The organism is Herbiconiux sp., assembly GCF_023264855.1.
GTDB lineage: Bacteria > Actinomycetota > Actinomycetes > Actinomycetales > Microbacteriaceae > Herbiconiux.
In genome coordinates, this window is the sequence record NZ_JAHFUW010000003.1 from 1 (window position 1) to 111674 (window position 111674).

112 protein-coding genes and 2 tRNA genes (1 of these 114 running past the window's edge) are annotated in these 111674 nt (G+C 69.5%); 67 read left to right on the forward strand and 47 right to left on the reverse strand.

Translation table 11 applies throughout. The features are described from left to right. The 6 genes from Q0D75_RS01770 to Q0D75_RS01790 all read right to left on the reverse strand — a co-directional run. On the reverse strand, positions 1-892 hold an 892-nt coding region (locus Q0D75_RS01770; RefSeq protein ID WP_291048674.1), incomplete at its 3' end, for a hypothetical protein. A 2034-nt stretch (positions 893-2926) separates the two neighbouring features. Beyond that, a complete protein-coding gene (locus Q0D75_RS01775) occupies positions 2927-3883 on the reverse strand; it encodes an ATP-dependent Clp protease proteolytic subunit (RefSeq protein WP_291048676.1) in 957 nt (318 codons plus the stop codon). Continuing rightward, on the reverse strand, positions 3883-4083 hold the full coding sequence (locus tag Q0D75_RS20985) for a DUF6527 family protein (protein ID WP_366513399.1): 201 nt from the start codon (positions 4081-4083) through the stop codon (positions 3883-3885). Before Q0D75_RS20985 ends, Q0D75_RS01775 begins: the two co-directional genes overlap by 1 nt. Positions 4084-4208: 125 nt before the next feature. Beyond that, positions 4209-5585, reverse strand: coding sequence for a ThiF family adenylyltransferase (locus tag Q0D75_RS01780; RefSeq protein ID WP_291048678.1), 1377 nt, complete (start codon positions 5583-5585; stop codon positions 4209-4211). Continuing rightward, complete coding sequence (locus Q0D75_RS01785) at positions 5582-5962, reverse strand: E2/UBC family protein (RefSeq protein WP_291048681.1); 381 nt, start codon at positions 5960-5962, stop codon at positions 5582-5584. The genes Q0D75_RS01780 and Q0D75_RS01785 overlap by 4 nt, the downstream gene beginning before the upstream one ends. Beyond that, positions 5959-6420, reverse strand: coding sequence for a multiubiquitin domain-containing protein (locus tag Q0D75_RS01790; protein WP_291048684.1), 462 nt, complete (start codon positions 6418-6420; stop codon positions 5959-5961). The genes Q0D75_RS01785 and Q0D75_RS01790 overlap by 4 nt, the downstream gene beginning before the upstream one ends. 100 nt (positions 6421-6520) lie before the next feature. Here Q0D75_RS01790 and Q0D75_RS01795 point away from each other — a divergent pair, with 100 nt between their 5' ends. The 5 genes from Q0D75_RS01795 (at position 6521) to Q0D75_RS01815 (ending at position 10810) form a co-directional block, all read left to right on the forward strand. Continuing rightward, positions 6521-6724 carry a ribbon-helix-helix protein, CopG family gene (locus tag Q0D75_RS01795; RefSeq protein ID WP_291048686.1) on the forward strand — a complete coding sequence of 68 codons (204 nt, stop codon included), beginning with the start codon at positions 6521-6523 and terminating at the stop codon, positions 6722-6724. A 519-nt stretch (positions 6725-7243) separates the two neighbouring features. Beyond that, on the forward strand, positions 7244-8626 hold the full coding sequence (locus Q0D75_RS01800; RefSeq protein WP_291048689.1) for an MFS transporter: 1383 nt from the start codon (positions 7244-7246) through the stop codon (positions 8624-8626). Positions 8627-9086: 460 nt separating this feature from the next. Next, complete coding sequence (locus tag Q0D75_RS01805) at positions 9087-9302, forward strand: hypothetical protein (RefSeq protein WP_291048691.1); 216 nt, start codon at positions 9087-9089, stop codon at positions 9300-9302. A 103-nt stretch (positions 9303-9405) separates the two neighbouring features. Further along, positions 9406-9945, forward strand: coding sequence for a sigma-70 family RNA polymerase sigma factor (locus tag Q0D75_RS01810; RefSeq protein ID WP_291048693.1), 540 nt, complete (start codon positions 9406-9408; stop codon positions 9943-9945). Continuing rightward, positions 9935-10810: a hypothetical protein gene (locus Q0D75_RS01815; RefSeq protein ID WP_291048695.1), complete on the forward strand. Its 876-nt coding sequence runs from the start codon at positions 9935-9937 to the stop codon at positions 10808-10810. Before Q0D75_RS01810 ends, Q0D75_RS01815 begins: the two co-directional genes overlap by 11 nt. Positions 10811-10959: 149 nt before the next feature. Here Q0D75_RS01815 and Q0D75_RS01820 read toward each other — a convergent pair whose 3' ends face one another. From Q0D75_RS01820 to Q0D75_RS01845, 6 genes are all read right to left on the reverse strand, one after another. Further along, positions 10960-11187 carry a hypothetical protein gene (locus Q0D75_RS01820; RefSeq protein ID WP_291048697.1) on the reverse strand — a complete coding sequence of 76 codons (228 nt, stop codon included), beginning with the start codon at positions 11185-11187 and terminating at the stop codon, positions 10960-10962. 557 nt (positions 11188-11744) lie between these two features. Continuing rightward, on the reverse strand, positions 11745-12230 hold the full coding sequence (locus tag Q0D75_RS01825; protein WP_291048699.1) for a hypothetical protein: 486 nt from the start codon (positions 12228-12230) through the stop codon (positions 11745-11747). Between the two features lie 188 nt (positions 12231-12418). After that, positions 12419-13678: an MFS transporter gene (locus Q0D75_RS01830; protein ID WP_291048701.1), complete on the reverse strand. Its 1260-nt coding sequence runs from the start codon at positions 13676-13678 to the stop codon at positions 12419-12421. Beyond that, positions 13675-14091, reverse strand: a complete 417-nt coding sequence (locus tag Q0D75_RS01835) for a nuclear transport factor 2 family protein (RefSeq protein WP_291048703.1) — start codon at positions 14089-14091, stop codon at positions 13675-13677. Before Q0D75_RS01835 ends, Q0D75_RS01830 begins: the two co-directional genes overlap by 4 nt. Positions 14092-14176: 85 nt before the next feature. Continuing rightward, positions 14177-15289, reverse strand: coding sequence for an epoxide hydrolase family protein (locus Q0D75_RS01840; RefSeq protein ID WP_291048705.1), 1113 nt, complete (start codon positions 15287-15289; stop codon positions 14177-14179). Positions 15290-15350: 61 nt separating this feature from the next. Continuing rightward, positions 15351-15734: a cupin domain-containing protein gene (locus tag Q0D75_RS01845; protein ID WP_291048707.1), complete on the reverse strand. Its 384-nt coding sequence runs from the start codon at positions 15732-15734 to the stop codon at positions 15351-15353. Between the two features lie 174 nt (positions 15735-15908). On the opposite strand from Q0D75_RS01845, the gene Q0D75_RS01850 reads away from it, so the two are divergent. Further along, on the forward strand, positions 15909-16829 hold the full coding sequence (locus tag Q0D75_RS01850; protein ID WP_291048709.1) for a hypothetical protein: 921 nt from the start codon (positions 15909-15911) through the stop codon (positions 16827-16829). On the opposite strand, the gene Q0D75_RS01855 is transcribed toward Q0D75_RS01850, so the two are convergent. Further along, complete coding sequence (locus tag Q0D75_RS01855) at positions 16826-18058, reverse strand: multidrug effflux MFS transporter (protein ID WP_291048711.1); 1233 nt, start codon at positions 18056-18058, stop codon at positions 16826-16828. The genes Q0D75_RS01850 and Q0D75_RS01855 overlap by 4 nt on opposite strands. 190 nt (positions 18059-18248) lie before the next feature. Between Q0D75_RS01855 and Q0D75_RS01860 the strand changes: the two genes are divergently transcribed. After that, the gene (locus tag Q0D75_RS01860) at positions 18249-19235 is read left to right on the forward strand and encodes an aldo/keto reductase (RefSeq protein ID WP_291048713.1); all 987 of its coding nucleotides are present in this window, start codon (positions 18249-18251) and stop codon (positions 19233-19235) included. A gap of 25 nt (positions 19236-19260) precedes the next feature. Here the strand turns inward: Q0D75_RS01860 and Q0D75_RS01865 are convergent, their stop codons facing one another. Then, positions 19261-20316, reverse strand: a complete 1056-nt coding sequence (locus Q0D75_RS01865) for a hypothetical protein (protein WP_291048714.1) — start codon at positions 20314-20316, stop codon at positions 19261-19263. Continuing rightward, positions 20310-21065, reverse strand: coding sequence for an SDR family NAD(P)-dependent oxidoreductase (locus Q0D75_RS01870; protein WP_291048716.1), 756 nt, complete (start codon positions 21063-21065; stop codon positions 20310-20312). The genes Q0D75_RS01865 and Q0D75_RS01870 overlap by 7 nt, the downstream gene beginning before the upstream one ends. A 188-nt stretch (positions 21066-21253) precedes the next feature. On the opposite strand from Q0D75_RS01870, the gene Q0D75_RS01875 reads away from it, so the two are divergent. Together Q0D75_RS01875 and Q0D75_RS01880 are read left to right on the forward strand one after the other, a co-directional pair. Then, positions 21254-22027: a MerR family transcriptional regulator gene (locus Q0D75_RS01875; RefSeq protein ID WP_291048718.1), complete on the forward strand. Its 774-nt coding sequence runs from the start codon at positions 21254-21256 to the stop codon at positions 22025-22027. Further along, entirely contained in the window at positions 22024-22734 is a 711-nt protein-coding gene (locus Q0D75_RS01880) for a DUF1345 domain-containing protein (protein WP_291048721.1), read from the forward strand. The genes Q0D75_RS01875 and Q0D75_RS01880 overlap by 4 nt, the downstream gene beginning before the upstream one ends. On the opposite strand, the gene Q0D75_RS01885 is transcribed toward Q0D75_RS01880, so the two are convergent. Beyond that, on the reverse strand, positions 22731-23459 hold the full coding sequence (locus tag Q0D75_RS01885) for a MerR family DNA-binding transcriptional regulator (RefSeq protein WP_291048724.1): 729 nt from the start codon (positions 23457-23459) through the stop codon (positions 22731-22733). The two genes, Q0D75_RS01880 and Q0D75_RS01885, sit on opposite strands and share 4 nt — an antisense overlap. A 263-nt stretch (positions 23460-23722) precedes the next feature. Between Q0D75_RS01885 and Q0D75_RS01890 the strand changes: the two genes are divergently transcribed. From Q0D75_RS01890 to Q0D75_RS01905, 4 genes are all read left to right on the forward strand, one after another. Continuing rightward, positions 23723-24325, forward strand: coding sequence for a small multidrug efflux protein (locus Q0D75_RS01890; RefSeq protein ID WP_291048726.1), 603 nt, complete (start codon positions 23723-23725; stop codon positions 24323-24325). 109 nt (positions 24326-24434) lie between these two features. Continuing rightward, the gene (locus Q0D75_RS01895; protein WP_291048728.1) at positions 24435-24770 is read left to right on the forward strand and encodes a VOC family protein; all 336 of its coding nucleotides are present in this window, start codon (positions 24435-24437) and stop codon (positions 24768-24770) included. Further along, on the forward strand, positions 24767-25048 hold the full coding sequence (locus Q0D75_RS01900) for a metalloregulator ArsR/SmtB family transcription factor (RefSeq protein ID WP_291048730.1): 282 nt from the start codon (positions 24767-24769) through the stop codon (positions 25046-25048). Before Q0D75_RS01895 ends, Q0D75_RS01900 begins: the two co-directional genes overlap by 4 nt. Beyond that, on the forward strand, positions 25038-25643 hold the full coding sequence (locus Q0D75_RS01905) for a hypothetical protein (protein ID WP_291048732.1): 606 nt from the start codon (positions 25038-25040) through the stop codon (positions 25641-25643). Before Q0D75_RS01900 ends, Q0D75_RS01905 begins: the two co-directional genes overlap by 11 nt. 56 nt (positions 25644-25699) lie before the next feature. Here Q0D75_RS01905 and Q0D75_RS01910 read toward each other — a convergent pair whose 3' ends face one another. From Q0D75_RS01910 to Q0D75_RS01925, 4 genes are all read right to left on the reverse strand, one after another. Further along, a complete protein-coding gene (locus Q0D75_RS01910) occupies positions 25700-26053 on the reverse strand; it encodes a nuclear transport factor 2 family protein (RefSeq protein ID WP_291048734.1) in 354 nt (117 codons plus the stop codon). A gap of 64 nt (positions 26054-26117) precedes the next feature. Next, complete coding sequence (locus tag Q0D75_RS01915) at positions 26118-26531, reverse strand: hypothetical protein (protein WP_291048736.1); 414 nt, start codon at positions 26529-26531, stop codon at positions 26118-26120. Between the two features lie 74 nt (positions 26532-26605). After that, complete coding sequence (locus tag Q0D75_RS01920) at positions 26606-27085, reverse strand: PPOX class F420-dependent oxidoreductase (protein WP_291048738.1); 480 nt, start codon at positions 27083-27085, stop codon at positions 26606-26608. Between the two features lie 52 nt (positions 27086-27137). Further along, a complete protein-coding gene (locus Q0D75_RS01925) occupies positions 27138-27548 on the reverse strand; it encodes a hypothetical protein (RefSeq protein ID WP_291048740.1) in 411 nt (136 codons plus the stop codon). Positions 27549-27663: 115 nt separating this feature from the next. Between Q0D75_RS01925 and Q0D75_RS01930 the strand changes: the two genes are divergently transcribed. Both Q0D75_RS01930 and Q0D75_RS01935 read left to right on the forward strand, forming a co-directional pair. Next, on the forward strand, positions 27664-28905 hold the full coding sequence (locus Q0D75_RS01930; RefSeq protein WP_291048742.1) for a hypothetical protein: 1242 nt from the start codon (positions 27664-27666) through the stop codon (positions 28903-28905). Between the two features lie 201 nt (positions 28906-29106). Beyond that, complete coding sequence (locus tag Q0D75_RS01935; protein WP_291048744.1) at positions 29107-29454, forward strand: GNAT family N-acetyltransferase; 348 nt, start codon at positions 29107-29109, stop codon at positions 29452-29454. A gap of 30 nt (positions 29455-29484) precedes the next feature. Here Q0D75_RS01935 and Q0D75_RS01940 read toward each other — a convergent pair whose 3' ends face one another. Next, positions 29485-30381: a LysR family transcriptional regulator gene (locus Q0D75_RS01940; protein ID WP_291048746.1), complete on the reverse strand. Its 897-nt coding sequence runs from the start codon at positions 30379-30381 to the stop codon at positions 29485-29487. A gap of 189 nt (positions 30382-30570) precedes the next feature. Between Q0D75_RS01940 and Q0D75_RS01945 the strand changes: the two genes are divergently transcribed. The 10 genes from Q0D75_RS01945 to Q0D75_RS01990 all read left to right on the forward strand — a co-directional run bounded on the left by Q0D75_RS01945 (position 30571) and on the right by Q0D75_RS01990 (position 41250). Then, on the forward strand, positions 30571-33060 hold the full coding sequence (locus tag Q0D75_RS01945) for a CoA transferase (RefSeq protein WP_291048748.1): 2490 nt from the start codon (positions 30571-30573) through the stop codon (positions 33058-33060). A gap of 95 nt (positions 33061-33155) precedes the next feature. Then, positions 33156-34001: a crotonase/enoyl-CoA hydratase family protein gene (locus tag Q0D75_RS01950; RefSeq protein WP_291048750.1), complete on the forward strand. Its 846-nt coding sequence runs from the start codon at positions 33156-33158 to the stop codon at positions 33999-34001. 2 nt (positions 34002-34003) lie between these two features. After that, positions 34004-35179: a thiolase family protein gene (locus Q0D75_RS01955; RefSeq protein ID WP_291048752.1), complete on the forward strand. Its 1176-nt coding sequence runs from the start codon at positions 34004-34006 to the stop codon at positions 35177-35179. 8 nt (positions 35180-35187) lie between these two features. Then, positions 35188-35589 (forward strand): hypothetical protein, encoded by a 402-nt coding sequence (locus tag Q0D75_RS01960; RefSeq protein ID WP_291048753.1) that lies wholly within the window; start codon positions 35188-35190, stop codon positions 35587-35589. 97 nt (positions 35590-35686) lie between these two features. After that, positions 35687-37084, forward strand: a complete 1398-nt coding sequence (locus Q0D75_RS01965; protein WP_291048755.1) for an MFS transporter — start codon at positions 35687-35689, stop codon at positions 37082-37084. A 67-nt stretch (positions 37085-37151) separates the two neighbouring features. After that, the gene (locus Q0D75_RS01970; RefSeq protein WP_291048757.1) at positions 37152-38567 is read left to right on the forward strand and encodes a Gfo/Idh/MocA family oxidoreductase; all 1416 of its coding nucleotides are present in this window, start codon (positions 37152-37154) and stop codon (positions 38565-38567) included. 14 nt (positions 38568-38581) lie between these two features. Beyond that, complete coding sequence (locus tag Q0D75_RS01975) at positions 38582-39034, forward strand: prevent-host-death protein (RefSeq protein WP_291048760.1); 453 nt, start codon at positions 38582-38584, stop codon at positions 39032-39034. A 2-nt stretch (positions 39035-39036) separates the two neighbouring features. Beyond that, complete coding sequence (locus tag Q0D75_RS01980; protein WP_291048762.1) at positions 39037-39378, forward strand: hypothetical protein; 342 nt, start codon at positions 39037-39039, stop codon at positions 39376-39378. Between the two features lie 203 nt (positions 39379-39581). Then, positions 39582-39980 carry a PPOX class F420-dependent oxidoreductase gene (locus tag Q0D75_RS01985; RefSeq protein ID WP_291048764.1) on the forward strand — a complete coding sequence of 133 codons (399 nt, stop codon included), beginning with the start codon at positions 39582-39584 and terminating at the stop codon, positions 39978-39980. 7 nt (positions 39981-39987) lie between these two features. Next, positions 39988-41250, forward strand: coding sequence for a D-arabinono-1,4-lactone oxidase (locus tag Q0D75_RS01990; RefSeq protein ID WP_291048767.1), 1263 nt, complete (start codon positions 39988-39990; stop codon positions 41248-41250). A gap of 41 nt (positions 41251-41291) precedes the next feature. Here Q0D75_RS01990 and Q0D75_RS01995 read toward each other — a convergent pair whose 3' ends face one another. The 3 genes from Q0D75_RS01995 to Q0D75_RS02005 form a co-directional block, all read right to left on the reverse strand. Continuing rightward, positions 41292-41708 carry a hypothetical protein gene (locus tag Q0D75_RS01995; RefSeq protein WP_291048769.1) on the reverse strand — a complete coding sequence of 139 codons (417 nt, stop codon included), beginning with the start codon at positions 41706-41708 and terminating at the stop codon, positions 41292-41294. 69 nt (positions 41709-41777) lie between these two features. Further along, positions 41778-43406 carry a Na+/H+ antiporter NhaC family protein gene (locus Q0D75_RS02000; protein WP_291048773.1) on the reverse strand — a complete coding sequence of 543 codons (1629 nt, stop codon included), beginning with the start codon at positions 43404-43406 and terminating at the stop codon, positions 41778-41780. A gap of 186 nt (positions 43407-43592) precedes the next feature. Beyond that, positions 43593-44552, reverse strand: a complete 960-nt coding sequence (locus Q0D75_RS02005) for an alpha/beta hydrolase (RefSeq protein ID WP_291048775.1) — start codon at positions 44550-44552, stop codon at positions 43593-43595. 32 nt (positions 44553-44584) lie between these two features. Between Q0D75_RS02005 and Q0D75_RS02010 the strand changes: the two genes are divergently transcribed. Continuing rightward, entirely contained in the window at positions 44585-45046 is a 462-nt protein-coding gene (locus tag Q0D75_RS02010) for an Lrp/AsnC family transcriptional regulator (protein ID WP_291048777.1), read from the forward strand. Positions 45047-45087: 41 nt separating this feature from the next. Here the strand turns inward: Q0D75_RS02010 and Q0D75_RS02015 are convergent, their stop codons facing one another. From Q0D75_RS02015 to Q0D75_RS02040, 6 genes are all read right to left on the reverse strand, one after another. Beyond that, positions 45088-46449, reverse strand: a complete 1362-nt coding sequence (locus Q0D75_RS02015) for an aspartate aminotransferase family protein (RefSeq protein ID WP_291048779.1) — start codon at positions 46447-46449, stop codon at positions 45088-45090. Between the two features lie 173 nt (positions 46450-46622). Beyond that, positions 46623-47498 carry a fumarylacetoacetate hydrolase family protein gene (locus tag Q0D75_RS02020; RefSeq protein ID WP_291048781.1) on the reverse strand — a complete coding sequence of 292 codons (876 nt, stop codon included), beginning with the start codon at positions 47496-47498 and terminating at the stop codon, positions 46623-46625. Positions 47499-47564: 66 nt separating this feature from the next. Next, a complete protein-coding gene (locus Q0D75_RS02025; protein WP_291048783.1) occupies positions 47565-48401 on the reverse strand; it encodes an SDR family NAD(P)-dependent oxidoreductase in 837 nt (278 codons plus the stop codon). Beyond that, complete coding sequence (locus Q0D75_RS02030; protein ID WP_291048785.1) at positions 48401-49240, reverse strand: amidohydrolase family protein; 840 nt, start codon at positions 49238-49240, stop codon at positions 48401-48403. The genes Q0D75_RS02025 and Q0D75_RS02030 overlap by 1 nt, the downstream gene beginning before the upstream one ends. Beyond that, a complete protein-coding gene (locus Q0D75_RS02035) occupies positions 49237-50424 on the reverse strand; it encodes a mandelate racemase/muconate lactonizing enzyme family protein (protein ID WP_291048788.1) in 1188 nt (395 codons plus the stop codon). Before Q0D75_RS02035 ends, Q0D75_RS02030 begins: the two co-directional genes overlap by 4 nt. Then, positions 50424-51794, reverse strand: a complete 1371-nt coding sequence (locus Q0D75_RS02040) for an aspartate aminotransferase family protein (RefSeq protein ID WP_291048790.1) — start codon at positions 51792-51794, stop codon at positions 50424-50426. Before Q0D75_RS02040 ends, Q0D75_RS02035 begins: the two co-directional genes overlap by 1 nt. 256 nt (positions 51795-52050) lie before the next feature. On the opposite strand from Q0D75_RS02040, the gene Q0D75_RS02045 reads away from it, so the two are divergent. The 10 genes from Q0D75_RS02045 (at position 52051) to Q0D75_RS02090 (ending at position 64025) form a co-directional block, all read left to right on the forward strand. Continuing rightward, positions 52051-52911: an IclR family transcriptional regulator gene (locus Q0D75_RS02045; RefSeq protein ID WP_291048793.1), complete on the forward strand. Its 861-nt coding sequence runs from the start codon at positions 52051-52053 to the stop codon at positions 52909-52911. A gap of 189 nt (positions 52912-53100) precedes the next feature. Then, a complete protein-coding gene (locus Q0D75_RS02050) occupies positions 53101-55311 on the forward strand; it encodes a peptidase C14 (RefSeq protein WP_291048796.1) in 2211 nt (736 codons plus the stop codon). A 67-nt stretch (positions 55312-55378) separates the two neighbouring features. Further along, entirely contained in the window at positions 55379-56650 is a 1272-nt protein-coding gene (locus Q0D75_RS02055) for a Gfo/Idh/MocA family oxidoreductase (RefSeq protein WP_291048799.1), read from the forward strand. Positions 56651-56745: 95 nt separating this feature from the next. Continuing rightward, entirely contained in the window at positions 56746-57984 is a 1239-nt protein-coding gene (locus tag Q0D75_RS02060) for an extracellular solute-binding protein (protein WP_291048801.1), read from the forward strand. A gap of 103 nt (positions 57985-58087) precedes the next feature. After that, complete coding sequence (locus tag Q0D75_RS02065) at positions 58088-59080, forward strand: sugar ABC transporter permease (protein ID WP_291048804.1); 993 nt, start codon at positions 58088-58090, stop codon at positions 59078-59080. Beyond that, entirely contained in the window at positions 59077-59934 is an 858-nt protein-coding gene (locus tag Q0D75_RS02070) for a carbohydrate ABC transporter permease (protein ID WP_291048806.1), read from the forward strand. Before Q0D75_RS02065 ends, Q0D75_RS02070 begins: the two co-directional genes overlap by 4 nt. 47 nt (positions 59935-59981) lie before the next feature. Beyond that, positions 59982-61004: an epimerase gene (locus tag Q0D75_RS02075; protein ID WP_291048808.1), complete on the forward strand. Its 1023-nt coding sequence runs from the start codon at positions 59982-59984 to the stop codon at positions 61002-61004. Next, a complete protein-coding gene (locus Q0D75_RS02080; RefSeq protein ID WP_291048811.1) occupies positions 61004-62050 on the forward strand; it encodes a dihydrodipicolinate synthase family protein in 1047 nt (348 codons plus the stop codon). Before Q0D75_RS02075 ends, Q0D75_RS02080 begins: the two co-directional genes overlap by 1 nt. After that, a complete protein-coding gene (locus Q0D75_RS02085) occupies positions 62038-63093 on the forward strand; it encodes a hydroxyacid dehydrogenase (RefSeq protein WP_291048812.1) in 1056 nt (351 codons plus the stop codon). Before Q0D75_RS02080 ends, Q0D75_RS02085 begins: the two co-directional genes overlap by 13 nt. A gap of 56 nt (positions 63094-63149) precedes the next feature. Continuing rightward, positions 63150-64025: a hypothetical protein gene (locus Q0D75_RS02090; protein WP_291048814.1), complete on the forward strand. Its 876-nt coding sequence runs from the start codon at positions 63150-63152 to the stop codon at positions 64023-64025. Positions 64026-64069: 44 nt separating this feature from the next. On the opposite strand, the gene Q0D75_RS02095 is transcribed toward Q0D75_RS02090, so the two are convergent. Continuing rightward, on the reverse strand, positions 64070-64996 hold the full coding sequence (locus tag Q0D75_RS02095; protein ID WP_291048816.1) for a LysR family transcriptional regulator: 927 nt from the start codon (positions 64994-64996) through the stop codon (positions 64070-64072). A 149-nt stretch (positions 64997-65145) separates the two neighbouring features. On the opposite strand from Q0D75_RS02095, the gene Q0D75_RS02100 reads away from it, so the two are divergent. From Q0D75_RS02100 to Q0D75_RS02125, 6 genes are all read left to right on the forward strand, one after another. After that, on the forward strand, positions 65146-66162 hold the full coding sequence (locus Q0D75_RS02100; protein ID WP_291048819.1) for a VOC family protein: 1017 nt from the start codon (positions 65146-65148) through the stop codon (positions 66160-66162). Next, positions 66162-67139: a fumarylacetoacetate hydrolase family protein gene (locus Q0D75_RS02105; RefSeq protein WP_291048821.1), complete on the forward strand. Its 978-nt coding sequence runs from the start codon at positions 66162-66164 to the stop codon at positions 67137-67139. Before Q0D75_RS02100 ends, Q0D75_RS02105 begins: the two co-directional genes overlap by 1 nt. Then, positions 67136-68131 (forward strand): cyclase family protein, encoded by a 996-nt coding sequence (locus Q0D75_RS02110; RefSeq protein WP_291048824.1) that lies wholly within the window; start codon positions 67136-67138, stop codon positions 68129-68131. Before Q0D75_RS02105 ends, Q0D75_RS02110 begins: the two co-directional genes overlap by 4 nt. Positions 68132-68205: 74 nt before the next feature. Beyond that, entirely contained in the window at positions 68206-69339 is a 1134-nt protein-coding gene (locus Q0D75_RS02115) for an FAD-dependent monooxygenase (RefSeq protein WP_291048826.1), read from the forward strand. Further along, the gene (locus Q0D75_RS02120) at positions 69336-70340 is read left to right on the forward strand and encodes an amidohydrolase family protein (RefSeq protein WP_291048828.1); all 1005 of its coding nucleotides are present in this window, start codon (positions 69336-69338) and stop codon (positions 70338-70340) included. Before Q0D75_RS02115 ends, Q0D75_RS02120 begins: the two co-directional genes overlap by 4 nt. Then, positions 70337-71326 (forward strand): fumarylacetoacetate hydrolase family protein, encoded by a 990-nt coding sequence (locus tag Q0D75_RS02125; RefSeq protein WP_291048830.1) that lies wholly within the window; start codon positions 70337-70339, stop codon positions 71324-71326. Before Q0D75_RS02120 ends, Q0D75_RS02125 begins: the two co-directional genes overlap by 4 nt. A gap of 76 nt (positions 71327-71402) precedes the next feature. Here the strand turns inward: Q0D75_RS02125 and Q0D75_RS02130 are convergent, their stop codons facing one another. The 4 genes from Q0D75_RS02130 to Q0D75_RS02145 form a co-directional block, all read right to left on the reverse strand. Then, positions 71403-72662 (reverse strand): MFS transporter, encoded by a 1260-nt coding sequence (locus Q0D75_RS02130; protein WP_291048832.1) that lies wholly within the window; start codon positions 72660-72662, stop codon positions 71403-71405. Between the two features lie 90 nt (positions 72663-72752). Further along, on the reverse strand, positions 72753-73736 hold the full coding sequence (locus Q0D75_RS02135; RefSeq protein ID WP_291048834.1) for an alpha/beta hydrolase: 984 nt from the start codon (positions 73734-73736) through the stop codon (positions 72753-72755). Next, positions 73733-75511, reverse strand: a complete 1779-nt coding sequence (locus Q0D75_RS02140) for a glycoside hydrolase family 3 N-terminal domain-containing protein (protein WP_291048836.1) — start codon at positions 75509-75511, stop codon at positions 73733-73735. Before Q0D75_RS02140 ends, Q0D75_RS02135 begins: the two co-directional genes overlap by 4 nt. Beyond that, positions 75508-76128 (reverse strand): TetR/AcrR family transcriptional regulator, encoded by a 621-nt coding sequence (locus Q0D75_RS02145; RefSeq protein WP_291048839.1) that lies wholly within the window; start codon positions 76126-76128, stop codon positions 75508-75510. The genes Q0D75_RS02140 and Q0D75_RS02145 overlap by 4 nt, the downstream gene beginning before the upstream one ends. A gap of 145 nt (positions 76129-76273) precedes the next feature. Here Q0D75_RS02145 and Q0D75_RS02150 point away from each other — a divergent pair, with 145 nt between their 5' ends. Beyond that, positions 76274-77563, forward strand: coding sequence for an MFS transporter (locus Q0D75_RS02150; RefSeq protein ID WP_291048842.1), 1290 nt, complete (start codon positions 76274-76276; stop codon positions 77561-77563). Here the strand turns inward: Q0D75_RS02150 and Q0D75_RS02155 are convergent. Both Q0D75_RS02155 and Q0D75_RS02160 read right to left on the reverse strand, forming a co-directional pair. Continuing rightward, positions 77467-78732, reverse strand: a complete 1266-nt coding sequence (locus tag Q0D75_RS02155; RefSeq protein ID WP_291048845.1) for a 4-hydroxybenzoate 3-monooxygenase — start codon at positions 78730-78732, stop codon at positions 77467-77469. The two genes, Q0D75_RS02150 and Q0D75_RS02155, sit on opposite strands and share 97 nt — an antisense overlap. 85 nt (positions 78733-78817) lie before the next feature. Further along, positions 78818-79570, reverse strand: a complete 753-nt coding sequence (locus Q0D75_RS02160) for an IclR family transcriptional regulator (RefSeq protein ID WP_291048847.1) — start codon at positions 79568-79570, stop codon at positions 78818-78820. A gap of 115 nt (positions 79571-79685) precedes the next feature. Between Q0D75_RS02160 and pcaH the strand changes: the two genes are divergently transcribed. The 6 genes from pcaH to Q0D75_RS02190 all read left to right on the forward strand — a co-directional run bounded on the left by pcaH (position 79686) and on the right by Q0D75_RS02190 (position 85217). Then, the gene (gene pcaH / locus Q0D75_RS02165) at positions 79686-80495 is read left to right on the forward strand and encodes a protocatechuate 3,4-dioxygenase subunit beta (protein WP_291048849.1); all 810 of its coding nucleotides are present in this window, start codon (positions 79686-79688) and stop codon (positions 80493-80495) included. Positions 80496-80497: 2 nt separating this feature from the next. After that, positions 80498-81058 (forward strand): protocatechuate 3,4-dioxygenase subunit alpha, encoded by a 561-nt coding sequence (gene pcaG / locus Q0D75_RS02170; protein ID WP_291048852.1) that lies wholly within the window; start codon positions 80498-80500, stop codon positions 81056-81058. Further along, a complete protein-coding gene (locus tag Q0D75_RS02175; protein ID WP_291048855.1) occupies positions 81048-82433 on the forward strand; it encodes a lyase family protein in 1386 nt (461 codons plus the stop codon). Before pcaG ends, Q0D75_RS02175 begins: the two co-directional genes overlap by 11 nt. Next, on the forward strand, positions 82430-83233 hold the full coding sequence (locus tag Q0D75_RS02180) for an alpha/beta fold hydrolase (protein WP_291048858.1): 804 nt from the start codon (positions 82430-82432) through the stop codon (positions 83231-83233). The genes Q0D75_RS02175 and Q0D75_RS02180 overlap by 4 nt, the downstream gene beginning before the upstream one ends. After that, positions 83230-83631 carry a 4-carboxymuconolactone decarboxylase gene (gene pcaC, locus Q0D75_RS02185; protein ID WP_291048860.1) on the forward strand — a complete coding sequence of 134 codons (402 nt, stop codon included), beginning with the start codon at positions 83230-83232 and terminating at the stop codon, positions 83629-83631. Before Q0D75_RS02180 ends, pcaC begins: the two co-directional genes overlap by 4 nt. A gap of 188 nt (positions 83632-83819) precedes the next feature. Next, entirely contained in the window at positions 83820-85217 is a 1398-nt protein-coding gene (locus tag Q0D75_RS02190) for an HNH endonuclease signature motif containing protein (RefSeq protein WP_291048862.1), read from the forward strand. 507 nt (positions 85218-85724) lie between these two features. On the opposite strand, the gene Q0D75_RS02195 is transcribed toward Q0D75_RS02190, so the two are convergent. Next, positions 85725-86348: a TetR/AcrR family transcriptional regulator gene (locus tag Q0D75_RS02195; protein ID WP_291048864.1), complete on the reverse strand. Its 624-nt coding sequence runs from the start codon at positions 86346-86348 to the stop codon at positions 85725-85727. 87 nt (positions 86349-86435) lie between these two features. Here Q0D75_RS02195 and Q0D75_RS02200 point away from each other — a divergent pair, with 87 nt between their 5' ends. Genes Q0D75_RS02200 through Q0D75_RS02210 form a run of 3 tightly spaced genes read left to right on the forward strand, consistent with a single transcriptional unit; the run spans position 86436 to position 90263 of the window. Further along, positions 86436-88085 (forward strand): CocE/NonD family hydrolase, encoded by a 1650-nt coding sequence (locus Q0D75_RS02200; protein WP_291048866.1) that lies wholly within the window; start codon positions 86436-86438, stop codon positions 88083-88085. Beyond that, entirely contained in the window at positions 88082-88582 is a 501-nt protein-coding gene (locus Q0D75_RS02205; protein WP_291048867.1) for a DUF3237 domain-containing protein, read from the forward strand. Before Q0D75_RS02200 ends, Q0D75_RS02205 begins: the two co-directional genes overlap by 4 nt. Before the next feature lie 10 nt (positions 88583-88592). Beyond that, positions 88593-90263 (forward strand): amidohydrolase, encoded by a 1671-nt coding sequence (locus Q0D75_RS02210; RefSeq protein WP_291048868.1) that lies wholly within the window; start codon positions 88593-88595, stop codon positions 90261-90263. Here the strand turns inward: Q0D75_RS02210 and Q0D75_RS02215 are convergent. Beyond that, complete coding sequence (locus Q0D75_RS02215; protein ID WP_291048871.1) at positions 90221-90841, reverse strand: TetR family transcriptional regulator C-terminal domain-containing protein; 621 nt, start codon at positions 90839-90841, stop codon at positions 90221-90223. The two genes, Q0D75_RS02210 and Q0D75_RS02215, sit on opposite strands and share 43 nt — an antisense overlap. A 131-nt stretch (positions 90842-90972) precedes the next feature. Here Q0D75_RS02215 and Q0D75_RS02220 point away from each other — a divergent pair, with 131 nt between their 5' ends. From Q0D75_RS02220 to Q0D75_RS02245, 6 genes are read left to right on the forward strand one after another with little or no spacing between them, the layout of a single operon-like run. Continuing rightward, on the forward strand, positions 90973-92640 hold the full coding sequence (locus Q0D75_RS02220; protein WP_291048873.1) for an ABC transporter substrate-binding protein: 1668 nt from the start codon (positions 90973-90975) through the stop codon (positions 92638-92640). Positions 92641-92671: 31 nt separating this feature from the next. Next, positions 92672-93628 carry an ABC transporter permease gene (locus tag Q0D75_RS02225; RefSeq protein WP_291048875.1) on the forward strand — a complete coding sequence of 319 codons (957 nt, stop codon included), beginning with the start codon at positions 92672-92674 and terminating at the stop codon, positions 93626-93628. Next, positions 93625-94488 carry an ABC transporter permease gene (locus Q0D75_RS02230; protein WP_291048877.1) on the forward strand — a complete coding sequence of 288 codons (864 nt, stop codon included), beginning with the start codon at positions 93625-93627 and terminating at the stop codon, positions 94486-94488. Before Q0D75_RS02225 ends, Q0D75_RS02230 begins: the two co-directional genes overlap by 4 nt. Beyond that, the gene (locus Q0D75_RS02235; RefSeq protein WP_291048879.1) at positions 94485-96230 is read left to right on the forward strand and encodes an ABC transporter ATP-binding protein; all 1746 of its coding nucleotides are present in this window, start codon (positions 94485-94487) and stop codon (positions 96228-96230) included. The genes Q0D75_RS02230 and Q0D75_RS02235 overlap by 4 nt, the downstream gene beginning before the upstream one ends. Then, positions 96227-97657 carry an amidase gene (locus Q0D75_RS02240; RefSeq protein WP_291048881.1) on the forward strand — a complete coding sequence of 477 codons (1431 nt, stop codon included), beginning with the start codon at positions 96227-96229 and terminating at the stop codon, positions 97655-97657. Before Q0D75_RS02235 ends, Q0D75_RS02240 begins: the two co-directional genes overlap by 4 nt. Next, positions 97654-98160 (forward strand): DUF3237 domain-containing protein, encoded by a 507-nt coding sequence (locus Q0D75_RS02245; RefSeq protein ID WP_291048882.1) that lies wholly within the window; start codon positions 97654-97656, stop codon positions 98158-98160. The genes Q0D75_RS02240 and Q0D75_RS02245 overlap by 4 nt, the downstream gene beginning before the upstream one ends. A 27-nt stretch (positions 98161-98187) precedes the next feature. Here the strand turns inward: Q0D75_RS02245 and Q0D75_RS02250 are convergent, their stop codons facing one another. Next, a complete protein-coding gene (locus Q0D75_RS02250; protein WP_291048884.1) occupies positions 98188-99132 on the reverse strand; it encodes an alpha/beta hydrolase fold domain-containing protein in 945 nt (314 codons plus the stop codon). 82 nt (positions 99133-99214) lie between these two features. On the opposite strand from Q0D75_RS02250, the gene Q0D75_RS02255 reads away from it, so the two are divergent. Further along, on the forward strand, positions 99215-99808 hold the full coding sequence (locus Q0D75_RS02255) for a TetR/AcrR family transcriptional regulator (protein WP_291048886.1): 594 nt from the start codon (positions 99215-99217) through the stop codon (positions 99806-99808). Position 99809: 1 nt separating this feature from the next. On the opposite strand, the gene Q0D75_RS02260 is transcribed toward Q0D75_RS02255, so the two are convergent. Continuing rightward, positions 99810-100646 (reverse strand): SDR family oxidoreductase, encoded by an 837-nt coding sequence (locus Q0D75_RS02260; protein ID WP_291048888.1) that lies wholly within the window; start codon positions 100644-100646, stop codon positions 99810-99812. Positions 100647-100741: 95 nt separating this feature from the next. Between Q0D75_RS02260 and Q0D75_RS02265 the strand changes: the two genes are divergently transcribed. Beyond that, complete coding sequence (locus Q0D75_RS02265) at positions 100742-101317, forward strand: TetR/AcrR family transcriptional regulator (RefSeq protein WP_291048891.1); 576 nt, start codon at positions 100742-100744, stop codon at positions 101315-101317. Here Q0D75_RS02265 and Q0D75_RS02270 read toward each other — a convergent pair. From Q0D75_RS02270 to Q0D75_RS02280, 3 genes are all read right to left on the reverse strand, one after another. After that, a complete protein-coding gene (locus Q0D75_RS02270; RefSeq protein ID WP_291048893.1) occupies positions 101314-102138 on the reverse strand; it encodes an SDR family NAD(P)-dependent oxidoreductase in 825 nt (274 codons plus the stop codon). The two genes, Q0D75_RS02265 and Q0D75_RS02270, sit on opposite strands and share 4 nt — an antisense overlap. After that, the gene (locus tag Q0D75_RS02275) at positions 102135-103652 is read right to left on the reverse strand and encodes an NAD(P)/FAD-dependent oxidoreductase (protein WP_291048895.1); all 1518 of its coding nucleotides are present in this window, start codon (positions 103650-103652) and stop codon (positions 102135-102137) included. The genes Q0D75_RS02270 and Q0D75_RS02275 overlap by 4 nt, the downstream gene beginning before the upstream one ends. 76 nt (positions 103653-103728) lie before the next feature. Further along, positions 103729-104436 carry a cyclodeaminase/cyclohydrolase family protein gene (locus Q0D75_RS02280; RefSeq protein ID WP_291048898.1) on the reverse strand — a complete coding sequence of 236 codons (708 nt, stop codon included), beginning with the start codon at positions 104434-104436 and terminating at the stop codon, positions 103729-103731. Between the two features lie 117 nt (positions 104437-104553). On the opposite strand from Q0D75_RS02280, the gene Q0D75_RS02285 reads away from it, so the two are divergent. The 5 genes from Q0D75_RS02285 to Q0D75_RS02305 all read left to right on the forward strand — a co-directional run bounded on the left by Q0D75_RS02285 (position 104554) and on the right by Q0D75_RS02305 (position 108215). Continuing rightward, positions 104554-104958 (forward strand): TOBE domain-containing protein, encoded by a 405-nt coding sequence (locus Q0D75_RS02285; RefSeq protein WP_291048900.1) that lies wholly within the window; start codon positions 104554-104556, stop codon positions 104956-104958. 2 nt (positions 104959-104960) lie between these two features. Then, positions 104961-105776, forward strand: coding sequence for a molybdate ABC transporter substrate-binding protein (modA, locus tag Q0D75_RS02290; protein ID WP_291048902.1), 816 nt, complete (start codon positions 104961-104963; stop codon positions 105774-105776). 8 nt (positions 105777-105784) lie between these two features. Beyond that, complete coding sequence (locus Q0D75_RS02295; protein WP_291048905.1) at positions 105785-106609, forward strand: ABC transporter permease; 825 nt, start codon at positions 105785-105787, stop codon at positions 106607-106609. A gap of 83 nt (positions 106610-106692) precedes the next feature. Then, a complete protein-coding gene (locus tag Q0D75_RS02300; protein ID WP_291048988.1) occupies positions 106693-107904 on the forward strand; it encodes an ATP-binding cassette domain-containing protein in 1212 nt (403 codons plus the stop codon). Between the two features lie 240 nt (positions 107905-108144). Next, positions 108145-108215, forward strand: a tRNA-Cys gene (locus Q0D75_RS02305). Positions 108216-108244: 29 nt separating this feature from the next. Here the strand turns inward: Q0D75_RS02305 and Q0D75_RS02310 are convergent. Continuing rightward, positions 108245-108838, reverse strand: a complete 594-nt coding sequence (locus Q0D75_RS02310) for a DJ-1/PfpI family protein (RefSeq protein WP_291048907.1) — start codon at positions 108836-108838, stop codon at positions 108245-108247. Between the two features lie 103 nt (positions 108839-108941). Here Q0D75_RS02310 and Q0D75_RS02315 point away from each other — a divergent pair. After that, positions 108942-109013: transfer RNA gene (locus Q0D75_RS02315), tRNA-Gln, on the forward strand. An 84-nt stretch (positions 109014-109097) separates the two neighbouring features. Beyond that, positions 109098-110171, forward strand: coding sequence for an alcohol dehydrogenase catalytic domain-containing protein (locus Q0D75_RS02320; protein ID WP_291048910.1), 1074 nt, complete (start codon positions 109098-109100; stop codon positions 110169-110171). Between the two features lie 34 nt (positions 110172-110205). On the opposite strand, the gene Q0D75_RS02325 is transcribed toward Q0D75_RS02320, so the two are convergent. Together Q0D75_RS02325 and Q0D75_RS02330 are read right to left on the reverse strand one after the other, a co-directional pair. Further along, a complete protein-coding gene (locus Q0D75_RS02325) occupies positions 110206-111111 on the reverse strand; it encodes a PfkB family carbohydrate kinase (RefSeq protein ID WP_291048913.1) in 906 nt (301 codons plus the stop codon). Next, on the reverse strand, positions 111108-111674 hold the final stretch of the coding sequence (locus Q0D75_RS02330) for a glycoside hydrolase family 32 protein (RefSeq protein WP_291048916.1). Its footprint extends 945 nt past the window's final position; only the last 567 of its 1512 coding nucleotides appear in the window; the start codon falls outside the window, past its right edge; its stop codon occupies positions 111108-111110. The genes Q0D75_RS02325 and Q0D75_RS02330 overlap by 4 nt, the downstream gene beginning before the upstream one ends.

Consider the following 111674-nt stretch of genomic DNA (forward strand, 5'->3'; position numbering starts at 1 on the left):
TGGCCGGTCTGCCGTTGCGCTCGTTGCGGCCGTCAAGGGGCCGGTCGTTGAGCCGCAACATGCGTAAACGAAGATTGGCTGCGACAGGGAAGAAGGCATCACCAGCAAGTTCGATGGTTCCGCTACCTGACCGACACATGTCGCAATCGTCTGCCCCGTGAGACTGGATTGGCTTGATTCGCGCATCTCGCACGGACTCGACGACCACTGGATCTCGGTTTGTCAGATCGCAGAGAATCTTGCCGCACTGGTCGTCAGGCATTGCCTCCGACAAATAGAAGATTGTCGTGAGCTCATTCGATGATGCAATCTGTTGGTCTATAAGCAGCTGTGCCAAGGAACTGGAAGTCGAACTTGAGATCACAATTCGATCAGCAGCGGTGATGCGCGCCAGCCCAATTTCATACTGTTCGTAGCCACCAAACGAATCGATATCTAGACAAAGGGGAGTGGGCGACAAACGTGAGGCAAGGTCCTTTGTAGCCGCGAGCCCGGGGAGGATACCGCTGGTGTCCGCAAATAGTCGCGTCCCATCCTCAAGAGCGAGAATCCTCAGAAGTGCAGCACCAACAAAATAAGCGTGCTGCGTCCGCGCCACCGCTTGGGAAGCTCTAATGAACTGGGCCGCGTGGCTTCGCCCAGGCTTTACATAATGAAATCCCGCACCGGCGCTTGCGAGGGAGTCGGTGTCTCGGAATATTTGACGCAGGCCATCAGAAGCTACCCTTCTGATTACTGCGTCGTCCACCTGCAATGGCTCATCCACGCCGACGTGAGGCGGCACGAGTGACTCTTCATTCCATTTGCCATTTATGTCTACTGAGAACGCACGAAAAAGCGTCTCAGATTCGAAGCTGCGAAGTCTCATATCGTCAAGTGCCCAGAGGGCCATGTTCAGATCATGAAGATCGGCGGGGTATACGAGCCAGATCTCGGCGACTTCTGGTCTAGGGGCAGTGAACTCGGCCAGCTTGCTGACATGATGCCGCGCGGGTTCGAAACGTACGCCGGCCCATCTAATAGCTACAGTCGACCTATAGCCGTCTTCACGATGGATGTCTGTCGTGTAAAGAAAGCTGTCTGAATCGACGTAAGTCCTCGTGTTCAAAGGGCGTCACCGACTTGCCGGTACCCCAGTGGGACAAGGAAAGTGACGTCAGTCCCGACACGTGGACCGACTACGAATTCCTCTTCGCTGCTGGGCAACCAATCGAAGAATTGACTTTGTCGCACTTGCCCACGTTCATCAAGAGGCGCGAATGGGTTCTCGACGAAGTCGCGTCGGATCTCTAGATTTCCGGTGCGAATCACCATGTATCCGCGTACGTTCGTCAAGATCTGTTGGACGCGAGGCAGTCCGATGTTTTCCAAGGCTTCTGTGGCTCACTCTGATGCTCTTCTCAAGTGCCTTCATCAAAAACTGAACCTCGTTCTTGTCATCGACCGCGTCGTTCCCGAGTGCTCGCGCGGCGGAGCGCGCTAGTCCTATCCCGCTATCTATGACAGATACAACTCCTAGACGCACCGAGTCAGAGCTCGCATCGTGCAGGAGGTTGCCCAGGTAGCCAGACAGGTGTCTCTCGTCCTGTTCGAGGTCGGGTAGTTTGAGCGTCGAGAAGTTAACGGCGTCAACGCGTACGATGCGACACCCGCGACCACTTAGCCCGCCGCGTTGGGTGAGGGTGTGCCACTCGGTGTTCTGTACGAGTTCGAACAGCACTTCACCGAGCTGATCGGAAACGTCTCGACCAGACACGGAGCTGTCGTGAGCGTGGAGCATCGAGTCTGGATTCGGTGACAACCTGCGTCGAATCACCGGTTGGAACGCTTTATCGCTGGGTGATAGGGGGTGGCTGGAGGGCCACGCGATCCGCGTGATATGCGTAGGATCTTCGGGCGGAACGCCTACCTCGCCCTGTGCCCGCCACGGTTTCCGCAATCCGTCTGGCTGCTCACCGTCGGGCCATATGTCGTGATAAAGGGTGCGAGCTTCCTCTTCTATTGCTTGTCGGCCAGCCGTCATCGCGTGGAGATCTGGGCTAGATGCCAATCGTGGAAGGTGTGTCGGCAGTATCACTGCTCCGTGCGACCCAGGGGCTAGGTCGCTGAACGAATTTCGCTGTGCCAATGCGCTCGTTGCACACTCTTGTGCGTTCTCGCTGACGTCGATTCCATCTGATGTCCTAACCGCTTCAGCCAAAATCACCGCAGTTACGAAATACTCCGAATCTTGAATGGCATCGAGTAACCCGCCTAATTCGGCGTGCGACCATGGAATCTCCAGCACGGTGTGGGAGGTCATCTGGCCCCACGTCATAATTGCTTGAAGAACCGAGCCAAATATCAATGGGTGCAATTCTGTGACGACCTTCGGCATCCGCAGAATAGCTATCTCGTCCGGCGCCAGCGCCTCAATGGACTTATGAAACCGGGTCAGTTGAGTGCGAGTTGGCTTTTCTGACAGCTCAAGTAACAACGACGCCTCCTTTGGCTGAGGTGCCGGCTACTCCGCCTCCGTATCCTGCCCCCTACGGATATCTATAGCACAAGCGAGTCTGTCGACTGGCGGGCGGGTATGCCGGAAAGACGGCGCGTGTGCGCATCGTCAGCAGCTGCCCGATGCGAGCGCTTTCCTAGCGCCAATCGAGTGAGCTTTGGGTGGACTCACCCAGCGAACTATGCGTGGTTGGTTGGTCACCGGCTGACCGTCCATTCAACGCGATAGGCGATCGAATCGCCGTGAAGCGCAGCAACTCGATCATGACTAGTCGCAGTGGGGTGGCCGCCTCGTCGAGGATCGGGTGCCTCCGTGTTCTCTCGATCCGAGACGCGGCCACCTGCGACACGTCGCAGAGATCGCGGGCGAACCCAATGATGTCGGCTGCGAGGAGGTCGGGCTACTCGCACGGTGCTAGAACGCTGACTCCTATGTCAGCAGCGAGGCGTAGCTACCCTCGAATAGCTTGACATCGTCGCTATTCGAGGAGGTGATCTGAAGGCAATAGAGACGCCAGTATCGGAGCCAAAGCTCGTCGTTAGGGGCGATGTAGGTCACGTTGAGACCGACCTTGTGTGAAGCTTCGTGAGAAATCATCTGCCCATGGGAATGCCACTTCTTTGTGTTGCTCAGGTCTCTGGCGATGGCCGTTGCTTTACGGGACTCTTTGACCATTGCGGTCTGCAGGAGCGCGATGGCGATAGAACGCGAACGCGTCGTCATGCGCTCCAGTTTTCGCACGACAGCGGGTTCCATCTTCGAGAGCATGAGCTGGGAGACGGGGTCGCTGGGGTCTTTCTTCAACAACTCGGAGTGAAGGTGGAACGCGTCGAGGTAGCTCTGAGCAGACAAAGACTGCGGGTGGCCGTTGGAGTCGGGTAGCTCCACCTGGGGGTCGATGACACCTAGCTCGGAGGAGTCAGACATAACGATGACATTGGCTCCGAGAGCGATCAGCGTTGCGGCGCTCTTGGCGAAGTCCGGCACGATCACCCGGACTGGGGCGTCGCCCGCGCGCTTACGAATAAGGGTGATGAGTTTTTCGGCTGCGTCGATGTCTCCACCAGGTGAATGGAGCAACAGGTCGATAGGTGACCCGGGGGTGATGTTATGGAGCAGGTCCACCATTGCGATGACATCTTCCCGGACAATCTGGCGGCGGGGCGAGACATAGCAGATAAGGCTGGTGTTAGTTATGTCCTCAATCTCCCTAATCAGGCTCTGCCGTGCGTAGCGGGAGGCGTTGACTGCCGTGTAGAGGGGTGTTCTTGAAGGGATGCGGGGTGCGGGGGTCGGATCCGGGTTGGGGACCGGAGTAGGTACGTAATTTCCAGGTGTGGAAACGCCGAAGGTGGGTGACGTCGGCTCGGGTTCTGTTGTGGTCATTAGTCTTGCGGTCCCCTTCGTTCGACCCACTGGATGTGTCCGTCTTTGATTATGTAGTGGCAACGTCCAGCGCGACTGCGTTCGTCCACGCTGGGAAACAGAGTTAATGGCATGCGCGTCGTGATTCGCCACCTCGGTGAGTGGTCGACGTCGAGGTTCAGCATGACGAGATGACCTTGCCGGCACGGGCAGCTGAACATCAGCCACTTCTCCCGCTCCGAGGTGCTCACGATTGTCGCGTGCCGCTGGGGAAGGGCTTCGGCGACGTCACTGACCGAGGTGGCGTGTCGGTCTGCTTTCCAGCATCGCCAGTGTCGGAGTCGATTCAGGAGGCCCAATTCAGCCCCAGGAAGGTATCGCGGTCGGGCCCGGGCTGGCGATCTGCGGGGTTGCAGTAGTGGCCTGGCCGAGGGTTCTCGATATTGGCGCGAATTGCGCGATCGTGAATGAACAGCAGCACTTCAGAGGGAGGAGGGCTCTCGCCGTAGCCAACGAGGCGCTCGAGGAACTCGCCAACGGCGGACGCCGCGACGAGGGTAGTGAAGGCCACGACAGCTGGCTCTACGCCTGGCAGAGCAGGGGCATAACCTTCTTTCTCGAGCTTTTCTTGCTGTTCGGTGGAGCGCACCTCGGCTTCAGCGAGAGCGACGTCGATGCGGTCCCTGCACATGAGACATGCGGCACTGGGGTAGATCGTGGTGACCCGTCCGTAGATGCCCGAGATGATGTCGTAATTGTCGGAGTGGATTTGGATTCCGCAGTCGATGACCGGTGTGAGGTAGAAGTAAGGGAGTCGAGAGAGGCGGAGCCGTCCGGCATTGTCATCAGTACATCCAAAGACGACATCGGCACGCAAGAGTTCGCGGGCGACATTCTCTGACGTGATAGCCCCCCGGATGCGGCGGGTTGAGACCCCCTGGGCGATGCGCTTGAGGTGATCACCTACCACGTCGACTTTGGGGTGCCCGACGTCGACCGGGGTGGACCCATACACGCGTGTGGTGTTGGAATCAGACAGTTCATCGGGATCGATTAGAATGAATGATCTAACTCCGAGCCTGGCCAATTGCTCGGCCACGGCCGAACCGGTGCCACCAGTGCCGACGATCGCAATAGTAAGGTCGCTGATCGTCGTCTGAATGCCATCACCGAATGCGCGGATATTGCGATCGAACAGAGCGTTGCTAGTAGCTCCCGGGGTGTTGTAGCTGTTGAGGAAGCTCCACCTGTCGCCGGCCGTGGAAACTCTGATGATCGGGCCTTCGCAGGCGCCGCTAATTGCTCCTGTGAAGGCCAGCGTTCCATCCGCGTGGCTGATAACGAGGTAGCCATACACGTCTGTCTCTGTCCGTTCTGCGAAGAGCGGCTCGAGCTGTTTATTGACGTGTTCGTCGTGACGGCTCGGGCGGGGGACAGCATGGTTCCCTGGGTGGCTGTGGACCCAGATCGCGACAAGCCCAAGGGTGCGGGCCTGCTTGAGTGCATGGACGTAGCCGTCGGATGTGATCTGGAGGGAACGATCTGTGCGCACCTCGTAGGCTTCGTCGGGAACGTCGACGACTGACGTACCGATGAGCAGAGAGTTGTTCTCATCGACAGGAACCAGGTGGGCGAGAAGGACGGCCCCGGTCTCGACCGGGCTGCTCGCCATGGCGAGCAGCCCGTCGTGGAGTTCCGGGGTCAGGCGGAGTGTGATGTTCATGCTGCTGCGGTGTCCAGTTCATTTCGGAGGAGGCGCACGTAGCTCTCGAGTCCATCGACCCCGGAACGCCATGCTGCGGGGTCGAGGTGGCGGGACCACCGCTGCCAGCTGCGGCCGTCGATCGTCTCGACGACTTCGGTTGCTGGGATCGCACCGCCGTTGACCGGTGTGAGATGCGGAATGATCCACCACATGTCCGGCGGGGTGTCGGGGTAGCTGGGCGAGAGGCGGAACAGAATGCTCGCCGTGCGAGCGTTGAGCCCATGGGGGATGGGAAAGTTGAGTAGCTCGACGTTCAGCATCCCGCCTTCCTCGAACACGCGGTAGTTGATGCCCGCGTGTTCGAGGAAGAGGCGGTCCGGGGTGGCGAGTATCACTCGTGGCTCCCGGGGTTGATCCGGCCGGGAGCGGTGAAGAAGCGAGTGCCGTTCTTCAGGCGAATCACGTCCTCGTCCTGCACCTTGACGTCGCGCTTGTCGGGCACGTCGAGCCAGAGGTCGCGATCTGCTGGGACGTCGGGACTGGGCACACTCCGGAGTTCGGCGCCGGTCATCTTTCGCTCGTAGACCTCGTAGTCAACGCGATCGATTCGGATCGTGACGGCCTCGATCTCGCTGAAGAATCGGAGTCCGTCGACGATGTCGACGGTTGCGGTGTCATCCAGCTTCTCGTCCTGTGCGTCATCGATGTCGAGCCAGAGGTGTTCTCCCTCGGGCACAGGCGGATTGCGCAGCGCCTTCAGTTTCGCAACGGGCGTGGGCCCTGAGGCGGTCTTGTAGGGCTGGGCATCGATATAAATCGAGACCTTATGGCCTCGCTCTTCGGGGTTGTTCATCGTGTCCTCCTCGGACGGTCGGCGGATGGTGTATTGATACCATGATACCACACCACCAAGATGCCTAGCAATCAGTGACAAATGGTGGCATACTTGATCTATGACGGGACAGAAAGCTATGACAATTCGCCTATCGGCCGAGCAAGCCGATCAGCTCGAGACTGTTGCCAGTGTCGAGAACCAGCCAGTCTCAGATGTGATCCGAGCGGCCATCGCGAGCCATATCGACGCCGTTAGCAAAGATGAGAAGTTTCAAGCGGGGCTGAAGGAGCGCATCGAGCGCGCGCAGGGCCTGCTGCGCTAACGCTCGCCACCAAAGGCCTGCTGCTAACTGCTAACTGAGGGCAGGCCTTTTTTATGCTCGATCTTCATAGATAGCGATCGACAGAGCGCTCGACCTCGGTGTTCAGGAAGACGGAACTGGACGTTCTCCGACGTAAGGCGCAATTCCCACGGCGAAGCGACCTCCGCCGCGCTCTCGCCGGTATCGCAATGCCGCGAAGTCCGTCGCGAGTGGACTCGATGCGGCCTTGATCTCGATGCCGCCGATGTCGCGGCGGTGGTCTTCGAGAGTGATGTCGCCCTTGGACCGTCAGCGTCGCTGTCGTGGAGCAATCGGGCCGCCTTCGCATGACCACGCTCGCTGCGCGAGCTCATCCGAGACGATTCGCTCAGTGAGGCCGCCGGTTAGTGCGGAGGAGGCCAAGAGCGACTTCGCGGTCGCATCGATCGTGGTGGCTAACTCTCCGTGCGACCGATCGCCTACGGTCGGTCGTCGAGCGGAGAAGGGCAGCCCGGGGAACACATTCGGTAGGGTCGTCGAGTGATCCCTATCCAGTCGGCCGCAGCCGGGTCGCATCCGGATCGTCGCGCTCAGGTGGGGGTCATCTTGGCGGGGTCGGTGCCCAATCTCGTGCAGTGGTTCAACCTTTACCTCTACGCCACCTTCGCTCCGTACTTCCGTACCGAGTTCTTCGATCCCGACTCGCCTGATTCCCTGATCTACGTCTACGGGCTCTTCGCTCTGACGTTCGTGGTTCGCCCGCTCGGCTCCTGGCTCTTCGGGCGACTCGCCGACACGCGAGGCAGGCAACGGGCACTCGTTGCGGCGGTCGCGATGATGTCGGCCGGATCCGTCGCTCTCGCGCTTGCCCCGACCGAGCGCGCGGTCGGGGCGTGGGCGGCCGTGATCCTCGTAGTCGTGAGCCTGCTCCAGGGCATCGCCACCGGGGGTGAGTACGCGGCCGCCACGGTGTTGTTGTCGGAGTCGGGCACGCGGGGACACCGCGGATTCTTCGCCTCGTTCCAGGCCACCACGATCGTCGGGGGTCTCGTGCTCGCTCAGGCCTGCCTCTTGGTGCTGCTGTTGGTCAGCGATCGTGCGGGCATTTCGGAGTGGGGGTGGCGGGTTGCGTTCGTGGTCGGTGGGGTGGCCGGGCTTGTGTCGCTGTTGTGGGCGCGTGGATTCAAGCGCGGCGCATCCGGGGCCGGCACCGCCTCATCTGCCGCCGCGTCATCCGTCGCCGTCTCCTCCTCGCCGAAGCCGGCGAACTTAGACCAGGCTTCGACGATGAAGGCGTTGTTTCGCGACCATTGGCGACCGCTCGTGTGGGTGATCCTGCTGACCGCCGGCGGAAGTGCCGCGTTCTACACCGCGACGGTGACCGTTCCCTTCCTCATTCGCGAGACGTTCTTCACAGCAGACGGCACGTCGGGCGAGCTCACCGCGACCGCACTCGTGCTCGCCGCACTCGTCGCGCTGATGCTGATGCAGCCGCTCGGCGGAGCACTGAGCGACCGGATCGGCCGGAAGCCTCTGCTCATCACCTTCGGGGCGCTGGGCTTCGTGGGCGCCGGTGTGCTGGTGACTGTGGCCGCTCAGGTGACGTCGCCCCCGGCGGTGCTGGGCATCCTCGTCCTCGCGTTCGCGGTTCTGACGTGCTACCTGTCGGTGAACGGCATCGCCAAGGCGGAGGTGTTCCCCGCCCACATCCGGGCGCTCGGCGTGGGCTTCGGCTACGCCGTCGCGAACTCGCTGTTCGGGGGCACGGCTCCGCTGATCTATCACGCCACGGCTGGTGGGGGTGGCGTGGGGTTCATCGCGTATCTGACCGTGCTGCTCGGGGTGACGCTGGGCGCCGCCCTCGCGATGCGGGGAGGGGTAGCCAGCGCGCTCGACGCGCGAGGCGGCTCTGCGAAGGGCTGAGGTCGGTTCGCTGTGGGGCATCGTCGTGTAGCGGACGACGTTGTTGGTTCGTTCGACCCGCGTCGCGGAAAGTCCGTCACCGGTAGTCGGCTGCCAGCTCGACCATGTAGTCATCACTGAGTCGTCTGTCCGTAGCGGCCCTCGGGGCCGAATCAGGCGGCGACCTCATCGCCGCGAGGGCGCAGGCTGATTCAATCTGAATAATCATCAGTTTACTGCTAGGTTCGGCCGTTAAGGGTTGTGAAGCGGAGGAACCGTGTTGATGAGACGAAGCGCGGCGGTCATTGCGCTAGCGGTGGTCGGCCTCATGTCAGGTTGCGCTTCGCAGGCCGATTCGTCTGGTGGAACCATCGGTTCGTCTACCTCCGAAGTTACTGCTGCCGCCCCAGCGCCCTCCCTGAACGCGGACGATTCCACTCGGGTGGCGAGCTGGCAGCTGTCGACCTCGAGTCCTGATGCGATGACGCTCACGATCGGCGTGGCGGTGGGTGGCGGCTGCGAGCGGCTTGATCGGGTGGACGTCGCCGAATCGGAGTCGAGCGTCACCATCACTCCGATCCTTCTGACCGGCCTCGCTGAGGCGTGCGCGGATTCTGTGACGACCGAGGATCGAGCTGTGTCGCTTCACAATCCGCTGGGGGAGCGCACGCTCGTGCACGGTGACTCGGCGGAATAGTCCATCGAGGCAGCGATCAAGAATTCGCGGTCCAAGGTTGTTGTGACCTTTTCGCGTTCTATGACATCTCTAGGGTATGGGGGTGCCTGTGGATGACAGCGGAATGAACGACGCCGTGCTGCTCGAGCGGCTGGCTCGCGGCGAGCCCGAAGCGCTGGGGGTGGTCTTCGACCGGCACGCGTCGGCTGTGACCCGCTACGCCTGGGCGCTGGCATCCGATCGCCGGGATGTGGAGGAGCTCGTGCAGGACACGTTCCTCACCGCCTGGCGGCGCGGCGCCTCCATTCCACAGGAGTCGCTCCTGCCGTGGCTGCTGGTAACCTGCCGCAATCACGCTCTGAATCTGCAGCGGCTTCGGGCCAAGCACCGGGCAGACGAACTACGGGACGACGTTCTCGCGTCATCCGTGATCGACACCGGAGGCGAGGGTGGCATGGGCGCTCGCGAGCAGCTGCGGTGGGTGATGGCCGAAATCGAGAAGCTCCCTGCCGTGGATCGTCGGGTGTGCGAGCTGTGCCTGATCGAAGGTCGCTCCTACGCCGAGGCTGCCGAACAGCTGGGTCTGACGGTCGGCGCGGTGAAGCAACGAGTGCTCAGATCCAGGAACCGACTCAGGAAGGTGGTGACCGACGATGAGAACTGATCCTCCGGCCGGCGACGAGCTGGCCCGCCTGCTTGCGACGATGCGTGCAACTGTGATGAGCGCCGCGATGCAGGACGCGCCCGAGGCGGCTGCAGCCCGGCCGCGATCGGTGACCGTACGGCGTCGTGTGCTGGGTGTCGGCATCGCTCTGGTGGGCCTTCTCGTGATAGGAGGAGGTGGAGCTGCCCTGGCGACCGGCCTCATCCCGAATCCCTTCGAGGCGCCACCCGCGCCTCCCGCCACCAGCGTGCCGCCCACTCCCACGGCTTCTGCAACGCCGACTGCCACGGCTTCTCCGGAGCCTCCTGCGCCCGTCACGCCACCGGAGCCCGTGGTCGACCCGCTCGATCTCGGGACCTGGATCCTGGACTACGGTCAGGCCGGCAGCCTCCTGGTGGGCGACCCCATCGCGCCGTTCGCCGAGGCTGCAGCGCTGCAACCGAATCCGTCGCCGACCGACTGCCCCTCCGGCTTCTACCTGCTGAAGAGCTCCGACGAGAATTCGACGGACGTCAGTGGCGCGCTCGTTCAAGCGGACGCGCGCGCCATCCCGGTCGACGACCCGGTGCTGACCTACGCGGAGTTCAGCACGCGGGGAGTCGCCAGCGCGCCGCTCCCTGGCTCGCCGTCGACCTCGGCGGGCATCCGTCTCGGATCGTCGGAGGATGAGCTGATCGCCGCCTACCCCGACCTTCGGCAGACGACCTCCCGGTACGACGACACGATGGGGTACACCACCTATGTCTCCGGGCCGGTCGGTGACCGGTACCTCGTGTTCCAGGTGGCGCAGTCGCCTGATGGCTCCCGCGCGGTGCGCCTTCTGCAGACCTCGCCGTGGGACGTCGTCGTCGATATCTGCGACTGATCGGGACAAGGACCGGCCACTCGCTTGCAGGTCGAAGGATCGAGCTGTGTCACTTCGGAATCCGCTTGGGGAGCGCTCGCTCGTGCATCGACGCGGGGCGAGCGTGGGCGAGTCAAGATCTCTGCGGCCGCGGTCGCTCTCACGAGGATCTAGGTCAGGCGGCGGGCTGCTGCGAGGAGCCCGATGCTCAGAACGAAGGCGCCGAGCGCGACGATCAGCAGGAGGAACGCGACCTCGTAGCCGCTGAGATAGATCAGCAGACCCAGCGCGAACGTCGTGATTGCTAGCGAGATGCAGGTGATGCCTGCAACACGGAGGGCGGCCACACCGGGATAGGCGCGTCGCTGCGGGCGCGGTACTCGCGCAGACGGAGTCATCGGTGGCGCCTCGCGAACCCGGTGCCCCGCACGGCCGGCAGGATGAGGGAACTGTTTGCGCACGATGCGGTGATCTCGTCTGGGCTCACAGCTCGAGTATGAGCGCCTTCGTCCACAGGGACATCGGTTCAGCGCCACATTCTCCGACTGTTCATGTCGACGGATGCGCCACCGCGGCGCTCGGGGTGACGGAGCCGCCGACCGACCCGGTGCCGGAGCTGCTTAGCTGCATCTCAGGCGCAGTAACTCAGCGACCTTAGGTCGGCCGTATCATTGTGGTGTTCGTCGCGCTGAGCGGTGGAAAGTGAACTCGAGACCCGTCCGGAATGGTCGTGGCGCTCGAGTTTTGCGTTTGAGCGCCCGTCACACGTCCCCCACGCGGGCACCGATCTCGCAGCATCCGCGCTGCCAATCGCCTCCGCATACCCAGGTCCAGGCGATGGCGTCGGGGATCGCCAAGAGCGCTGACGAGCTTTCGTCCCGCTCGCGGCGGCGGAGTCGGTGAATCGAATCGACGACCGTCGATGCAGAGACAGTTTCGTTCGAGGGAGGTCTGATCAGTACGGGACGACGAGGGCGCTGGAGGCCGACTGGAACCCCGAGGCGATGGCGGTGATGGTCACGGTCGGCGATCCCGTCGAATCGGGGGGAAACCTCTTGAACTCGAACGTCAAGCTGGTCGCAGAAGCTCCGCTGTAGACACCTGCCCGGTGGGTGTAGACGAACGATGTACCGGAGTCGACCTTTATCCAGGCATCCGTCGAGTTGTTCGCGATGCGGTACTCCGTGCCTTTCGGAACGACCAGCCGCAGATCTTCGGCGGGGATGTCGATTCGGCTGGTGTTCTGGATAGTGACCACCCAGAAGGTGACAGCATCTCCAGGTGTCGGACCCACCGCCTCGATGGTGAACGTGGGCAAATTCGAGCCGGACGCAGCGGCGGAAGGGGCCATTGCCGCGAGGGCGATCGTCGGTACGGACCACGCGCCCACCATCGTTATGGTGCGGCGGGAGATCTCCCGCGGCTGGTCTGCGTCGGTCACGGGCAGGTCCTCACGTTCTCGTTCGAGCATCGGCTGTGCGTCGGTTTCCCGGGCCCGGATGGCGACAGCGAGCCGGACGGGTCGACGGCGTTCCGGGTCACGTGTTCACGGTAGGGCAGGACAGCGCGACAACCGCCGTGCGCGGGCACCCTCTTCAGGACATGACCGTAAGCGGGCGGGGTCGCACCTCACGCCCGACGTGGAAGCCGTGCCCCTGCGGCGCGCGGGGGGACGGAGCCGTCGGCCGAAGCGGTGCCGGTGCCGGCGCTGCTTCGCCGCATGGCGCGCGCGGCCAGTGCCGTGCAGAGGGCACACGCGGCGGCGGTGGCCCCCAGGAGGATCCACATCGGCGCGAACGCGGTCAGGGCCGCGAGGGTCGCCGGGAGGAGGAATCCCAGATACGTCAGCGAGTAATACGCCGCCGTGATGCCCGCGAGATCGTCGGGCGTCGCCAGGGATTGGGCGGTGGCGAGACCGGAGACCATCGCGAGCCCGTAACCGGCACCGAAGACGGGCGCGGCGACGAGCACGATCCACACCTGCTGCGAGAGGGCGGCGGGGATCAGTAGAAGGGCGCCGACGGCAATGAGGGATCCCCCCACCAGCCCCATGCGCCCGCGCAGGTACTTCGCGAGGTGGCCCGAGAAGAACTGCGTCACCCAGCCCGTGCCGAGAGTGATCACCGTCACCACGGTGGCGAAGCCGACGGTGAAACCGGGAAGGCGGTCACTCACCAGGCTCGGACCGACGGTGAACGACAGAGCCGGTGCGGCGAACACCCAGGGTGCGAGCGGGACGATGACCCGGAAGAACGTCGATCGGGCCGATCGCGGCACCCGGAGATTGCCGAGCAACCTCTTCGCGCTGGGGTCGAATCGTCGGGTCTCGGATGCCCACAGCAGCACGATCAGGGCGACCACGCACGCGCCGATCTGCACGAGGTAGGGCAGCACAGCCGGCCACGGAGCCCACTGAGCAAGAGCCCCGCCGATCCCGGCACCGCCCCCGAAGCCGATCGTGAGCATGCCCGCCGCGCGCCGGGCCCCGGCCGCAGACCGCCCCTCCGCGATCGAGAGCTCCTTGATCCAGGATGTGCCCACCACCATTCCGGCCGCCACGCTGAGACCGCAGACGAACCGTCCGACGCAGAGCCCGGTGAAACTCGAGCTGGAGGTCGCCAGAACGATGCTGCCGAGGATGCCCAGCACGAGGCCTGCGATCAGCACCGGTCGTCGCCCGTACCGGTCCGACCATCCGCCCGACAGCGCGAATCCGGGAACGATCCCGAACACGTAGGCGCCGAGCAGGATGTTGACCTGCACCTGCGAGAAGCCCTCCACCAGCCGGTAGTACTGCATCAGCGGCAGGAACTGGTTGCCACCCCAGCCCAAGACGATGAGTGAGGGGGCGACGAACAGCCAGGATCGGGTGCGGGCGACCCCGTTCACTCAGTCGATTCGGGTTGGTAGACCTTCCGGAACGCGTCCTTGCGGGCGATCTTGCCGCCGCGGAACTCGTAGATGTCGCAGCCCCGCGTCTCGAGGACCTTGCCATCCGGGCCGGGTCCGGTGAACGACCAGGTGCCGGCACCGCGGGTCCCCGCGATGATGGGCCCCTCGTCCTCGTGCCGCTCCTGCCCGACGTCGTGGGCGAGCATGATCGCGAAGCCCTCCCGCACCTGCTCCTTGCCCGACCAGGTGCGGCCGGGCTCGGGACCGACGGATGCGCTGTACACGCAGTCGTCGGTGACGTGACTCATCAGCGCCTCGAGGTCGTGGCGGGCCCAGGCGTCGCTGAACGCCGCCAGCACCTCGGGGGTCATCTCGCTCGTGCTGTCTTCGTTCGCGAAGGAATCGGTCATAGGTGAACTATGGCATCGGCTCGGCACGATGTCTCGAAAGATTTTGCGGTGCGTGATCTGACCTGCCGGGCCTCCTCTGCAACACCTAGTGGAGGTCGCGGCTGAAAGCTGTGATGTCGGCTGCGAGGAGGTCGGGCTCCTCGTGGGGTGCGAAGTGGCCGCCGCGGGGCATGGTCGTGTAGCGGACGACGTTGTAGGTTCGCTCGGCCCAGCGTCGCGGTGGGTGCGTCAGGTCGTGGGGGAAAACGGCGAGTGCAGTCGGCACGGTGACCTGGGTCACCGGGGTGGTGTGTCCGGCGGCGTATTCCCAGTACGGTCGGAGCGCCGTGGACGCTGATCCCGAGACCCAATACAGGGACGCGAGCTCGACGAGGTAGTCGTCGCTGAACCGTGTCGAGACGTCCCCGTGGCAGTCGCTCCAGGCTCGGTGCTTCTCGAGGATCCAGGAGAGCAAGCCGACCGGTGAGTCCGACAGCGCCGGCGCGAGGGTGAGCGGTCGGGTCTGCTGCTGGTGTTCGTAGGCGCCCTCGAACGCGAACCAGGTGGCGACCTCGTCGAGATACGCCTGCTCCTCTGCGGTGAGGCTTGCCGGGTCGTAGTGCGGGGGAGACGCGACGGCGAGCAGGTGGATGCCGGCCACGGCCTCAGGGTGGCTCTGGGCGAGCCGCGAGGTGATGCCCGCTCCCAGGTCGCCGCCGTGAGCGATGTAGCGCGTGAAGCCCAGCTCTTCTGTCATCAACCGGTGCCACAGCTCGTGCGTCTGATCGCCGATGGTCGGTCGTTGCGGAGAGAAGGGGAACCCGGGGAGCGCGGGCACGATCACGGTCGCCGCGTCGTCGGGATCGCCCCCGTACTCGGAGGGGCGTGACAACCTGCGGGCCAGGTCCACCAGCTCGAGGGCTGAGCTGGGCCATCCGTTGGTCAGCACCAGGGGCATCCGCCCATCGCGCTCGGCGTCGAACCGCAGGAACGACAGCTCGGTGCCATCCAGGTCGACGGATGCCCACGGCAATGAGTTGATGCGACGCTCCTGGGCGCGCCAGTCGAAGCCGGTGGCCCAGTGGTCGGCGAGCCGCCGGAGTTCCGCCTGGTCGGTGCCCGCCTCCCATGCATCGACGGGCCAGGTGGGTGCCCACCGGGTCGAGCGGATACGGGTGAGGAGGTCGGCCAGATCGGCATCCGAAACGTGTAAGTCCATGGAGTCCATCTTTCCCGCCTACGCGCCCGTGCAGCCTCCCGCACAAGCCGATGGCAGCCGCTCAGCGGAAGTCGCCGAGCTGCCTCTCGAGCGGGACGGTGGCCTCGACCACGACATCGCCCGTGTGCGCGGTAGTGACGGTTTCGATGAGCACGATCTCGACCTCCTCATCGGCGACCGGGTTGTGCTGCACGCCACGGGGTACGACGTAGAACTGCCCCGGCGTGAGCACGACCTCCTCGGCGTCGCGGAACTGGATACGGAGGCGGCCGGAGACCACGAGGAACATCTCGTCTTCGGCGTCGTGGGCGTGCCACACCAGCTCACCGAGCAGCTTCGCCACCTTCACGTACTGGTCGTTCACGCGTCCGACGACCCGCGGGGTCCAGTGGTCCTGAACCTGTCGGAGTTCAGCGGCGACGTCGATTCCCTGAAGAGCAGTCATGGCTCCATCCTCGGCCCTGGGGTGCGCGCTCCGCGAATCGAAGTCAGTCTGCTCCATCGGCGAGCGGAGAGCGAAGGAGTCTCGTGGAGTGCGCTGGGAAAGGATGATGCCCTCTTGCGGACATGGCCGGAAGAGGGTCTGTTCGCGCGGAGCGGCGTGCCAGAGAGTAGAGGGATGCCCGAAGAATCTCGCGAGCCGATGGCGTCGCTCGCTGCTCTGTTCTCGAAGTTCACGTCCACGCCCACGGCGACGGATGCACGCCCCAGCGGCATCTCGCGACGCACCGTGATCGGGGCTGCCTGGGCGGCGCCGGTGATCGTGGCCGCCGTGGCTGCTCCGCTCGCGGCGGCCAGCGGCGGCGGGCAGCCCGACGCGTCGTTCTTCTGGTCGGAGGCGGACGGGGTTCAAGGCCAGTCGTCGCTGCTCACCCTCATGCTCCCGGTCGGGTCACCGGGCATCGGCAGCACGGCGACCATCGTCGTGACGATGCTGAACGACGGGCCGATCCCGGAGACGATCGGTGCCGGGCGATGGACCTACATCCCCGACTTCGGCGCGGCCACCGGCGTGCTCACCTCGCCGGCCGGGGGAGTGAACGGCGGCAGCACCTACTTCACCGTCGATCAGTGGGGTGAGCGGTCAGGCCCCTACACGGCCGTGGCGACGTACTCGAACGACACGGAGCCCGGATCGCTCACGGCGACCATCAGAGTCGGCTTCGGCCCTGAGCCGACGCTCGAGTGGATCCCCGACCCCGCCGAGTTCGGCACCACGACGACCCTCCGGCTCACGGTGCCGCAGAACTCCTACGCCATCGGCCGGCGAGGGATCATCGCCGACCTCAGCCAGTTCCCGCCGCCGTTCCAGACCCCGCCGTTCCCGGCGGGCACGACGGTCGTGAAGGCGGCGGGCTGGTCCGACGTCACCGATCCGCAGAGCGGCATGACGGGCTTCGAGATCGACTCGGTCGCGGAGGGTGTCTATGACTTCGAATACACGCTCGGGCCCGGCACCACCGCCGTCTCACCGGGCGTGATCCTGAGTGTCGGGGCCGCGATTCCGGTCCAGGCCGACCTCAGCATCGTTCCCGCCTAGCTCGATCCGCGCTCGGGCCGATGGGAGACGGCGAACCCGGCGAACAGCATGGTGAGGCAGAGGCCGAAGGCGATCGTGAGCGACATCGGCAGGCTGACGCTTCCGGCTCCGACGGTGGCGGTGCTGATGCCGGCGAGGGCGAACTGGCTGAAGCCGATGACCGCCGACGCGGTTCCCGCCGCGCGAGGCACGGCCGTGATCGCCGCAGCCACGGCGTTGCCCTGGGCGAGCCCGAACCCGCCGAGGAAGACCGGCAGGCACAGCGCCATCAGCCCTGGGGGCATCCCTGTAAGAACCACGAGGGCGAAGGATGCCACGGCCGCCGCCATGACGATGAGTCCGAGGGTGAGGATGCGACGCGGTGCCCAGCTCAGGGCTAGACGGGACGAGAGGAAGGTGGCGGCGACCAGTGCGAGGGAGTTCGCGCCGAAGGCGAGCCCGAACTGGGCCGGGTCGAGACCGATGACGTCTTGGTAAAGGAAGGGGGCGGTGGACACGTAGGCCATCAGGCCCGCGAACGCGAAGGCGCAGATAAGGGCGTTGCCCACGAACAGGCGCGAGCGGAGATCGCGGAGCGCCGACCCGTCTTCGGCGGCGCGCCGGCGGAAGTGCTCGCGGCGCTCCGCGGGGTGGGTCTCCGGGATGGCGACCACTGCTATGACGAGCATCCCGACGGTCAGGGCGAAGACGATCACGAGAGCACCGCGCCAGCCGAGCGGGCCGGCGATGAAGCCGCCGACCACGGGGCCGACGATCGGGGCGATCCCGCCGATCGTCATGACCAGGCTGAACGCGCGGGCGGCGGTGGCTCCGGTGGCGATGTCGGCGATGACCGCTCGGCCGATGACCATGCCGGCCGCGCCGGTCGCACCTTGCACGAAGCGGGCGGCGATCAGCACGGGGAGGGTGGGGGAGAAGACGGCGACGGCGCCGGCGACGCAGCAGATGGCGGCACCGACGATGAGGGGGCGGCGGCGGCCGAATCGGTCCGAAGCGGGGCCGAGGATCAGCTGGCCGACGCCGATCCCGAGCAGAGAGGCGGTGAGGGTGAGTTGCGCACCCGTCTCATCCACCCCGAAGTCGGCGGCGAGCTGGGGGAACGACGGCAGGTAGAGGTCGGTGGTGACGGGGGCGACGGTGGAGAGGAACGCGATCGCCAGGAAGAGGGGCAGGGGGATGCGTCCCGGTGTCGCGCCGTCGCGCGCCCCGGGTCGGGATGCGCGGCTCACGAAACGGTGTGTGCCGACGCCGTCGGGAACGCCTTGATGTCGTCGCGGTTGTCCATACGGAAACGCTACGCCCGGATTGGCCACCGTTGAGAGTGTCTGCCAGTACCGGGATGGCCCTGCCCTCCCAATCCTGCTTCGCGCGGGTGTGTACTGGCTCCTGTGCGGGCATCTGGCCGCAGGGAGGGACATCATGCACACGCGAACACTCGGACAGGGTCTCGAGGTCTCGGCCATCGGCCTCGGCTGCATGGGGATGTCGCAGGGGTACGGACCGAACCCCGGCAGCCGTGACGAGATGACCGGCGTCATCCGCGCCGCCGTCGACCAGGGGATCACTTTCTTCGACACAGCCGAGGTCTACGGCCCCTACGTGAACGAAGAGCTGGTCGGCGAGGCGCTCGAACCGGTACGCGACCAGGTCGTCATCGCGACCAAGTTCGGCTGGGACATCCGAGACGGAAAATCGGTCGGCCTCGACAGCCGGCCGGAACAGATTAGACGGGTCGCCGAGGAATCCCTGCGGCGGCTCCGCACCGACACGATCGACCTCTTGTACCAGCACCGCGTCGACCCGGACGTGCCGATCGAAGACGTCGCCGGGGCGGTGGGCGAGCTCGTGCAGGAGGGGAAGGTGCGGCATTTCGGTTTGTCCGAGGCGGCCGCGGCCACCATCCGGAAGGCGCACGCGGTGTTCCCCGTCACCGCCGTGCAGAGCGAGTACTCGCTGTGGACCCGCGACCCCGAAGCCGAGGTGCTTCCGGCGCTCGCCGAACTGGGCATCGGGTTCGTTCCCTTCAGCCCGCTCGGCAAGGGCTTCTTCACCGGCACCGTCGACGCGGCGGCACCTTTCGCAGCCGGCGACATCCGCGGCACCATCCCGCGGTTCGACGCCGAGAACCGGGCCGCGAACCAGGCGCTGGTCGATCACGTGGAGCAGCTCGCCGATGCCCGGGCCGTGACGCCGGGGCAGATCGCTCTGGCCTGGCTGCTCGCGCAGCATCCGTGGGTCGTACCCATCCCGGGCACCCGCCGCATCGAGCGGCTCGACGAGAACGCCGGCGCCACCCGGGCGGCGCTCTCGGCCGACGACGTGGCCGACCTCGACGCCCTCGCGTCGCGCCTGGGAGTGAAGGGCGATCGGTACAACGACCAGCACATGGGCTACGTCGGCAAGTGACCGCGAAGTCGACGGCGTTCTCGGCTCAGCTCCTGTCGGCGTGGAGGGCGGCTCCGTTGCGGATGAAGAGGACGATCCAGATGAACACGAGGGTTCCGGCGAAGAGTTCGACCGCCGTCAGCGAGTAGTAGCCGGTGGCGCGAAGCACCGTGAGAAAGAGGATCGCCATGAGGACCAGCCGGCTGACCCACACGAACGCTCGCGAGATCTCGGGAATCCACCAGGGCAGGCAGAGCAGGATCGTGCCGAACACGACCACGGTCCCGATGGCGAAAGCCGTGTGGATCGCGTGGAACTGATCGACCGGCAGCGCGCCGACGAGACCGAGCAGGATGCCCACGACGATGAGGCCTGTTCGAACCCGGCGGAGCCCCCGCGGGAACGACGTGCGGATGGCCGCGGTCGCGTAGCGCGCGAGCGTGGTGAGGGTGATCCCCGCGATGATCAGTGTGGCGCTGAAGGTCGGAGATGAGACGCTGCCGGTGTTCCCTAGCGCGCTCAGGTCGTCTTGCCACCACGCCTTGTCGCTGGCGGTGAGCATGCTAACGATCATCCCCTCGACGAGGAGCACCACGAGAACCACGGCGAGCCGCTGCACGTCGAAGCGGGTCGCGGAGCGGAAGACGACGTACGCCGTGACGGCGGCCGTCGCGCCACCGAGCATCAGTGAGGGAATCGCGAAGACCTCGGCGCCGACGAAGGACTGGTCGAGGACGGCCGCGATCAGCGTCCAGGTGAGCAGCGCGATCATCGCGTGAGCGATCGAGAGGCCGGCGACGTCGATGACGTCGAGCACCCGGATGCCCAGGGTTCGGGGGCGGATGCGGTCGGGTGCGCGGGCGCGCACGATAGAGCGCCCGGCGACGAACGCGAGGATCGCGACCGGCGTGGATGCGATGGCCGCGAACTGGCCGATCGACCGAGGGCCGGCGATCGGACTCGACTGCGAACCGAAGACGAGGAGGGCGACGAACGCCGCGAGAACGAACGAGATCGCTCCGATAGCCAGGCCGATCGTCTCGAGGCTGCGGCGATCGCTGCCGGCGATGACCCGGGAGGCCCGATCGAGCACGATCACCATGACAGGCTCACGCGCTCCCGGGCCTCGAACGTGCCGGAGGGCCAGGTAGGGCCGAGGCGGGCCACGCGTACGACCTCGCGGGCGGCATCCTGAATCGACTCCGCCGCCTCGAAGTCGCCCAGGTCGGCGTTCCCGAACCCCGGTGAGACATGGTTGACCTTGATGCGGGTTCCTGTGAGCTCCTTCATCATGGCGAAGGTGACCGCGTCGAGAGCGGTCTTCGACGCCGCCGAGACCGGCTCGAAGGTCGAGCGATAGGCGAAGGCCGGGTCGGAGATCGTCGTCATCGAGTCGAGGGCGCAGGTGACGTTCACGATGCGGGCGTCATCCGAGGCGCGCATCAACGGCAGCATGGCCCGGTAGACCGCCAGGGGGCCCAAGACGTTCACCTCCCACACGGCTCGGATCTCGTCCAGCGACGCCGTGCCCGACGTGAACGCCGGCCGCAGTCCCGCGATGTCGCCGTGCCGGGCCTCGGCGGAGGGGAGCGTGGCGTTGTTGATGAGGATGTCGAGCCGGCCAGTCTCGCCGGCGATCAGCTCTGCGGCCGCAGCGATCGACTCGGGCTCGGCCACGTCGAGTTCGACCGCAACAGCATCGAAGCCGATCTCGGCGGCCGCAGCCGCACCGCGCGCGAAAAGGCGCGACCCGATGAAAACGGCGGCGCCACCGGACGCCAGCTGTCTCGCGACCTGCTTTCCTACTCCATGGGTGGCCTCGGTGACCAGGGCGACTCTTTGCGTGGGCACGATGGCCCTCCTCGTGATCGTGTGTCGTGGGGATCGGTGATCCTCACCCGACACCGTGTCCTCGGGGCACAGTCAAGAGGTTTCCGCAGATGGGCTCCGCCCGGGCCGCGCCCGGCTTGACCCTGCCCCGAGGGCATGGCCTTAGCTCAGGGCATCGGCATCTCGCCGACGAATCGAGAGGAGCACCCGTGGCGTGGAGTACCAGCCAGCTGGCGGAACTCGCCGGCACCACTGTCAAAGCGGTACGGCACTATCACAAGGTGGGGCTGCTCGAGGAGCCCGAGCGACGGTCGAACGGCTACAAGCAGTACCAGGTGTCGCATCTCCTGCGCCTCTTGCAGATCTCTCGCCTCGCCGAACTGGGAGTGCCCCTGGCCGAGATCGCCTCGTTGGGCCGGGCCGACAAGGATCCCGACGAGGCCCTCCGCGTGCTGGATGCGGAATTGGAGGCCACGGTCTCCCGCCTCCAGCGGATCCGCGGCGAACTCGCCCTGATCCTCCGGCATCGGTCTCCGGCCGAGCTGCCGGCCGGATTCGGCGAGGTGGCGGACGAGCTGTCGGAGGCCGACCGCTCATTGGTGATGATCTACGCCCGCGTCTTCGACGATCACGCCATGAACGAGCTGCTCCAAGCGGTCAAGAACGAGCCCCGCACCGAGCTGGATCGTGAATTCGAGGCACTCGCACCCGACGCGGAACGGGGCATCCGTCGCCGGCTGGGTGAGCTTCTCGCTCCCTCGGTGGCGCGGCAGCTCGAGCAGACCGAGTGGTTGCGCGACCCCGGATCCGTAGCCCTCCGGAACTCCGCCGAGGCCGGCGAGATCATGGTCGCCGCGGTGCGAGACCTCTACAACCCGGCCCAGCTCGAAGTGATGTACCGCGCCCACCTCATCGGCACGGGAGACGTCGAGACCCTGACGAGACTCGAAGCGACCCTCGACGAATCGGGGAGTGACGGATGATCCGGCGAAAACCGACGACGGCGTTCTTCCGGCTCTGGTTCAGCAGCCTGATTGCCACGCTCGTGACGCTGATGGTCCAGGCCGTGCTCGTCTTCGTCGCGGATGTCGACCCGGAGGACGTTCCCCGCCTGGTCGTCGCGGCCTACGTGGTCGCGTGGCCGGTGTACACCGCCCTCTACGTGGGCTGGAGCATCCGCGTCTACAACCGTCTCGACCGTGACCCCGCCTCACTCAGGTCGATGGCTGTCGCCGACGAAGACGGCGAGAAGCGCACGCTGGCGAGGAACATCGCCGGGGCAGGGTCGACGAGTGTGACGATCTCGGCGGCCGCCGTGGCGGTGATCGTCACCGTCACGATCGCCCAGCAGCCGGATTTCCGGGGCGATCCCGTCTACATCGGGCTCGCGCTGCTCACGGTCGCGAGCTCCTGGGTGCTCATGGTCTTCTCGTTCGCTCAGAGATATCTGCGGCTCGGATCCATCACCGAGGGCGCCCACTTCCGCTTCCATTTCTCCGAGCGTCCGAGGTTCACCGATTACCTGACGCTCGCCGTTCTGCTGTCGGTGATGGCGGCCACGACATCGGCCGAGATCACCTCCCGAGCCGGATGGCTCTCGGTGCGCACCAATGTGATCATCGCCTTCGTGTTCAATTCCGTGATCATCGCGATGATGGTGGCATTGATCTTCGGCGCCCTGCTGGCTTAGCCGGATCGGTCGGCCGCAAGGATCGTGTTCACTCGCGCGAGCACGTCGAGTTGAGCGGCGTTGTAGAGGTTCTCGAGGGCCTGGCCGACCGTCTCGGCGATGAACGAGGGACTGCGCAGAGCCTTGTGCGCCGGGTCGCTCATCCACGGGAACCGGGTCATGTGCCGCCTGAGCTGCTGCGCGTACGCCTCGGCGAGTGCTTTCCGGGTCGTCTCGTCGGCGTCGGCAGGGAGCTCGTCGAACTCCGCGTGGGCGGAATCCTGCCGGAGGTCGACCAGGTTCTGTCGCAGATCACGCAGGTCGGAGAGCCCGAACAGCCGCGAGTAGACGAGCAGCAGGGATCGGTCGGCCTCGGACATCTCGGGTACGGCGGGTCCGACTCCGGCGGGCATCTCGGTCGACGACTCGTGATCGAGGATGAGCGCCAGCTCGGCTCTGACCCGAGTCAGGCGCGCGGCGCTGGCTTCGAGTTCCCCGTCGAGCGAGCGGAGCGTCTCCTCGACCTCGGAGCCCGCCAGATCCATCGCGGCGATCTGGGCCAGGGGCACGTTCAGATCGGTCAGTCGCGTGATCCGCAGAAGGCTGACCAGGTGGCGGACCTCGTAGAGCTTGTAGCCGTTGGACAGACGTTCGGGCTCGGCGAGCAGACCGATCTCGTGGTAGTGCCTGACCGCCTTGACAGTCGTTCCGGCTAGCTCGGCGACCTGCTTCGTGCTCCACGCCATGGTCTGACTTCCCGGCCGTGCCGGCAGAAGACCGGCCCGGCCTGTTCACGACTATGCCCTAGGGGCAGGGTCGACTCAAGCCTCTCGCCGTTCTGGCCGGATCCGCCGGAGTCGATCGCTCGCGCTTGACCCTGCCCCGAGGGCATGGCGTCTAGTGATCTGCATGGTCGCCGAGCTACTCGCTCGCACCTTCGGTCGGGCATCCGTTCGCCGAAACGACGTCGTCGTTCGCGAGACGTCCGAGCCAAGGAGCACAGATCACCATGAACCCCTTCAGCGGATTGCAAGATCTCGTCAATCAGGTGCCCGAGCTGGTGCAGCCCCTCCTGGTGCTTCTCGTCGGAGCCATCCCCTTCGTCGACGAGGCCGCGGCCGGTCTCGGAATCGTCGCCGGCATGCATCCGCTGGTCGCGTTCACCGCGAACGTCGTGGGGAGCGGGCTCACGGTGGTGTTCGCGGTGCTGCTGGGCTCCCGGGTGCGCGGAGCCGTCGTGGCCCGTCGCGCGCGCCGCGCCGCGCCGGATTCGGCACCCGCGACGAGGGACAAGGCGTACGGCGGCACCACGGCGACTCTGACGCGCCAGGCCACCGGTGTGCAGCAGCGCACGGAGGTGGGGTCGCCGCCCACCGTGGAGAAGCGGTCGAAGGGCAAGGAACGACTGGGCCGATGGCTGACCCGGTTCGGCGTGCCCGGCGCCAGCCTGCTGGCCCCTCTGGCCCTCCCGTTTTCTCTGACCGCGCTGTTCCTGATCGGAACAGGTGTCAGCAGAACCTGGGTTCTCCTCTGGCAGCTGATCGCCATCATGCTCTGGACCGGTGTCGTGACAGCATCCGCCACCGCAGCCGTCGCCGTGATCAGCGGCTGATCCGGCTGATCCGGTTCTGGGCGAGGATGACAGTCAAAACCTTGACGCTTCGGATTTATCCGAAATATCATGAGCTCGACAGAAGGCGTTCTGAACGAGGAGGCGCAGAGTGGGCGTAGCACCAGGAGCTATCGGGCACTTCGACATCGCGGGCGGCGACATCGGTCGTCTTTCCGCCTTCTACCGCGGGGTGTTCGGCTGGGCGGTCGAAGCGCGCGGGCCGGGCTACTCGCAGGTCGAGACGCCGTCTCTCCGCGGCGCCCTCGTCGAGGCGCCCGAGGCATCCTTGACCCTGGGGATCGTGGTCGACGACCTCGACGGCGCGCTGGTCGACGCGGCATCCGCCGGTGGCACCGTGGTGATGCCCGTGACCGACAACGGATGGGTGCGTAAGGCGCAGGTGGCCGATCCGGCCGGCAACGTGCTGACGCTCATCCAGAAGTGAACGAGGATGACCTCGGTGAGGCCCTTCGTGCGCTCGGGCATCCCGACCGGAGGGCTTTCATCCGGGAATGCCGAGACGGTGAACGATCGGCCGGTGACCTGGCGGAGGTCTCGCGCCTGTCGCTGCCGTCGGTGTCGGAGCATCTGAAGGTGCTGCGCAAGTCGGGTCTGCTCATCCTCGATCGGCGCGGGCGGCACTGGATGTATCGGACGGATCCGGCCCGGCTGATCGCGGTCTCGCGTGCGGTCTCGGAACTCGGAGGAAGCGATGGGGCGTGAGGCCCGGGTGCGGGCGCAGGTCGGTGACGACACGGGCGATGTGAAGGCCGTGCTGGAGGCGCGCGAGTTGATCCTCCGCGGTGAGATCCGGCGCCGCTTCGCTGTCGTGGCGATCGAGAAGCTCCGCGTCGACGGCGAGACGTTGCAGTTCTGCCACGGGAACGAAATGGTCGTGCTCCATCTCGGCGAACGGGCTGCGCTCTCCTGGGCGAAAGCCATCAGCACGCCTCCGCCCACCTTGCGCGCGAAGCTCGGGCTCGACCGCGGTGTACGGGCGCTGGTGATCGGCGCCTGCGATGACCCCGCGCTGGCGGAGGCGCTCGACGGCGTTCAGACGACCCGCATCGAAGAGGCTGCGATGGTGGTCGCCCGGGTCTCCAGTCCGGATGACCTCGAGGCGGCCTGGTCCCTGTGCGGCTCGCTTCCCCTGTGGGTGGTGTATCCGAAGGGACGTGGCGTGGTCTTCGGCGAGGCGGCCGTGCGGGAAATGCTTCGCCAGGCGGGCGGACGCGATACCAAGAGCTGCGCGGTCTCGGAGCGATTGACGGCCACCCGCTTTCAGCGTCCCGTCGGGGCCGGCGACCGGATGACGTAGGTAGACGCCCGCTCGGGCCGGTGACCGTGAGCGGCTCGCGCTCGCCCGATTCGGCCCTACCCGTGCAGAAGAGTGAGGAGCTCTGTGATGCGGCCGTCGCGCACGGTGATGATGTCGACGCCGCGGGCGACGGGTGCGCCTGACGGACCGAAGGTCCAGGCCTGCACGCCCGTGTCGGCGCTCACGTAGGCGAGCCCGTCGTCGGCGAACACGAAATCGGCGGGCGCGCCGTCGAGGAGGCCGGCCGCCTTCGCCTCGAGCGCATCCCAGCCCTCGACGGTCTCCTCCGGGTCGGTGAAGACCACGTCGGCGGCGAACGACGCCTCGATGGCCGCGCGCCGCGATTCCGGATCGCGGTTGCCGAAGACGTCGTGCAGGTTGGCGGCGAGCAGCTCGGAAACGGTGGGCATCGGTTCTCCTCGGGACGGCCTGACGACGGGGGTCTTGCGATCGATCCCAGTCTGGCAGGAGTCGTCAGCTGAAGGGGAGCGGCTGCTCCTGCGAGACGAGGGTGCCGTAGCCGGCGACGAAGGCGGTGACGCGCACGGCGGCGTAGTCCGCGGCCACTCCGGAGGGGATAGTGCCCGCGAAGTGGCCCGTCGAGTCGGTCGACGGGCGGAACACCGTGACCCACGCGGAGGTGTCCGGGTCTTTGCCCTCGATCGCGAACTGCTGCTGCAGCGGGCTGCCGTCGGCGGCCGCGAGGTTGACGTTGACGTAGCCGGCGCCGCCGCCGATGGAGCTGAAGAACACGGAGAGGCTCGGCTTCGCCTCCGACGCGGCGGCGGCCGGCGCGGCGACGGCGGCCAGCACGACGGGCGCGGCCCAGGCGCTGTGCAGCACGGCCCGGCGGGTGGGGCCGGAGGAGTTCTGGTCGGATCGGGTCATGATTTCACGCTACCGGCGCGTCGGCCTGCGGACAGGCCTGGGGGACGCCCGGTTGAGGACGCGTCCTGAAGAGGTCAGCGGGCGTCGAGGCGCTCGGCGACGTCGGCCGGGAAGCCGCCTGTGGAGATGGGGCTCCAGCGGGTGGGGGTGATGCGCAGCAGGGACTTGTTCTGCAAGGCCATCGCCTCGCGGTACTCCTGCCAGTCGGGATGCTCGCCCGAGATGCAGCGGAAGTAGTCGACCAGTCCGTCGGCGGCCTCGGGCATGTGGAGCACCTCGGCGTCGCCGTCGACCTGGATCCAGGCGTCGTTCCAGTCGTCCGACAGAACGAGCACCGAGGCGGCGGAGCGGCGCTCGGCGTTGCGCGTCTTGGCTCGGCCCGGGTAGGTGGAGATGACGATTCGACCCTGCTCGTCGACCCCTCCGGTGACGGGCGACATCTGCGGGCGGCCGTCGGCGCGCGTGGTGGCGACGAGCATCCGGTGCCGAGGGCGCACGAACTCGAGCATGCCGTCGCGGTCGACAGAGGTGGTGGTGGAGATGGTTCTGGCCATGGCTCAACGCTAGGCGAAAGGGGCGCAATGCGACGAAAACGGGGGGGGGGGGCTAGTTCTTCAGCGGGGGAATCACCAGCGAATCGTGGGGAAGATCCAGCTCGACGGGCTTGGTCTGGTCGACGCCCTCGGGTGTTGCAACCTGCGCGATGAAGGGCAGATCGACAGCGGTACACGCCCGGTCTGTGGGCGTCACTGTCACCACGAGTGTGGTGGGTGAGGTGACCGAAATTGGATCCAGGCGCGGACCGCACCCATCAGAAGACCAGGTCAGGACCAGCTGGCTGCCATCGGCGCTCCATGCGGCGCCATGCTCCACGTCGCCCGAGGGTTCGCTGTAGCTCCAGCCTGCGTCGGCTGTCTGGCGGGCTGATGGAGATGGTGCGCCTGAGGCCCCGCAAGCGCTGAGTCCGGCCGCGATCAACGCCACGAAGGCGATTCCTGCTACGCGTCGTTCGATCATGTTCTCCCGCTCCGTTCTCGGTGGCATTCACCTGCGCTCAGAATCCACGACATTGACGACATATTCTCATTAAAAGAATAGGGTGATCCAGACGGTTATTTCATGAGGAGGACTCGTGTCGAGAGTTGCACGCCGATCACTACTGGTGATGATTTCAGGGTCGGTGACCGCGTGCCTCGCGCTGACGGTCGGGTTCTCGTCGTCGGCAAGCGCCGTCCAGCAGGCAGGTGCCATCCCCGACGTTCCAGGACAAGGGGCTTCATTCGACAACGCTGGCCTGCGAACCGCCGGTGGCTCCGGGATCGACGAGGGCATTGCCGCGGCGTTCGACCAAAGGAGGGCTCAGGAGCGCGGTGTATCCGTCGAACAGGTTCGGGCGGATGATGAGGCGGGTGCGGAGCTCGGGATGCTTGCCGCACAGCTGGAAGGCGAGTTCCCTGATCTGTATATCCAGAGCGAATGGCGCTATACCGAGTATCCGAACGCGCAAGTCGTGTTGGCGAGCGAACCTCCGGAAGCCGTCCGCCACCTGATCGATACGGCTCCGTTTCCCGTCGACATCGTCGTCGCGAGCGACGGGCCTGACCGGTGGGAGGCTATGGAGATCGTCGAAGAGATGCAGTCGGCGTTGACCGCCGATTCAGGCCTCACCTCAGTCGGAAGCTACGACCCGCTCACGGGAACGTACAACCTGACCGTCGAGGGGCCTCGACCGGATGCGGGCGTGCTGCAGCAGGTGACTGGACTGGCGGGAGGCCAAGCGATCAACCTCGAGTTCGGTGACGATGCATCTCGAGCTGAACCCGCGTACGTCGGAGGGGAAGGCGGCTTCTACGGCTGCACCGCCGGCTTCGTCGTTCGCAATGGACCGACGTTCGGCATCTCGACAGCAAATCACTGCCCGGTGCCTGAGACCACCTTCACCTACAAGGGAGTGGCGTTCGGCTGGGGAGGAAGTCTCGACCGAAATTACGGTGACGCACAGTGGGGCTGGTCCGCGGGCGGCACGCCGCTCCCGATGTTCCGCCAGACGGCATTGTCGGTGCTCACCGCGCGGGGAATCGTTGGTCCTTACATCGGGCTCGGTCACTGCACCTACGGAATGACGACTCGAACGAGTTGCGCAACTGTGGTGGGTCTCAATACCGTCGTGAATTACGGACCCGCCGACGGCACCTACCGTAATCTCGTGCGTGACGGCGGAGACCACGTCGATCACGGAGACAGCGGCGGCCCCAACTTCGGAACCGGTGGCCAAGTGCTCGGCTACACCTCCGGATTCAACTCCGACTACTCGTTCTGGACCGCCTCGTCGGCGCTTCACAACTTCGCGTATGTCACCGCCTTCGTCGATTGACTCCGCTGGGCGAAAGACGTCATCTACCGGTGTCGTTTTGCGCAATGCGCGCGGGCGTGGTCTGCTACCGGGGTGACTGTCGATTCCGGCCAGACGTGGATGTTCACACGGGCGCGCCGGCGAGACGCCCCCGTGATGCGTCAACTCGCGCGACTCGCCTACGGCACGTACGTCGATCGGATCGGGCGGGAGCCTGCTCCGATGACCAGCGACTACGAGCAGATCGCCTCATCCGGCATGGCGATCCTCGTCTGGCGCGAGTCACGGGTCGACGGGATGCTCGTCTTCAGCCTCGATGCCGAGGAATTGCTGGTGGAGAACATCGCCGTCAGCCCTCAGGCGCAGGGCTCGGGTCTCGGATCCGCTCTCCTCGCCCAAGCGGAACGCATCGCGGTCAAACGGGGCAAGCACTGGGTGCGCCTCTACACGAACGAAGCGATGGTCGAGAATCTGGCCTTCTACCCCCGCCGCGGCTACGTCGAGACGCACCGCGGCACGGTCGACGGCTATGCGCGCGTCTATTTCGCCAAGCAGCTCGCCCTGGAGTGACCGACGCTCGCACCATGGATGCGGCACGCGCTACACGACCTCCACGGGGCGGCCGGGCGGGTGGATGCGGTCGACGAGGGTGCGCATCCGTTCGCCCCGGATCGCGTCGTCGCGGCGCCAGGCCAGGCCGACCTCGAAGTCGATGTCGTCGAGGTCGAGCGGGGTGGCGCGCAGGGCCGTGCGCTGCAGCATCTGGCTGATCGGGGTGTCGTCGGCCTTGTTGCCGAGCATGATCGCCCCCGTGCTGCGCAGCCGAGATTCCAGCGTGAGCACATCGGCGAAGGAGATCTCCTCCACCTCCACCACTCCGGCGTCGTGCAGCAGCGCGCTGAGGGCGCGCATCGGCTTGGGCTGCAGGATGGTGGGCAGCATCACCGCCTTGCGCCCGCGCAGGCTCGCGAGGCTCACACTGGTGTCGGGTAGATCGCTGTCGGGCGGGCTGAAGGCGTAGAAGCGGTACCGAGCGAGCGCACGCACCTCGATGCCCGGCAGGTCGACCGGCAGGTGCACCACGGTCAGATCGAGATCGCCGTGGGCGAGCTGGCGGAGCAGGATCGACGACATCTCCGTCTCGACACGGTGCACCGGCTCCCCGAGAGCCTCGAGACCCTCGGCCACCCGCTGGGCGTACCGCGCCGGCGCCCACGGCGTCGCACCCACCCGGATGGGCCGCGGATCGTCGTCAGCCGTCACGAGGTCGTCGAACTGGGCGAGGATGGCCACCACCTTGGGCAGGAGCGCCTGCGCAGCATCCGTGGGGAGCAGGTCGTGGTAGCGACGGCTGAACAACTCGGCACCGAGGTGCAGCTCCAGCTGACGGATGCTGCGACTCACGGGCGACGGGGTCAGGTGCAGCGACTCGGCGGCCTTGCCGATGTTCCGCTCGCGGGAGACGGCGACGAAACAGCGCAACTGTGCGATGTCCATACGCCACAGTAACGCGCGAACGGCAACCTGCTCCGGGTTGCACCATGCGCGGATTAGCACGTACACCGCTCATCCGGAGGCCGGTGGAGTGTGCCCGATCGGCGATGTACGCGCCGGAATCGCGATGACAGGGTGGGGTCACCGAACCACCGAGCGGCCCACCGGGGCCGACACGAAGGAGTGTGTGGCATGGTCGACGACGACCCCACGATGCCCGTTCTCGACGGAGTGCGCGTTCTCGACGCGATCTCCGGGCGAACCCAGACCATCGGCCGATTCCTCGCCGAGCTCGGCGCCGACGTGGTGCGCGTCGAGTCGCCGGAAGCGGCCGACGAGCGGATGCATCGCTCCGCCCAGAGCCCCGACATCGGCTTCGCCGTGCGCAACACGGGCAAGCGCGGGATCGTGCTGGACAGGTCATCCGTCGCCGGGCGCGAACGATTCGACGCCTTGCTCGCCGGCACCGACATCCTGCTCGACGACAGTCCCGCCCCGCACGGCTCGGCCCCGCATCCGGCCGGACAGCGCGGCGACGATCTCGACGAGACCCGCCTGGCCACCATCAACCCCCGCCTCGTGATCCTGCGGGTGACCGACTTCGGTCTGGTGGGCCCCCGCCGGCAGTGGAAGGCCACGCCCGACGTGCTGTTCGCCCTGAGCGGGGTGCTGTCGCGATCGGGACTCCCGGATGCGACCGAGCCGCTGCTCCCGCCCGAGCATCTCGCCTACGAGTCGGCGAGCATGCAGGCGGTGTGGACCGTTCTGCTGGCCCACTCGCACGCCCGCCGCACCGGCAAGGGCGACCACATCGACTTCTCGGTGCTGGACGCGCTGATGCACCTGCTCGATCCCGGGTACGGGATCGGCGGCAGCGCGCGGGCCGGCGCCCCGATGAAGGATCTGCCGCGGGGCCGGCCCGACGCCCGGCACCTGTACCCCACCTTCCGCGCCCTCGACGGGTACGTGCGCATCTGCGTGCTGAGCCGCCGCCAGTGGCACGCGATGCTGGAGTGGCTGGGCAACCCGCCGGAACTCGACGGCGATCGGTACGACGACATCACCACCCGGCAGCAGGCGGATGCCGTCGTCAAGCCCTATTACGAGCGGCTGTTCGCCGGCATCACCCGCGCGGAGGCCGTGGCGGCCGGGCGCCGGTTCGGCGTTCCCGCGGCCGGACTCCTCACCGCCACCGAGGTGCTCGACGAGCCCGCGTTCGCGGCCGCCGGCAGTTTCACCGAGCTCGACCTCGGGCAGGGCTTGCGAACGACCGTCCCCACGGGACTGGTGGAGATCGACGGCGCCAAAGCCGGGGTGCGCCGCACCGTTCCGGTCGCGGGGGAGCACGACGAGGAGGTCGACGCCGAGTGGCTCGCCCGCCGGCCTGAGTCAAGGGCCGAGATCGGGGCCGGCGCCGAGGCCGGGGCGGGCGCAGGCACCTTCCGCATCCGTCCCTTCGAAGGGCTTCGCGTGCTCGACCTCGGGGTGATCGTGGTGGGGGCCGAAGCCGGCCGGCTGTTCGCCGACTACGGAGCCGACGTGATCAAGGTGGAGAGCGTCGAGTTCCCCGACGGCAGCCGGCAGACCTACGGCGGCCAGCAGGTGACCGAGGGCTTCTGCTGGGGGCATCGCAACAAGCGCAGTCTCGGCCTCAACCTCAAGGATCCCGAGGGCCGCGCCCTGTTCGAGCACCTCGTCGCCGAGGCCGACGTCGTGCTCTCCAACTTCAAGCCGGGCACGCTCGAGAAGCTCGGCATCGGCTATCCGGAGCTGCGGGCGATCAACCCGCGCATCATCGTGTCGGAGTCGAGCGCTTTCGGCTCGCACGGCCCTTGGAGTGACCGGATGGGCTACGGCCCCCTGGTGCGCGCGAGCTCGGGCCTCAGCCTCACCTGGCAGTACCCGGGCGTCGACTTCGGCTTCAGCGACACGATCACCATCTACCCCGACCACGTCGCCGCCCGGGTCAGTGCCTCGGCCGTCGCCGCACTGCTGCTGCGCCGGGAACGGACGGGGCGCGGCGGTCACGTCTCGAGCGCCCAGATCGACGTGATCTTCTCCAGCATGGCCGAGCAGCTAGCCACCGAGCGACTGCACGAAGGAACGATCCGGGCCCAGGGCAATCGCCGGGGCCAGGATGCGCCGACCGGGCCGTTCCAGGCGGCGGGCGACGACGAATGGCTGGTCGTCGATGTGCGCAGCACGGCCGAGTTCCGGGCGCTCGCCGCGGCGATCGGCCGGCCGGACTGGGCCGCCGACGACGATCTGAGCACGCGGGAGGGCCGGCTCGCGCGCGCATCCGAGCTCGAGAGCGGATTGGCCGAGTGGACCGCCGCCCACACGCCGACGGATGCCGAGCGCACCCTGCAGGCGGCCGGGGTTCCGGCGGGACGGATGGTGCGGGTCGTCGACCTCGAGCACGACGAGCACTGCGCGGGCCGCGGACTGCTCGGGCTGCTCGCCCAGCCCCAGTTCGACGAGCCGCTCACCACCTTCCTGGCCGAGGCCCGGTTCGCGAGCGGGCTGAGCCCGCTGCTCGCCCCGGCGCCGCTGCAGGGGGAGCACACCGCCGTGATCGCGGCCGAGCGGCTCGGGCTCGACACGGTGCGCGCCGAGGAGCTCATCGCCCGGGGCGTGCTGCAGCCGTATCGCGTGCCCACCCGCAGCCCGGCGGGTGTCTGAGCCGGCACGCGCTGCCCCGCGGGCCGGGTCCGCCGGCCCGTCACCCGCCTAGAAGACGTAGACACAAGAGAACCGTACGAAGTGAGGAACCTCCCATGACAGACACCGCAGTGGCATCCGCCACTCCCTTTACCGACGCCGTCGAGATCGGTGGCGCCGGCGCCGTGCTCGCGCAGCGCAGCGAGCACGTGCTGCTGATCACGATCAACCGGCCCGAGGCGCGCAACGCCGTGAACCTGGATGTGATGGTCGGCATCGGCGAGGCGCTCGAGTACGCCGAGAACGATCCGGGCATCTGGGTGGTGATCATCACGGGCGCCGGCGACAAGTCGTTCTGCGCCGGCGCCGACCTGAAGGCGGCGGCGCGCGGTGAACTGACGCCGAGCGATCCGCGGGTGAAGGCCTGGGGGTTCGCCGGCTTCGTGCAGCATCACATCTCCAAGCCGGTCATCGCCGCGGTCAACGGCTTCGCGCTCGGCGGCGGCACCGAGATCGTGCTGCAGAGCGACCTCGCCGTTTCGATCGACACCGCGGCCTTCGGGCTCCCCGAGGTCAAGCGCGGCATCTACGCCGGCGCCGGCGGCGCCTTCCGGCTCGGGCAGCAGATCCCCAAGAAGATCGCGATGGAGGTAATGCTCACCGGCAAGCCGATCACGGCGCAGAAGGCCCTCGAGCTCGGCCTCGTCAACCGTGTCGTGACCGCCGACCAGCTGATCCCGGCCGCCCTCGAGCTGGCCGAGGCCATCTGCGAGAACGCGCCCCTCGCGGTGCAGGTGACGAAGCGGATCGCCGTCGGCATCACCGACGGTCACGTCGCCGCCGACGACGCCGACTGGCGGCGCAGCACGGCCGAGGGCCCGGGGTTGATGGCGAGCGACGACACCCGCGAGGGCCTCGCGGCCTTCGCCGAGAAGCGCGCACCGCGCTGGACGGGGCGCTGATCATGGCCACCACGAGCACGCGCACCCCCGCCATCGCGGGCCTCGGCATCACCGAGGTCGGCAAGGTCTACGGCCGCACAGCCCCCCAGTTCGCCGCCGAAGCGGTGCGGCTGGCCGCTCAGGATGCCGGACTCGCCCTGGGCGACATCGACGGCCTGATCGTCTCCGGCGGTCTGAGCGACGCGGTGGGCCTCGGCATGCAGACCGAGCTCGGGCTCACCCGGCTCGGCCTCTTCACCTCGATGCAGGGCTACGGATCCACAGCCGGCCAGATGGTGCAGTACGCCTCGATGGCCGTGCAGTCGGGCATGGTCGACACCGTCGCGGTGGTGTGGGCCGACGACCCGCTGAAGGAGAACAAGGGCGGGGGAGCGGCCTACGGCGAGCACGCCGCGAAGACGCCCTCCGGCTGGATGCCGATCACGAACTCCGGCGGCGCCCTCACGGCGAACAACATGTACGCGCTCGCTGCGCGACGGCACATGGACGCCTACGGCACGACGAGCGAGCAGCTCGGCGCGATCGCCGTCGCCCAGCGGGACTGGGCCGCGATGAACCCGCGCGCCCAGCTGCGCACGCCGATCACGCTCGACGACCACCAGGCCTCGCGGATGATCTCCGACCCGTTCCACCTCTTCGACTGCTGCCTGGTCTCCAACGGCGGCATCGCGGTGATCGTGACGACGGCGGAGCGGGCCCGCTCGCTCGCCCAGCCCGTGGTCGACGTGCTCGGCTGGGCCCAGGCGCATCCGGGGCTCACCGGCATGCGCAACGACGACTTCGGCCTCATAAGCGGTGCCGCGACCGCCGGCCCCGCCGCCTTGCGGATGGCCGAGCTCGCCCTCGACGACATCGACGTGGTCGAGCTCTACGACTGCTACACCTACACGGCGCTGATCAGCCTGGAGGACTACGGATTCTGCGCGAAAGGCGAGGGCGGGGCCTTCGTCTCGCAACCGGGAGTGCTCGGCCCGAACGGATCGCTCAAGGTCAACACCGGCGGCGGCCAGCTCTCGTCGTACTACCTCTGGGGCATGACGCCGCTCTCGGAGGCGATCATCCAAGCACGCGGCCAGGCCGGCGAACGGCAGGTCGACCGGCACGCCCGGGTGCTCGTCTCGGGCAACGGCGGCGTTCTCGACTACCACTCCACGCTCATCCTCGGCAACGACGACTAGGACCTCTGATGCCTCTCTTCCCTCTCGTCCGCGACGCCGCCACCGCCGAGTTCCTCGACGGCTGCGAACGCGGTGACCTGCTCGTGGTGCGCGATCGCACGACGGGCGCCTATCTCGACCCGAAGACCGACGTGTCCGCCGATCCGGAGCGCTTCGAACGCGTCGCCGCCTCGGGCGACGCCACCGTGATCTCCTGGTCGATCGGCCACGGGCGCGGCGCCGACGGCGCGCCCACCCGGTGGACCTTCGGCATCGTGCAGCTCGCCGAGGGCCCCTGGTTCTGGAGCGAGCTCCAGCTGCCGGAGGGGCGCGCGCCGGAGGGCCTCTCCGGCGCGTCGGCCCACGTCGCCTTCGTGCGCACCGGGCCGGCACCCGAGCACGCCACCATCCCGGTGTTCGTCGTCGACTGATCGACTGATCGACTGATCGACGGGGCCGGATGGGGGCGGCACCCCTTCATCCGGCCCTGCACTCCCTTTTCGGTGCCGCGAGTGAAAGCAGACAATGATGTCTCACGACACGGCGGTCGATCCGCCCTCCTCCGTTCACCCCGCCCCACGGCAGACCATCTCCCAGGCCGTCGACGCCATGCCGAAAGTCGGCCTCACCTTCGGTGCCGGGTTCGCGCTGTTCCTGGCCTATTTCTTCACCAACTACGAGATCTCGGTGTTCGCGTTGACGATCCCGGGCATCCGGGACAGTCTCGGCCTCGAAGCGGGCGACTTCGGACTGCCCGTGACGTTCAATCTGATCGGGTACGCGATCGGTGCCTACGCCTTCGGGTACCTCGCCGACAAGCGCGGGCGGCAGCTCGGGCTCGTGCTCACCTTCATCACGCTGGGTGTGGGCGGGCTGGCCACCGCGTTCGTGTGGGATGCGGCGTCGCTGTCGTTCTTCCGCTTCGTCGCGGGCTGCGGCATGGGCGCCGTGCTGGCGCTCTGCACGGCCTACATCGGCGAGATGGCGCCGCAGAACCGGCGCGGGCAGTACCTCGCACGGCTGTATCTGCTGGGCGGGTTCCTGCTGCTGGCCACCGGACTGCTCTCGCTGCTCGTGCTGCAGGCGCTGCCGGATGCGGGCTGGCGTCTGCTGCTCGGCTTCGGCGGTCTGGTGCTGATCGTGGTGCCGTTCATCAACTCGCGCGCGCTGATGGAGTCGCCGCGGTGGCTGGCCGAACGCGGGCGCATCGCCGAGGCGTCGGGCATCGTGCGGCGGCTGCAGCGCAACGCGGGCATGCCGGCCGAGGCCCGCAACGACGACTTCGCCGAAGAAGACCGGCCCGCCGCCGAGGTGCAGGCCGAGAGCCCGCTGCGCTCGCTCCTGCGGCCGCCCCTGCTCGGGCGCCTGCTGATCGTGCTCGGCTTCTGGTTCGTGTTCTACATCGGGATGTACGCGTTCTCGAGCTACCTGCCGCTCATCCTGGAAGGTCTCGGCGTGTCGACCTCGAACGCGCTGGTGATCACGGTGCTCACCCGGGCGACGCCCATCCTGGCGGCGGTCGTGGTGGTGCTGCTGATCGAACGGCTGGAGCGTCGCACGATCGTGATCGGCGGTGTGCTCATCTTCGCCGCCGCGGTGGGGCTGATCATCTCGGGGCTCGGCGAGGGCGCGGCCACCGCGGGTGCGCTGCTGGCCACCTTCGGTATCGCGGTCATGGCCACGCCCGCATACACCTACACGGCCGAGGTGTTCCCCACGAAGTCGCGGGGCACGGCGGCCTCCATCTGCGATGGCATCGGCCACCTCGGTGGAGCGGTGGCGCCGTTCGTGGTGCTGCCCATCCTGGTGACCTACGGATCGGTGCCCGCGGGTGTCGCGATCATCGTCGCCGTGGTGCTCTCGGCGTGCATCATCGCCTTCGGCGTGCGTACCCGCAACCGGTCGCTGGAGGAGATCGCCGGCTGAGGCTCTTCGGAGACTCCTTCGTTGTGGACGGCGGGAGGGGGTGGGGCGGGCGGATTAGGGTGTCAGGATGACGGACTCCGCTCGCCTCCTGCCCACCCTCGCCTTCGGTCAGCCCGGGCCGGTGCGGGACTTCCTCGTCGGCGAGATCCTCGCGGGGAGGAAGACCGGATCCAGCAACCTCCGGGTGCTGTACGAGCTCTGGCAGCAGAGCATCCCCTCGGCCGGCGAGCGGTATGCCCTGCTCGATTCGCAGGACGAGCGCGTCGCCGTCATCCGGTTCGATCGGGTGTCGACGATCACGTTCCCCGAAGCGACGCCCGAGGTCGCCGCCCAGGAGTCGGCGACGCTCGAGCAGTGGCAAGCGGTGCACCGCGACTTCTGGGCGGGATTCGACGACGACATCCGAGCCCACCTCGGGGATCCGAGCTGGGCGTTCGGCGACAGCGAGTCGATCGTCACCACCGCGTTCACGCTCGAACAGCGTCTGGCGACCGGACTCGGCGTGATCGGTGCGGGCTTCCACGCCTCCCGCAACATCCTTCCCGCCGTCGGGCTCGCGGGCGTGCCCATCACGGCGCTGGCCACGCGCGACACGGTGCGCTCGCAGGCCGCGCTGCGGCGCTTCGGCTCGGAGGGCGCCGCCTATGCGGATGCCGATGCCCTGCTGGCCGACCCGGCCGTGCGCGATGTGACGGTGATCGCCCAGCCGGAGGATCAGGCGACCCTGACCCTGCGCGCGATCGCCGCCGGCAAGAATGTGTTCGCCGACAAGCCGCTCGGCCTGAACCCGGAGCAGGCGCAGCAGATAGCCGATGCGGCCGCGGCGGCCGACGTGATCGTGATGGTCGGCTTCATGAAACGCCACGCCCCGGCGTACGTGCGGCTCCGCGAGCTGCTCGCGGAGGGCGCCCTCGGCACCCCGCGATCGTTCGAGCTGTCGTTCGGATGCGACAGCACACCGTTCTGCGCCACCGAGGAGGAGTTCGTCAAGCTCGCCGCCATCCACGTGGTCGACCTCGTGCGTTTTCTGTTCGGCGAGGTCGAGTCGGCCGTCACGCACTCCAATTCCGCCGGTGCGCACGTCGCGCTCTCGACCACGCTGCGGTTCGCCTCGGGTGTTGTCGGCACGCTCAACCTCACCGGGCTTCCGTCTTACTCCAGCGAGTTCGAGATGCTGCGGGTCTCAGGCGACGCCGGTCACGCCGTGGTGACGGATGTCGCACGGCTCCAGCTGCATGTGGTCGCCGAGGGCGACGTGCCGACCTGGCAGGGGCTGAGCGAGACCAGCACGGTCTTCACGCCCGCCGAGAGCGCGATGTCGGGTGTCGAACGCGACCTCTTCCTCCGTGGTTTCGTGGGCGAGATCCGGGCGTTCCGTCAGGCCGCCGCCGCTCACGAGCAGCCCTCCAGCAGTGCGGCCGACAACGTGCGCACGATGGAGCTCTGCGAGCGGATCCTCGGTGGACTTCCGAACACATTCTGAAGTAAAATGGCGGCATGGTCACCTCCTCTGCGCTGCGCGCCTTTCCGTCGTCGGATCTGAGTCGGCATGCACCGCGGGTGTTCGCGGCGGCGGAGGAGGGGCCCATCGATGTGACGCGGCGCGACGGTGAAGACCTCGTCATGATGTCCAAGCGGGAGGCGGACGCCCGCGAGCAGCTCCTGCAGTTCGCCGCGCAGTTGATCGCCGTCGCGACCGATGATCGCGGTTCGCTCTCCGACCGGATGGCGAATGCCTTTCCGTGGATGCTGGCGTTGGGTGAAGCCGATCGCGCACAGTGCTCCCACGAGCTCGTCGATGCGGCACGCGCGTCGTTCGCCACGGGACAGGCCGGCCTGGTCGCCGCCGAGCTCACCTCCTGGCGCGAGACCGCCACGGCGCTCGCCGCCGGACTCGGCACCGGTCCTGTCGACTGGATCGAGGGCGGCGTCGTCGTCTCGCGGCCGTAGCGGTGGCCAGGGAGTCGAAGGCCGAACGGCCCGTAAAGAAGAACGAGTTCGAGATCAGATTCGCCTCGGGGCAGGCCCAGAAGGGATGGACCGATCTGCGCGCCACGAACCGTAACGCGCTGGCCGATGCCTGGGACTTCTTGACGCGCACGCCGCTTCATGTCACGCCCGCGAACTATCGCCTGAAGGGGCAGCTCGGTCTCGTGACCCGAGGGCAGGCGACGCACGAGCGCTGGCAACACAAACCCACGCTGCACGGCGATGCACGGATCTGGTTCTACGTCGTCGACCAGATCGTGTACCTCGAGCAGGTGCACACGCACCATCCGAACGCGACGAAGTAGCGGCACTCAATTCCCGACGGAGCAGAGCAGGCGTCGTGGCGAGTCAGGTGGGTGGCCGAGCTTTGTGACGACCGCGACCGAATCCCTACATCCTCGCCAAGAAGCCTGGTGTGTCGGTGAAGGCTTGAGGGATGGGGTCGGCCGGGCGCGGGGCGGCCTAGTCTGGAAGTCGCGGCTGTGGCCGCGGCTGAACGGAGACGACCATGAGCGACCTCATTCCCGCGGAGTACGCGCCGCTGCTCGAGCAGCCGAACTACGGGCATCTGGGCACCATCCGGCCCGACGACACGGTGCAGGTGAACCCGATGTGGTTCTTGTGGGAGGGCGAGGGGGACACCGTCCGCTTCACCCACACCACCAAGCGGGCGAAGTACCGCAACCTGCAGCACAACCCGTCGATGAGCCTGTCGGTGATCGATCCGGAGAATCCGTTCCGGTACATCGAGGTGCGGGGAACGCTCGTGGCCGTGGAACCCGATCCGACCGGCGCGTTCTACGTGGTGCTCGGGAAGCGGTACGGGAACGCCGAACAGACTCCTCCGCCGGACTCGGCCGACCGGGTCGTGCTGGTGATGCAGATCGAGAAGGTCACGAAGCAGTAGTCGCGCAATGACAACCGACGAACAGAAACGCAACTGGGCGGGAAACGTCGCCTACCGCGCCGAGCGCTTCGCCCGCCCGAGCACCCTCGACGCCCTGCCCGACCTGATCAGCGGGAGCGAGAAGGTGCGCGTGGTCGGCTCTCGGCACTCGTTCAACGACCTCGCCGACACCGAGGGTGTGCAGGTGTCGCTGGCGGATGTGCCGGTCGATCTCGACGCCGACATCGAGGTGGATGCGGCGGCCGGCACCGCGCGCCTGCCGGCCTGGCTGCGCTACGGCGACATCGCGCGGCCCCTGACCGAGCGCGGATTCGCCCTGCCGAGCCTGGCCTCGCTGCCGCACATCTCGGTGGCAGGAGCCGTCGCCACCGGAACCCACGGCTCGGGCGACCGCCTCGGATCGCTGGCCACCCAGGTCGTGGGGATCGAGCTGATCGACGGCCGCGGTGAGCCCCGGGTCATCCGGCGCGGCGAGCCCGACTTCGACGGCGCCGTGGTGTCGCTGGGAGCCCTCGGGATCGTCACCCACCTCACGCTGGCCGTCGAGCCCGCGTACGAGGTCGCCCAGACGATCTACCGAGGCGCGCGCTGGGACCGCGTGCTCGAGAACTTCGACCGCGTGACCTCCGCCGGCGACAGCGTCAGCCTGTTCACCACCTGGCGCAGCACCGAGCTGATCGACCAGTGGTGGGTGAAGTCACGGGTCGGAGGTGAACAGCGCGAGCTGCCCGAGATCGGCGCGGTTCCGTCATCCGTTCAGCTGCATCCGATTCCCGGTATCGACGGTGACCCGTGCACGGTTCAGCTCGGCGTTCCCGGGCCCTGGTACGACCGGCTGCCTCACTTCCGGCTGGAGTTCACGCCCTCGGCGGGTGACGAGATCCAGACCGAATACCTCGTCGCCCGCGAGGATGCGCCTCAGATGATCGCCTCCCTGCAGAACCTCGCCGGACGCATCGCACCGGTGCTGCAGATCGCCGAAGTGCGCACCGTGGCCGCCGACGAGCTCTGGCTGAGTGCGGCTTCGGGGCGTGACGTGGTGGCGTTCCACTTCACCTGGCATCCGGATGCTGCGGCCGCGCTCGCCGTCATCCGCGAGATCGAGGCGGTGCTGCCCGACTCGGCGCGCGCACACTGGGGCAAGGTCTACGACCGCTCGGACTGGCTGTCGCGCTACCCGCGGGCCGACGACTTCCGCCGCCTGCGCGCCTCCTTCGACCCCGACGGCCGCTTCGTCAACGACTACCTGCGCCGGCTCGGCCTGGACTGACCCGCCCGCGGCGGCGCACCCCTCAGTAGGCGGCGCAACCCTCAGTACGAGGGGCGCTGCGCCTGGTTGTAGCGCGCCTGGCCGATGAGGCTCTGGAGGTAGGCCGCGCGCTGCAGCACATCCGCTCGCTGCTGGGCGCTCCAGACCGGGACCTGCTCGGTGTACGCCTGATTCCCGGCCTGGATGTGCACCGCGACGAAGCCCGAGACGCGGGTCTCGCGCGCGAACAGGAACAGCAGGCTGAGCAGGAAGAACCAGATGAAGACGACGACCATCACGATCGCCCAGGCGGGTGTGTGCGTGGTGGTGGACGTCTGGTCGTGCGTGGTGACGTTCACCTCGGCGAGCGGCCAGGTGCCGGCGGGCGTGACGATCCAATCCTGGGTGGCGTTGACGTTTCCGAAGCCGACGAGGAAATGGGGCTGGGCGGGAGTGGCGGGAACCGGCTGAAGCGTCATGGGTGGACCATATCGCACACGGCGGCGGGCCCGACGGGGGAGACCGCCGGGCCCGCCGTGATGCCGGGATCAGCGGGGGTCGGGCACAGCCACATCTGAATCCGCATCTGCATCCGCGAGCGTGGGCTGCGTCCGCACCTCGGCTCCGTTCTCGCCCTCGAAGCGGCGGCCCCAGCCGGTGACGACCGCGATCAGCATGATGAGGGTGAGCGCGAAGGGGTAGAACGCTGCGGTGAAGATCGAGACGGCCGAGACCTCGGGCACGCCCTCTCCGTAGCCGGACGTGAGCTGGCTCGAGATGAGCAGGAAGACGCTGCCGATCGGGATGACCGCGCCGATGCCCAGCGTGAAGCAGTCCATCACGTTGGCGCGGCGGAAGGGGTGCAGCCGGGCCGCCGCCCCGAGGCGATCGGCGACCGGGCCGAACAGCAGCATCGCCGGGCTGTTGATGCCGGCGAAGACCGTGGTGGTGACCGCAGCACCCAGGCCGATCGCCAGCTCCGACCCCAGCGGTGTGCGGGCGCGCGCTGAGCGGCCGACCAGAGCGACGATGCGATCGAAGACGCCGGCGCCCTGCAGCACGCCGGTGATGCCGAAGACGACGATTCCGAGACCGACCAGGGGGAGCATCCCGGCGATGCCCGTGATCAGGAAGCCGCCGGGGGCGCCTTCGGGCGTGACCGACATGATGTCGGACGGGGTCATCAGGCCGAACAGCAGACCCGTCGCGATGCCGGAGATCAGACCGATCGTGGTCGCCAGGAAGATGTCGCGCTTCCAGAACGCGACCACCAGCAGCACCGCGATGGGAACCACCATCACCAGGCCGAGCGGGTTGCCCTGGTCGCCGACCGCGGCATCCGAGACCCCCGTACCGCTCCGCAGGAGACCGAGCACCAGGAACAGCACGGCGCTGATACCCGCCGCGGTCAGCGCGTACCGGGCCCGCGACCGCACCACTCCGGCGACCTCGGCCACACCCGCACGTCGGCGATAGCGCTGCGTGGAGGCCGACACGATCGTGGAGTCGGAGATGGGCGCCAGGTTGTCGCCGAAGAGGCCGCCGGACAGGATCGCTCCGGCCAGCAGGATCGGGTCGGCGCCGAGCAGCACACCCGCCGGGTAGAAGATGGGGAACGCCGTGAACATCGTGCCGAGCGACGAACCCGTGGCCATCGAGATGAGGCACACCAGCACGAAGGTCGCCGCCACGAACACGCCCCCGCCGATGCCGAGCTGGCCGGCCAGCCAGACGAAGCCGCCCGAGACATCCGTCTGGGTGATCATCGCCGCGATCAAACTCACTGCGAGCAGGATGAACAGCAGGGTGCCGGCGTTGCGAGAGGTGACACCGGCGATCACCCACTCCCAGTAGCGCCCGTACGACTTGGCGAACAGGCCGGCGAGGAGCAGGCCGGCGACTCCGGATGCCGTCAGGGCGGTCATGTCGAAGACGCCGAAGACCACGAAGTAGAGGATGACGCCGGCCAGGAAGACCAGCGGCGGGATGAGGGCGCCGACGAAGCCGATGCGGAAGGTGATGCCCTCGGCGGGTACGGGGTCGGTGTGGACGGGGGCGTGGGTGTTCGGGGCGTTCGGGGTGGATGAGGCGGGCGGCTGCGGGGCCGTGGCCGCTGGGACCTGAGCCGGTACGGGCTCGACGCGGTGCGTCGTGGGTTCGGAACTCTTGATGGTCATGGCTGATCGTCTCCAGGAGTGAGGTAGGGGAGTGGTGCGGAGCGGTGCACTTTCAGTGGGTGGAGCGATGGATCAGTGGAGCCGTGAGACAGGGGGGAGCGGTGGGGCGGGTGGAGCGGTGGAACGGGGTGGAGCCGCAGAACAGGTAGGGCGTGCGAGCGCGGGGCGGCGCGTTGGCGGGGGCCCTCAGACCCCGAGCCCCCGGCGCAGGCCGTCGATCATGCCCTGCACGATGCGAACGCTGCTCGCGGCCTGCGGCGCGAACTCCGCCGATCCGTGGAAGGTGCCCGGATGCGCGTGCAGCTCGACGCTGACACCCGCCTCGAGCAGCCGCATCGCGTAGAGGATGCCCTCGTCGCGCGCGAGGTCGAGTTCCATCGCCGCGATGTAGGCGGGCGGGAGGCCGCTGAGGTCGGTGGCGCGCGCCGGTGCGGCGTAGGGCGAGACATCCGGATCGTCCGGACCGGTGTAGCCGGGGCCCAGGTAGTGCTGCCAGACGGACTCGCCGGTGCGGCGGCTGAGCACCGGCACATCGTCGAGTCGGGTCGCCGACCAGGTGCGGCGCCGGTCGTCGAGCGCGGGACTCAGCAGCAGCTGGTACGCGACCGCCGGGCCGCCCTCGTCGCGCGCCCGCAGAACGGTGGCGGCCGCGAGACCGCCTCCGGCGCTCGACCCGCCCACGGCGATGCGCGAGGCATCGAGTCCGAGCGCGCCGGCGTGATCGTGTACGAAGCGCAGCGCGGCCGCGCAGTCGTCGACCGCACCGGGGAACGGCGTCTCCGGCGCGAGCCGGTACTCCACGTTCGCCACGGCGATGCCGAGCGACCGCACGACCTCGAGGCAGAAGTAGTCGAAGTCCTGCGTCGTGCCGATCACGAAGCCGCCCCCGTGCATCGCGAGCAGCACGGGAAGGACTCCGGATGCTCCGGCCGGGGTCATCAGGCGGATGGCCACATCGGGGGCGCCGTCGAGGCCCGGGGCCGCGACATCCCGAACGGTGACGCCGTCGTAGGACGGGGCCGAGGGTGAGGCCTCCGCACCCGCTGCGATCAGGGCCCGGGTGGCCGCGACATCCGCGAGATCGAGATCCGGCGCCGCCTCGGCCGCCGCGGCGAGTTCCGGGTCGAGATTCGGCCACCTCGTCATGCGCGGCCTCCCGCGTTCGGCATAATCGAGCCATGGACTCGATCGATCGCGCAATAATCGACCAACTCCGGCTCAATTGCCGCCAGTCGAACGTCGAACTCGCCGAAGCTGTCGGCCTCACGCCTTCGCCGTGCCTGCGGCGGGTGAAGCGCCTCGAAGACGAGGGCGTCATCACCGGCTACCACGCGAGCTTCGCGCCCGCGGCCGTCGATCGCAGCTTCGAGGTGCTCGTCGACATCGAGCTGCACGACCAGACGCCCGAGAACACCGAGCGCTTCGAGGCCGAGCTGGTGTCGCATCCGGAGGTCGTCGAGGCCCGACGCATGTTCGGATCGCCCGACTTCGAGGTGATCGTGGCCACGAAAGACCTCGCCGCCTACGAGCAGTTCATGAGCGCGAAACTGCTGCGGCTGCCGGGCATCGGCCGGCTGCACTCGCGGTTCCCGATGGTGCTGATCAAATCCGACTGGCCCTCGCGCGCCCGCTCGATCTGAGGCCGGCCGGTGCAGGGCGGGCCGGTGCAGGATGCCGCGCACTAGGCGCGCTTCCGGGCGGTGGTGAGCGCCTCGTCGAGGATGGCGAGACCGCGGTCGAGCTCGGCCTCGGTGATGGTCAGCGGCGGGGCGATGCGCAGGATGCTGTTCACGCCGGGCATCTGGGCGATGTTCAGGTGCAGGCCGAGTTCGAAGCAGGCCGCGGTGACGGCGGTGCCGAAGTCATCCGCCGGCTCCTTCGTGTCGCGGTCCAGCACGAGCTCGACTCCTTGGAAGAGGCCGCGACCGCGCACATTGCCGATGCGGTCGTGGCGTGACTCGAGGTCGGTCAGTCCCTCGCGCAGGCGCGCTCCGAGGCGGCGGGCGACCGCGTCGAACTTCTGCTCCTGGAGGGTGCGGATGACGGTCACCCCGACCGCCGCGGCCAGCGGATCGGAGACGTGGGTCGTGGTGAACATGAAGCGGCGTGCGCTGCAGACGGCCTCGATCTCCTCGCTGGTGACCACCGCCGACACCGGCAGGCCCGCGCCGAGCGTCTTGGAGAGGGTGAGGATGTCGGGCACGACCCCCTGGTGCTGGAAGGCGTACCAGTCGCCGGTGCGGCAGAGCCCGGTCTGCGCCTCGTCGACGATGAGCAGCATCCCGCGCTCGTCGCACTTCTCGCGCAGGGCCGCGAAGTAGCCCTCGGGCGGCACGATCAGACCACCGGTGCCCAGGATGGGCTCGGCGATGAAGGCCGCCAGGCTGCCGACCGACTGGCGGTCGACCATCGCGAAGCCGTAGTCGAGCTCGGCCTGCCAGTCGTGGTTCCCCTCGCTGTCGCGGAACACCGAGCGGTAGGGGTTCGGGGTGGGGATGATGAGGTTGCCCGGGGCGAGCGGGCCGTAGCCGGCGCGGGACAGGCTGTAGGTGGCCGCCCCCGCCGCGTGCGTGGAGCCGTGGTACGACTGGTCGAACGACACGATCTCGAACTTCTGCGTGTAGAGCTTTGCCATCTTGAGGGCGGCCTCGTTCGACTCGCCGCCGGTGCTCAGGATCATGACCTTGCTCAGCTGCTCGGGCAGCGTGCCCGAGATCGCCTCGGCGAGGTCGACGACCGGGCGGCTCAGCATGCCGCTGAACAGGTGATCGAGCGTGGCGATCGAGTTCGAGACGGTATCGACGACGGCCGGGTAGGAGTGGCCGAGCAGCGAGCTCATCTGCCCCGAGGTGAAGTCGAGGATCTCGCGGCCGTTCTCGTCGTACAGCCGGCAGCCCTCGGCCCGCTCGATGATGGCCGGGATGAAGCCCGCCGGACCGTAGCGGATCAGGTGGCGCCGAGCGCTGCTCCAGAACTCGTCGGTGGACTGCCGGGAGCTGCCGGCCGGGCTCTCGGTGTGGCGCTCATCCAGAACTGTCGTCATGATTCTTGCCTCTCGTCATTCACTGAACGGAGGCAACGTTAGGCAGGCCGACGCGCTACGCGATTGCGAAATCCATGCAAGTGAGGGCCGTTGCGCAATGAACGGGCACGAATCACGCTTTGCGTGGCATATCCGGCCTCACAAATTGTGCTCGAAATCTGCCTGAAACAGGCCTACCGGAAGGGTGCGTAGGATCCGGCGTCGGCCACGGTGGTGAGGCGCATGGTGCCGATCCCCTCGATGCCGCACTCCACGACCTCGCCGGGGCGCAGGTATCGAGGGGGCGTGCGGCCCAGGCCGACGCCGGCAGGGGTTCCGGTGAAGATCAGGTCGCCGGGCTCCAGGGTGAGGATGTGCGAGAGGTAGGACACGAGGTACTGCGGCGAGAAGAGCATGTCGCCGGTCGACGCGTTCTGAACCCGCTCGCCGTCGACGTCGCACCAGATGCTCAGATCGGACGCCCCGCCCAGCTGTGGAAGGTCGACGATCACCGGACCGAGCGGTCCGAAGCCGTCGAAGGACTTGCCGAGACCGAACTGCGGCGGCGCGCCGAGCATCTGCACGTAGCGGTCGGAGACATCCTGTCCCACGGTCGCGCCGGCGATGAACGAGAGCGCATCGACTTCGCTCACCCGGCGTGCTCGGCGCCCGACCACGAGCACGAGCTCGACCTCCCAGTCGACCGAGTCGGAGACGAGAGGGATGGGGTCGGCCGGCCCGCTGAGGCAACTCGGGAACTTGGGGAACACCATCGGGAATTCGGGCACCACGAGCTGGGACTCGTCGGCGTGCGGGGCGTAGTTGAGACCGACCGCGAGGATCTTCGACGGGCGGGGTACCGGGGGCCCGAGTTCCGAAGGAACGACCGTGCCGTCGGCGGTGGCCGACGCGAGGTAGCCGTCGGCCTGCTGCGAGAGCTGATCGAAGCGGCTGAGCACCGCCATCACGTCGCTCGGGAAGGCGCCGTCGCTCACGCGCTCGAGATCGAAGTACTCGTCGTCGCGGACGAGGACGGCGCGCTGGGCGCGGTCGGCCAGGCGGAAGCCCATGGGGATCCTTTCGGAAGGGAGGGGGAGGAAGAGGGAGGGGGAAGAGCGAGTGGAGGGCGAGCCGGGTCACTCCGGGCGCGGAGGAATTCCCGCGGCCGGGCCCATGAAGCGCTGCCGGGGCAGCTGGTCGGCCATCGCGCCGCCGTCGACGAGCAGCTGTGCGCCATTGACGTAGCGCGCCGCGTCGGAGGCGAGATACACCACGGCCGAGGCGACATCGGCGGGGGAGCCGTAGCCGATCGAGGAGGGGATCCGCTGCAGCCAGGCCTCGGTGAGGCCGGCCAGGTCGACGTCGAGCGACTCGCCGATGGGGGTGTCGATCATTCCGGGCGCGACCGCGTTCACCGTGATGCCGTGCGGGCCGAACTCGCTCGCGAGCGACTGCACGATCATCCAGGCCGCCGCCTTCGAGGCGTTGTAGGGGGCGAGACCCGCCTCGGCGGCGACCGCGTTCTTGGACGTGATCACCACGATGCGGCCGGCGATCCCGTCGGCGATCATGTGCGCGCCCACCCGGGCGCTGAGCAGGAAGACCGCATCGGCGTTCACGGCCATGATGCGGCGCCACTCGGCCGGTGTCACGTCGACGGCGTGTGCGATCGAGGCGATCCCGGCGTTGTTCACCAGCACGTGCAGGGGCCCGTGCTCCGCCCGCAGCCGGTCGGCGAGAGCGGGCACGCGGTCGGTGTCGGCCAGGTCGGCCTCGACGGGGGTGAAGACGCCGCCGGCCGAGCGGATGGCCTGCGCCGTGGCATCCGTCGACTCGCCCGGCCGGTCGATCCCGACCACGTGCGCCCCCACGGCCGCCAGCTCGATCGCGATGGCCTGGCCGATTCCGCGAGCCACTCCCGTGACGACTGCGGTGCGGGCGGCCAGGGCATCCGCGGCGAAGGTGCCGCCCATCAGTCCAGCCCCAGCAGGGCCAGTCCGTCGCGGTGGATCAGCCGCTCGATCTCGTCGCGGTCCAGCGGGTCCAGGCCCGGGATGCCGGCCACCTCGCCGAGGGCGCGGAGTCCCTCGATCGAGGCGTCCACCGTGGTGAACGGGTAGTCGGAGCCGAACAGCAGTTTGCCCCACACCCCGTAGTCCTGCGCCAGCCGCAGCGAGTGCCAGAGCTGGAACGGCCGGTAGTGCAGCGCCGACACATCGGCGTAGACGTGCGGATGCTTGCGGATGACCGCGATGCACTCGCCCTCGAAGGGATGCCCGAGGTGCGCCAGCGTCATCCGCAGCTCCGGATGGCGGATGGCCACCTCGTCGAGGTGCACCGGCATCGCGTACTTCAGCGGTGCCGCGCTCACGAAGGTGGTCCCGGTGTGCACGAGCAGCGGCAGCTCGTTGCGCTCGGCGTAGCCGTACAGGTCGTCGTACTCGGGCGCGGCCGGATCGAAGCCCGCGTACATCGGCATCAGCTTGATGCCGCGCAGGCCCAGATCCTGGTGGCCGTGCTCGAGCTCGTCGCGCCAGCCCGGCTGGGTGGGGTCGAGCGCGAGGTAGCCGACGAGCTCCGGATGCGCGGCCACGTAGGCCGCGATCTGCTCGTCGGGCACCCACAGACCTGAGAGCCGTGCCTTGCCACCCACCACGATCGCGCGCGTGCCGGCGGGAGCGCTCGCCGCGTACTCCTCGTACCGCACGGTGAGATCGACGAAACCGCCGTGGGCGCGCTGCGAGTCGCTGCGGAAGGGGTCGCCGATCCGCTCGTGGTTGTCGAAGAGATGGCTGTGCACGTCGACGATCATGAGCGGGTGCGCTCCTCCCATCCCGGGGCGAACATGTTCCAGAAACCGTAGCTCGGCGGGTTGGCGTCGAACACCTCGTCGACCAGTTCGACACCGAGCCCGGGCGCGGTCGGCAGCCCGACCCGGCCGTTCTCGACCGGCAGCACGCCGCGGAGGGCGTCGAACACGTGCGGCTCGACCATGCCGTCGAAGGTCTCGAGGATCTTGAGGTTCACCAGTCCGAGCGTGAGGTGCACACTGGCCGTGGTGCACAGCGGCGAGTTCGAGTTGTGCGGCGCCACCAGCATCCCGTTCATGTCGGCCAGCTGGGCGAGCAGCTTGATCTCGGTGAAACCGCCGGCCATCGACATGTCGGGCTGCACGATGTCGACCGCCTTGGTGTCGAACAGGCGCTGGTACTCGTAGCGGTTGTGGAAGTGCTCGCCGCCGGAGATGGGGAACGAGGCCGCCTCGCGGATCTCGTGGTAGCGCTCGATGTGGGTCCAGGGCATCGGCTCCTCGAACCAGGAGATGCCGAACGGGGCGAGCTCGCGGGTGATGGCCATCGCCGTGGGGAAGGAGAAGCGGGCGTGGCCCTCGATGAACAGCTCCACATCGGGCCCGATCGCCTGCCGCACGGCGCCGACGAGCCGCATCGACTCGTCGAGCTCGGCGGTGCTCAGCTGGCCCAGGCCCGCTCCGAACGGGTCGAACTTGAGGCCGCGGTAGCCGCGGGCCACCACCTCGGAGGCCTTCCGGGCGAAGCCCTCCTCGGTGCGCTCGCCGGTGTACCAGCCGTTCGCGTACACCGGCACGCTGTCGCGCACGGCTCCGCCGGTGAGGCGGTAGACCGGTACGTCGAGCGCCTTGCCCATGATGTCGTACAGGGCCTGGTCAACACCGGATGCCACGATGCCGCCCAGATCGCCACCGCGGAAGTAGTCGCCCTGGAACATCCGCAGAGCGATCTCGGTGACATCGAAGGGATCGGCGCCCAGCAGGTGCCGCTCGCCCATCGCCTCAGCCAGCAGGCAGGTCTCCCTCGGACGGAACGGATGGGTGATCTCACCGATGCCGGTGAGGCCTTCGTCGGTGTGGATGCGTACGTACGAGAAGTCGCGCCAGGCGGTGCCGAGCGTGAGCGTCTCGACCTTGCTGATGCGCCCCGCGGAGGTGGTGGGCCGGTCTCGGTCGACGGTGAGCACTAGCGTGCACCTCCCATGCTGGACGTTCCGACGCCGATCTCGACGCCGCCCTCGGCCACGGCGAGGTCGATCGCCCGGTCTGCTGCGCTCAGCAGGCGGTCGATGTCGTCGTCGGTGTGCCGGTAGGAGATGTGGGATCGCTTGAGGTTCAAGGGTAGTTCGAACAGGCCCTGCTCGATGAGGTGGCGGCGGTAGCCGATGAAGCGGCCCACGTCGTTGGCGAGCAGGTCGGTGAAGGTGCGGGGACGGGGACCGTCGAGGAAATAGCTCACGAACACCGATCCGTAGCCCGTGACCTGCGCGGGCACCCCCTTGAACCGGAACAGCTCGGTGAGGCCGTCGCGCACGCGGTCGCCGAGGCGGAAGACGTGCTCGTGCACCGGCTCCTGCTCGAGCTTCTTCAATGTGGCGAGGGCGGCCGCCACCACGCCGGGGTGGCCGTTGAAAGTGCCCGCGAAGAAGACCGGCCGGCCCGGGATGGTGCTGAACTGGTCCATCAGATCGGCCCGGCCGCCGATGGCTCCGATCGGGTAGCCGTTGGCGATCGCCTTGCCGAAGGTGGTGACATCCGGAGTGATGCCGCTGATCGCCTGCCAGCCGCCCAGATCGTGCCGGAAGCCCGTGATCACCTCGTCGAAGATGAGCAGCGAGCCGGCCTTCGTGGTCTCCTCGCGCAGTGCCTGCAGAAACTCCTGCTCGGGCAGCAGGGCGCCCACGTTGTGCGGCACCGGCTCGATGATGACGCCGGCGATCTGATCGCCGTGGGCCGCGAAGGCCTCGCGGAGAGCCGGGATGTCGTTGAACGGCAGCACCAGGGTCGCGTCGAGCACCTCGGGCAGGATGCCGGTGGACACCGGATCCTGCCGGCCGACCCGCTCGGGGGAGCTGATCACGTTCAGGCTCACCGAGTCGTGCCAGCCGTGGTAGCAGCCCTGGAACTTCACCACCAGACGGCGGCCGGTGACCGCGCGGGCCAGCCGGAGCGCGTGGAAGGTGGCCTCGGATCCGGTGGAGGTGAGCAGCGACTTCTCGACGCTCGGCACCAGGCGGGCCAGCAGCTCGCCGAGCTCGACCTCCTCGGGCGTGACGCCGACGCCCATCAGGTCGGTGCGGCGCAGGGCCGAGGTGACGGCATCCGTGACCTCGGGATCGTTGTGGCCGAGCAGCGGCGGGCCGAAGGCGGCGTGGAAGTCGATGTACTCGGTGCCCTCGGCGGTGGTGAAACGGGCGCCGTCTGTGCTCGCGATGATCAGGTCTTCCAAACCGGGGATGGACCGCTGACCGCTGTTGACGCCGCCCGGGATGACCGCACGGGCTCGGGCGGCGAGCTCGGAACTGCGCGTGGTGGGGGCGAGTGAGGTGTGGCTCACCGGGAACTCCTTCGTTTCGTCGGTCACACCCAGCCTGATGGAACCTGTTCGTGGTGCGCTTCGCCAGAAGCAGTCGTTCGCCAACCATTCGGAATGGCCGAACAAGACGCGACCATCGTATGAACGGATGATGCCTGAAAACAAGCGGCAAATGTGTCGAGTCTGTAAAATTACCGCCTCCTGTTCGGGAATGCCGAACAGTTCTGTCATAATCATCGAAAGCGCGACGAGGTGCGTCTCGCGAAAGGGGGCCGAGATGACCGACACCAGCGATACCGTTCCAGCCACTGCGACGTCGGCGCCGGAGGAGTCGCGCTATTGGGTGCGCTCGGTGGGCCGAGCGCTCGAGGTGCTCGAACTGCTGGCCGACCAGGTGACCGGTGACGGCCTGTCGGTGACCGAGATCGGAACCGCGCTCGGCCTCAGCAAGAGCGCGGTGTTCGCCACGCTGTTCACGCTGGAGTCCTCGACGATGATCGCCTCCGCGGGCAGCGGGATGACCCGCCGTTACCGCCTCGGCCCGGGGCTCGTGCGGCTCGGCCTCCGGGCCGGCGCCCAGAACTCGCTTCGCGACGTCGCGCGGCCGCATCTGCTCGAGCTCTCCCGGGTCGTGGGGGCGACCTCGCGGCTGGCCGTGTTCGAATCCGACCAGGCCGTCGTGGTCGACCAGGTCGCCCCGAAGGGCACTCTCGCCGCCGACCTCGGCATGGGCGCCCGCGAGTTCGCGCACAGCTCGGCGCTCGGCAAGGCCGTGCTGTCGCAGATGAGTGACACCGAGGTGCGAGCACTGGTGGAGCGCCGGGGGCTCCGCCGCCGCACCGATCGCACGATCGTGGAGGTGGATGCGCTGCTGGAGACATTGCACCACGCCCGGGACATCGGGTACGCCGTCGACGACGAAGAGGATGCCGCGGGCGTGTTCTGCATCGGCGCCGCCATCAGCGGGGTCGACGGCCGCTGCGTGGGCGCGATCTCGATCACGAACCTCAAGCTCAACCAGCCCGCCTGGGTGTGGCAGCGGCTCGGCCGGCTGGTGCACGAGCACGCCCTCGCCATCTCCGCAGCCCTCGGCTACCGCGGGCCCGCCGGCGACGGCCCGGGCGAGCTGCCCGCTTGACGCGGGAGCCGACGAGCCGTTATGGTCACCTCACCCGGTTCGGCGACGCAGCCTCGTCGCCCCCATCCGGTTTCACCAACGCCCCGCACCAGCATTCTGGCGCGGGCGGTCTTTCGCCAGAAGACAGTCGATCGCACACCATCCGGTTGCCGACGGAACAGTCCGTCATCATCCTGGAGGTCTACTGCGATGTCCCGTTCCCCGCGCTCCACCGTCCCTGCCGAGGCCGAGGCCGAGGCCGAAGCAGTCTCCGGCCGTCGCCGCGTGCTCCAGCTCACCGGCCTCGGCGTGCTCGCCTCGGTCGGCACCGCGCTGGTCGCCGACCAGCCCGCATCCGCCGACTCCGACGCGGAGCGGAAGGCCGGCGCGCCCTCGGTTCTGGGTGTGGGCACGGCTGCCGAACTGACGGCCCTGAAAGTGGCCGCGATCGCCGACGGCACGGTCGTCGTGCTCGCCGGCCACGCCCAGCGCGGTGACGGCGGCGGACGGGTGGTGCGTTACGAGGCCGCCTCCACGGCCGACGCGAACGGTGGCACCGTGCTCGCCCCCGACAAGCCGGGGCGCGGGGGCACGGGCCGCTGGCACGTGCTGCACGACGGATCCGCCGACCTGCGCTGGTTCGGGGTGATGGATGCGACGGTGGCCGCCGACGACGCCCTCGACGCGCTGCTGGCCGATCCCTCCGTCGAGGTGATCGACGTGCACACCGATATCAATGCGGTGCGCCGTCACCGCGTCTCCCGCTCGACGGTGACGCTCGACTTCCACGGCCACCTGATGACCGCCGACGGTATCGAGAACGCCCCGGCCAACGATCCCTTCGCCGCCGTGCTGTTCTTCACCGGCACCCCCACCGACCGGGTGCAGGCCTCGGCCCTGGCCGAGACCGTGCCCGACCTCGGCGACGTGTTCCCGGTGGCCGACTCCTCGTTCTTCTCGGTCGACTCCTGGTACAGCGCCGAGATCGCCAGCAAGGGCGGGCTCTACGAGAAGGAACTGCAGAAGCTCGTCCGGGTCACCCAGATCATCGACGGCAGCCACATCCGGGTCGACTACAAGAGCGGCTGGACCCTGGAGGCCGGCCGCGCGGTCACCTGGACCGAGATCGACGTGGTGCACGACGTCACCGTGAAGAACCTGCGCTTCCGCGGCGGCGGCACCGACGAGCTCACCGGCTCGCATCCGCTGGCCTTCGAATACGCGGTGCACTGCGACGTGGAGGACGTCGACGGTTCGCTCACCTTCTGGCCGCTCGTGATGCGCCGCTGGAACAGCCATTACCGCACCACCGGATGCTCGCTGCGGAACCCCACATCCGTCACCTGGGGCGGCGCGGGCTACCTCACCCAGCAGATCTACTGCCTCTACGGCTACGTGGCCAACTGCACCACCTCGAACGCCCGGCACCTCAACGACTTCACCGCGTCGGCCTACTCGCTGGTGGAGAACTGCCACGGTGACGGCGACGATCAGGGCCCGTTCGTGACGCACGGCCAGTTCGAGCACGACCTCACGTACACGGGCAATTCGGGCCTGATGACCTTCGCCAACTCGGGCGCCGCCTGGGGCTCGGCGGCGAAACGGATCACCGTGCGCAAGCACGTCTGCTCGTGGTTCGTGGCGCGGGTGAAGATCACCGATCTCACGCTGGAAGACGTGCAGGTGATCGGAAAGCCGGGGCTGGCCGGATCCGGGATGATCTGGATCAACGCCGACGGCGTCCAGCTGCGCGGCTGCAGCGCCGACAGCACGCTCGTGATCACGCAGTCCAGTGCGCTGTCGACCCGGCCGACGGTGATCGCCGACTCCTGGTTCCGCTTTCCGGTGAGCGGCGGCGAGATCACGAACGCCACGGTGACCTCGCCCGTGCACCTCGTGCGCACCCGGATCGACGGCATCGACGGCCAGGCCTTCTCCGGTCGCGGCGACCTCGTGCTCGACGGCTGCCGGCTGAACGGTGCCGAGGGCGCGGGCGTGCTCACCGTCGTCTCGGCCCGGGCGCGATTCGCCGGGACCTCCTTCGAGAACATCTCACTCGTCGCCGCTCCGGGGGAGGCGCAGTCGCTGGAACTCGTGGCCGGCTGCCATATCTCGGGCACCGGGTCGACCGGATCCGCGCTTTCCCGCACCGGCGACGGCCCGCTCACGCTGACGCTCGCCGACGGCAGCAGCGAGCAGACGGATGCCGCGGCCCGCCACCTGCTGCTCGACGCCGGCCCGCTGCAGTTCCGGGCCTCCGGCATGCGCTTCTCCGGTGGCGCCCTGGAATTTTCGGGCCAGGCGGTCGGTGCCGACTCCAGCTATCTGCAGACCGGATGCGTGGAGTCGGGCGTGACACGGGTCGGTGTCCCCGACGACGGCGACCGCTCGCTCAGCTCCGGGAATCTCGTCCTGACCTGATCCGCCGCGCCGGCCATCCGGCCTGTCCGCTCCTTCCTGCCCCACCGATCCCTCGTTCGGAGATCCCATGACTTCCACCCCGGCCCCTCGCCCCGTGCGCCTGCTGCTCGTCGGCGCCGGTAACCGCGGGCAGTCGTACGTGCGTTGGGTGCACGCGCATCCGGAGCTCGCCCGGCTGGGGGCGGTGGCGGATCCGCGTTCCCACCAGCGCGACCTCGTCGCGGCCGGCGACGCCTCGGTGGAGCACTTCGCCGACTGGCGCGAGGTGCTCGAGCGCGGCGAGCGGGTGGCGGATGCGGTGATCATCGCCACGCAGGACCGGCAGCACGTCGAGCCCGCGATCGCCTTCGCCGAGGCGGGTTACGCCATCCTGATGGAGAAGCCACTGGCGCCCACCGAGGCCGAGAGTCGGCGGATCGTCGAGGCGGTCACCCGCACGGGTGTGCTCTTCGGCGTCTGCCACGTAATGCGCTACATGCCCTACACCGACCTGGTGAAAGAGGTCGTCGACTCCGGCGTGCTCGGCGAGATCGTGACCGTGCAGCACCTCGAACCGGTGGGCTGGTGGCACATGGCGCACTCCTACGTGCGCGGTCCGTGGCGGCGGGAGGACCAGGCCGCCCCGATGCTGCTGGCCAAGTCGAGTCACGACCTCGACTGGATCCGTTATGTCACCGGCAAGCGCATCGCCGCCGTCTCGAGCTTCGGATCGCGGCACCACTTCCGGGCTGAGAACAGACCGCCGACCGCGGCCGACCGCTGCCTGGACTGCCCGCTGCAGCACACCTGCCCCTACGCCGCGCAGAAGCTGTACGTCGAGACCTTCCGCCGCGAGGGCGCCGTGTGGCCGGTGACGGTGATCACCGATCGCACCGATGAGGCCGGTGTGATCGAGGCGCTGCGCACCGGACCCTACGGCCGGTGCGTGTACGCCAGCGACAACACGGTGGTCGACAACCAGGTGCTGAGCTTCCGCTTCGACGACGGCACGGCCGGCACCTTCGTGATGACGGCGTTCAGCGAGCAGACGCACCGGCGCACCCACCTGTTCGGCACCCACGGCTCGCTCGAGGGCGACGGCGAGAGCGTGCGGGTGGTCGACTTCCGCACCGGCGAAGCCACCGTGCGCGAGGTGGGGCCCACCGGCGCCGCGAACGCGGGCGGCGACCACGGCGGCGGCGACGGCGGCGTGATGGCGGCGTTCGTGGGAGCCGTCGCCACCGGAGACGCCTCGCTGATCCGCTCCGGCCCGCGGGAATCCCTCGACAGCCACCTCGCCGTCTTCGCGGCCGAGCGATCCCGCCACGAGGGCCGGATCGTGGAGGTGCCGCAGGCATGACCGGCTCACGTCCTTCCTTCTTCCCCTCTCTTTCCGTTCCGTTCCCGCACCATCACTCGGACGACGCCCGTCGTCCTCATCCCCGAAGGAGCACCATGCAGCACAGGAAAACCCTCGCGGCGGTCGCCGTCGCCGCGACCTCCGCGATCGCCCTCGCCGGTTGTGCCGGCGGCAGCACCGACGGCGGCGACGCCAAGGTCACCATGTGGATCTACCCGGTGATCGCCGACGAAGCCGCTCACTCCTCCTACTGGGACGGGCTGATCGCCTCCTACGAGAAAGCGAATCCCGGAGTCGAGGTCGACTACGAGATCTACCCCTGGGCCAACCGCGACGAGTCGCTGCAGACGGCGATCGCCGCCGGCAAGGGCCCCGACCTGGTGTACCTCATCCCCGACCAGCTCTCGTCGTACGCCTCCTCGATCGAGCCGATGGACGCCTATCTGCCGGCCGAGCAGGCCGACGACATCCTGCCGAACGTGCGCGACTCGATCACCATCGACGGCTCCCTGATGGGCACCCCGCTGCTCACCAGCGCCAACGCACTGATGTGCGACCGCTCGGCCTTCGAGAAGGCGGGCATCACCGACTACCCGAAGACCTGGGACGACCTTATGGAGATGGCGCCCACCTTCAAGCAGAACGACATCTACACCACGCAGTACTTCGGCTCGCCCGAGGTGACGCTCAACATGACCTTCTACCCGCTGCTCTGGCAGGCGGGCGGATCGGTGTTCAGCGACGACGGCAGCGAGGTGGCGTTCGACGGCCCCGAGGGCGTCGCCGCGCTGACCTACCTCACCGAGCTGGCGCAGAACGACTACCTCGAGCCCGACCTCATCTCCACCATGCCGGCGTTGGAGCAGACCGCACTGGCCACCGGCCAGGTCGCCTGCACCTGGCAGTCGGGACCGGCGGATGTCGCCTCCTACTGGGGCGAGGACAACATCGAGATCCTGCCGCCGCTGACCGACGAGGAGAGCGTGTCGTACGGCACGGTCGGTTCGCTGGCCATGCTCAAGGGAGCGCAGGACAAGGAGGCGGCCGGCGCGTTCGCGGCCTACGCCACCGATGCCGACAACGTGAAGGCCTTCGACCTGGCGTCGAACTACTTCTCGCCGCTGGCCTCGACCGGCGAGCTCTACGCCGACGACCCGATCCAGTCGGCCATCGAAGACGTCATCCCGACCAGCCGGGTGGGCGAGCTCTACCCGGGCGCCCGCGAGGTGATGGGGGTTCTGGCCCCCGAGATCCAGGCGGCGCTGCTCGGCACCAAGACGCCGGAGCAGGCGCTGAAGGATGCGGCCGCCGCCGCGGAACCACTGCTCGGCTAGATCCCGGGATCCGGCGGGCGGCGCAGCCATCCACGGACTGCGCCGCCCGCTCCCGGCCGGCCTCCACCCGAGCCGGCACCATCCATCCGCAGAAGGAGAACCGATGACCGACCAAGCCGGCACCATCCCGGTGCCCCGTGCTGTCGAGGCGGCCGAGCCCGAGGCCCTCTCGGGGCCGCCCACGCGCGGGAGAACGTCCGGCGAGCCCCCGCGGCGTGGCGGAGCATCCGTGCGCCGCGTGCTGGCACGGCGCGAGGCGCGCATCGCGCTGCTGTTCGTGCTCCCCGCCTTTCTACTCTTTCTCGCCTTCCGCTTCGGCCCCGCCATCGCCGGCGTCGGGCTGAGCTTCTTCGACTACGACATCTCGGGCACCCTCGACTTCGAGGGCCTGGACAACTTCGTGCGGCTCGTGCAGGATCCGGTGTTCTGGCGCTCGCTGCTGGTGACGGTGCTGTTCTCGCTGCTCGCCGTGCCCCTCACCCTCGCCATCTCGATCGCGCTGGCCCTGGCCGTGCGGCGCACCTTCCGCGGCTCGCGGTTCTTCCGCTCGGTGTTCTTCTTGCCGGTGATCACCTCGCTCGTGCTGGCCGGCGCCATCTTCAAGTGGATCTTCTCCACCGACGGCCCGTGGTCGCAGCTGATGGAACCGCTGGGTCTCGGCGGCTCGTGGCTCAACTCGCCGGTCCTGGTCATCCCGGCCCTGGTGATCGTGAGCGTCTGGTCGCGGTTCGGCTACGGGATGCTGATCGCCCTCGCCGCCCTGCAGGACGTGCCGCGTGAGCTCGAGGAGGCCGCGCTGATGGACGGTGCCGGCGCCTGGGCGCGGTTCCGCTTCATCGTCTTCCCGCACCTGCGACCCACGCTGCTGTTCCTGGCCGTGATCGAGACCACGGCCAGCTTCCAGGTGTTCGACCTCATCTACGTGATGACGCAGGGCGGCCCGGCCCGGGGCAGCTACACGCTCGTCTACATGCTCTACGACCAGGGCTTCAAGTACTTCGACTACGGCTACGCCGCCGCCATCGGAGTGGTGCTCTTCATCATGACCCTCGCCGTCGCGCTCATCCAGCGCCGGCTCATCGGAGGACGAAAATGACCGCAACGCTCACGCCCCGGCGCTCGTTCCGCGCGCTGGAACTCACCCGTCGTGGGCGGGTGCTGCGCTGGATCGGCCTCGGCCTCGTGGCCGTGATCGCCTTCTTCCCCTTCTACGCCATGGTGGTGCTGAGCCTCAAGCCAAGCGCCGCCGTCGACTTCCCGGCCAGCCTGCTGCCGGTGGGGCTCTCCACCGAGGCCTACGAGCAGGTGCTCGGCGGGCAGGATGTTCTGCGCTGGGTCGGCAACACGCTGCTGTACTCCCTGGTGTCGGTCGTGGCGGTTCTGCTGCTCGCCGCATTCGCCGGCTACGCCTTCGCCAAGAAGCGGTTCGCCGGCAAGGAGATCATGTTCTGGTCGTTCCTGGCGATGGTGATGGTGCCTTTTCATGTGACCCTCATCCCGACCTTCATCCTGATGGCGAAGATCGGCGGCGTCGACACCTACTGGGGCCTCATCCTGCCCACCCTCGCGAACGCGCAGGCCGTGTTCTTGATGCGGCAGTTCATCGAGGGGCTTCCGGACGAGCTCTTCGAGGCCGCGCGGATCGACGGCGCCGGCGAGTTGCGCATCTTCTTCACCATCGTGCTGCCGTTGTGCAAGCCGGTTCTGGCCACGCTCGGCATCTTCGTCTTCCTGTGGCACTGGAACGATTTCCTGTGGCCTCTGATCATCGGCAAATCGAGTGATCTGTGGACGTTGACGGTGGGCATCTCCTCGCTGCAGCAGCAGAACGTGCCGCTGTCGACCATGCTGGCCGGCTCGGTGGTGGCCCTCGTTCCCATCTTCTTCGCCTACCTGATCGCCCAGCGCTACGTGCAAGAGGGCGTCACCGGCACCGGAATCAAGGGCTGATCAGGCCCCACCCACGTCGTCGGCCGCGGCCGGCGGAAAGGATCTCCATGTTCTCCTCCACCCTCCAGCTCGAGGATGCGCTCACCGCTCCCGGCGCGGCTCTCGTCGATGAGCTCTCCCGCGGCTCGGGCGACCTCGCCATCCTCGGCGCGGGCGGCAAGATGGGTCCGAGCCTGGCCGTGCTGGCCCGGCGGGCTCTCGACGAGGCCGGCCGGGTGACGGATGCCGTCTACGCGGTGTCGCGCTTCTCCGACCCGGCCTCGCGGGACTCCCTGGATGCGGCCGGCGTGCGCACCGTCGCCTTCGACCTGCTGGGCGACGAGTCGCTCGACGTGCTTCCGGACGCCGCCTCGGTGGTGTTCATGGTCGGCGCCAAGTTCGGCGCCGCCACCAACTCGTCCTGGGCCTGGGAGGTGAACGCGGCCCTGCCCGACCGGGTCGCCCGCCGGTATCGCAGCAGCCGCATCGCCGTGCTCTCGACCGGCAACGTGTATCCGTTCGTCTCGGCGGCCGCGGGCGGCTCGGTCGAGACCGATGCCGTGGCTCCGGTCGGCGAATACGCGATGAGCTGCCTCGGCCGGGAGCGCGTGTTCGAGTTCGGCGCCGTCACGCGCGGCACTCCGGTGAGCGTGGTTCGGCTGAACTACGCCACCGACCTGCGCTACGGCGTGCTCGCCGACATCGGCCAGACCGTGCTGGCCGGCGAGCCCGTCTCGCGGGCGACCGGCGCGCTCAACGTGGTGTGGCAGGGCTACGCCAACGAGGTGGTGCTGCGTTCGCTGGGCCACGCCAGCGACTCGGTGTTCACCCTCAACCTCACCGGGCCCGAGACGCTCACCGTCACCCGTGTGGCCGAGCGCTTCGGCGAGCTCTTCGACCGGGAGGTCGCGTTCTCGGATGAGGCGGGCTCCACGGCCTTGCTGAACGACGCCGGGCTGTGCTTCTCGTTGTTCGGCTATCCGACGGTGCCGGCCGGCACCCTCGTGGAGTGGCAGGCGGCGTGGCTGCGCGATGGTCTTCCCCTGCTCGGCAAGCCCACCAAGTGGGCCGTGCGCGACGGGCGGTTCTGATGCAGCCCGAGCTCGCCGCCCTGCTCGCGGCGGGAACCGTCATCCCGGCGCATCCGCTCGCTCTCACGGCCGAACGCCGGCTCGACGAACGCCGTCAACGGGCACTCACGCGGTACTACGCCGCGGCCGGTGCCGGGGGAGTGGCGGTGGCGGTGCACACGACCCAGTTCGAGATCCGCGAGCCGCGCCACGGCCTGTTCGAGCCCGTGCTGGCGCTGGCAGCCGAGGTGATCGACCGCGAGGCCGGGCGGCCGATGCTGAAGATCGCCGGGGCCACCGGGCCGCTCGCCCAGGCGGTGGCCGAGGCGGAGACGGCGGCCGGGCTCGGCTACGACGCGGTGCTGCTGAGCCCGCGCGTGGCGGGTGCGGACGAGGTCACGCTGATCGAGCGGTCGCGGGCGGTGGCCGAGGTGCTGCCGGTGGTGGGCTTCTATCTGCAGGAGGCAATCGGCGGGCCGATCCTGTCGCGGGATTTCTGGCAGCGCTTCGCGGAGATCCCCGGGGTCGTGGCGGTGAAGGCGGCGCCGTTCGACCGGTACCGCACGCTCGAGCTGGTGCGCGGTGTGGCCTCGGCCGACCGAGGAGCGGAGGTGGCGTTGTACACCGGCAACGACGATGCGATCGTGGCCGATCTGCTGAGCGCGTTCCACGTCGACTCGCCGGCGGGCCCGGTGACCCGGCACATCGTGGGCGGGCTGCTCGGGCAGTGGGCCGTAGGCACCCGTGCGGCCGTCGAGGTGCACGGGCTGGCGATGCGAGCCCGTGGCGGTGACCATGCTGCCCGCGGCAGACTGCTCGACATGGCCACGGACGTCACGGACCTGAACGCTGCGGTGTTCGACCCCGCCCACGGGTTCGCGGGCGTGATCGCCGGCGTTCACGAGATGCTGCGTCAGCAGGGGCTGCTCGAGGGCGTCTGGTGCCTCGATCCCGAGGAGACGCTCTCGCCCGGGCAGTCGGCCGAGATCGCGCGGGTGAGGGCCGCGTATCCGGAGCTGAGCGACGACGCCTTCGTCGCGGAGCATCGGGACGAGTGGCTGCGGTGAGCGTGGGTGGGCCCCGCGGCAGCGGCGGCGGGCCGGGCGGCGGCAGCGTCGGCGGGCCCGCGGTGCTGGCGATCGTGGCCCCGGCACTTCGGGAAGCGCTGTTCGACGCCGAGTCGGAGGCTCTGCTGCACGGTGCGGGGAGCGTGCTGTTCGCCGAGACGCTCGAGGAGGGTCTGCGGCGGGCGCCCGAGGGCGTGGCCGTGCTGATCACGAGCTGGGGGATGCCGTTGTTGACGGCACCCCTGCTCGACCGTTTGCCGCACCTGCGTCTGGTGGCGCACATCGGCGCCAGCGTGAAGCCGTTCGCCACCCCCGAGCTGTTCGCCCGCGGCGTGCGGATCACCCAGGCCGGCGCGGCCATGGCGCCGCCGGTCGCCGAGGTGTCTCTCGCCTTCACCCTGGCGCTGCTGCACCGGCTGCCGCGCTTCGATCACGCCCTGCACGCGGGAGCGGAGTGGGCCGACGCCGAGACACAGTCGCCGCGGCACGAGCTCGCCGGCTCGGTCGTGGGCGTGGTCGGCGCCTCGCGCACCGGCCGCGCCTACATCGCGATGGTGCGGGCGCTCGGTGCGCGGGTGCTGCTGAGCGATCCGACCATCGATGCCGCGGAGGCCGCTGCGCTCGGTGCGACGCTCGTACCGCTGGATGACCTGCTCGCCGGCTCGCGCATCCTGGCCCTGCACGCCCCGAGCCTGCCGGGGACGCTCCGGATGATCGGAGCACGCGAGCTCGCCCTGCTGCCTGACGGCGCGGGGCTGGTCAACACCGCGCGCTCGTGGCTGGTCGACGAGGGCGCACTGGTGGCCGAGCTCGCGAGCGGGCGGATCGACGCCGCGCTGGACGTGTTCGACGAGGAGCCCCTGCCGGTCGGGCATCCGCTGCGGAGCCTCCCGAACGTTCTCCTGGTGCCTCACCAGGCGGCCGGGACGGTCGAGGGCCGCCGGCGCCAGGGTGCACTGGTGGCATCGGAGGTGGCGGCGTTCCGCGCCGGTCGACCGCTCGCCCACGAGGTGCACGAGCGCGACCTGGAGACCATGGCGTGAGCGCCGGTGGGCGTGCGATGCGGGCCGTACTCGCCGGAGCGGCGCACCATCACGCCGTGAGTGACGCGCGAGAGCTCGCGGCGCGCGGAGTCGACCTCGTAGGTGTGTGGGACGTCGATGATCCGCAGCGCCGCGACGCGCTCGCCGCCGAACTCGGAGTGCCCGTGGCCACCCGGCTCGAGGCGCTCTTCGACCGTGAGCACGAGCTGGTGATCGGCACGGTGCGCACGCCGCGCGTTCCGCAGCTGGTGCGGGCGGTGCCGGCCGCATCCTTCCTCTTCCTCAACAAGACGATCGCAGCGGGGGAGCGCGCATTCCGCGCCCTCGAAGCCGAGTGGCGCCCCGAGCGGATGGCCACGGCCTCGGTGCTTCGGTTCGCGCCGGCGGTCCGCGAGCTCGCCGAGCGGGTGCGCCTGTCGGGGGCGGTCGTGCAGTCGGTATCGGCCACCGCGCGACATGACATCGCCGCGTTCCTCACTCCGGAGCGGGCCTGGCAGGATTCGCCGTCCGGGGCCGGAGGCACCCTGGTGAATGTGGGCGTGCACGCCTGGGAACTCGTCGCCGCGGTGCTCGGCGACGACCCGGTATCGATCACCTCGGCGAGCCTGTGGCCCGATCCGCGCGGTTCCCTCTCGGAGGGCGGAGGTCGCGCGACCGCCGTGACGGAGAACGGTGTGCGGGTGGCCGTCGACGTCTCGGGCGCGCCCGCTCCCGATCGTTACACCGTGTCGGTGCGCACGGCCGTGGGCCATCACGAGGTGGTGCTCGACGCCGAGGCACCCGGCGCCGATCTCGGTTTCGGGGCCGTGATGGATGCCGTGCTCGCGTGGGTGTGCGGTGGCCCGCATCCGGCATCCTGGCCGCTGACCCGCGTGGTCTACGACGCCGCGCTGAGTGCTGCCGCCGTGGCCCGGTCAGCCGTTCCGGCCTGACCGGCGATGGAGCAGGAACGCGACCGTGCGCGTGAGCCCTCGCGTCACGGCTGCTCGAGCGAGGCGGCGGCCTGCCGGAAGATCTCGCGCATCCACACGTGCTCGGGATCGCGATTGTGCACCGGATGCCACCAGAGCGCGTTCAGGATGGGTGTCGCGTCGAAGGGCAGCCCGACGGTGCGCACGCCCGGCAGGGCAGCCACCAGCGGTGCCAGTCCCGTCTGGATGAGCCCGATGCGCCGGGTGCCGACCACGAAGTGCGGCAGCGCGAGGAAGCTCTCGACCACCGCTTCGGTGTGGGGCTCGATGCCGAGCTGCTGCACCTGCCGGACGGCCGAGGTGAAGGCGGAGCGGGACTGGTAGGTGGTGACCCAGGGCAGCTCCGCCATGTTCTGCATGGTCAGCGTCTCGCCCACCTCGTCGTTGTCGTCGGCGACGACCGCCACCCACTGGTCGTGCCACAGGTCGTCGTAGGGCAGGTCGACGATGAACCCGTGCGGGATGATCAGGCCGTCGGCCGCCCGCAGACGGTTCGCGGCATCCTCGACGATGAGCGGGTTGTGCAGCACGAACCGGAAGCGAACCCCGGGAGCGATGTTCGCCGCCAGGTCGGAGACCGCCTTCGCGATCGTGGCGAATCCGTAGTCCGAGCCGAACACCGTGAACTCGCGGGTGGAGCCGGCCGGGCTCCAGCTGGTCTGGCTCTCGAACACGCGGCGGGAGGCCTCGAGGGCGATGGTCGTCAGCTCCGTGAGCCGGATGGCCAGCGGGGTGAGCTCGTAGTTGTTGCCCTGGCGGGCGAGCAGCGGATCGTCGAAATGCGAACGCAGGCGCGCCAAGGAGGCGCTGAGGGCGGGCTGGCTGAGCCGCAGGCGCTCGGCCGCCCGGGTGACGCTCCGCTCGGTGAGGAGCGCATCCAGCGACACCAGCAGATTGAGGTCGAGACGGGACAGCAGACGTTCATCGGTCACGGCGGTGTGATCCTTCGGTCGGGGTCTTCGTCGTCATTCTTGCATAAACGAAACTGATGACGACCATAGTCAGACTGCGATTCCCTGATACCCACCCCGGCATCGATAGTGGGGGAAGGGCCGACGGAGGCCCGCAGAAAGGGTCAACGATGATCAAGCTCCTCTCCCACCTCTCGTACGTGGCGATCACCTCGCCCGACGTCGAAGCGTCGGTCGAGTTCTACGTGAACCAGGTCGGACTGACCGTGGTCGACCGCCAGGACGGCGCCGTGTATCTGCGCTGCTGGGGCGACTACTACCGCTACAGCGTGGTCGTGCTGCCGGGCGACGAGCCCTCGCTCGCCACCATGGCCTGGCGCACCTCGAGCCCCGAGGCGCTCGAGGAGGCCGCGAAGCGACTCGAGGCCGCCGGTGTGGAGGGTGAATGGTTCGAAGGCGTCTCGATCGGCCGCGCCTTCCGTTTCACCGGTCCGTGGGGCCACAGCATGACGCTGCACTGGGACGTCGAGCGCCACCAGGCCGCCGGGCACGTCACCTCGATCTTCCCCGACCGCCCCGAGAAGCGCTCCACGGTCGCCGGCGCCCCGCGCCAGCTCGACCACGTGACCGTCGCCACGAGCGATGTCGACGCCTTCGCCGCCTGGTACAACGACGTGCTCGGCTTCCGCATCATGGCCCGCACCGTGCTCGACGAAGCGCCGATCTCGGTGTTCTCGGTGCTCACCACCAACGAGAAGTCGCACGACCTCGGTGTGGTGCTCGACGGCTCGAGCCGCGCCGGCCGTGTGAACCATTACGCGTTCTGGGTCGACACCCGCGAGGAGCTGCTGATCGCCGCCGACGTGCTGATGGAGAACGGCACGCCGATCGAGTACGGCCCGTCGATCCACGGCATCGGTGAGCAGAACTTCCTCTACTACCGCGAGCCCTCCTCGCTCCGGATCGAGCTGAACACCGGCGGCTACCGCAACTACGTGCCCGACTGGACGCCCAACACCTGGAAGCCCTCGCTCGGCTCGAACAACCTGTACCGCAACGGCGCCATGCCGATGTCGATGACCGAGTCGTTCCCGCCGGCCGACGGCCCGAGCGCCACCGAGGAAGGGGTGCCCGACGAGATCAAGGAGGCGCTCCTCAACCCCTACGCCACGCAGGGTCGCGGCTGATGGCCTTCGGTGAACTGCCCGACGCCGCCTTCTCGCTCGTGCGGGTGACGGTTCCGGATGCGGCCGAGCCGCGCGTCGGGCTGGTCGCCGGCGACCGGGTCACCCTGCTGAACGACGACGAGCTCGGCGGCGACGGCCTGAACGGGTTCCTCGAAGCGCCGGACTGGGATCGCCTCGCGGCGATCGCCCGCGCGGGCGACGATCGGGAGTGGTCGGAGCTGGCGGACGTGACCCTGAGCGCTCCGGTCGCTCCGCGCCAGGTGCTGCAGACCGGCGCGAACTACCGCACGCACGTGATCGATCTCGTGGTCTCCGGTCTCGCGGCCGACGACCCGCGATCGCCCGAGGAGGCCCGCGCCTGGGCCGGCCGGATGATGGACGACCGGCGGGAGAACGGCGAGCCGTATTTCTTCATCGGCCTTCCGGCCTGCGTCGTCGGCCCCGACGAGGCGCTCGCCCTGCCGGCCTACAGCGAGAAGCACGACTGGGAGCTCGAGCTCGCGGTGGTGATCGGGGCCCGCGCCTTCCGCGTCTCGCGCGAGGAGGCGATGGATCACGTCGCCGGCTACACGATCGTCAACGACATCACCACCCGCGACCTCGTGTTCCGCAAGGACATGAAAGAGATCGGCACCGACTGGTACCGCGGCAAGAACGCCCCGGGCTTTCTGCCCACCGGGCCGTTCCTGGTGCCCGCGCCGTTCGTCGACCCCGCAGCCCTCGGCATCCGTCTCGACCTGAACGGCCAGACGATGCAGGATGCCTCCACCAGCGACCTGCTGTTCGACATCCCGGCCCTGGTGTCGGGAGCGTCGCAGACCATGCCGCTGCTGCCCGGCGACCTGCTGCTCACGGGCAGCCCCGCCGGCAACGGGGCGCACTGGGGACGGCTCCTGCGCGCGGGCGACGAGATGGTCGGCTCGATCGAGGGGCTCGGCAGCCAGACGGTGCGCTGTGTCGAGGAGGCAGCCCGGTGACGCGGCCCACCGAGAACCCCGCCGAACTCGATCGCTCCGACCCCGAGTCGGAGATCGCCCGGGCCGCCGAGGCCTTCCGCAACTGGGGGCGCTGGGGCGCGGACGACGCGCTCGGCACCCTCAACCTGATCGACGGCGCGAAGCGGATCGAGGCCGCCGCGCTCGTGCGCGAGGGCCTCTCGGTGTCGCTGGCGCAGAGCTTCGACATGAACGGCCCGCAGAAGGGCTGGCGCCGGCGCACCAATCCGGTGCACACCATGCTCGACACGGGAACGGATGCCGAGCGCGGCAACCAGGGGTTCCCGCACGGCATCGGGGGAGCCGACGACATCGTGGCGATGCCCCTGCAGTGCTCCACGCAGTGGGACGGGCTCGGCCACATCTTCGACCACGGCCGGGCCTGGAACGGCCGCGCCGCCGGCGACGTGGTGACCAGCGACGGTGACCTGGTGACCGGCATCGAGCACGCGGCCTCGGCCATCGTGTCGCGCGGCGTGCTGCTGGATCTCGGCCGCTTCCTCGAGCCGGAGTCGGGCGAGCTCGCCGACGGCTACGCCATCACCGTGGCCGATCTCGAGGGGTGCATCGCCGCTCAGGGCGCGAGCAGCCGGGTGGGCGCGGGCGACATCGTGCTGGTGCGCACCGGCCGGCTCGCCCGGGCGCGCCGCGAGGGCTGGGGCGACTACGCCGGCGGCGACAGCCCCGGCCTGTCGTTCACGACGGCCGGCTGGCTGCACTGCAGCGACCTTGCGGCGATCGCCACCGACACCTGGGGGTTCGAGGTGCGGCCGAACGAGTTCGACGTGGCCTTCCAGCCCCTGCACCAGGTGGCCATCCCGAACATCGGCCTCACCATCGGCGAGATGTGGGACCTCGACGAGCTCGCCCGGCTGTGCCGCGATCGAGCCCGCTACGACTTCCTGCTCGCGGCCCCACCGCTGCCCATCACGGGCGCGGTCGGCTCGCCGATCAATCCCGTCGCCGTGCTCTGACGACGCCGGCACGCTCACCGCATGACCGCACCACCCCGGAACAGAGAGGTTCTGACAATGACCGAGGACACCAAGTGACCGCCGTACGAACGGTGGCGATCGCGGGCAGCGGCGCCTCCGGCATGGCCGCCGCCATCCTGCTCGCCCAAGGAGGCGTCGAGGTCGACGTCTTCGAGCTGAGGGGCGGGCTGAACGAACACGGCTCCGGCATCACGCTGCAGGGCAACGCCCTGCGCGTGCTCGACCGGCTGGGGGTGTGGAACGAGGCGCGCGAGCTCGGCCACCCCTTCGAGGGGTTGTCGCTCCGAGCGCCCGGCCCCGACGCCCCGGTTGTCGCCGAACTGCCCGAAGTGAAGACCGGCGGACCCGACTACCCCGCGGGGATGGGGATGTACCGTCCCGACCTCGCCCGGGTGCTGCTGCGCCGTGCCCTGGAGCTCGGGGTGCGCGTGCACTTCGGCGCCCCCGTCACGAACCTCTCGCAGACGGCCACGGGCGTCGAGCTCGAGATCGCGGATGCGCCCGCGGGCACCTTCGACCTGCTCATCGGCGCCGACGGCGTGCACTCGCTGGTGCGCTCGCTGGTCGGCATCCCGACCGGGCCCGAGCCCACCGGCATGGGCATCTGGCGCACCTTCGTGTCGCGGCCCGCCGAGGTGGAGCACACCGAGCTCTACTACGGCGGCCCCTCCTACATCGCCGGCTACACGCCCACGGGCGACGACACGATGTACGCGTTCCTGGTGGAGAAGGCGCAAGACCGCTCCGGCGTCTCCGAGGCCGAGGCCGTCGAGATCATGCGGCAGCAGTCGCTCGCCTACGGGGGTCCGTGGGAATCGATCCGCGCCGATCTCGAGGCCGGCTCCCGGGTGAACTACACCTGGTTCACCTCGCACGTGGTGCCGGCGCCCTGGAATCGCGGGCGCGTGGTCGTGATCGGCGACGCCGCCCACAGCTGCCCGCCCACCATCGCGCAGGGCGCCGCGCAGGCCCTCGAAGACGCCCTCGTGCTGAGTGAACTGCTGCTCGCCGCCGACGAGCTCGACGACGACCTGTGGAACGCCTTCCACTCCCGCCGCATCCCGCGGGCGACCGCGGTGGTCGAGGCCTCCGTGCAGCTCGGGAGATGGCAGATCGAGGCCGATCGTGAGGCCGACGCCCCGGGCCTGCTGTTCGGGATCGCGCACCGGATGGCGGAACCCGCATGATCACCGACGTGCACGCGCACCTGCTGCTTCCTCAGCTGCATGCCGCCGTGGAGAGTCGCGACCCGGCCGGTGCGGCCGAGGCCGCCGCGCTCGAGCGCCGCCGCAACGGCCTGCCGAGCCTGGAGGCGTCGGGCCGGATGATCGGGGAACGCTTCGCGAAGCTCACCGACCTCGGCGCGCGGCTCGCCGCCATGGACGCCCAGGGTGTGCAGCGCCAATGGGTGAGTGCCTCGCCGAGCCACTTCTACCCCTGGGCGAACGAGGGGCTGGCGGTGTGGATCGCCGCCGAGGCGAACCGGCTGATCGCCGAGCACGTGGCCCAGGCATCCGGCCGGCTCACCGGCCTCGGCCTGGTGCCGCTGCAGCATCCGGCCCGCTTGGTGGAGCTGCTCGACGACGCGGTGCTCGGCCGCGGGCTCGCCGGTGTGGAGATCTCGTCGTTCGCGGGCGACGTCGAACTCTCGGATGACCGCCTGGAGCCGTTCTGGGCCCGGGCCGCCGAGCTCGGCGCGGTGGTGTTCCTGCATCCCTTCGGCTGCAGCCTCGACGAGCGCCTCGACCGGTTCTACCTGGCCAACACGGTGGGGCAGCCGGCCGAGAACGCGGTAGCGCTCTCGCACCTCATCTTCTCGGGGGTGCTCGACCGGCATCCGGGGCTCCGCCTGGTGGCGGCGCACGGCGGCGGCTACCTGCCCACCGTGATCGGCCGTTCCGATCACGCCTGGCGGGTGCGGCCCGAGGCGCGGCAGTGCGCCCACGAGCCCTCGAGCTACCTCACGAAGCTCTGGTACGACACCGTCGTGCACGACGAGCGCACGCTCCGCGCGCTGATCGAGGTGGCCGGGGCGTCACGGGTGCTGCTCGGCAGCGACTTCCCGTTCGACATGGGGCTCGACGACCCGGTCGCCACGGTGCGGGCGGCCGGGCTGCCCGATGAGGTGCTGGCCGCCGTGCTCGGTGAGAACGCCGAGGCACTCCTGCCAGGCGGGGTGCGCTCATGAGGATCGCGCGCTGGCGGCACCGGGACGTCCTGGGTGAAGGGTTCGTCGTCGGTGATGAGGTGATCGGCTTCGCCGACGGCTCCACGGTGGCCGAGGTTCTGGCCGCCGGCCTCGACGCCGCCCGAGTGCTCGAGCGCGAGACGGCACAGGCGCACGCGCCGGGGCGGGTGCCGGGGGTGCCTCTCGACGAAGTGACCCTGCTCGCCCCGCTGGTGCCCACCGCCATCCGCGACTTCGTGGCGTTCGAGGAGCACGTCGAGGGCGTCAGCGCCTCGGTCGACGGCCGCAGCGAGGTGGTGCCCGAGTGGTACGAGGCCCCCACCTTCTATTTCACGAACCCGCACACGGTGCGGGCCAGCGGCGAGACCGTGCGGCCGCCCGAGACGGCCCGGCTCGACTTCGAGCTCGAGCTCGCCGCCGTGATCGGGGGCGTACCCGGTCGGCCGGGAGAGAGCCTCACGGTCGACGAGGCGGGTTCGCACATCTTCGGTTACACCGTGATGAACGACTGGTCGGCCCGCGATCTGCAGTCCCGTGAGATGAAGGTGCGGCTGGGGCCCTGCAAGGGCAAGGACTTCGCCACGACCCTGGGCCCGTGGATCGTGACCGCCGACGAGCTGGAGGGTTTCGTCGACGACGAGGGCTTCCTGGCGGTGCGGGCCGAGGTGTTCGTGAACGGTGCCCTGATCGGGCACGACCTGGTGTCGAACATGGGCTGGCCGTTCGCGGCGCTGGTCGCCTACGCCTCCCGCAACTCCGTGGTCGTGCCGGGCGATGTGCTGGGCTCCGGCACGGTCGGCAACGGCGGATGCCTCGCCGAGCTCTGGGGGAGGACCGGCGGTCTCACGCCGCCGCCGCTCGTGGCGGGTGACGAGGTGCGGATGGTGGTCGAGGGCGTCGGTGAGATCGTGAACGTGGTCGGGCATCCGCTCGCCGCCCCCGCGATCGGCCACGCCTCGCTCCGCAGCCGGTCCCGCACCCGCTGAGTCGCACCCTCCGCACGAATCAGCCCCCATCACCGCCGAGCGGGATGGGGGCTGAAGCGTGTTCGCGGCGGACGGCTCAGTGGGCGGCCACCACCGGGGTGCGCGTCGCCGCGGCCGAACGGGAGAGCACGAGGGCGAGCACGACCGCGATCACCAGGGCGGCCACCCCCAGCGCTCCGAGCGCGGCCGGCAGGGTGCCCACGCCGCCTTGGATGGCGAGGATGAGGAGCGGGCAGGCGAACTGGCCGAAGAAGAGGAAGCCGGTCCACAATCCGGTGCCCCGGCCGCGCTGCTCGAACGCGAGCCCCGAGATCGCCCAGGTGACCAGGGTCGGAAGCAGGATGCCGTTGCCGAACGAGGTGATGATCGCCCCGACGACGGCGACGGGCGTCGAGGGCGCGAACCAGATCACCACCAGTCCGATCCCGCCGAGGCCGAGGGCGATCGGCAGCAGCCGGTGGGCTCCGAAGCGCGCGATCCAGCGGAACAGGATGGCGCCGATCGCCGTCGCCAGCGAGGCCGCGGCCGTCACCGCGCCGATCACCGCCACCTCGGTGATGCCTTGCCCGGCGAGCACGTAGGGCATCTCGACGATCAGCGAGTAGAACAGGATGCCGCCGAACAGCGTGACCGCGAGCGGCAGGGCCAGCGCGCGCCACGGGATCGGGGGCAGCTTCGCCTTCACCCCGGAGGCGGCCTTCTGCACCCGCGGCTGCCAGATCAGGAACGCGACCGGGATCACCAGCACGAGGCTCACGGCGTAGAGCCAGAACGGCGTGCGCCATCCGTTCGCTCCCAGAGCGCCACCGAGCACGAAGAAGGCGGTCGCCGCCAGAGAGGTGACGACCGTCTGCAGCCCGAAGTACTTGTTCCGCCGCGCTCCGACGAAGTAGTCGGCGAGCAGGGTGGTGCAGCAGGTCATGATCGCGGCCTCGGTGATGCCCACGCCGACGCGGCTGATCACGATGCCGCCGAGGCTGTCGAGGTAGAGGGGCGCGGTGCCCAGCAGGGCGTACGCGATCAGGGCCACGACGAGCAGGCGCTTGCGGCCCAGCCGGTCGACGATGGCGCCCGCGAAGGGCGCGATCAGGGCGATCATCAGCGCCGGGATGGTGAGCACGAGGGGCACGAGGGCGTCGGATCCCGGCACCGACGCGAAGACGCCGGTGAGCGTGGGCAGGATCGGCGCCAGCAGCACCGCGCCGAGCACAGGAAGGCAACTGCCGATCAGCAGCAGCACCCCCTGGATCGTGGTGGCGGGTCGGCCGGTGAGGGGGTTGACCACCGCGTCGCGCATGGTGCGCGGAGCGTCGGTGAGTGAGGCGCTGTTCGTCATTGAACACCCTTTCTGGACTGTTACCCGATGGTGGTCGCGCGGCAGTTCATCAGGGAAGACGCTTTAGGGGATACGGCTGATAGCTCCTGCTTATAGTGCCTCCGTGGGCAGACCCAGCTGCTCCCGCAGAAAACGCACGGCCCGTTCCGCCTGCGGCCGGGGATCCGTGCCGGCGAAGACGTGGTCGGCACCCGGCACGGTCACCAGGGTCACCTCGGCTCCGGCCTCCGTGAGCAGGCTGTTCAGGCGCCGGCTCTGCTCCATGGGAACCAGCCGGTCGGCCTCGCCGTGCACCAGCAGGAACGGCGGCGCCTCGGCCGTCACGTGACTGACCGGCGAGAGCAGGCGCCGGGCCTCCTCGCGCGGGTACGGGGAGTGTTCGAGCAGGATGTCCACCGGTTCGGGCGGCAACGGCTGGCCCGAGGCGACGATCATCTCGCGCACGTGCACGGGAAGGGCGTCGCTCATCGGCGGCAGGGCGTCGACATCCGTCACCGGATAGAAGCAGACCGCCGCGCTGATCCGGCTCGAGACGCCGGTGACACCGACCGAGCCCTCCAGCTCCTGCTCGTGGACCAGGGCGACGAGCGCGGCCAGGTGGCCGCCGGCCGATTCGCCCCAGACGGCGATCCGCGACGGATCGACCCCGAGTTCCGGCGCGAAGTGCCTCAGGTAGCGGATCGCCGCCTTGGCGTCGTGCAGCTGGGCGGGGAACGCGGCCTCACGGGAGTGCCGGTAGTCGATCGTCGCGATGGCCATCCCCGCATCCAGCGCCGACTGGATGATGAGGTTCGCCGGCCACTCCAGCGGGAGCAGATCGCGCACCCCGAAGAGCCACGCGCCGCCGTGCATCCACACCACCAGGGGAACGGGGCCCGGCGCCGCCTCGGGCACGTGCACGTCCAGCAGCAGGTGCCGGTACCCCTCGACGACCCCGTAGGTCAGCCCGATGAACGACCGGGCCCGCTCGGGGAGCACGGCGCGCTCCTCCGGTCGGAAGAACGGCGGGATGGAGCCGGTGTCGGGCCCCGGTGCGAACTCGGCTGCGGGTGCGGGTGCGGGTGCGTCGGTCATGTCGTCTCCGGATCGGTGGTGGGTCGGATGGTGAGAAGCAGGCCGCTTCCGGCGGCGAAGAGCGGGTCGAGCGTGTCGGAGGGGACATCTGGTCGGCTCGCGACGACGGCCGCCATGCTGCGCGGCAGTTCGAAGGGCAGGGTCCCCTCGGGGCGTACCACCCCGGTCAGGGCGGTGAGCACGGCGTCGTCGGATGCCCCGAACTCGCCCACCAGGGCCGTCACCGCGTGCACGACCGGGGTGAGCACGGCCGGCCGGGCCAGGTGGACGACCAGAACGACCGGCAGCCGCGCCGAGAGGGTGAGGATCTCCGCCATCACCGACTCGGGCAGCTCGAGCGATCCCTGGTTCATCCCGGCTTCGAGGAAGTAGTGGTCGCGGTGTTCGAAGGGTGAGGCGATCCGCACGATCGCGACCTCGGCCTCGTCGAGGCCGAGCGATCGCGCGCTCCAGGCCTCTCCGAAACCGACGAGGTGCATCCGCGCCGAGGAGGCGAGCGGGAGCAGGGGGGTACCGTCGACCGCGCGGTCGACCAGCACCGTCATGGCACGCGCCTGCGTCATCCGCCCGAGCTCGATCTGCTCGCGGGTCGCCCTCGGCGTCTCCTCGCGTTCCGCATCACCGGCATCCAGGATCCCGAGATCGTGTTGCAGGGCGACGATCCGGCGCGCCGAGGCGGAGATGCGCTCGGGATCGACCCGACCCGCCTCGACCAGCCGCTGCAGGCGGGCGGTGTCGCTCTCGCCGCCGAGCTGATCGATCCCGGCGTGCAGCAGGCGCTCGAGCCGCTGATCCTCGTCGAGGTGCTCGACGCCCCAGGCCCGGGCGGGGAAGGGTTTGCCGAAGACCTCCTGATCGGTGATGAGGCCGAAGTCGCTGAGCACGACGCCCTCGAACCCGAGCTCCTCGCGCAGGAGCCCGGTGATCAGGCGCCGGTTGAACGCGAAGCCCACCTCCTCCACCGGGCGGCCGTCCAGCTCGAGCCCCACCGGCATGCCGTAGTAGGGCATGATCACGGCCGTTCCGGCGTCGATCGCCGCGCGGAACGGGGCGAGGTGCTCGGCGAAACGACCGCCGGGGTACACCTGCTCGCGGCCGTACGGGAAGTGCGGGTCTTCGCCGTCGAGCTGCGGCCCGCCGCCGGGGAAGTGCTTGGTGGTGGCGGCGATCCCGTCCGGCCCCAGCCGGTCACCGCCCTGCAGCGCGCGGATGTAGGCGACCGCCAGCTCGGAGGAGACCCCGTGGTCGGCCGCGAAGCTCTGCGCCTGGCGGGCCCACCGCGGCTCGGTGGCCAGGTCGACCTGCGGATGCAGCGCCAGGCGCACTCCCATCGCGAGGTAGTCGGTGCGCACGACGTCGGCGAAGGCGCGCACGGCGTCCGCATCCCGGAGCGCCCCGAATCCGATCGGCTCCGGCCACTGGGAGAGCCCGACGGCGGCGTGGGCGGCGGCCTCGTTCTGCACGAATCCGTGCCGCGGATCGGTCGAGAACACGGCCGGCAGGCGGGAGCCGACCGAGCGGGCGTACTCCTGCATCATCGTGGTCGCCGCGCGGATCGCATCCGGAGCTGCCCGACCGCCGATGCAGAAGAAGCGGATGCCCGATCCGCCGATCAGCTCGCGGGCCGACGGCCCACCCCACGGAGGCCTCGTGTCGAGATCGAAATCCTCGCCGATCAGGATCATCGGCTGGTAGAGCAGGCCGATCTGCTGGTCGATCGGGAGGGCGTCGACGATCTGGTCGGCGGTGCGCGCCGTACCGAGCGCCGGCGTCATGCCCGGTCCTCGTCGCTCTGCAGCATCCCGTGCGAGGCCAGCATCACGTCGAAGGCCCCACTCATCGAGAAGCCGGGCCGCATCAGCGCCTGCAGCTGGAGCCCGTCCATGGTGGCGAGCACCAGGGCGGCGAGGTCTTGGTTGGAGGCGCCGCTGGTGGCCCGGAAGTGCTCGCGGTCGAGCCCGTCGGCGATGAACCGGGTGAGGCGGTCGTACCGCTCGGTGAAGAACGCGTGGGCGGGATGCTCGGGCGAGACGGCCTCGGCGGCGAGCGTGGTGAACAGCCGCATGAGTCCGGGGCTCGCCTCGTTGTCGGCGACGATGGCCCGGAGGCTGCCCGCGGTGTCGTGCGACTCGAGGTGGTGGGCGGCCGCATCGCGGCTGTGCTCGTCGCGATCGGCCAGCACGGCGACGAGCAGCTGCTCCTTCGACCCGAAGTGGTGCAGGATCGCGCCCGGCGTCACCGCCAGCGATTTGGCGACGTCGCGCAGCGATCCGCCGCGGTAGCCGTCCCGGGCGAAGACGTCGGTGGCGGCCTCGAGGATCTCCTGCCGGCGTGCTCGCCCGGCCCGGTAGGGCCCCCTCGATGCCGGTGTGCCGTCGGCCTGCACTGTCATCCTGCTCCTTCGCATGGGGGCGCTTCCGCCGGCCGGGCCGGCAGGATCGCGCTGCTTGTTGCTTCGTGTCAAAAGCACTATAGTCCTGAAACACCCGAACACTGAACACTCGATCAGGGTTCAAATGCTGAAACGAAGGAGTTTCATGACCACCGCAGACCCCGGCCTCGAACCGGTCGCCGTCCCCGCCGTCGAGGGACTCCCCAAGGACTCGCGCACGCTCTTCTCGGTGCCGCTGGTGCTGGCGCAGTTCTTCGTGCTGTTCTCGATCCTCACCCCCGTGGTGGTCGCGCTGTCGATCAAGCTCACGACGATCGTGCCGCCCGAGGAGGTCGCCGGAGCCCAAGGACTGGTGGGCGGGCTGACCGCCCTGTGCTCGATCATCGCCACCCCGATCGTGGGCAACCTGTCCGACCGCACGCGATCGCGATTCGGCCGCCGCCGCCCCTGGCTGATCGGCGGCGTGCTGCTCGGAACCGCGGCGCTGTTCGTCGTCGGAACGGCGAACACCGTGCTGCTCGTGCTGCTGGGCTCGATCCTCGCCGGTGTCGGCTTCAACGCGACCGCGGCGGCCATCGGCGGGCTCTACGCCGACCGCGTGCCCACGAAGTGGCACGGCCGGGTGGGGGCGCTGATCGGCGTGGCCACGAACTTCGCCGCCATCGCCGGCGCGGCCATCGCGACGCTGCTGGCGCCGAACATCGTGCTGATCTTCGTGATCCCCGGCATCCTCGCCATCGTGGTGGTCGCGATCCTCGCCGCCGTCATCAAGGACTCCAAAGACGACGTGCAGGGCGTGGAGCGCTTCTCCTTCGGCCAGGTGTTCAAGAGCTTCACCTGGCCAGTGCGGCAGAGCCATGACTTCACCGTCAACCTGGTGAGCCGCTTTCTGATCTGGATGGGCTACACCGCGATCATCGCGTTCCAGGCGCTGCTGTTCATCCAGCACTTCGGGATCGCGCCCACCGAGGTGGCCGGCTACCTGCTCGCGGCGACGGGCCTGTCCGGCATCGCGACGCTGGTCGGATCGGTCGGCGGCGGCTGGATCACGGATAAGACCGACAAGCGGCGCGGATTCGTGATCTTCTCAGGCCTCCTGATGGGGGCGGCGCTGGTGATCTATGCCTTCGCGCCGACGGTGGAGTTCGCAATCGGTGCCGGTGTGCTGATCGGCCTGGGCCTCGGCGTCTACCTCGCCGTCGACCTCGCCCTGGCGACCCGGCTCATCCCCGATCCGCGCTTCACCGGCCGCTACATGGGCATCGTGCAGCTGGCCAGCAACCTGCCGCAGTCGATCATGCCGTTCTTGGCGCCCCTGCTGCTGGCCATCGGCGCCGCTCAGGCGGGCCCGAACTTCCTGCTGCTGTTCGTGGTGGCCGGCGTGCTCTCCATCGTCGGTGCCTTGGTGATGCTGCTGATGCGCTCCACGCGCTGAGGCCAGCCGGTGTACGCCTCGGCCAGGTAGGTTCGGCCGGCCTCGGACTCGACCACGGTGCGCAGCTCACCGAGCTGCCGCCGGCGGTCGAAGTCGCCGGCATCGGGGGCGGTGTGCAACAGGCTCGTCATCCACCACGAGAAGTGCTGAGCCTTCCAGGTGCGGTCGAGGGCTCGCTCGGCGTAGGTGTCGATGAGCCGCTCGTCGCCCTCGCCGAGCAGCGCGCGCAGGGCCTCGGCGAGCAGCACGACGTCGGCGATGGCGAGGTTCATGCCCTTGGCGCCGGTGGGCGGCACCGTGTGCGCGGCGTCGCCGACCAGGGCCACCCGGTCGCGGCGCAGCTCGTGCGCCACGAAACTGCGGAAGCGCAGCACGTCGCGCTGGATGATCGGGCCCTCGTGGAGGGTGGTGCCGGGCACCCGTGCCTGCAGGGCGTCCCAGATCTCCGCATCGCTCGGCGCGGCCGCGTCGGCGTCGGGGTCGCATTGGAAGTACATCCGCTGCACCTGGGGGCTGCGCTGGCTGATCAGCGCGAAGCCCTGGTCGGAGTTGCTGTAGATGAGCTCCTGGGAGCTGGGCGGCGCCTCGCACAGGATGCCGAACCAGGCGAACGGGTACTCCCGCAGGTACCCGCCCGAGCGCGAGCCGGTGACGGTCGCGCGCACGACGCTCCGCGATCCGTCGGCGCCCACCACGAAATCGGCGTCGATCCGCAGGGGCTCGCCCTGCGCATCCGTGGCGACGACCGCCGGGTGCAGCGCGTTCGAGTCGTCGACGCTCTCCACGGTCGCCCCGAAACGGATGTCCTGACCGGCGCCGAGCCGGAGCGCGAGCAGGTCTTTCAGCACCTCGTGCTGCGGGTAGAGCCAGACGCTGCGGCCCACGAGCGACGGGAAGTCGATGCGATGGCCTTCTCCGTGGAAGCGCAGCTCGATGCCGTCGTGCCGGTGGCCGACGGTGTCGACGCGGGTGGCCGGATCGATCGCGCGCAGCAGATCGACGGTGCCCTGTTCCAGGATGCCGGCGCGGATGGTCGACTCGATCTCGGCGCGCGAGCGGGAGTCGACGATCACCGACTCGATGCCGGCGTCGGCCAGCAGCTGGGACAGGATGAGCCCGGCGGGCCCGGCGCCGACGATGGCGACGCGGGTGCGGATGGTGGTGGACATGGCGTCTCCTTCGACGATGGTGTCGCCATTGTGCGAGGCGGGTGCGCATCCGGAGTCCATGATTCCCGTTGATCGGGAATCGGCGTCAGAAGCGATAGCCGAGCGACCGCGCGATGTCGCCGGCCGCCCGGTGCAGCTCCACCACCGCGAAGTCGGCCTCCGCGTCGCGCGGCAGCACCACCGAGAGGGCGGCGATCACGCTTCCGGTCTCGTCGCGCACGGGAACGGCGATGCCGGTGGAGACCTCCTCGATGGAGCCCGGCGCGATGGCGTGGCCGAGCTGCCGCACCTCGGCGAGCTTGCGGCGAACGGCCTCCGGATCGCTCAGGGTCGCCCGGGTGAACGGCGCGAGCCGTGACGAGAGCACCCGTTCCTGCAGATCGGGCGGACCGAACGCGAGCAGCACCAGGCCCGAGCTCGAGGCGTGCAAGGGCAGCCGGCCGGCCACGCGGGTGATGTTCGAGCCCGAGTCGGGGCTGCTGAGGCGCTCGAGGAAGAGTGCCTCGTCCTGCTCCAGGATGGCGAGCTGGGTGTGCTCGCGCACCCGCGACTGCACCCGCTCCATGAACGGCATCGCGGCCTGGCGCAGGCGCAGCGCGTGCGAGGAGCGGGTCGAGAGCTCCCAGAGCCGCATGCCGATGCGCACCCGGCGCTCCTCATCGCGCTCCAGTAGCCCGGCCTCGACGAGCTCGTTCACGATGCGGTGCGCGGTGGAGCTCGGCAGGCCGGCACGGCGGCCGATCTCGGTGGCGGTCTGCACCGTGCGCGTGGGGGTGAAGGTGTCCAGGATGCGCACCAGGCGGTCGGTCGCGGAGTCGCCCGTGGGGGAGTTTGCCATGCTCCAGGATGACATGCCGGCGCCGTCGTTCCCATTCATCGGGAAGCCCGCACATCCGGTCCGCCCGATGGCGCACCATGGATGCACCCCGTTCCGAGGCGTCGAAGGAGACACCGTGACCGCATCCACCACTGTGGCCCCCGAGAGCCTGCTGGCCGCGCCCGACCGGGCTTCGCAGACCGAGATCACCGCCGAGATCGGCGAACGGCACGCTGACCTGGCCCGCCGTGAATGGGCCGGGGAGAGCATCCGGGCGACGGTGCACGACTTCCCGCCGTATCGATCGAGCCTCCTTCGGCACCCCACCAAGAACCTCAAGCTGGTCGATCCCGAGACCATCGAGCTGCTTTCACCGGCCTTCGGGCAGCGCGACGTGGCCGCGGTGGAGAGCGACCTCACCGTGCAGCACGCGGGGGAGCCGCTGGGCGAGCGGATGACGGTGCGCGGGCGTCTCACCGATTCGTGGGGCCGGCCCCTGGCCAACCAGCTGATCGAGATCTGGCAGGCCAACTCGGCCGGCCGGTACATCCATCAGCGCGACCAGCATCCGGCACCGCTCGACCCGAACTTCACCGGGGCGGGGCGGGCCGTCACCAACGACGCCGGCGAGTATGCGTTCACCACCATCAAACCCGGCCCGTATCCGTGGAAGAACCACGTCAACGCCTGGCGCCCCGCACACATCCACTTCTCGGTGTTCGGCAGCTCGTTCACGCAGCGGCTGGTGACGCAGATGTATTTCCCGGGCGACCCGCTGTTCGCCCTCGACCCCATCTTCAACACCATCTGGCGACCGAAGGACCGCGAGAGCCTGATCGGCGTCTACGACCACGACCTCACCTCGCCCGAGTGGGCCACGGGGTATCGTTTCGACATCGTGGTCGACGGGCCGGATGCCACGTGGTTCGAGAACGAGAGCGAGTGACCATGTCCGTTCCCGCACGCACCCTGCGGCCGACGCCCGGCCAGACGGTCGGTCCGTTCTTCGCCTACGGCGTGGCCTACGAGCGGATGAACCAGGTCGTCGACCCCTATGCCCCCGGTGCCGTGCTGCTCGGCGGCACGGTCTTCGACGGGGCGGGCGAGCCCGTGCCCGACGCCTTCGTGGAGATCTTCGGCGCCGATCCGGATGGCGTCGTGCCCCGCTCCCGGGGCGCATTCCGGCGCGACGACCACACCTTCACCGGGTTCGGCCGGGCGTTCACGAACGACGACGGCCGCTACGAGTTCTTCACCCGCGCGCCCGGGGCCGCACCGGGCCGGGCCGCGTTCTTCGCCGCCATCGTCTACGCCCGCGGGCTGCCCGACAAGCTGCACACCCGCATCTACCTGCCCGATGACGCCGCCGCTCTGGCGGCCGATCCGTTCCTCGCCACGCTCGACGCGGGGGAGCGGGCGACGCTCGTCGCCTCGCGCGCGGCCGACGATCAGCTGCACCATGACATCCGCCTGCAGGGCGAGCGAGAGACGGTGTTCCTTGCCTTCTGAGGCCTTCGACCACGGACTGCTCTCGCCGGTGACAGTGGGGCACGACGCCCTCGTCTCCGACGACGCCGTGCTCGCCGCGCTGGTGCGTGCCGAACTCGGCCTGGTGCAGGCCTGGTCGGCGCTGGGCGCCCTGCCCGCCGAGACGGCCGGGATGATCGCCGCCGCTTGGGGCTCGGAGGCCGAGGCCACGGCCGGGTCCGGGTCCGGGGACGGGTCTGCGTCGATGCCGGTGCTCGCGATCGACGTGGCCGGGCTCGCGGTGGCGGCGGTCGACGGCGGCAACCCCGTGATCCCGCTCGTGGGTCTGCTCAAGAATGCGCTCCCCGCCGAGGAGCGCCGCTGGGTGCATCGCGGCGCCACCAGCCAGGACGTGCTCGACACCGCGCTCATGCTCGTCGCGCGACGCGCGATCGACGCCGTGCTCATCGACCTCGCGCGCGCCGAGGCGTCACTGGCCGCCTTCGCCGCCGAGTACCGCGACCTCGTCGCGGCCGGCCGCACCCTCGGCCAGCACGCCGTGCCCACCACCGTCGGGCTCCGTGCCGTGGTCTGGCTCGGCGGCATCCGGCGCTCCCGCCTCCGTCTTCAGCAGCTCACCCTGCCGGTTCAGCTCGGCGGGGCCGCCGGAACCCGGGCCTCGTTCCTCGAGATCGGCGGCCCCGATGCCGCGCTGCTGCCGGCCCGGTACGCCGAGGTGCTCGGGCTCGACGACGCGCACGACGTCTGGCACACCAGCCGCTGGCCCGTCACCGAGCTCGCCGACGCCCTCACCCAGACCACGGATGCGCTGGGCAAGCTGGCCGGTGACGTCGTGACCCTCTCGCGCACCGAGATCGCCGAGGTCTCGACCGGGGCCGGCGGCGGATCGTCGGCCATGCCGCAGAAGAGCAACCCCGTGTCGGCCGTGCTCATCCGCTCGGCCGCCCTGCGCGCCCCGCAGCTGGCGGCGACCCTGCACCTGTGCGCCGCGCTCGCCGACGACGAGCGCCCGTCCGGAGCCTGGCACGCCGAGTGGCCGACGTTGCGCGAACTGCTGCGGGTGGCGCTGGGTGCGAGCGCTCAGGCGGCGAGGCTCACGGCCGCCCTGCGCGTCGACCGAGACGCGGTGGCCCGGAATCTCGCGGTCACTCGCGGACTCATCCTGGCCGAGCGGCTGTCGATCGTGCTCACGCCCCTCATCGGCGCGGAACGGATGAGTGCCCTGGTGGCCGCGGCGGCCGCGGGCGGCGACCTGGCGGTGCTGCTCGCCGACCTGCCCGAGGCGGGCGACATCGACGTCGCCGCGCTCCTGGACCCGGCGACCTACTCCGGCGACGCCGCGGCCGCCGTCGATCGTGCCACCACCCACAACGACACCGGGGAGGCGCGGCGATGACCGTTCCCACGTTGACCATCCGGGAGCTCGGCGGAGACGCCGGGCTGCCGCTGCTCGTGCTCGGGCCGTCGCTCGGCACCTCGACGGTGCTGTGGGAGGCCGCGGCACCCGCTCTCGCCGAGCACCACCGCCTGCTGGCGTGGGATCTGCCCGGGCACGGTGAGTCTCCCGCAGCCACCGACGCCTTCACCGTGGCCGAGCTGGCCGACGCGGTCGTCGCCGCGGTGGACGGTACGAGTGCCGGCGAGGAGCCGTTCTTCATGGCCGGTGTCTCCCTCGGCGGCGCGACCGGCCTCGAACTGCTGCTGCGGCACGGCGAGCGGGTGCGCGCGGCGGCGATCGTCGCCTCCGCGGCCCGGCTCGGTGAACCACAGGCCTGGCACGAGCGGGCATTCAAGGTGCGGGCGGAGAGCACCTCCAGCCTCATCATCGCCTCGGCGGAGCGCTGGTTCGCCCCGGGGTCGGTGGCCGCGCATCCGGAGCTCACCGGGCGCCTGCTGCATGCCTTGCAGGACGCCGACGACGAGTCGTACGCCCAGTGCTGCGAGGCGCTCGCCGCCTACGACGTGCGGGAGCGGCTCGGAGAGGTCCCGGATCGCGTTCCGGTGCTGGCACTGTGGGGGCGTCACGACGCCGTCGCACCCGAGTCGTCGGCGGTCGAGATCGCCACCGGGGTGCCGAACGGGGAGTCGGCCGTGACCGAGGGCGCCGCACATCTGCCGCCTGCCGAGCAGTCGGAGGCCACCGCGGCCGCCCTGATCGAGTTCTTCGCCCGCCACACCGAGGGAGCACGTCCATGACCCGATCCGAGAGCGACGGCCTCACCGACGCCGAGCGCTGGGAGCAGGGCATGGCCGTGCGCCGCGCGGTGCTCTCCGACGCGCACGTCGATCGCGCCACGGCGGCCACGACCGATCTGACCTCCGATTGGCAGGACTTCATCACCCGCGTGGCCTGGGGTGACGTGTGGTCGCGCCCCGGACTGGACCGCCGCTCGCGTTCGATCGCGGTGCTCAGCTCGCTCATCGCCCACGGCCACGAGGAGGAGCTCGCGATGCATCTGCGCGCCGCTCGGCGCAACGGGCTGACGGTGCAGGAGATCGGCGAGGTCATCCTGCAGTCGGCGATCTACTCGGGGGTCCCGGCCGCCAACACCGCGTTCCGCATCGCGTCCACGGTGTTCGCGGAGAACGCCTGAGGCGTGTCTCGTAAAGCGTTGGTGGATTCCGCGGCGTGAACCTCCATGCACCTCTCCGTCCGGCCCGAAGTAGAGGACATATCCCTTAGCGGCCGGGGACCGCAACTCGTCCAGATCAGCCACCCCACAGGGCCATCTCCTCGCAAACTATTCGAGCTTTCATCAGGTCTTTCTGATAGAATCTCAGTATGCAGATAGCCACTCGATTCCAAGGGATCGCCGCCGATCTCCGTGGTGACGCGGGCGAGAAGGATGCCGCGATGGCGGGGCTCGGTGACGAGGATCTGCTCGAGGTCATGGCCGCGATTGAGGCGGCCGGGCGGGCGCTCTCGGCCTGGCAGATTCGGGTGGCCGGCGAGGTCGGGGTGCGGTCCCGCAGCGAGCTAGGTGATGAGGGCTTGAGCCGGTCGCAGAACTTCACCAGCCCCGTGAAACTGGTCTCTACGGTCACGGGCACGTCGGCGCGGGAGAGCAAGGCGCGACTCGAGGTCGGGCGACGTTTGCGCGGTGCCGTGCTTCTGGGTGGCGGTGAAGGGCCGGCCCCGTTCCCGGCCGTCGGTTTGGCCCTTGATAGCGGCATCCTCGCGGTTGAGACGGCGTCGATCATCGTCAGCCGGTGCGCCGAACTTGCAGAGCGCGGGTGTGCCCCTGATGTGGTGGCCTGTGCCGAGCAGACACTCGTCGACGAGACCATCACGAAGCACCTGACTGCGGATCAGACCTCCAGGCTCGCCATCCACCTGCGTGAGGTGATCGATCCCGATGGTGCGGAGCCTCGGGATGACCGGCTCCAGCAGCAGCGCTCCCTCACCATCGGCCAGGCCAGCGACGGGATGATCCGGGGCCGGTTCGCCCTCACACCCGAACAGGGCGCGGTGTGGCTGGCGAGCATCCAGGCGATGCAAAGCCCCCGCATTGCAGGTTCGCCCTCCAGTGGGCCGCGGTTCCTGACCGAGGACGAATACGTGGCGCAGACCGCTACCGCTGATATCCGTTCGCAGGTGCAGAAGAACGCCGATACGATTACCGAACTCATCGCTCGCGCCGCTGGCGCCCCGGACATGCCTCGCCTCAACGGCGCCACCACCACCCTCAACGTGCACATCACTCTCGACAACATCGAAACAGGGCGCGGGGTCGGCTGGATCGACGGCATCGACGAGCCCGTTCCCGCCTCCACCATCGCGCAACTGCGCTGCACCTCCCCCACCGCCGCAACCCTATTCAACGATCGCGGTGCGGTGCTCTACCACGGCAAAACGGAGCGCCTCTTCACTCCGGCCCAGAACCGGGCACTCGCAGCGCGAGACGGCGGATGTGTGTGGCCCGACTGCGACCGACCACCGTCTTTCTGCGAAACACATCATGCAGACGAGTGGGTTTCCGCCGATCATCCACCGGGTCGTACCGACATCGACAACGGTGTGCTGCTCTGCCATTTCCATCACTCGCACCTGCATAAGTCATCCTGGAAACTAACCATGCATTCGGGTGTGCCTCACCTGATCCCGCCGAGGTGGATCGATATCGAGCAGACGCCGATCCCGACCACCCGCCGACGCACCACCCAACGCCCAGCCGCCTAACCACGCACGCCCATTTCCCCGAACCGGGCATAGTCATCGAGGGCAAGCGCGAAGCGCGCGGCAGACCATCACCAGGCCAAGCATCCGGGCACCGAACCGTACGGGGCTGCCGCGCGCTTCGCGCTTGCCCTCGATGATCATGGCTGGGTCGACAAAAGCTTGGTCCGGTAAGAGCCTGATCGCACTCGGGGCAGGCGAAGGTCGCCAGTGAGAGTCCCGGCCGGCCGGGCACGCGAGCCGATTCTGCTGACGAGCCACGGCATGCGCACCACGGTCTGATTCTGTCGCGCCTCTCCACTCGGGACATCGTCGCGGTGATGCCGCAGGCTCCGACCAGATCGACCACAGAAGACGGCAACTGCGGGCCATCGCGTATCGCCGCGACAAACTCGCCCTCACCTATCGACGAGGCGCTCTCCTCCGAGCCATCACCATCTCGACACACGCATCAGGAGACGCGCCCTCTGGTCCGCTCCGAGACGGCGATCGAGCGACACGGTCTGCCGGTCAGTGGTCGTTCGTGGGTGACGTCGGCAGGGCGGCGATCAGGCGTTCGGCGCTGCGCCGGGCGGAGGCCGTGCGCTGCGCCGAGACCTCGAGGTCGGCCATGAAGACGTTGCCGATGGCCAGGGTCAGGATGCCGTACGCGGCGTCGGCACGGGCATCCGGTTCGCATTCGGGGTGTGTGGTGGCGAGGATCGCGGCCAGCTCGCTCTGCGACGACAGGTAGGCGTCGACCACGATCGCGTGGATGCTCGGATTCGTGCGCGCGGCGTCGACGAAGGCCAGGGCCACGGTGTTCTCGGGGCCGGGCTCGGCGAAGTCGCCGAAGAGGTAGTCGAGCGCCGCCTCGATGGTGGCGGTGTCTTCCGGCAGGAAGGTTCCGCCGTGCGCGGCGACGGGATCCTCGGCCCCGGCCTCCGGCACCTCGCCGAAGTACAGCAGCACGGCGGCATCCGTCAGCACCGCATCGCGGTTGCCGGCGTAGTGGCGTACGTGACCGCGCGCCATGCCCGCTTCTTCGGCGATGCCGTCGAGGGTCGTGGCCGCCAGGCCGTGCGCGGCGATGCAGCGGATGGCCGCTTCGAGGATCTGACGGCGGCGCTCGGTGGCGAGGGAGGGGCGGCCCACGGTGACTCCTGAAAAGTTATTAGTCGGACTTGACTAAAAACTATCAGAGTGTCTACCGTGTGGAAACCGCAACTTCGGAAGGATGCCGTGATCGAGATCGAGAAGGTCGGGCCGGGGCCCGTCAGCCCCCTGGCCCGCGAGGAGTCCGTGCGGATGCGCGACGGCGTGCGCCTGGCCACCGACGTGTATCTGCCGGGCGGCGATGATGCCCCCGGCGACACCATCCTCATCCGCCTGCCCTACGACAAGAGCGGCGCGTACACCTTCATCCCACTGATCGCCGAGTACTTCATGCGCTCGGGCTACCGTGTGGTGGCGCAGGACGTGCGGGGCAAGTTCCGCTCCGAGGGCGAGACGCTGCTGTTCGTGAACGAGGCCTACGACGGCTACGACACGATCGACTGGGTGGCGCAGCAGCCCTGGTCGAACGGCCGCGTGGCGATGTGGGGCGACAGCTACTACGGCTACACCCAGTGGGCGGCGGTGTCGACGCAGCATCCGGCCCTCAAGGCCATCGCGCCGCGGGTGACCGGCACCCAGCTCGGCGAACCGGTGCAGAAGACGGCCGACGACGTGGTGCGCCGGGTCGAGTGGGCCATCACCTACCTCTACCCGCTGTCGTACTTCCACTCCCAAGACGCCTACTTCTGGCCGCTCGATCCGGAACGCCGGCCGTTCAGCGATCAGGCCGAGCAGGCGATCGCCGCCATCGGCTCCCGCTCCCTCTCGTACGACCAGTGGTTCCCGCGGCCCGTGCATCTGCGCCGATTCCCGGCGGGCAGCCCTTTCGACGCCCGCCCCGTGCCGACGCTGCACACCATCGGCCTTTGGGACAACTGCGCGCCGCTGTCGTGGGCCGACGTGGCCGAGATTCAGAAGCGGCCGGCCTGGGCGATGAACCACTTCCTGCGCCTGGAGGCGATGGATCACGAGTCGTTCTACCTCGACGACCCGCTCGAGGCCCGCGGCGAAGAGCGGCCCGAGGCGCAGATCCGGGCCGAGCTGCCGCGGATGCTGCAGCCCGCCCTCGACTTCTTCGAAGTGTTCGTGCGCGGCAACGGCGGAGTCGACGACATCCCGCGCGTCACCTGGGCGCTCGCCGGAACCGACGAGGTGCGCACCGCCGACTCCTGGCCGCCCGCGCAAACCGCCGAGCTCACGTTCTTCGCCACTGCCGAGGGTCTGCTGGCAACGGCTCCGGATGCCACGACCACCGAACGCGGGTGGACGCACGACCCCGCCGACCTCGTGCCGTCCAGCGTGCAGAACGCCTTCGCCTTCCTCGCCGCGCAGCCCGACGAGGCTCCGCTCGGCGACCGCGACGACGTGCTCGTGTTCACGGGTGAACCGCTCGAGCAGCAGCTCGACCTGGTGGGCCCGGTCACCGCGACCGCGCGCATCCACTCCGACGGACCGGTCATGGACTTCTTCGTGCGCCTGCTCGATGTCGCCGCCGACGGTACCGCGCTGCGGATCGCGCGCGGCCAGGTGCAGCTCGCCGATGCCCGGCGGGCGACCGATGTCGTCGTCGACCTCGGTCAGGTGGCCTACCGGCTGGCTCCCGGCCACCGCCTGCGCCTGCACGTGAGCAGCAGCGATCACCCCGAGTTCATCCCGCAGCCGGGCACCGGCGAGGATCCCTGGTCGGCGGTCGAGACCCGGCCCAACCACCAGACCCTCGTTCTCGGCCCCGAGGCCGGATTCGCCCTGACCATCACCACCCTGGAGGACCGATGACGAACGCACCCACGACCGCCGCCGAAACCACACCTCCGGCCCTGCCCGACCCCGTTCTCGAGTTCGCCTTCGAGATCCGCGCCGGCATCGACCCCTTCGTGCGGATCGGCCGCAGCGCCGACGAGGAGCTCACCTTCACGCCGGTCAGCGGCGGCACCGTGGCGGGCCCGCTGCTGAGCGGCGTCGTGCTCGCGGGCGGCGGCGACTGGGCGGTCGAGCGCAGCGGCACCGCCCAGCTCGAGGCGCGTTACCTGATCCGGGCCGACGACGGCACCGTGATCGACATCCTGAACCGCGGCTACTACCGGGCCTCCGAGGAGGTCATGGCGCGCGTGCAGGCGGGCGAGAACGTGTCCGAGAGTGAGTACTACTTCCGCACCGCGCCGGTGTTCCAGACGGATGCTCCGGCCCACCGCTGGCTCGCCGAGCACCAGTTCGTGGGGCTCGCGCGGGACGAAGACGGCCAGGTCTGCATCCGCATCTTCGTGGTGCGCTGAGATGACCGGGATGTTCGACACCATCTACGTCGGCGGCCGAGCCTTCACCGCCGGCTGGGACGCCTCGCGCGCGCTCGGTGTGGGCGTGCGCGACGGCCGGATCGCGGCCGTCGCCGCCGACGACGAGCTGCGCGCGGCCGGGGCCGCCGAGGTGGTGGAGCTGCGCGGCGGCCTCGTGCTGCCGGCCTTCCACGACGCCCACGCGCATCCGATCGCCGGGGCCGTCGAGCTGCTGCAGTGCGATCTCGCCGAGGCGGTCGACGCCGACGACTGCCTGGCCCGCATCGAGCGCTACGCCGCTTCGCTCGCCGAGGACGAGTGGGTGCTCGGCGGCGGCTGGTCGATGCCGCACTTCCCGGGCGGCACGCCCACCCGTCAGCAACTCGACCGGGTCGTGGGCGGTCGCCCGGTCATGCTGCACAACCGCGACCACCACGGCGTCTGGGTGAGCACCCGCACGCTCGAGCTCGCCGGGATCACCGCTCTGACCGAGGATCCGGCCGACGGGCGGATCGAGCGCGAGGCCGACGGCTTCCCGAGCGGCGTGCTGCACGAGGGGGCGGTGCAGCTGATCGACGACGTCGTTCCGGGCACCAGCCCCGAGCTCGCGGCCCGCGCGCTCGACCGGGCCCAGAGCGAGTTCTTCGCCCGAGGGCTCTCCGGCTGGCAGGACGCCTGGGTCGGTCGCACGGCCGGCGTCGACGACCTGCTCGACACCTACGTCGCCGCGGTGCAGGACGGTACGCTCCGAGCGCGCATCACCGCCGCGCTGTGGTGGGAGCGCGACGGCGGCCTCGCCCAGCTGGCGGGCCTGCGCGAGCGGCGTGCCCGCGTCGAGGCGCTCGGCCGGCCCGATCTGCTGATCGCCGACACCGTCAAGATCATGGTCGACGGGGTGGCCGAGAACTTCACGGCCGCGCTCAGCGAGCCGTACCGCGATGCCTGCGGGCACACGACCGGCAACAGCGGTCTCACCTTCCTGTCTCCGGCCGACCTCACCGAGGCGGTCGTGGCTCTGGATGCCGAGGGCTTCGTGGTGCACTTCCACGCGCTCGGCGACCGGGCGGTCACCCTCGCGCTCGACGCCCTCGAGGCGGCGCGCGCGGCCAACGGGGTGCGTGCCTCCCGCCACCACCTGGCCCACCTGCAGCTCGTGCAGAGCTCCGACGTGCCGCGCTTCGCCGCACTGGAGGCGACCGCCAACCTGCAGATGCTGTGGGGCGCGGTCGACGACCAGCTCGACGAGCTGACCTTCCCGTTCATCGACCCGCGACTGGTCGGGCGGCACTACCCGTTCCGCGAGTTGCGGGATGCGGGGGCGCGGCTCGCGGCCGGCTCCGACTGGCCGGTGTCGACGCAGGACCCGATCGAGGCCGTCCACATCGCCGTCAACCGCGCGGCGCCGGGGGACGAGCCCGACGACCGTATCCGCACCGATCAGGCCCTGGACCTGTCCGACGCGCTGGCCGCCTACACGGCCGGATCGGCATTCGTCGGCGGACGGAGCGGGATGTCCGGGGCGCTAGTTCCGGGGCTGGCCGCCGACCTCGTCGTGCTCGATGCCGATCCCTTCGCCGTGCCGCGCGACGAGCTGCACCGCGTGCGCGTGCGGGAGACCCGGGTGGCGGGGGAGTGCGTCTACAGCGCCGAGGGCGACGCCGACGCCGCGGGCGCCTCGTGATCGGCGCCGGAGCGCGGCAGACCCGCCAGCGTCGCCTGCACCAGGTCGCGAACGCGCGTCTCGTCCCAGTGCTCCGAGTCCTCCATGGTGGCGATGTACGCCCCGCGCACCAGCACGTAGAGCAGCTCGGCCACGTGCCGGGGGTCGGTGAATCCCGACTCGCGCGCGGTCGATTCCAGAACATCCTGGAACTCGCGCGACTCCCGCTGCAGCGAGGCTCGCAGCTCGGGCTCGACGCCCGCGTTGGCCACGATCTCGAGGATGAGCGTGCGCAGCACGGCGTCGTCGGGGCTCGAGCTGAGCGACCAGTCGACCAGGCCGGCGAGGCGCTCGGAGGGCGGCAGGGCGGCGACGGCGGCGCTGCGCTCCTCGAGCCAGCGGTCACGCCCCTGATCGAGCGCGTTCATGATGAGCGCGGCCCGGGACGGCAGGTAGTTCGTTACGAGCGTCGTGGAGCCGCCGAGCTCGCGGGCCACCGAACGGATGGTCACCGCCTGCGCTCCCGCGGTGCGGGCCACCCGGATGGTCGCCGCCGCGATGTCGGCGTAGCGCTGACCGGTATCCACCTCACGAGGCATGTCACCAACTCTATACAGCGCCGTAACATGAATGCAACAATGATGTACAACACTGTTGTATTACAGTGGGAAGGTCACGGCAACGCCGCCGTGGCCGTCGAACCCGCTGTGAGAATCCGAAAGGGAACGAGATGAGAATCCGAGGCACAGCCGCCGCGGTCGTCGCAGTCGGAGCGGCCGTCGTGCTGCTCGCGGGATGCACGCCCCGGGACAACGGTACCGGCACTCCCACGGGAGCGCCCGCATCCTCCACCCCCGTCGACCTCGTCTCGTCGTTGCCCGCGGGCACGACGGCGGTCGACGAGGTCACCTGGGGCCTGGCCGAAGGGGAGCCGGCGCTGCTCGCCCCGGGCGGCGACTACAACTTCGTCACCCCCAACCTGTGCGACAGCCTGCTGCGCGTGACGCCCGACTTCGGCGTGGAGCCCGGAATCGCCGAGAGCGCCGAGTTCGTCGACCCGGTGACCTTCGTCATCGACATCCGCCCGGGCGTCACCTTCTGGGACGGCTCGCCCGTGACCCGGGACGACGTGGTCTACAGCCTCGAACGCGACCGCGATCAGCGCTCGGCGTTCTACGGCGCGACCGTGCTGATCGTGCCCGGCGCCGACGGCATCGCCGTCACGGGCGAGAACCAGGTGACCGTGCGCTTCGTGGCGCCCGACTCCACCTTCCGCGACGCGATCGCGGGCGGCGCCGGCGCGGTGCTGAGCAAGGCCTTCGGCGAGCAGGCCGGAGCGGCCCTCGGCACCTCGGCGGGCGGCGTTCTCTGCGCGGGGCCCTACAAGCTCGACTCGTGGACGCCGGGCCAGGACATCGTCACGGTGGCGAACGACACCTACTGGGGCGGCGCTCCCGAGGTGAAGAAGATCACCTACAAGTTCGTGCCCGACGGCACCACCCTCACCAACGCCCTGCTGGCGGGGGAGATCGACGGGGCGTACAACGTGCCGCCGGCCAATCGCGGCGAGTTCGAGTCATCCGGCACCGGCACCTTCGTGGTCGGCCCGTCGACCGCCTCGTTCTCGTTCGGCCCCACGCGCAGCGAGGGCCTGGGGGCGAACCCGAAGATCCGCCAGGCGCTCAGCCTCGCCATCGACCGCGACCAATACATCCAGACCGTGCTCAACGGCCTGGGCGAGGCGCAGTCGACCTTCGTCGCTCCCTTCTCCTGGGAGAGCTCGGATGCCGCGGCCACCTACAAGGCCGGATACGACGCCCTCGAGGCGCCCACCACCGACATCGCCGCCGCCAAGGAGCTGGTGCAGGAGTCGGGTGAAGACACTTCGGTGCCGCTGCGGATCGTGATCCCGGCCGGCTCGACCGAGCTCTCGCAGACCGCTGCCATCATGCAGAGCGCCGCGCAGCAGATCGGCCTCACCGCCGAGATCGACGAGCGGCAGGCGGCCGACTACGCCGCGATGTTCTCCGACCCGTTCAACGAGAGCCTGCGCGCCGACACCGACCTGATCGCCGCGACCGGCTACACCGAGACGCCGGGCGTGCTGGCCTACCCGCAGCTGTTCCTGCTACCCGTCGACCAGGGCGGCATCTTCAACTGGAGCGACTACGCCGACGCCGACGTGACCGCCGCGCTCCAGACGGCACGCACGACACCGGATGCCGAGGGCGCCGCCGCGGCCTACGTCGATGCGCAGGCGATCTTCGCACCCGACCAGCTGCAGGTCACCCTCGCCGGGGCGTACCACACCACGTTCCTGTCGAACGATCTCACCGGTGTCGTGACCTCGATCGCCGCGTACTCCAGCCCCTGGGCGCTCGCGCTGGGTGGCAAGTGACCGGGGCGCTGGCCGGGAAGGGGGCGGGCGGATGAACCGCGCCACGATCCGGCCCCTGCTGGGCAAGCTGGGCGGGCTGCTGCTCACCCTCTTCCTGGCCAGCGTCGTCATCTTCGCCGCCCTCCAGCTCACCGGCGACCCGATCGCCGCCATCACCGGCGGTGTGCGGCCCACGCCCGAGCTGATCGAGACGATCCGGGCGCAGTACCACCTCGACGATCCGATCTGGCTGCAGTACCTGCGCTGGCTGGGCGGCATCGTCACCGGCGACCTCGGCACCTCGTTCGTCTACAAGACGCCCGTGGTCGACCTGATCGCGCCGCGCATCGGCATCACGGTGCTGCTGGTGCTGTACACCGTGGTGCTGATCGTGGTGTTCGGCATCGGCAGCGGCATCCTCGCCGCCCGCCGGGGCGGTGCGACCGACAAGGCGGTGCTCGTCGCCACCTCGGTCGGCGTGGCGCTGCCCACCTTCGTGGTGGCGATCCTGCTGATCTGGCTGTTCGGCCGCGAACTCGGCTGGTTCCCGGTGTACGGCGCGGGGGAGGGGCTGCTCGACAACCTCTACCATCTGACCCTGCCGGCCATCTCGCTCTCGGTGCTCTACATCGCCTACCTCAGCCGCATCACCCGCGGCGCCGTGGTGGCGCAGCTCGGTTCCGAGCACGTCGACACCGCCCGGGTGCGCGGCATCCCTTCGGAGCAGATCTTCCGCCGGCACGTGTTCCTGAACGCCTCTCCACAGGTGCTCTCCATCTCGGGGGCCACCATCGCCGGCCTGTTCGCGATCTCGGCGATCGCCGAAGTGGCGTTCGGGATCGGCGGGCTCGGCTCGCTGCTCACCGAGGCCGCCGCCCGCAAAGACCTGCCGGTCGTGCAGGTGATCTCGCTGATGCTCGTGGCGCTGTTCGTGGTGGTGAACGCCGTCGTCGACGTGATCATCGCCGCGATCGATCCGGACTCCGCCAAACCGAGGAGGAACGCATGAGCGTCGCACAACTCGCCGGCGGCCGTGTTCCGCGGGTCGCCCGCCGGGCCGCCCAGCGCGAATGGCTCTTCATCGTCGCGGCCGTGGTGCTGCTCGGCATCGTCGTGATGGCGCTGTTCGGGCCGCTGCTCGCCCCCTACGACCCCGATCAGCTCTTCGTGGGACCGTCGAACGGCGCCGTCTCGGCCTCCCACATCATGGGCACCGACGACCTCGGCCGCGACATCTTCTCGCGGGTGCTCAGCGGGGCGGCCGCCAGCGTGTTCGCCCCGGTCGTGGTGGTCGTGCTCTCCGGTGTGCTGGGCGCCACCCTCGCGGTCGTGGCGGCCTGGTTCGGCGGCTGGGTCGACGGCGTGAGCAACCGCATCATCGACGTGATCTTCGCCATCCCCGGCCTCGTGCTGGCCATCCTCGCGGTCGCGATGTTCGGCAAGGGGCTCGTCGCCCCGGTGCTCGCCCTCTCGATCGCCTACCTGCCGATCGTCTCGCGGCTCGTGCGCGGCGGTGCCCGGGCCGAGCTCGGCAAGCCGTACATGGCCGCGCTGCGGATTCAGGGCGTGAGCTCGGGCGCCATCGCGTTCCGGCACCTCGTGCCGGCGCTGCTGCCGATGATCATCGCGCAGTCGACCATCGGCTTCGGCTACGCGATGCTCGACCTGGCCGCGATCTCGTTCCTCGGCCTCGGCGCCCAGCCGCCGGCATCCGACTGGGGTGTGATGATCTCGGCCGGCCAGGCCTCGCTGCTCACGGGCGCGCCCGAGCAGTCGGTGTTCCCGGCGCTGCTGGTCGTCGTGACGGTGCTGGCGGTCAACATCCTCGGCGCGCGGGTGACCGCGTGGGCGGAAGGAAAGGACTCATGAGCGACCTCGTGCTCGAACTCGACCACCTCTCGATCGCCGCACCGGCTCCTCTCGCCGCTCCAGGCGCGGGGCCGCGCACGATCGTGCACGACGTGACCCTGCAGGTGAGCGCCGGCGAGTCGGTGGGCCTCGTGGGGGAGTCCGGATCGGGCAAGACCCTGTCGGTGCGCTCGGTGGCGGGCCTGCTGCCCGCCGGGTTCACCACGACCGGGGCCATCCGGGTCGAAGGTCATGACCTCGCGCAGCTGCCCAAGGCGGAACTGCGGCGGCTGCGCGCCACCCGCATCGGCATGGTGTTCCAGACACCCCGGGCGCACCTGAACCCGCTGCGCACCATCGGCGACTTCATGACCGAAGCGCTGATCGCGGTGGCCAAGGAGAGACCGGATGCGGCGCGCCGGCGGGCGGTCGACCTGCTCGCCGAGGTGGGCATCCCCGACCCCGAGCGGCGGATGCGCCAACGGCCCGCCGAACTCTCGGGCGGGCTGCTGCAGCGCGTGATGATCGCCGCCACCCTGGCGATGGATCCGCCCATCCTGCTCGCCGACGAGATCACGACCGCCCTCGACGTGACCACCCAAGAGGAGGTGATGGCGGTGATCGCCGACCTGCGCAAGCACCGCGACCTCACCCTGCTGTTCATCACGCACGACCTCGCGCTCGCCGGCGCCGTCTGCGACCGAGTGGCGGTGATGCAGCACGGCCGGGTGGTCGAGACGCTGAACGCGGCGACCATGCGCCAGGATGCCACCGACCCGTACACGAAGCGGCTGCTGTCGGCGTCGCTGCCGGGCGAGGTCTCGGCCGAGCGGCCGACGGATGCCGCCGATCCGGTGCTCGTTGTGCAGAGTCTGCGCAAGGTGTTCTCGGTGCTTTCGCCGAAGGGCCGCCGTGAGGAGTTCGTGGCCGTCGACGACGTGGGTTTCCGCCTGGAGCCGGGCGGATCGCTCGGCATCGTGGGCGAGTCGGGTTCCGGCAAATCGACGACGGCACGCGTCATCTGCGGTCTCGAAGCGGCCGACGCGGGAACGGTGCTCGTCAAGGGCGAGGACTGGACCAAGGCGGCGCGGGGCACGAAGGCCCGGCGTCATCGTGCCCGGATCGCGCAGATGGTGTTCCAAGACCCGTATCAGTCGCTGGATCGCCGCCAGACGGTGCGCGAGTGCCTTTCGGAGGCGGTGGCCGTGCATCGGCCCCGCGCGAGCCGGGTCGAGCTGACCGCCCGGGTCGACGAGCTGCTCACGGCCGTCACCCTCGACCTCGACCTCGCCGGGCAGCGGCCCCGTTCGCTCTCGGGCGGCCAGCGCCAGCGCGTGGCGATCGCCCGGGCGCTCGCGGCCGATCCCGAGATCCTCGTGCTCGACGAGGCCGTGTCGGCGCTCGACGTGACGACGCAGGTCGAGATCCTCACCCTGCTCGACCGCATCCGGCGCGAGACCGGCGTCGCTCTGCTGATGATCTCGCACGACCTCACCACAGTGCGGCGGGTGTGCGACCAGGTCGTGGTGATGAAGTCCGGCAGGGTGATCGAGCAGGGGCCCATCGCCGACGTGCTCGACGACCCGCGCGCCGACTACACACGCACCCTGCTCGACTCCATCCCGCGGGAGGGATGGGTGCCCAGACGCCGCATCCCGACCCGCACCGCGTCGCTCCCGGCCGTGGCCACGCGGGCGACCCGCATCATCCCCGCCGAATCCGTTGCCCCCGAATCCATTCCCCGTCGAGGAGAGAAGACATGACCGATCGTTCCCTGTGGAAGCTGAGCGTGCGCGAGCTCGCCGAAGCCATCCGCTCCCGTTCCACGACGGCGCGAGCCGTGGTCGATGCCCACCTGGCCCGCATCGAGGAGGTCAACCCCGTCGTGAACGCGCTCACCGTCGTGTTCGCCGACCGCGCCCGTTCCCACGCCGACGAGGTCGACCGCCGGCTCGACGAGGGAGAGGAGGTGGGCCCGCTCGCGGGCGTGCCGTTCACCGTGAAGGAGAACATCGACCTCACCTGGTCGGCCACGACGAGCGGATGGCCGTTCCTGGCCGAGGCCGTGCCCGCGCAGGACGCCACGCTGGTGCGGCGCCTGCTCGAGGCCGGCGCCATCCCGGTGGGGCGCGGCAACATGCCCGACTGGGGGCTGCGTTGGGACACCGACAACGACCTGTTCGGCCGCACGATCAACCCGTGGGACCCGAGCCGGGTGCCCGGTGGATCCAGCGGCGGGGATGCCGTCGCGGTCGCGACGGGCATGACCCCGCTCGGGCTCGGCAACGACTACGGCGGATCGCTGCGACTGCCGGCCTATGCCGCCGGTGTGTGCGCTCTGCGGCCTTCGGCCGGGCGCATCCCGGCTCCCATGGTCGAGGTCACCGAGCCGGTGGCGCTGTCGTTGCAGTTCTTCGCGGTGAACGGGCCGATCGCGCGCCGCGTCGACGACCTCGACACCGCCTTCGGTCTCATGCACGGTGCCGACGGATCCGACCCGACCGCGGTGACCATCCCTCATCCGTCCTCGTATGACGGGCCGAAGCGCGTGGCCGTGGTGCGCGATCCGCTCGGCTGGGGCGTCGACCCCCAGGTCGCGGCCGCCGTCGACCGGGCCGCTGCGGCGCTGGCCTCCGCCGGCTGGGAGATCGTCGAGGCCGAGCCGCCGATGATCGAGGAGGCCGCCACCCTGTGGCGCCAGATCTCGACCACCGAGATGGTGGGCGCGTTCCTGCCGGGGGCTCTGCCGATGCCGCTGTCGGAGGGGTCGACGCAGTACTTCCTCGACAACGCGAAGGAGACGACCGTGCTCGAGTCGGGTCAGGAGTACGGCGGCGCCTGGGCGCGCCGAGCGCTCGTGGCGGGCGCGTGGGAGAAGTTCCAGGCGCAGTACCCCATCGTGCTCGGCCCGGTGTCGGCGCGACGGATGCCCGAGATCGGCTTCGACCTGTCGGGCCCGGCGGCCACGACCGAGCTGTGGAAGGCGCACCGGCTGCTCGTGACGGTGAACTTCCTGGGCCTGCCCTCGGTGGCGCTGCCCACCGGGCTCGACGACGACGGGCTGCCGACCGGCGTGCAGCTGATCGGGCCGCGCAACGGCGAGCACGTGGCGCTCGCCGCGGCGCGCGCGGTGGAGGCGGCGCTCGGCACGCTCACACCCGTGGATGCGCGTCAGGCGGTCGTCGCGTGAGCGGGGCCGGTGGCGTCGGTGGGACCGATGAGCAGGGTGTCACGCCCGTCTTCGAACCCTCGCTCGAGTTCGTGTTCGAGCTCCGCGTCGCGGTGAGCGAGCCGATCCGTGTCGGGCGCACCGCATCCGAAGACCTGAACGTGACGCCGATCGTGGGCGGCACGGTCACCGGCCCGCGGCTCACCGGTGAGGTTCTGCCGGTGGGCGCGGACTGGTGGGTCACGCGGGGCGCGACCACGCAGCTCGACGCCCGCTACCTCATCCGTGCCGCCGACGGTGCCGCGATCGACGTGGTGAACCGCGGATACTGGCACGCGGATGCCGCGGTCGAGCAGCGCCTGTACGGCGGCGAGGCGGTGCCCGAGTCCGACCTCTACTACCGCACGGCCTTCGTGTTCCAGACCGGCGCCGAGCAGCACCGCTGGCTCACCGAGGCGCAGTTCGTGGGTTACGCCCGCCCCGAGCCCGGCACCGTGGCCATCCGCGTCTTCCGCCTGGCCTGAGTCCTCCGTCCGCCCTGACGGGAATCGTCAGCCGAGGCCGAGGTGGCGGTGCACGAAGGAGCGGGTCTCGAGCGTGACGGCCAGCTCCTCCGGTGCGTTCCCGAACCCCGCGTGCGGACGGCCGTCGAAGATGTGCAGATCGGCATCCACCCCCGCTTCCCGGAGGCGCCGGTGCATGCGCACGGTGTTGGAGAGGAAGAGGTCGCGGGTGCCGCCGGTGAGCAGCGTGGGCGGGAAGCCGGTCAGATCACCGAACAGCGGCGAGAGGTAGGGCTCGTCGAGGGCGTGGCCGCCCGCGTAGAGCAGGTTCGCCTCGCGCAGGCTCTGCAGGCCCACGCTGACATCGGCGAGGGTGGTGAAGCTGTCGCCCGACTCGGTGAGGTCGACCTCGGGGGTGTTGAGCACGAGGGCCGCGGGCATCGGCAGCCCCTCGTCTTTCGCGCGCAGCAGCAGGGCGGCGGCGAGGTTGCCTCCGGCGGAACCGCCCCCGACGACGATCGCGTCGGGCGACTTCACGGCCAGCAGAGCGCGGTAGACGGTCGCCACGTCGTCGAGTGCGGCCGGGAACGGATGCAGCGGCGGCATCCGGTAGTCGGGCGCCCAGTTGACCACGCCGTTGCCCGCCGCACCGATCTCGGTCATCACGCGGGTGAGGTCGCCGGCACCCATGATGAGGCCGCCGCCGTGGATGTTCAGGAACACCGGGGCGTCATCGCCGGTGGGGGCTCCCGGCGGGGTGACGACGTAGGTCGGAACCCCGTCGGCGTCGATCAGGGCGGATTCGGCGAGGGAGGGCATACCGGCGAGCATGCCCGTGACCATGGTGTCGACCTGCCCGATGAACTCCTGCCAGGCGGCCGAGTCGTCCAGCGGCGGGTAGGGGGTTCGGGTGATCGGAACCTCGAGGCCGGCGCGGGCCTCGGGGCTGAGCCAGCTCGGGGCGGCCGGCGGGTTGACGGTCGAATCGGTCATCGCATCTCCTTCGATGGAACGTATCGATATTGAATACTCTCCGTCTCCTAAATGCAAGAGGCGGCTCGGCTACGCTCGGGATGTGAGCGTCGAAGCCGGTGACCGACCGCGGGGGAGGCCCCGCGACGAGTCGCTGCGTGCGCGGGTTCTCGCGGTCGTGGCGGATCAGCTGGCGTCGACCGGCTTCGCCGCGATGACCATGGACGGCGTGATCGCCGAGTCGGGTGCGGCCAAAAGGACTCTGTACCGGTGGTGGCCGTCGAAGGCGTCGCTGGTCGCCGACGCGCTGCTGCAGGGATTCATCGAGGTGCCGGCCAACGTGCTGCCCGAGTCGCCCGACGTCTGGGCTGATCTCGACCTCTGGCTGCAGCGCTGCGCCCGTGCGATGCGCGGCCCGTACGGAGAGGTGCTTCGGGCGGCGACCGCCATCAGCGCCACCGAGCCGGCCATCGCCGTCGCGCTGGAGCAGGCCTTCGCCCGGCCGGCCCACGAGAACCTCGTGGCCCGGCTGGAGCGCGGCGTCGCCGACGGCCAGCTGCGCGCGGATGCCGACGTCGAGTCCGTCGTGCACCTCCTCCTGGCGGCGATCACCTACGTCGGCATCTCCCGCGCCGATCCGGACCGTTTCACCGCGACCCTCGCCGTGCTGAGGGACGGCATCAGCGCCCGGGTGTGAGTCACTCCTGCAGGGCGCCGGAGAGCACGGCTGCGACGACGCCGCCATCGACGAGCAGATCGGTCCCGGTGATGAACGACGAGTCGGGGCCGAGCAGGAACAGGGCGGCACTCAGGATGTCGTCCGGTGAGCCCAGACGACCGGTTCCGGATGCGGCGACCATCGCGCGCATCTGGGCGCCGTTCGCGCCGGCGAGCTCCTGATCGCCCATCGGGGTGCTGATCACTCCCGGGCTGATGGAGTTGATGCGCGCGCCGCGCGCGCCCCAGCTGAGGCTCGCGCTGCGCACCCGCAGCTGATTGGAGCGCTTGGCGATGCCGTAGGCCGCGCCCGGGTCGGGGAGGGCGGCGGGAGAGAGGAAAGGCAGGCCGAGCAGGTCGTCGGAGGGCGTGTGCTGGAGCGCGACGCCGAGCTCCGCCGGCAGCTGTTCGCCCGTCATGGTGCCCGCCATGCTGGCGATCACGACACCGGCACCCCCGTCGGCTATCACCGCGGCGAATTCGTCGAGCCCATAGGCCACACCCGCGAGGTCGACCGCGAGGATGGCCTCGGCCGAGGCCTGTACCGGAGACAGCCCGGCGGTCCAGGCGACCTTCGTCACCGGGCCGAGCGCGGCGGCATCCTGGGCCAGGGCCGCGACGGAGGCGCGCGACGAGACGTCGACCAGATGGGAGGAGGTGGCGATGCCGTCGGCCTGCAGGGCGGCGGACACGCGATCGAGTGCGGTCTGACTGAAATCGGCGAGCACGACGTGCACATTCTCACCCGTCCCCGCTGCGCGCGCGATGGCTTCACCCATTCCGCCGACTCCGACGACGACCACGATGTCGTTCGACATGTGCACTTCCCTTCTCGGTCGACCCGCCGGCGAAGACGTACGCCGATTAACGAGTCACCTGTATCGTAATACCATGAAGGTCCAAAAAGGTCCCCGTGGCTGAGCGCGGTCGCCCCCGCAGTGAGCAGGCGCGGCACGCCATCCTGCTCGCCGCCCGCGATCTGCTGGCCGAGGTGGGCTACGAGCAGCTCTCCATTCAGGGGATAGCCGCCCGGGCAGGGAGCGGACGGGCCACCGTGCAGCGCTGGTGGAGTTCCAAAGCGCTGATCGTGGCTGATCTGGTCATCGCCGGAGAACTCGACCTGCCGCGGTCGCCGGTGCCGGATTCGGGGCACCTCGCCGCCGACCTCACCGCTTGGCTCGACGGCGTTCTCGTCTCGCTCGCCGAGCCGCGCCTGCGAGCCGTGATGCTCGGCCTGGTCACGGCCGCCTCCGACGACGAGCAGGAGAGCCGACTGCTGTACGACACGAGCACGGGTCCGTTCTTCCGGGCTCTCGTCGAGCGCCTGGAACGCGGTGCGCAGCTCGGGCAGCTCGGCGCATCCGGGGATCCCGAGGCGATCGCCGAGGCCCTGATCGGCACCGTGCTCTTCCGTGCGCTGACACCGGCCGCTCGGCCCGCGCCTGCGTCCGCCGTGGTTCGAACCCTGCTCGGAGGCGCGTCGGCCTAGCCGAAGGTGCGCTTGTCCCAGGCGGCGACGACTCGGGGGTACGACTGGGGGAAGGCGCGTACGAGGCGGTCGACCGCGACGGTCTGGCCGAGGCGCAGGCGCCCCTTGCCGGCGGCGACGGCCTTGAGGATGCGGGCGGCCGCGTCTTCGGCGGTCATCCGGAACAGCTTCGTGTTGTAGACCTCGGCCTGCCGGCGCTCGACGGCCGACACGGTCGCCGACGCCGGGATCTCGGCGATGCTCGTGCGCACGCCGCCGGGATGGATCACCGTCACCTTCACGGGCGCGCCCAGCCGGATCAGCTCGGAACGCACCGCCTCGGTGAAGCCCCGCACCGCGAACTTCGACGTGACGTAGGCTGCCAGCCGCGGCTGCGCCATGATGCCGTTCAGGCTCGAGACGTTGATCAGGTGCCCGTCGCCGGAGGCGATGAGGCGCGGCAGGAACTCCTTGGTGCCGGTGATCACCCCGCCCAGGTTCACGGCCAGAACCCGGTCGATGATCTCGTACGAGGTGTCGACCAGCGGCCGCGAGCTCGCCCCGATGCCCGCGTTGTTGTAGAGCTGGTGCACCACCCCGAAGTGCTGGGAGACGGCTTCGGCATAGGCGGCGAAGGCGGCCCGGTCGCTCACGTCCAGGGGCAGGGCGTGCACGTCGATCCGCTCCGCCCGCAGCTCGGCCTCGACCGTGGCGAGGTTCGCCGGGTTCACGTCGCTGATGGCGACCCGGGCGCCCGCCGCCCCGAGTGCGTGGGCGAGGGCGCGGCCGATGCCCGAGCCCGCCCCCGTGACGACCGCGACCTTGCCGGTGAAAGTGCTCATGAGGCGCTGTCCGTTCTGGGAGTGGGTGAAGGGGAAGGGGCGGCCTTCCGCGGGCCCGCCGCTGTCGCGGTGCGGCGCCCGAAGCGGAGGGCGGGGTCGACCACGGAGGCGCGCCGCAGCACCTTCACGTCGGCCCGGTAGTCGGCCGAGGTCAGCCAGGGTGGTTCCGAGCCCTGGCGGGGGAGCGTGTCCGCGACGCGCCGGATGTAGCCGGCGCCGAAGTCGAGCAGCGGCCGGGTCTCGAGCCCGGCGGGGGCGACCGGGGTGCAGGTGGCGAGGTCCTTCTCGTCCATGAGGTCGAGCAGCTTCACGAAGTGCTCGCAGATCAGGCCCACCTTCAGGGTCCAGGAGGCGTTGGTGTAGCCGATCGCGTAGGCGAAGTTCGGCACGCCGCTCAGCATCATGCCCTTGAACGACACCCGGCTCGACACGTCGACGGGCTCGCCGTCGAGGCTGAGCGCGATGCCGCCGAGCGGCTGCACGCTCAGGCCGGTGGCGGTGACGACGATGTCGGCGTCGATCCGTCCGCCCGACTCGAGTTGCACGCCGTCGGCGTCGAAGGTGCGGATGCGATCGGTCACCACCTCGGCGGCGCCGCTGCGGATCGAGGCGAAGAAGTCGCCGTCGGGCACGAAGCAGAGCCGCTGGTCCCACGGCCGGTAGGGCGGGTTGAAATGGGTGTCGACCGGATAGCCCGCGGGCAGGCTCTTCACGTTCGCCCAGCGGATGAACTGCCGCATGCGGTTCGGGAAGCGCCGGCTGAGCTGCCAGACCACGCGCTGCCGGGCCACGTTCTTCCGCCGGATGATCGGGTACGCGATCCGGTCGCCGAGCACTCTGCGCAGCCGCAGCGCCGGCTCGTCGCGCGAGGCGAGGGGCAGGATGTAGCTCGGCGTACGCTGCAGCATCACCACCTTGGCGGCCTTCGCAGCCAGGGTGGGCACCAGGGTGACGGCCGTGGCCCCGCTGCCGATGACGAGCATCCGTGTGCCGGCGTAGTCGAGGTCGGCGGGCCAGAACTGCGGATGCACGACCCGGCCTTCGAATGCGTCGAGGCCCGGCAATTCGGGGGAGTAGCCCTGGTCGTAGCGGTAGTAGCCGCCGGCCGAGAACACCCAGCGCGAGCGGATGGTCTGCCGCTCGCCCGTCGCGACGAGCTCGAGCTCGGTGGTCCACAGCTGCTCGCTGCTGCTCCAGTCGGAGGAGATCACCCGCCGGCCGAAGCGGATGCGGTCGGCCAGCCCGTACTCGTCGACCGTCTCGCGCAGGTAGGCCAGGATGCGGTCACCGTTCGCGATCGACTCGTCGTCGCGCCAGGGCTTGAACGCGTAGCCGAAGGTGTAGAGGTCGGAGTCGGAACGCACGCCGGGGTACCGGAAGAGATCCCAGGTGCCGCCGATGTGCTCCCGCGCCTCGACGACGGCGAAAGTGGTGCCGGGCCGGCGCATCGTGAGATAGCACGCCGCGCCGATCCCCGAGATGCCGGCTCCGATGATCAGAACGTCGAGGTCCATGAACCCACTCTCCACCCGCTCCCTGATCGGGCGGAATGTCGGGAGAACGGATGGCCCGTCACCGCATCCTGAGCAGTCACGGCTGCCCGGCGGCGTCGGTGGGGGCCGCACGGCCGTCGGACCGCGCGGTCAGTGCGTCGATGCGGGCCAGGGCCCGGTCGAGATCGCCGACGGCCGACCAGAGCTCCGGCTCGGCGTCGTGGATCTCGGGGAGCGTCAGGCCGGTGGAGCGCAGCGATCCGAGGTCGAAGCTCACGTTGGTGCGGGCGCCGGCGAGGGCGGCGCGCAGGGCACCGAGCCCCACCACCACGTCGGAGATCAGTGCAGGATTGCCGTGCTCGGCGAGCCAGGCCAGGTCATCGATGGCCTCGATCGCCCGTCGTCCGAGGTCGGCCGAGCTGCGGGCCGCGGCGAGGGATGCCTCGCGGATCGCGCGGGTGCGCTCCTCGCCCTTCCCGAGCCGGAAGGCCGCGCCGAAGGCGTTGGAGGCGTCGGCATCGGCATCCGCCAGCCGGAGGGCCGTCTCGCGCAGGGCGCGGGCGCGGGAGCGGATGGTGTCGACCGGCGACTCGTGTGCCGGCTCCGCCTGCTCCTGCTCCTGCTCCTGCGCCTCCGTGTAGCCGGCCACCATCGAGGTGAGCGAGGCCGCGATGGCCAGCATCAGCCCGGCCCCGGCGCCGCCCCCGGGCGATCCCGTCGACTCCGCCAGTTCGCGCGTCCACTCCTGCACGGTCGATCCGCCGGTCGTCACCGTCCGGGCCTGCGACGTCTGCTCCGTCTCCATCCGTCCACCCTGGCCCAACCTGTAGCCCGGGGCCATCGCTCACCACTCTGATCGGGCCGCGCGCCGAGCGCGCTTGAGCTGTCATAGATCCGCAGATGCGGCCCTAGACTTGCACCCATGTCGCAGATTCGGATCAAGGATGCCGCGAGCTTTCTTGGGGTGAGCGACGACACGGTTCGGCGGTGGATCGATCAGGGCGTGCTGCCCAGCTCGAAAGACGACTCCGGGCGCAGCGTCGTCGACGCTCTGGCGATGGCCGAGCTGGCCCGTGAGAACGCGGTGCTGCCCGTGGATCCCTCCGAGATCGGCCGCTCGGCCCGCAACCGGCTCGTCGGCATCGTGACGGAGATCACGATGGACACGGTGATGGCCCAAGTGGAGCTGCAGTGCGGCCCGCACCGGATCGTCTCCCTGATGAGCAGCGAGGCCGTGCGCGAGCTCGGTCTCGAGCCCGGATCCGTGGCCATCGCCGTCGTCAAAGCCACGACGGTGATCATCGAGACCCCTGCCGGAAAGGCCTGAGCATGACCCGCACCACCACGATCGCCGCCGCAGTCCTCTCGGCAGCCGTCGCCCTCACCCTCGCCGCGTGTTCGAGCGGAAGCACCGGTGCACCGGCCACCAGCGCAGCCCCCGCCGCGACCGAGACCGCCGCCGCCCTCGAAGGCTCGATCACGGTGTTCGCCGCCGCCTCGCTGAAGAGCACCTTCACCGAGCTGGCCGACGAGTTCGAGGCCGCGAACCCGGGCGTCACCGTCGAGCTGAACTTCGCCGGCTCCTCCGACCTGGTCACCCAGATCACCGAGGGCGCCCCGGCCGACGTGTTCGCCTCAGCCGACGAGAAGAACATGGCCAAGCTCACCGACGGCGGCCTGATCGAGGCGGATGCCCCGGTCGACTTCGCCACGAACGTGCTGACCATCGCCGTGCCGCCGGGCAACCCCGCCGGCATCGCCGCCTTCTCCGACCTCGCGAAGCCCGAGGTCAAGACGGTCATCTGCGCCGCCCAGGTGCCCTGTGGCTCGGCCACGGTCACCGTCGAAGAGGCCACCGGCGTCACCCTCACGCCCGTCTCGGAGGAGTCCTCGGTCACCGACGTGCTCGGCAAGGTCACCAGCGGCGAAGCGGATGCCGGCCTCGTCTACGTCACCGACGTGATCGCCGCGGGCGACGCCGTCGAGGGAATCGAGTTCCCGGAGTCGGGCGAAGCGGTCAACACCTACCCGATCGCCCCGGTCACCGCGTCGGCGAACGCCGAGATCGCTCAGGCGTTCATCGACTTCGTCACCGGCAGCACCGGCCAGGGCGTGCTCTCCGCCGCCGGGTTCGGCAAGCCGTAATCGGGCCAGTGTCCTCCCGCAGCAGCGACACCTACGCCGGGGTCCCCGGCTGGGTGGTGACCCTCGCCATCATCGGCGCCGGCTTCGTGCTGCTGCCGCTGATCGCGATGGCCACGCGGGTCAACTGGGGTGAGTTCATCCCGCTGGTCACCTCCGAGTCGTCGGTCGCCGCCCTCTGGCTGAGCCTGCGCACCTCCCTGACCGCGACCGCGCTCTGCGTGCTGCTGGGTGTGCCGATGGCGGTCGTGCTGGCGCGCACCGAGTTCTGGGGGCAGAAGATCCTGCGCTCCCTCGTGCTGCTGCCGCTCGTGCTGCCCCCGGTGGTGGGGGGCATCGCGCTGCTCTACACCTTCGGGCGGCGGGGCCTGCTCGGCCAGAGCTTCGAGGCGCTCGGCATCACCATCGCCTTCTCCACCACCGCGGTGGTGCTCGCGCAGACCTTCGTGGCCCTGCCGTTCCTGGTGCTGAGCCTGGAGGGCGCGCTGCGCACGGTCGGCACGCGCTACGAGGCCGTCGGCGCCACGCTCGGCGCCCGCCCCACGACCGTGCTGCGGCGCATCACGCTGCCGCTCGTGCTGCCGGCGCTCATCTCGGGCGCGGTGCTCTCGTTCGCCCGGGCGCTCGGCGAGTTCGGGGCCACGCTCACCTTCGCCGGGTCGCTGCAGGGCGTCACCCGCACCCTGCCGCTGGAGATCTACCTGCAGCGGGAGACCGATCCGGATGCCGCGGTCGCCCTCTCGCTGGTGCTGGTCGTCGTCGCCGTGATCGTGGTGGCCATCGCCCACCAGGCCGGCGAGGCCGATGGATTCCGGTTGCGCAGGACCGCCCCGTGACCGGCCGATCGGAGCCCGGGCCCGCACGCGGGTTCGAGTACGGAGCCGGCTCGGAGCCCGGGTCCGGGCCCGCGATCGGGCCGATGCCGGGTGCATCGCCGGGACCGGTGTTCGAGATCGAGGCCGAGGTGCGCGCCCGGGGGTTCGCCGTCTCGCTGGCGGTGCAGCCGGGCGAGACCGTGGCCGTGCTCGGCCCGAACGGTGCCGGCAAGTCGACGCTGCTCACCCTGATCGCCGGTCTGCTCAGGCCCGATGCCGGCCACGCCCGGCTCGGCGAGCGGGTGCTCTTCGACGTGGGGGCGCAGCACCGCTCCCGGTGGCTGCCGCCGCACGCCCGCGGGGTGTCGATGCTGGCGCAGGACGCCCTGCTCTTCCCGCACCTCAGCGCTCTCGACAACGTGGCGTTCGGGCCGCGCAGCCAGGGCAGCTCGCGCGCCTCGGCGAACGCCCGGGCCGCCGAGTGGCTCGAGCGGGTGGGGGCGGAGGATCTCGCCTCCCGAAAGCCCGCACAGCTCTCCGGAGGTCAGGCGCAGCGCATCGCCGTTGCTCGCGCCCTCGCCTCTGAGCCCGATCTGCTGCTGCTCGACGAGCCGATGGCCGCGCTCGACGTCTCGGTGGCGCCGGCCCTCCGCCGGATGCTGCGCGAGGTGTTGGCCGACCGCACCGCGATCATCGTGACCCACGACGTGCTCGACGCGTTCACATTGGCCGACCGCGTGCTCGTGCTGGAGGCCGGCCGCGTGGTCGAGGCCGGCCCGACGCGCGAGGTGCTCGACCGCCCGCGAACGCCGTTCGCGGCCGGTCTCGCCGCGCTGAACCTGCTCGTCGGCGTGCGCGACGGCGACGCGGTGCTCACCGACGGCGGCCACCGCATCCGCGTCTCGGGCCTCGCGGCACCGCCCACGGAATCGGCGTTGGACCTCGGCGCGCCGCCCGAGAATCCGGCACCTGCATCGGCACCGCCGTCGGTGCCGGGAGCCCGCGTGGGCGTCTCGGTGCGACCGTCGCGGGTGAGTGTCGAGCTGCCGGATGGATCACCGGCATCCGGTTCCACCCCCGGTTCTGTCACCGCTCTGCACCCGCACTCCCACCCCGCCGCCACGTCCGATCCCACGCGGAACGTGCTTCGGGCGACCATCACCGACCTCGAGCCGCGCGGCGACCTCGTGCGCGTGCGCTCGGCCGAGATCGCCGCCGACGTCGAGCCCGGCCTCGTGGCCGACCTCGACCTGGCTCCCGGTCGCGAGGTCGTGTTCTCGTTCCCCGCCGACGCGGCCCTCGCCTACCCCCTCTGACGCGGCCGGTGCGCCGAGGTGCGGGTTCACTCGAGCGAGTTCCAGGCCGACCTCGCGCACTATGGCAGAGTTTCGCCTGAAACTCGCTGGAGTGAACGCCGCTCAGCGGCGCAGCGCCTTGCGGGCCAGCGCGTCGCCGACCGTCGTGTCGCCATCCACCGCGTAACAAGCCGGAACAGGGTGACCTCGGGTGACATGTTCGACTCGTGTCGAGCGCGATTCGTGCAGAGTGGACTGCATCGCGGCGTGCCCGAGTGGTCAGGGAGCGGACTGCAAATCCGTCTACACCGGTTCGAATCCGGTCGCCGCGTCTCTTGGAGGCTTACGCCTCCGCCCCGACTCAGACGGGCGGCTCGGGGTCGTACTGGATGCCGCGGCGGGTTTCGAGCGCGCGCTCGCGGCCTGCGAGGCGGTCGACCAGGTGCAGGGCCATGTCGATGCCGGCCGAGACGCCCGACGAGGTGATGAGGTCGCCATCGTCGACGTAGCGGTCGTCGGGGCGCACCCGGATGCTCGGGTCGAGCTCGGCCAGCAGGTCGAGCGAGCCCCAGTGCGTGGTGGCGGGGCGGCCGGCCAGCACGCCGGCGGCGGCGTAGACGAGCGATCCGGTGCAGACGCTGGTGAGCAGCGGCACGGTCGCGCGCTGGCCGCGCACCCACTCGAGCTCGGCCGGGTCATTCAGCCGCGGCCGGGTGCCCTGCCCGCCCGGGTAGAGCAGCACCTCGAGCGGGGGTGCCTCGGCGACGGTGGTATCGGGCAGCAGCCGCAAGCCCTTGGCGGCGCGCACCGGGTCGAGGGTCTCGGCCAGCATCCGCACCTCGTAGCCGTCTTCGGGATGCGCCAGGGTCCAGTAGGAGAGCACCTCCCAGGGCCCGACGGCGTCGAGCTCCTCCACACCGTCGAAGAGCAGAATGCCGATGGTCTTGACTGTCATGCCTCCACGGTACGGGCCCACCGCCCGTGGGCGCGCCCGTTTTTGGAATGGCCGGGCGGATAGGCTACTGTAGATCTTCGGCCCGGGCTTCGGTTCTGGCCAGTGGGGTATGGTGTAATTGGCAACACGGCTGATTCTGGTTCAGTTGTTCTTGGTTCGAGTCCAGGTACCCCAGCAAGATCCGGCTCCTCTCCGAGGGGCCTTTTTTGTTGCCCGGCGCCGGCGTGGTGTCGCGGCGCGAATCCGCTAGCGTCGGAGCATGCGTGCGATCAGGTTCGACCGGTTCGGGGAGCGGCCCGTGCTCCAGGAGGTGCCGGATCCGCGGCCGAGTACCCGAGGCGTGGTGCTGCGAGTGGAGGCCTCGGGGCTCTGCCGCAGCGACGTGCACGGGTGGCTGGGGCACGACGACGGGATCGCCCTGCCGCACGTGCCCGGGCACGAGGTGGTGGGCGTCATCGACGAGGTGGGGCCGGAGGTCGAGCGCTTCCGGGTGGGGCAGCGGGTCACCACGCCGTTCGTGTGCGCCTGCGGGCGCTGCGCGGAGTGCGCCTCCGGCAACGGGCAGGTGTGCCGCAACCAGACCCAGCCGGGGTTCACGCACTGGGGTTCGTTCGCCGAGCGGGTGGCGTTGCACGACGCCGATGTGAACCTGATCGAGGTGCCCACCGGGCTCGACGCCGGCGCGGCCGCCCTGCTCGGCTGCCGGTTCGCCACCGCCTACCGGGGCCTCATCCACCAGGCGGAGCTCGCCCGCGACGAGAGCCTGGTGGTGGTCGGATGCGGCGGCGTCGGCCTCAGTGCGGTGATGATCGGCGTCGCCGTGGGTGCTCGGGTGATCGCGGTGGATGTCGACCCGGTCGCGCTCGAGCGGGCTCTGAGCCTGGGCGCGAGCGGCGTCGTGAACAGCGCGGGCCGGCCCGACGACGAGGTCGTGGACGAGATCCGCCGGCTGGCCCGCGGCGGCCGCGCCGGCGCCGGCCACGGCGCAGACGGCGCCGACGTGTCGGTCGAGGCTCTCGGGCGGGAGTCGACCGTGCGCACCGCCATCCGTTCGCTGGGGGCTCGCGGACGCCACGTGCAGATCGGGCTGTTCGCCGACGACCCCCGCGTGCCGCTCGGCGAGGTGATCGCCCGCGAGCTGCAGCTGTTCGGCAGCCACGGCATGCCCGCCCCGGCCTACGCGGGACTGCTCGAGCTGGTGCTCACGGGCGCTCTGAAGCCCGAGCTGCTCATCTCGCGCCGCATCGGCCTCGCCGAGGTTCCGGATGCGCTGGTCGCCATGGCCTCGGGCGCACCGGCCGCGGGCGTGACGATGATCGACGTCTCCCGCTGAGGACCCGGAGTTGGCACCGGAGTCGGACGCTCGATCACAGCGCGGAATCGGGGATGCCGGCTCCCACGCGGCTCACCACGATCCCGGCGATGCGGGCCGCTTCGGCCCCGATCGCCTCGAGGTCGTCGCGCTCGAGCCGCGCCACCCGCCCGCGCGTGACACCGCGCTTCAGCAGCTCGGCGATCAGCACGGCCATGAACGAGTCGCCGGCACCGATGGTGTCGGCCACCTCGACCTCGGCGGCCGCGATGTCGACGCTCAGCGCGGGTGTGCGAAGCGTCGACCCCTCGGCACCCCGGGTCAGCACCACCAGGCCCGGCCCCATCGCGAGCAGACGGTCGAGCGTCGATCCGGGATCGCCGTCGTGCGGGTAGAGCCACGCGGCATCCGCGTCGCTCAGCTTCACCACGTCGGACTGGCGGGCGAGGGCCTCGAAACGACCGAGCGCGGCAGCATGATCGGGCAGCAGGGCCGGCCGGATGTTCGGATCGAAGCTGCGCACGGTGCCGGCCTCCGCGACCCACCGCAGCAGAGCGTCGACCGCTCGGGAGCCGGGTGCGAGGAAAGCCCCGATCGATCCGACGTGCAGCGCCTGCCACGGGCGCTCCGGCACAGCGGAGACCTGCGGCTCCCAGCGCAGCTCGAACACGTACTCGGCCGAACCGGTGCGGTCCAGGCGCGGGTGCGCCAGGGAGGACACGCCACGCGGCTCGGCCAGCACGGTGACGCCCGCCGCCTCGAGCCGCCGCCGCAGGAGGGCGCCGTCGGCGTCGGTGCCCAGATCGGTGAGGAACGACACCGAGGCGCCGGGGACGAGCCGGGCCAGTGCGGTGGCGATGTTCAGCGACGCCGCGCCGGCGGTGCGGCTTGCGATACCCGCCGCGCCGTGCACCACGTCGATCAGCGATTCGCCCACCACAAGGGCCTGCGCGGTGCTCATGCTCCGGCCTCCTGCCGCGCTGCCACCGGTATCGGTGTCGCAGTCACTCGTCCGCTGCCGCCGTCGGTCGCGACGACGACCGCGGCGGATCCGGATGCCGCGAACACCAGATCCGTGAACACCACCGTTCCGCCGCCCGCGACGATCTCGACCACGCACCCGTCGACGACGACGAGCAGGCGCAGGCGGCCGTCGTCGAGTGCGACGGCGGCCCGGCCCACAGCGGCGAAACCGGGGTGCACGGAGGGGGAGGGGTCCGCGCGCTCCACCGACAGCTCCCCGCTCGCCTTCGCGTAGCGAACTCGGATGCTCCCGAGCAGATCGATCTCGAGGCCCGCCCCCGGCGCCGGATCCCAGTCGACCTCCAGCACGACGTAACGCCCCGCATCGAGGCGCACGGGCGTGCCCGGCGCGAGCAGCACGTCGCGACCATCCGCGCCGCCGGCCGTCAGAGCGCGGCTCTCGGGCGGGAGCGATCGGCGCAGGACGAGCCCGTCCGCGGTCCGCGTCAGGCCCAGCTCCCACGGCAGCGACATCGCTCCTCGCCACGGCGCCGTCGGTGT

Excerpts from the sequence above, each read along its gene's own strand:
- Q0D75_RS02075 (WP_291048808.1), top strand. The coding sequence starts at position 59,982 with ATGTTCTCCTCCACCCTCCAGCTCGAGGATGCGCTCACCGCTCCCGGC.
- Q0D75_RS01965 (WP_291048755.1), top strand. The coding sequence starts at position 35,687 with ATGTCTCACGACACGGCGGTCGATCCGCCCTCCTCCGTTCACCCCGCC.
- Q0D75_RS02140 (WP_291048836.1), bottom strand. The coding sequence starts at position 75,511 with ATGACGCCGGCGCTCGGTACGGCGCGCACCGCCGACCAGATCGTCGAC.
- Q0D75_RS02025 (WP_291048783.1), bottom strand. The coding sequence starts at position 48,401 with ATGGGCGGCACCTTCGCCGCGGATGCCCTGGCCGCCCGCACCGCAGTC.
- Q0D75_RS02205 (WP_291048867.1), top strand. The coding sequence starts at position 88,082 with ATGACGAACGCACCCACGACCGCCGCCGAAACCACACCTCCGGCCCTG.
- Q0D75_RS02210 (WP_291048868.1), top strand. The coding sequence starts at position 88,593 with ATGTTCGACACCATCTACGTCGGCGGCCGAGCCTTCACCGCCGGCTGG.
- Q0D75_RS02120 (WP_291048828.1), top strand. The coding sequence starts at position 69,336 with ATGATCACCGACGTGCACGCGCACCTGCTGCTTCCTCAGCTGCATGCC.
- modA (WP_291048902.1), top strand. The coding sequence starts at position 104,961 with ATGACCCGCACCACCACGATCGCCGCCGCAGTCCTCTCGGCAGCCGTC.
- Q0D75_RS02105 (WP_291048821.1), top strand. The coding sequence starts at position 66,162 with ATGGCCTTCGGTGAACTGCCCGACGCCGCCTTCTCGCTCGTGCGGGTG.
- Q0D75_RS02225 (WP_291048875.1), top strand. The coding sequence starts at position 92,672 with ATGAACCGCGCCACGATCCGGCCCCTGCTGGGCAAGCTGGGCGGGCTG.
- Q0D75_RS01775 (WP_291048676.1), bottom strand. The coding sequence starts at position 3,883 with ATGACCACAACAGAACCCGAGCCGACGTCACCCACCTTCGGCGTTTCC.
- Q0D75_RS01865 (WP_291048714.1), bottom strand. The coding sequence starts at position 20,316 with ATGGTGATCGTGCTCGATCGGGCCTCCCGGGTCATCGCCGGCAGCGAT.
- Q0D75_RS02300 (WP_291048988.1), top strand. The coding sequence starts at position 106,693 with ATGCCGGGTGCATCGCCGGGACCGGTGTTCGAGATCGAGGCCGAGGTG.
- Q0D75_RS02070 (WP_291048806.1), top strand. The coding sequence starts at position 59,077 with ATGACCGCAACGCTCACGCCCCGGCGCTCGTTCCGCGCGCTGGAACTC.
- Q0D75_RS02220 (WP_291048873.1), top strand. The coding sequence starts at position 90,973 with ATGAGAATCCGAGGCACAGCCGCCGCGGTCGTCGCAGTCGGAGCGGCC.
- Q0D75_RS02230 (WP_291048877.1), top strand. The coding sequence starts at position 93,625 with ATGAGCGTCGCACAACTCGCCGGCGGCCGTGTTCCGCGGGTCGCCCGC.
- Q0D75_RS02240 (WP_291048881.1), top strand. The coding sequence starts at position 96,227 with ATGACCGATCGTTCCCTGTGGAAGCTGAGCGTGCGCGAGCTCGCCGAA.
- Q0D75_RS01790 (WP_291048684.1), bottom strand. The coding sequence starts at position 6,420 with ATGAACAACCCCGAAGAGCGAGGCCATAAGGTCTCGATTTATATCGAT.
- Q0D75_RS01950 (WP_291048750.1), top strand. The coding sequence starts at position 33,156 with ATGACAGACACCGCAGTGGCATCCGCCACTCCCTTTACCGACGCCGTC.
- Q0D75_RS01945 (WP_291048748.1), top strand. The coding sequence starts at position 30,571 with ATGGTCGACGACGACCCCACGATGCCCGTTCTCGACGGAGTGCGCGTT.
- Q0D75_RS02000 (WP_291048773.1), bottom strand. The coding sequence starts at position 43,406 with ATGACCATCAAGAGTTCCGAACCCACGACGCACCGCGTCGAGCCCGTA.
- Q0D75_RS01780 (WP_291048678.1), bottom strand. The coding sequence starts at position 5,585 with ATGAACATCACACTCCGCCTGACCCCGGAACTCCACGACGGGCTGCTC.
- Q0D75_RS02250 (WP_291048884.1), bottom strand. The coding sequence starts at position 99,132 with ATGACCGATTCGACCGTCAACCCGCCGGCCGCCCCGAGCTGGCTCAGC.
- Q0D75_RS02150 (WP_291048842.1), top strand. The coding sequence starts at position 76,274 with ATGACCACCGCAGACCCCGGCCTCGAACCGGTCGCCGTCCCCGCCGTC.
- Q0D75_RS01910 (WP_291048734.1), bottom strand. The coding sequence starts at position 26,053 with ATGCCCACCGTTTCCGAGCTGCTCGCCGCCAACCTGCACGACGTCTTC.
- Q0D75_RS20985 (WP_366513399.1), bottom strand. The coding sequence starts at position 4,083 with ATGTTCAGCTGCCCGTGCCGGCAAGGTCATCTCGTCATGCTGAACCTC.
- Q0D75_RS02065 (WP_291048804.1), top strand. The coding sequence starts at position 58,088 with ATGACCGACCAAGCCGGCACCATCCCGGTGCCCCGTGCTGTCGAGGCG.
- Q0D75_RS01850 (WP_291048709.1), top strand. The coding sequence starts at position 15,909 with ATGCCCGAAGAATCTCGCGAGCCGATGGCGTCGCTCGCTGCTCTGTTC.
- Q0D75_RS01920 (WP_291048738.1), bottom strand. The coding sequence starts at position 27,085 with ATGGCCAGAACCATCTCCACCACCACCTCTGTCGACCGCGACGGCATG.
- Q0D75_RS02145 (WP_291048839.1), bottom strand. The coding sequence starts at position 76,128 with ATGACAGTGCAGGCCGACGGCACACCGGCATCGAGGGGGCCCTACCGG.
- pcaG (WP_291048852.1), top strand. The coding sequence starts at position 80,498 with ATGTCCGTTCCCGCACGCACCCTGCGGCCGACGCCCGGCCAGACGGTC.
- Q0D75_RS01940 (WP_291048746.1), bottom strand. The coding sequence starts at position 30,381 with ATGGACATCGCACAGTTGCGCTGTTTCGTCGCCGTCTCCCGCGAGCGG.
- Q0D75_RS01975 (WP_291048760.1), top strand. The coding sequence starts at position 38,582 with ATGGTCACCTCCTCTGCGCTGCGCGCCTTTCCGTCGTCGGATCTGAGT.
- Q0D75_RS02155 (WP_291048845.1), bottom strand. The coding sequence starts at position 78,732 with ATGTCCACCACCATCCGCACCCGCGTCGCCATCGTCGGCGCCGGGCCC.
- Q0D75_RS02060 (WP_291048801.1), top strand. The coding sequence starts at position 56,746 with ATGCAGCACAGGAAAACCCTCGCGGCGGTCGCCGTCGCCGCGACCTCC.
- Q0D75_RS02275 (WP_291048895.1), bottom strand. The coding sequence starts at position 103,652 with ATGGACCTCGACGTTCTGATCATCGGAGCCGGCATCTCGGGGATCGGC.
- Q0D75_RS02055 (WP_291048799.1), top strand. The coding sequence starts at position 55,379 with ATGACTTCCACCCCGGCCCCTCGCCCCGTGCGCCTGCTGCTCGTCGGC.
- Q0D75_RS02050 (WP_291048796.1), top strand. The coding sequence starts at position 53,101 with ATGTCCCGTTCCCCGCGCTCCACCGTCCCTGCCGAGGCCGAGGCCGAG.
- Q0D75_RS01985 (WP_291048764.1), top strand. The coding sequence starts at position 39,582 with ATGAGCGACCTCATTCCCGCGGAGTACGCGCCGCTGCTCGAGCAGCCG.
- Q0D75_RS01815 (WP_291048695.1), top strand. The coding sequence starts at position 9,935 with ATGAGAACTGATCCTCCGGCCGGCGACGAGCTGGCCCGCCTGCTTGCG.
- Q0D75_RS01840 (WP_291048705.1), bottom strand. The coding sequence starts at position 15,289 with ATGGACTTACACGTTTCGGATGCCGATCTGGCCGACCTCCTCACCCGT.
- Q0D75_RS02020 (WP_291048781.1), bottom strand. The coding sequence starts at position 47,498 with ATGGGCTTCCGCCTGGCCGACCGCGCCCAGCGCGCCGTCCTCGTCCGC.
- Q0D75_RS01820 (WP_291048697.1), bottom strand. The coding sequence starts at position 11,187 with ATGACTCCGTCTGCGCGAGTACCGCGCCCGCAGCGACGCGCCTATCCC.
- Q0D75_RS02260 (WP_291048888.1), bottom strand. The coding sequence starts at position 100,646 with ATGTCGAACGACATCGTGGTCGTCGTCGGAGTCGGCGGAATGGGTGAA.
- Q0D75_RS02125 (WP_291048830.1), top strand. The coding sequence starts at position 70,337 with ATGAGGATCGCGCGCTGGCGGCACCGGGACGTCCTGGGTGAAGGGTTC.
- Q0D75_RS01925 (WP_291048740.1), bottom strand. The coding sequence starts at position 27,548 with ATGATCGAACGACGCGTAGCAGGAATCGCCTTCGTGGCGTTGATCGCG.
- Q0D75_RS01835 (WP_291048703.1), bottom strand. The coding sequence starts at position 14,091 with ATGACCGATTCCTTCGCGAACGAAGACAGCACGAGCGAGATGACCCCC.
- Q0D75_RS02325 (WP_291048913.1), bottom strand. The coding sequence starts at position 111,111 with ATGAGCACCGCGCAGGCCCTTGTGGTGGGCGAATCGCTGATCGACGTG.
- Q0D75_RS01970 (WP_291048757.1), top strand. The coding sequence starts at position 37,152 with ATGACGGACTCCGCTCGCCTCCTGCCCACCCTCGCCTTCGGTCAGCCC.
- Q0D75_RS02235 (WP_291048879.1), top strand. The coding sequence starts at position 94,485 with ATGAGCGACCTCGTGCTCGAACTCGACCACCTCTCGATCGCCGCACCG.
- Q0D75_RS02190 (WP_291048862.1), top strand. The coding sequence starts at position 83,820 with ATGCAGATAGCCACTCGATTCCAAGGGATCGCCGCCGATCTCCGTGGT.
- Q0D75_RS02130 (WP_291048832.1), bottom strand. The coding sequence starts at position 72,662 with ATGACGAACAGCGCCTCACTCACCGACGCTCCGCGCACCATGCGCGAC.
- Q0D75_RS01960 (WP_291048753.1), top strand. The coding sequence starts at position 35,188 with ATGCCTCTCTTCCCTCTCGTCCGCGACGCCGCCACCGCCGAGTTCCTC.
- Q0D75_RS02215 (WP_291048871.1), bottom strand. The coding sequence starts at position 90,841 with ATGCCTCGTGAGGTGGATACCGGTCAGCGCTACGCCGACATCGCGGCG.
- Q0D75_RS01905 (WP_291048732.1), top strand. The coding sequence starts at position 25,038 with ATGGGGCGTGAGGCCCGGGTGCGGGCGCAGGTCGGTGACGACACGGGC.
- Q0D75_RS01890 (WP_291048726.1), top strand. The coding sequence starts at position 23,723 with ATGAACCCCTTCAGCGGATTGCAAGATCTCGTCAATCAGGTGCCCGAG.
- Q0D75_RS01795 (WP_291048686.1), top strand. The coding sequence starts at position 6,521 with ATGACGGGACAGAAAGCTATGACAATTCGCCTATCGGCCGAGCAAGCC.
- Q0D75_RS02080 (WP_291048811.1), top strand. The coding sequence starts at position 61,004 with ATGCAGCCCGAGCTCGCCGCCCTGCTCGCGGCGGGAACCGTCATCCCG.
- Q0D75_RS01995 (WP_291048769.1), bottom strand. The coding sequence starts at position 41,708 with ATGACGCTTCAGCCGGTTCCCGCCACTCCCGCCCAGCCCCATTTCCTC.
- Q0D75_RS01885 (WP_291048724.1), bottom strand. The coding sequence starts at position 23,459 with ATGGCGTGGAGCACGAAGCAGGTCGCCGAGCTAGCCGGAACGACTGTC.
- Q0D75_RS02270 (WP_291048893.1), bottom strand. The coding sequence starts at position 102,138 with ATGAGCACTTTCACCGGCAAGGTCGCGGTCGTCACGGGGGCGGGCTCG.
- Q0D75_RS02180 (WP_291048858.1), top strand. The coding sequence starts at position 82,430 with ATGACCGTTCCCACGTTGACCATCCGGGAGCTCGGCGGAGACGCCGGG.
- Q0D75_RS02280 (WP_291048898.1), bottom strand. The coding sequence starts at position 104,436 with ATGGAGACGGAGCAGACGTCGCAGGCCCGGACGGTGACGACCGGCGGA.
- Q0D75_RS01810 (WP_291048693.1), top strand. The coding sequence starts at position 9,406 with ATGAACGACGCCGTGCTGCTCGAGCGGCTGGCTCGCGGCGAGCCCGAA.
- Q0D75_RS01805 (WP_291048691.1), top strand. The coding sequence starts at position 9,087 with ATGACGCTCACGATCGGCGTGGCGGTGGGTGGCGGCTGCGAGCGGCTT.
- Q0D75_RS02310 (WP_291048907.1), bottom strand. The coding sequence starts at position 108,838 with ATGACAGTCAAGACCATCGGCATTCTGCTCTTCGACGGTGTGGAGGAG.
- Q0D75_RS02005 (WP_291048775.1), bottom strand. The coding sequence starts at position 44,552 with ATGACGAGGTGGCCGAATCTCGACCCGGAACTCGCCGCGGCGGCCGAG.
- Q0D75_RS02045 (WP_291048793.1), top strand. The coding sequence starts at position 52,051 with ATGACCGACACCAGCGATACCGTTCCAGCCACTGCGACGTCGGCGCCG.
- Q0D75_RS01935 (WP_291048744.1), top strand. The coding sequence starts at position 29,107 with ATGACCAGCGACTACGAGCAGATCGCCTCATCCGGCATGGCGATCCTC.
- Q0D75_RS01915 (WP_291048736.1), bottom strand. The coding sequence starts at position 26,531 with ATGACCCGATCCGACCAGAACTCCTCCGGCCCCACCCGCCGGGCCGTG.
- Q0D75_RS02160 (WP_291048847.1), bottom strand. The coding sequence starts at position 79,570 with ATGGCAAACTCCCCCACGGGCGACTCCGCGACCGACCGCCTGGTGCGC.
- Q0D75_RS01880 (WP_291048721.1), top strand. The coding sequence starts at position 22,024 with ATGATCCGGCGAAAACCGACGACGGCGTTCTTCCGGCTCTGGTTCAGC.
- Q0D75_RS02030 (WP_291048785.1), bottom strand. The coding sequence starts at position 49,240 with ATGATCGTCGACGTGCACAGCCATCTCTTCGACAACCACGAGCGGATC.
- Q0D75_RS02285 (WP_291048900.1), top strand. The coding sequence starts at position 104,554 with ATGTCGCAGATTCGGATCAAGGATGCCGCGAGCTTTCTTGGGGTGAGC.
- Q0D75_RS02320 (WP_291048910.1), top strand. The coding sequence starts at position 109,098 with ATGCGTGCGATCAGGTTCGACCGGTTCGGGGAGCGGCCCGTGCTCCAG.
- Q0D75_RS01845 (WP_291048707.1), bottom strand. The coding sequence starts at position 15,734 with ATGACTGCTCTTCAGGGAATCGACGTCGCCGCTGAACTCCGACAGGTT.
- Q0D75_RS02100 (WP_291048819.1), top strand. The coding sequence starts at position 65,146 with ATGATCAAGCTCCTCTCCCACCTCTCGTACGTGGCGATCACCTCGCCC.
- Q0D75_RS02010 (WP_291048777.1), top strand. The coding sequence starts at position 44,585 with ATGGACTCGATCGATCGCGCAATAATCGACCAACTCCGGCTCAATTGC.
- Q0D75_RS02135 (WP_291048834.1), bottom strand. The coding sequence starts at position 73,736 with ATGACCGACGCACCCGCACCCGCACCCGCAGCCGAGTTCGCACCGGGG.
- pcaC (WP_291048860.1), top strand. The coding sequence starts at position 83,230 with ATGACCCGATCCGAGAGCGACGGCCTCACCGACGCCGAGCGCTGGGAG.
- Q0D75_RS01955 (WP_291048752.1), top strand. The coding sequence starts at position 34,004 with ATGGCCACCACGAGCACGCGCACCCCCGCCATCGCGGGCCTCGGCATC.
- Q0D75_RS02015 (WP_291048779.1), bottom strand. The coding sequence starts at position 46,449 with ATGACGACAGTTCTGGATGAGCGCCACACCGAGAGCCCGGCCGGCAGC.
- Q0D75_RS01990 (WP_291048767.1), top strand. The coding sequence starts at position 39,988 with ATGACAACCGACGAACAGAAACGCAACTGGGCGGGAAACGTCGCCTAC.
- Q0D75_RS01860 (WP_291048713.1), top strand. The coding sequence starts at position 18,249 with ATGCACACGCGAACACTCGGACAGGGTCTCGAGGTCTCGGCCATCGGC.